100 protein-coding genes and 1 riboswitch (2 of these 101 only partly in view) are annotated in these 115,343 nt (G+C 50.0%); of the genes, 81 read left to right on the forward strand and 19 right to left on the reverse strand.

Features of this window, described 5'->3' with window-relative positions:
• Positions 1-734, reverse strand: partial view of an AraC family transcriptional regulator gene (locus RAC89_RS24315; RefSeq protein WP_306616332.1) — the 5' portion only. It extends 124 nt beyond the left edge of the window; only the first 734 of its 858 coding nucleotides appear in the window; it begins with the start codon at positions 732-734; its stop codon lies off the left edge, out of view.
• A 236-nt stretch (positions 735-970) separates the two neighbouring features.
• On the opposite strand from RAC89_RS24315, the gene RAC89_RS24320 reads away from it, so the two are divergent.
• A complete protein-coding gene (locus tag RAC89_RS24320; protein ID WP_306616333.1) occupies positions 971-2,593 on the forward strand; it encodes a PucR family transcriptional regulator in 1,623 nt (540 codons plus the stop codon).
• 109 nt (positions 2,594-2,702) lie between these two features.
• Entirely contained in the window at positions 2,703-3,221 is a 519-nt protein-coding gene (gene pyrE / locus RAC89_RS24325; RefSeq protein WP_306616334.1) for an orotate phosphoribosyltransferase, read from the forward strand.
• Here the strand turns inward: pyrE and RAC89_RS24330 are convergent.
• On the reverse strand, positions 3,218-3,451 hold the full coding sequence (locus RAC89_RS24330; protein ID WP_306616335.1) for a hypothetical protein: 234 nt from the start codon (positions 3,449-3,451) through the stop codon (positions 3,218-3,220). The two genes, pyrE and RAC89_RS24330, sit on opposite strands and share 4 nt — an antisense overlap.
• Before the next feature lie 200 nt (positions 3,452-3,651).
• Between RAC89_RS24330 and RAC89_RS24335 the strand changes: the two genes are divergently transcribed.
• The 10 genes from RAC89_RS24335 to RAC89_RS24380 all read left to right on the forward strand — a co-directional run bounded on the left by RAC89_RS24335 (position 3,652) and on the right by RAC89_RS24380 (position 19,648).
• Positions 3,652-4,029: a hypothetical protein gene (locus RAC89_RS24335; protein ID WP_306616336.1), complete on the forward strand. Its 378-nt coding sequence runs from the start codon at positions 3,652-3,654 to the stop codon at positions 4,027-4,029.
• A gap of 461 nt (positions 4,030-4,490) precedes the next feature.
• Complete coding sequence (locus RAC89_RS24340; RefSeq protein ID WP_306616337.1) at positions 4,491-9,674, forward strand: discoidin domain-containing protein; 5,184 nt, start codon at positions 4,491-4,493, stop codon at positions 9,672-9,674.
• Between the two features lie 201 nt (positions 9,675-9,875).
• Positions 9,876-11,237 (forward strand): FAD-dependent oxidoreductase, encoded by a 1,362-nt coding sequence (locus RAC89_RS24345; protein WP_306616338.1) that lies wholly within the window; start codon positions 9,876-9,878, stop codon positions 11,235-11,237.
• Positions 11,238-11,261: 24 nt separating this feature from the next.
• Positions 11,262-12,230: an ABC transporter permease gene (locus tag RAC89_RS24350; protein WP_306616339.1), complete on the forward strand. Its 969-nt coding sequence runs from the start codon at positions 11,262-11,264 to the stop codon at positions 12,228-12,230.
• Position 12,231: 1 nt separating this feature from the next.
• Positions 12,232-13,101, forward strand: a complete 870-nt coding sequence (locus RAC89_RS24355) for a carbohydrate ABC transporter permease (protein WP_306616340.1) — start codon at positions 12,232-12,234, stop codon at positions 13,099-13,101.
• 75 nt (positions 13,102-13,176) lie between these two features.
• Entirely contained in the window at positions 13,177-14,712 is a 1,536-nt protein-coding gene (locus RAC89_RS24360; RefSeq protein WP_306616341.1) for an extracellular solute-binding protein, read from the forward strand.
• A gap of 76 nt (positions 14,713-14,788) precedes the next feature.
• On the forward strand, positions 14,789-16,624 hold the full coding sequence (locus tag RAC89_RS24365; RefSeq protein ID WP_306616342.1) for a sensor histidine kinase: 1,836 nt from the start codon (positions 14,789-14,791) through the stop codon (positions 16,622-16,624).
• Between the two features lies 1 nt (position 16,625).
• Positions 16,626-18,230 (forward strand): response regulator, encoded by a 1,605-nt coding sequence (locus tag RAC89_RS24370; RefSeq protein ID WP_306616343.1) that lies wholly within the window; start codon positions 16,626-16,628, stop codon positions 18,228-18,230.
• Between the two features lie 84 nt (positions 18,231-18,314).
• Positions 18,315-18,695, forward strand: coding sequence for a YmaF family protein (locus tag RAC89_RS24375; protein ID WP_306616344.1), 381 nt, complete (start codon positions 18,315-18,317; stop codon positions 18,693-18,695).
• 215 nt (positions 18,696-18,910) lie between these two features.
• Complete coding sequence (locus RAC89_RS24380; RefSeq protein WP_373430055.1) at positions 18,911-19,648, forward strand: class I SAM-dependent methyltransferase; 738 nt, start codon at positions 18,911-18,913, stop codon at positions 19,646-19,648.
• 4 nt (positions 19,649-19,652) lie between these two features.
• On the opposite strand, the gene RAC89_RS24385 is transcribed toward RAC89_RS24380, so the two are convergent.
• Positions 19,653-20,528 (reverse strand): YitT family protein, encoded by an 876-nt coding sequence (locus tag RAC89_RS24385; protein ID WP_306616345.1) that lies wholly within the window; start codon positions 20,526-20,528, stop codon positions 19,653-19,655.
• A 202-nt stretch (positions 20,529-20,730) separates the two neighbouring features.
• Here RAC89_RS24385 and RAC89_RS24390 point away from each other — a divergent pair, with 202 nt between their 5' ends.
• The 7 genes from RAC89_RS24390 (at position 20,731) to RAC89_RS24420 (ending at position 26,739) form a co-directional block, all read left to right on the forward strand.
• The gene (locus RAC89_RS24390; RefSeq protein ID WP_306616346.1) at positions 20,731-21,774 is read left to right on the forward strand and encodes a phosphotransferase; all 1,044 of its coding nucleotides are present in this window, start codon (positions 20,731-20,733) and stop codon (positions 21,772-21,774) included.
• Between the two features lie 71 nt (positions 21,775-21,845).
• Positions 21,846-22,046, forward strand: coding sequence for a heavy-metal-associated domain-containing protein (locus RAC89_RS24395; RefSeq protein WP_306616347.1), 201 nt, complete (start codon positions 21,846-21,848; stop codon positions 22,044-22,046).
• Positions 22,047-22,106: 60 nt separating this feature from the next.
• Positions 22,107-22,649 (forward strand): 2'-5' RNA ligase family protein, encoded by a 543-nt coding sequence (locus RAC89_RS24400; RefSeq protein WP_306616348.1) that lies wholly within the window; start codon positions 22,107-22,109, stop codon positions 22,647-22,649.
• 21 nt (positions 22,650-22,670) lie between these two features.
• On the forward strand, positions 22,671-23,135 hold the full coding sequence (locus RAC89_RS24405) for an SRPBCC family protein (RefSeq protein WP_306616349.1): 465 nt from the start codon (positions 22,671-22,673) through the stop codon (positions 23,133-23,135).
• Positions 23,136-23,254: 119 nt separating this feature from the next.
• Entirely contained in the window at positions 23,255-23,830 is a 576-nt protein-coding gene (locus RAC89_RS24410; RefSeq protein WP_306616350.1) for a TetR/AcrR family transcriptional regulator, read from the forward strand.
• 70 nt (positions 23,831-23,900) lie between these two features.
• Complete coding sequence (locus tag RAC89_RS24415; RefSeq protein ID WP_306616351.1) at positions 23,901-25,115, forward strand: MFS transporter; 1,215 nt, start codon at positions 23,901-23,903, stop codon at positions 25,113-25,115.
• A 166-nt stretch (positions 25,116-25,281) separates the two neighbouring features.
• Positions 25,282-26,739 carry a DUF5050 domain-containing protein gene (locus RAC89_RS24420; RefSeq protein ID WP_306616352.1) on the forward strand — a complete coding sequence of 486 codons (1,458 nt, stop codon included), beginning with the start codon at positions 25,282-25,284 and terminating at the stop codon, positions 26,737-26,739.
• 111 nt (positions 26,740-26,850) lie between these two features.
• Here the strand turns inward: RAC89_RS24420 and RAC89_RS24425 are convergent, their stop codons facing one another.
• The gene (locus RAC89_RS24425) at positions 26,851-27,741 is read right to left on the reverse strand and encodes a LysR family transcriptional regulator (RefSeq protein ID WP_306616353.1); all 891 of its coding nucleotides are present in this window, start codon (positions 27,739-27,741) and stop codon (positions 26,851-26,853) included.
• A gap of 86 nt (positions 27,742-27,827) precedes the next feature.
• On the opposite strand from RAC89_RS24425, the gene RAC89_RS24430 reads away from it, so the two are divergent.
• The 4 genes from RAC89_RS24430 (at position 27,828) to gap (ending at position 33,662) form a co-directional block, all read left to right on the forward strand.
• Positions 27,828-29,627 carry a methyl-accepting chemotaxis protein gene (locus RAC89_RS24430; RefSeq protein WP_306616354.1) on the forward strand — a complete coding sequence of 600 codons (1,800 nt, stop codon included), beginning with the start codon at positions 27,828-27,830 and terminating at the stop codon, positions 29,625-29,627.
• Positions 29,628-29,863: 236 nt separating this feature from the next.
• A complete protein-coding gene (locus tag RAC89_RS24440; protein WP_306616355.1) occupies positions 29,864-31,357 on the forward strand; it encodes an SLC13 family permease in 1,494 nt (497 codons plus the stop codon).
• 16 nt (positions 31,358-31,373) lie between these two features.
• Positions 31,374-32,615, forward strand: coding sequence for a 2,3-bisphosphoglycerate-independent phosphoglycerate mutase (locus tag RAC89_RS24445; protein WP_306616356.1), 1,242 nt, complete (start codon positions 31,374-31,376; stop codon positions 32,613-32,615).
• A gap of 33 nt (positions 32,616-32,648) precedes the next feature.
• Positions 32,649-33,662 carry a type I glyceraldehyde-3-phosphate dehydrogenase gene (gap, locus tag RAC89_RS24450; protein WP_306616357.1) on the forward strand — a complete coding sequence of 338 codons (1,014 nt, stop codon included), beginning with the start codon at positions 32,649-32,651 and terminating at the stop codon, positions 33,660-33,662.
• Between the two features lie 123 nt (positions 33,663-33,785).
• Here the strand turns inward: gap and sda are convergent, their stop codons facing one another.
• Complete coding sequence (gene sda / locus RAC89_RS31765; RefSeq protein WP_373430056.1) at positions 33,786-33,971, reverse strand: sporulation histidine kinase inhibitor Sda; 186 nt, start codon at positions 33,969-33,971, stop codon at positions 33,786-33,788.
• A 348-nt stretch (positions 33,972-34,319) separates the two neighbouring features.
• Between sda and RAC89_RS24455 the strand changes: the two genes are divergently transcribed.
• From RAC89_RS24455 to RAC89_RS24470, 4 genes are all read left to right on the forward strand, one after another.
• Entirely contained in the window at positions 34,320-35,318 is a 999-nt protein-coding gene (locus RAC89_RS24455; protein WP_306616358.1) for an alpha/beta fold hydrolase, read from the forward strand.
• Between the two features lie 199 nt (positions 35,319-35,517).
• Positions 35,518-36,291 carry a DUF817 domain-containing protein gene (locus RAC89_RS24460; protein ID WP_306617764.1) on the forward strand — a complete coding sequence of 258 codons (774 nt, stop codon included), beginning with the start codon at positions 35,518-35,520 and terminating at the stop codon, positions 36,289-36,291.
• 163 nt (positions 36,292-36,454) lie between these two features.
• Positions 36,455-36,937 (forward strand): DUF2975 domain-containing protein, encoded by a 483-nt coding sequence (locus RAC89_RS24465; protein ID WP_306616359.1) that lies wholly within the window; start codon positions 36,455-36,457, stop codon positions 36,935-36,937.
• A gap of 10 nt (positions 36,938-36,947) precedes the next feature.
• Positions 36,948-37,175: a helix-turn-helix domain-containing protein gene (locus tag RAC89_RS24470; protein WP_284645542.1), complete on the forward strand. Its 228-nt coding sequence runs from the start codon at positions 36,948-36,950 to the stop codon at positions 37,173-37,175.
• 78 nt (positions 37,176-37,253) lie between these two features.
• Here RAC89_RS24470 and RAC89_RS24475 read toward each other — a convergent pair whose 3' ends face one another.
• Positions 37,254-39,992, reverse strand: a complete 2,739-nt coding sequence (locus RAC89_RS24475; RefSeq protein ID WP_306616360.1) for a glycosyl hydrolase family 28-related protein — start codon at positions 39,990-39,992, stop codon at positions 37,254-37,256.
• A gap of 799 nt (positions 39,993-40,791) precedes the next feature.
• The gene (locus RAC89_RS24480; RefSeq protein WP_306616361.1) at positions 40,792-41,214 is read right to left on the reverse strand and encodes an HIT family protein; all 423 of its coding nucleotides are present in this window, start codon (positions 41,212-41,214) and stop codon (positions 40,792-40,794) included.
• Between the two features lie 221 nt (positions 41,215-41,435).
• Here RAC89_RS24480 and RAC89_RS24485 point away from each other — a divergent pair, with 221 nt between their 5' ends.
• The 7 genes from RAC89_RS24485 to RAC89_RS24515 all read left to right on the forward strand — a co-directional run bounded on the left by RAC89_RS24485 (position 41,436) and on the right by RAC89_RS24515 (position 48,383).
• Complete coding sequence (locus RAC89_RS24485; protein WP_306616362.1) at positions 41,436-42,290, forward strand: ankyrin repeat domain-containing protein; 855 nt, start codon at positions 41,436-41,438, stop codon at positions 42,288-42,290.
• A 148-nt stretch (positions 42,291-42,438) separates the two neighbouring features.
• The gene (locus tag RAC89_RS24490) at positions 42,439-43,425 is read left to right on the forward strand and encodes an aldo/keto reductase (RefSeq protein WP_306616363.1); all 987 of its coding nucleotides are present in this window, start codon (positions 42,439-42,441) and stop codon (positions 43,423-43,425) included.
• Positions 43,426-43,439: 14 nt separating this feature from the next.
• Positions 43,440-44,825, forward strand: coding sequence for an LLM class flavin-dependent oxidoreductase (locus tag RAC89_RS24495; protein ID WP_306616364.1), 1,386 nt, complete (start codon positions 43,440-43,442; stop codon positions 44,823-44,825).
• A gap of 35 nt (positions 44,826-44,860) precedes the next feature.
• Positions 44,861-45,640 (forward strand): ABC transporter permease, encoded by a 780-nt coding sequence (locus RAC89_RS24500; RefSeq protein WP_306616365.1) that lies wholly within the window; start codon positions 44,861-44,863, stop codon positions 45,638-45,640.
• Between the two features lie 42 nt (positions 45,641-45,682).
• On the forward strand, positions 45,683-46,699 hold the full coding sequence (locus RAC89_RS24505; protein ID WP_306616366.1) for an ABC transporter substrate-binding protein: 1,017 nt from the start codon (positions 45,683-45,685) through the stop codon (positions 46,697-46,699).
• Positions 46,700-46,718: 19 nt separating this feature from the next.
• The gene (locus tag RAC89_RS24510) at positions 46,719-47,492 is read left to right on the forward strand and encodes an ABC transporter ATP-binding protein (RefSeq protein ID WP_306616367.1); all 774 of its coding nucleotides are present in this window, start codon (positions 46,719-46,721) and stop codon (positions 47,490-47,492) included.
• 18 nt (positions 47,493-47,510) lie between these two features.
• On the forward strand, positions 47,511-48,383 hold the full coding sequence (locus tag RAC89_RS24515) for a sulfurtransferase (protein ID WP_306616368.1): 873 nt from the start codon (positions 47,511-47,513) through the stop codon (positions 48,381-48,383).
• Here RAC89_RS24515 and RAC89_RS24520 read toward each other — a convergent pair.
• Positions 48,337-49,713, reverse strand: a complete 1,377-nt coding sequence (locus RAC89_RS24520; RefSeq protein WP_306616369.1) for a hypothetical protein — start codon at positions 49,711-49,713, stop codon at positions 48,337-48,339. The two genes, RAC89_RS24515 and RAC89_RS24520, sit on opposite strands and share 47 nt — an antisense overlap.
• 205 nt (positions 49,714-49,918) lie before the next feature.
• Between RAC89_RS24520 and RAC89_RS24525 the strand changes: the two genes are divergently transcribed.
• The 11 genes from RAC89_RS24525 to RAC89_RS24575 all read left to right on the forward strand — a co-directional run bounded on the left by RAC89_RS24525 (position 49,919) and on the right by RAC89_RS24575 (position 62,945).
• The gene (locus tag RAC89_RS24525) at positions 49,919-50,287 is read left to right on the forward strand and encodes a WecB/TagA/CpsF family glycosyltransferase (protein ID WP_306616370.1); all 369 of its coding nucleotides are present in this window, start codon (positions 49,919-49,921) and stop codon (positions 50,285-50,287) included.
• Entirely contained in the window at positions 50,251-50,556 is a 306-nt protein-coding gene (locus tag RAC89_RS24530) for a WecB/TagA/CpsF family glycosyltransferase (RefSeq protein WP_306616371.1), read from the forward strand. Before RAC89_RS24525 ends, RAC89_RS24530 begins: the two co-directional genes overlap by 37 nt.
• A gap of 315 nt (positions 50,557-50,871) precedes the next feature.
• Positions 50,872-52,032 (forward strand): ROK family transcriptional regulator, encoded by a 1,161-nt coding sequence (locus RAC89_RS24535; protein ID WP_306616372.1) that lies wholly within the window; start codon positions 50,872-50,874, stop codon positions 52,030-52,032.
• Positions 52,025-53,014, forward strand: a complete 990-nt coding sequence (locus RAC89_RS24540; RefSeq protein WP_306616373.1) for a Gfo/Idh/MocA family protein — start codon at positions 52,025-52,027, stop codon at positions 53,012-53,014. Before RAC89_RS24535 ends, RAC89_RS24540 begins: the two co-directional genes overlap by 8 nt.
• Entirely contained in the window at positions 53,011-54,006 is a 996-nt protein-coding gene (locus RAC89_RS24545) for a Gfo/Idh/MocA family protein (protein ID WP_306616374.1), read from the forward strand. The genes RAC89_RS24540 and RAC89_RS24545 overlap by 4 nt, the downstream gene beginning before the upstream one ends.
• Positions 54,007-54,075: 69 nt before the next feature.
• Entirely contained in the window at positions 54,076-55,026 is a 951-nt protein-coding gene (locus tag RAC89_RS24550; RefSeq protein ID WP_306616375.1) for an ABC transporter permease, read from the forward strand.
• A gap of 14 nt (positions 55,027-55,040) precedes the next feature.
• Positions 55,041-55,922 (forward strand): carbohydrate ABC transporter permease, encoded by an 882-nt coding sequence (locus RAC89_RS24555; protein ID WP_373430057.1) that lies wholly within the window; start codon positions 55,041-55,043, stop codon positions 55,920-55,922.
• A 30-nt stretch (positions 55,923-55,952) separates the two neighbouring features.
• Positions 55,953-57,590 carry an extracellular solute-binding protein gene (locus RAC89_RS24560; RefSeq protein WP_306616376.1) on the forward strand — a complete coding sequence of 546 codons (1,638 nt, stop codon included), beginning with the start codon at positions 55,953-55,955 and terminating at the stop codon, positions 57,588-57,590.
• Between the two features lie 99 nt (positions 57,591-57,689).
• Entirely contained in the window at positions 57,690-59,789 is a 2,100-nt protein-coding gene (locus RAC89_RS24565; RefSeq protein WP_306616377.1) for an endonuclease/exonuclease/phosphatase family protein, read from the forward strand.
• Positions 59,762-60,517 (forward strand): Ig-like domain-containing protein, encoded by a 756-nt coding sequence (locus RAC89_RS24570; protein ID WP_306616378.1) that lies wholly within the window; start codon positions 59,762-59,764, stop codon positions 60,515-60,517. The genes RAC89_RS24565 and RAC89_RS24570 overlap by 28 nt, the downstream gene beginning before the upstream one ends.
• Before the next feature lie 110 nt (positions 60,518-60,627).
• Positions 60,628-60,716: riboswitch (cyclic di-GMP riboswitch) on the forward strand.
• A gap of 81 nt (positions 60,717-60,797) precedes the next feature.
• The gene (locus RAC89_RS24575; protein ID WP_306616379.1) at positions 60,798-62,945 is read left to right on the forward strand and encodes a methyl-accepting chemotaxis protein; all 2,148 of its coding nucleotides are present in this window, start codon (positions 60,798-60,800) and stop codon (positions 62,943-62,945) included.
• Between the two features lie 79 nt (positions 62,946-63,024).
• Here RAC89_RS24575 and RAC89_RS24580 read toward each other — a convergent pair whose 3' ends face one another.
• Positions 63,025-63,846, reverse strand: coding sequence for an AraC family transcriptional regulator (locus RAC89_RS24580; RefSeq protein ID WP_306616380.1), 822 nt, complete (start codon positions 63,844-63,846; stop codon positions 63,025-63,027).
• 227 nt (positions 63,847-64,073) lie between these two features.
• Between RAC89_RS24580 and RAC89_RS24585 the strand changes: the two genes are divergently transcribed.
• The 11 genes from RAC89_RS24585 (at position 64,074) to RAC89_RS24635 (ending at position 76,550) form a co-directional block, all read left to right on the forward strand.
• On the forward strand, positions 64,074-65,009 hold the full coding sequence (locus RAC89_RS24585) for an N-acetylneuraminate lyase (protein ID WP_306616381.1): 936 nt from the start codon (positions 64,074-64,076) through the stop codon (positions 65,007-65,009).
• A 107-nt stretch (positions 65,010-65,116) separates the two neighbouring features.
• Entirely contained in the window at positions 65,117-67,489 is a 2,373-nt protein-coding gene (locus RAC89_RS24590) for a helix-turn-helix domain-containing protein (protein ID WP_306616382.1), read from the forward strand.
• Positions 67,490-67,573: 84 nt separating this feature from the next.
• Positions 67,574-67,750 (forward strand): hypothetical protein, encoded by a 177-nt coding sequence (locus RAC89_RS24595; RefSeq protein ID WP_306616383.1) that lies wholly within the window; start codon positions 67,574-67,576, stop codon positions 67,748-67,750.
• Positions 67,747-68,061 (forward strand): MFS transporter, encoded by a 315-nt coding sequence (locus tag RAC89_RS24600; RefSeq protein WP_306616384.1) that lies wholly within the window; start codon positions 67,747-67,749, stop codon positions 68,059-68,061. The genes RAC89_RS24595 and RAC89_RS24600 overlap by 4 nt, the downstream gene beginning before the upstream one ends.
• On the forward strand, positions 67,992-68,603 hold the full coding sequence (locus RAC89_RS24605; protein WP_306617768.1) for an MFS transporter: 612 nt from the start codon (positions 67,992-67,994) through the stop codon (positions 68,601-68,603). Before RAC89_RS24600 ends, RAC89_RS24605 begins: the two co-directional genes overlap by 70 nt.
• 123 nt (positions 68,604-68,726) lie before the next feature.
• Entirely contained in the window at positions 68,727-70,259 is a 1,533-nt protein-coding gene (locus RAC89_RS24610) for an extracellular solute-binding protein (protein WP_306616385.1), read from the forward strand.
• A gap of 90 nt (positions 70,260-70,349) precedes the next feature.
• Positions 70,350-71,318: an ABC transporter permease gene (locus RAC89_RS24615; RefSeq protein WP_306616386.1), complete on the forward strand. Its 969-nt coding sequence runs from the start codon at positions 70,350-70,352 to the stop codon at positions 71,316-71,318.
• A 28-nt stretch (positions 71,319-71,346) separates the two neighbouring features.
• Entirely contained in the window at positions 71,347-72,231 is an 885-nt protein-coding gene (locus tag RAC89_RS24620) for a carbohydrate ABC transporter permease (protein ID WP_306616387.1), read from the forward strand.
• 38 nt (positions 72,232-72,269) lie between these two features.
• The gene (locus RAC89_RS24625; protein ID WP_306616388.1) at positions 72,270-73,307 is read left to right on the forward strand and encodes a sialidase family protein; all 1,038 of its coding nucleotides are present in this window, start codon (positions 72,270-72,272) and stop codon (positions 73,305-73,307) included.
• Positions 73,304-76,003, forward strand: coding sequence for an exo-alpha-sialidase (locus RAC89_RS24630; protein WP_306616389.1), 2,700 nt, complete (start codon positions 73,304-73,306; stop codon positions 76,001-76,003). The genes RAC89_RS24625 and RAC89_RS24630 overlap by 4 nt, the downstream gene beginning before the upstream one ends.
• Before the next feature lie 70 nt (positions 76,004-76,073).
• Positions 76,074-76,550, forward strand: a complete 477-nt coding sequence (locus RAC89_RS24635) for a NanQ anomerase/TabA/YiaL family protein (protein WP_306616390.1) — start codon at positions 76,074-76,076, stop codon at positions 76,548-76,550.
• Between the two features lie 92 nt (positions 76,551-76,642).
• On the opposite strand, the gene RAC89_RS24640 is transcribed toward RAC89_RS24635, so the two are convergent.
• Positions 76,643-77,932, reverse strand: a complete 1,290-nt coding sequence (locus RAC89_RS24640; RefSeq protein WP_306616391.1) for an MFS transporter — start codon at positions 77,930-77,932, stop codon at positions 76,643-76,645.
• Positions 77,933-77,945: 13 nt separating this feature from the next.
• Positions 77,946-78,617, reverse strand: coding sequence for an ArsR/SmtB family transcription factor (locus RAC89_RS24645; protein ID WP_306616392.1), 672 nt, complete (start codon positions 78,615-78,617; stop codon positions 77,946-77,948).
• Between the two features lie 211 nt (positions 78,618-78,828).
• Between RAC89_RS24645 and RAC89_RS24650 the strand changes: the two genes are divergently transcribed.
• Positions 78,829-79,152, forward strand: coding sequence for an L-rhamnose mutarotase (locus RAC89_RS24650; RefSeq protein WP_306616393.1), 324 nt, complete (start codon positions 78,829-78,831; stop codon positions 79,150-79,152).
• 47 nt (positions 79,153-79,199) lie between these two features.
• Here the strand turns inward: RAC89_RS24650 and RAC89_RS24655 are convergent, their stop codons facing one another.
• From RAC89_RS24655 to RAC89_RS24665, 3 genes are all read right to left on the reverse strand, one after another.
• A complete protein-coding gene (locus RAC89_RS24655; protein WP_306616394.1) occupies positions 79,200-79,670 on the reverse strand; it encodes a hypothetical protein in 471 nt (156 codons plus the stop codon).
• A 465-nt stretch (positions 79,671-80,135) separates the two neighbouring features.
• On the reverse strand, positions 80,136-81,353 hold the full coding sequence (gene sstT, locus RAC89_RS24660; RefSeq protein ID WP_306616395.1) for a serine/threonine transporter SstT: 1,218 nt from the start codon (positions 81,351-81,353) through the stop codon (positions 80,136-80,138).
• A gap of 301 nt (positions 81,354-81,654) precedes the next feature.
• The gene (locus tag RAC89_RS24665; RefSeq protein WP_306617770.1) at positions 81,655-82,356 is read right to left on the reverse strand and encodes a VCBS repeat-containing protein; all 702 of its coding nucleotides are present in this window, start codon (positions 82,354-82,356) and stop codon (positions 81,655-81,657) included.
• A gap of 96 nt (positions 82,357-82,452) precedes the next feature.
• Here RAC89_RS24665 and RAC89_RS24670 point away from each other — a divergent pair, with 96 nt between their 5' ends.
• The gene (locus tag RAC89_RS24670; protein WP_284645583.1) at positions 82,453-82,560 is read left to right on the forward strand and encodes a YjcZ family sporulation protein; all 108 of its coding nucleotides are present in this window, start codon (positions 82,453-82,455) and stop codon (positions 82,558-82,560) included.
• A gap of 219 nt (positions 82,561-82,779) precedes the next feature.
• Positions 82,780-83,010 carry a hypothetical protein gene (locus RAC89_RS24675; protein ID WP_306616396.1) on the forward strand — a complete coding sequence of 77 codons (231 nt, stop codon included), beginning with the start codon at positions 82,780-82,782 and terminating at the stop codon, positions 83,008-83,010.
• Positions 83,011-83,066: 56 nt separating this feature from the next.
• On the opposite strand, the gene RAC89_RS24680 is transcribed toward RAC89_RS24675, so the two are convergent.
• On the reverse strand, positions 83,067-83,360 hold the full coding sequence (locus RAC89_RS24680) for a hypothetical protein (RefSeq protein WP_306616397.1): 294 nt from the start codon (positions 83,358-83,360) through the stop codon (positions 83,067-83,069).
• A 475-nt stretch (positions 83,361-83,835) separates the two neighbouring features.
• Between RAC89_RS24680 and RAC89_RS24685 the strand changes: the two genes are divergently transcribed.
• Genes RAC89_RS24685 through RAC89_RS24700 form a run of 4 tightly spaced genes read left to right on the forward strand, consistent with a single transcriptional unit; the run spans position 83,836 to position 89,473 of the window.
• Positions 83,836-84,084 (forward strand): hypothetical protein, encoded by a 249-nt coding sequence (locus tag RAC89_RS24685; RefSeq protein ID WP_306616398.1) that lies wholly within the window; start codon positions 83,836-83,838, stop codon positions 84,082-84,084.
• Between the two features lies 1 nt (position 84,085).
• Entirely contained in the window at positions 84,086-85,501 is a 1,416-nt protein-coding gene (locus tag RAC89_RS24690) for a Wadjet anti-phage system protein JetA family protein (RefSeq protein ID WP_306616399.1), read from the forward strand.
• Positions 85,488-86,111, forward strand: a complete 624-nt coding sequence (locus RAC89_RS24695) for a DUF4194 domain-containing protein (protein WP_306616400.1) — start codon at positions 85,488-85,490, stop codon at positions 86,109-86,111. Before RAC89_RS24690 ends, RAC89_RS24695 begins: the two co-directional genes overlap by 14 nt.
• Positions 86,108-89,473 (forward strand): ATP-binding protein, encoded by a 3,366-nt coding sequence (locus tag RAC89_RS24700; protein ID WP_306616401.1) that lies wholly within the window; start codon positions 86,108-86,110, stop codon positions 89,471-89,473. The genes RAC89_RS24695 and RAC89_RS24700 overlap by 4 nt, the downstream gene beginning before the upstream one ends.
• Positions 89,474-89,537: 64 nt before the next feature.
• On the opposite strand, the gene RAC89_RS24705 is transcribed toward RAC89_RS24700, so the two are convergent.
• Positions 89,538-89,870, reverse strand: coding sequence for a hypothetical protein (locus tag RAC89_RS24705; RefSeq protein WP_306616402.1), 333 nt, complete (start codon positions 89,868-89,870; stop codon positions 89,538-89,540).
• Between the two features lie 130 nt (positions 89,871-90,000).
• Here RAC89_RS24705 and RAC89_RS24710 point away from each other — a divergent pair, with 130 nt between their 5' ends.
• The 14 genes from RAC89_RS24710 (at position 90,001) to RAC89_RS24775 (ending at position 107,586) form a co-directional block, all read left to right on the forward strand.
• A complete protein-coding gene (locus tag RAC89_RS24710) occupies positions 90,001-90,951 on the forward strand; it encodes a D-2-hydroxyacid dehydrogenase (protein WP_306616403.1) in 951 nt (316 codons plus the stop codon).
• 112 nt (positions 90,952-91,063) lie between these two features.
• Positions 91,064-93,712, forward strand: coding sequence for a PAS domain S-box protein (locus tag RAC89_RS24715; RefSeq protein ID WP_306616404.1), 2,649 nt, complete (start codon positions 91,064-91,066; stop codon positions 93,710-93,712).
• Positions 93,713-93,828: 116 nt separating this feature from the next.
• Positions 93,829-95,703: a molecular chaperone HtpG gene (gene htpG, locus RAC89_RS24720; RefSeq protein ID WP_306616405.1), complete on the forward strand. Its 1,875-nt coding sequence runs from the start codon at positions 93,829-93,831 to the stop codon at positions 95,701-95,703.
• A gap of 160 nt (positions 95,704-95,863) precedes the next feature.
• Positions 95,864-98,593: a response regulator gene (locus RAC89_RS24725; protein WP_306616406.1), complete on the forward strand. Its 2,730-nt coding sequence runs from the start codon at positions 95,864-95,866 to the stop codon at positions 98,591-98,593.
• Between the two features lie 245 nt (positions 98,594-98,838).
• Positions 98,839-99,474, forward strand: coding sequence for a chromate transporter (locus RAC89_RS24730; RefSeq protein ID WP_306616407.1), 636 nt, complete (start codon positions 98,839-98,841; stop codon positions 99,472-99,474).
• A gap of 15 nt (positions 99,475-99,489) precedes the next feature.
• The gene (locus RAC89_RS24735; protein WP_306616408.1) at positions 99,490-100,029 is read left to right on the forward strand and encodes a chromate transporter; all 540 of its coding nucleotides are present in this window, start codon (positions 99,490-99,492) and stop codon (positions 100,027-100,029) included.
• 20 nt (positions 100,030-100,049) lie between these two features.
• Positions 100,050-101,018, forward strand: a complete 969-nt coding sequence (locus RAC89_RS24740) for a formylglycine-generating enzyme family protein (protein WP_373430058.1) — start codon at positions 100,050-100,052, stop codon at positions 101,016-101,018.
• Between the two features lie 79 nt (positions 101,019-101,097).
• Positions 101,098-101,745 carry a HoxN/HupN/NixA family nickel/cobalt transporter gene (locus RAC89_RS24745; RefSeq protein ID WP_306616409.1) on the forward strand — a complete coding sequence of 216 codons (648 nt, stop codon included), beginning with the start codon at positions 101,098-101,100 and terminating at the stop codon, positions 101,743-101,745.
• A 423-nt stretch (positions 101,746-102,168) separates the two neighbouring features.
• On the forward strand, positions 102,169-102,600 hold the full coding sequence (locus RAC89_RS24750; RefSeq protein ID WP_306616410.1) for a GNAT family N-acetyltransferase: 432 nt from the start codon (positions 102,169-102,171) through the stop codon (positions 102,598-102,600).
• Positions 102,597-103,022, forward strand: coding sequence for an NUDIX hydrolase (locus RAC89_RS24755; protein WP_306616411.1), 426 nt, complete (start codon positions 102,597-102,599; stop codon positions 103,020-103,022). The genes RAC89_RS24750 and RAC89_RS24755 overlap by 4 nt, the downstream gene beginning before the upstream one ends.
• Positions 103,023-103,179: 157 nt before the next feature.
• Positions 103,180-103,587, forward strand: coding sequence for a nucleoside-diphosphate kinase (gene ndk / locus RAC89_RS24760; protein WP_306616412.1), 408 nt, complete (start codon positions 103,180-103,182; stop codon positions 103,585-103,587).
• A gap of 156 nt (positions 103,588-103,743) precedes the next feature.
• The gene (locus RAC89_RS24765; protein WP_306616413.1) at positions 103,744-105,252 is read left to right on the forward strand and encodes a spore germination protein; all 1,509 of its coding nucleotides are present in this window, start codon (positions 103,744-103,746) and stop codon (positions 105,250-105,252) included.
• Positions 105,245-106,336: a GerAB/ArcD/ProY family transporter gene (locus tag RAC89_RS24770; protein WP_306616414.1), complete on the forward strand. Its 1,092-nt coding sequence runs from the start codon at positions 105,245-105,247 to the stop codon at positions 106,334-106,336. Before RAC89_RS24765 ends, RAC89_RS24770 begins: the two co-directional genes overlap by 8 nt.
• A complete protein-coding gene (locus tag RAC89_RS24775; protein ID WP_306616415.1) occupies positions 106,333-107,586 on the forward strand; it encodes a Ger(x)C family spore germination protein in 1,254 nt (417 codons plus the stop codon). The genes RAC89_RS24770 and RAC89_RS24775 overlap by 4 nt, the downstream gene beginning before the upstream one ends.
• A gap of 221 nt (positions 107,587-107,807) precedes the next feature.
• On the opposite strand, the gene RAC89_RS24780 is transcribed toward RAC89_RS24775, so the two are convergent.
• Positions 107,808-108,479, reverse strand: a complete 672-nt coding sequence (locus RAC89_RS24780; RefSeq protein WP_306616416.1) for an HNH endonuclease — start codon at positions 108,477-108,479, stop codon at positions 107,808-107,810.
• 174 nt (positions 108,480-108,653) lie between these two features.
• On the opposite strand from RAC89_RS24780, the gene RAC89_RS24785 reads away from it, so the two are divergent.
• The gene (locus RAC89_RS24785; protein WP_306616417.1) at positions 108,654-109,931 is read left to right on the forward strand and encodes an MFS transporter; all 1,278 of its coding nucleotides are present in this window, start codon (positions 108,654-108,656) and stop codon (positions 109,929-109,931) included.
• Positions 109,932-110,022: 91 nt separating this feature from the next.
• Here RAC89_RS24785 and RAC89_RS24790 read toward each other — a convergent pair whose 3' ends face one another.
• A complete protein-coding gene (locus RAC89_RS24790) occupies positions 110,023-110,778 on the reverse strand; it encodes a response regulator transcription factor (RefSeq protein WP_306616418.1) in 756 nt (251 codons plus the stop codon).
• Positions 110,779-110,782: 4 nt separating this feature from the next.
• Entirely contained in the window at positions 110,783-112,630 is a 1,848-nt protein-coding gene (locus RAC89_RS24795) for a sensor histidine kinase (RefSeq protein ID WP_306616419.1), read from the reverse strand.
• 202 nt (positions 112,631-112,832) lie between these two features.
• Between RAC89_RS24795 and RAC89_RS24800 the strand changes: the two genes are divergently transcribed.
• The 3 genes in view from RAC89_RS24800 to RAC89_RS24810 are tightly spaced (at most 4 nt apart) and all read left to right on the forward strand, a layout consistent with a single transcriptional unit that may run on beyond the window.
• Positions 112,833-114,167 (forward strand): ABC transporter substrate-binding protein, encoded by a 1,335-nt coding sequence (locus RAC89_RS24800; RefSeq protein WP_306616420.1) that lies wholly within the window; start codon positions 112,833-112,835, stop codon positions 114,165-114,167.
• A 4-nt stretch (positions 114,168-114,171) separates the two neighbouring features.
• Positions 114,172-115,047: a carbohydrate ABC transporter permease gene (locus RAC89_RS24805; protein WP_306616421.1), complete on the forward strand. Its 876-nt coding sequence runs from the start codon at positions 114,172-114,174 to the stop codon at positions 115,045-115,047.
• Positions 115,047-115,343 carry the 5' end (the start) of a carbohydrate ABC transporter permease gene (locus tag RAC89_RS24810; protein WP_306616422.1) on the forward strand. Its footprint extends 522 nt past the window's final position, so only the first 297 of its 819 coding nucleotides appear in the window; it begins with the start codon at positions 115,047-115,049; the stop codon falls past the right edge of the window. The genes RAC89_RS24805 and RAC89_RS24810 overlap by 1 nt, the downstream gene beginning before the upstream one ends.

Genomic DNA, 115,343 nt, shown 5'->3' on the forward strand with positions numbered 1-115,343 from the left:
AAATAATCTGCCTGACGGATGCGAATATCATTCACATAGGCGGTCACGCTCTTGTCCGTCAGCTGCTTAAAGAGACGGCTGAAGTGAAAGCGGCTTAAGCCGGCTTGCTCAGAGAGAAGCTCAACTGAAAGCTCTTCGTGGTAGTGCTCTTCGATATAACTAAGAACGGGGGTCAGCCGCTCAAGCTGACGCATGCGATTTTGCCTATTTTTTACAGTCATCATCTGTCCTGTGCTGCTTCTCAGCATTTCCGTAAGCATGCGATACAGGTCCGATTTGACCGCCATTTCATACCCCGGTTCCCGTTCCTTTAATTCTTTGACAATGGAAAGAAATCGGGCGGTCAGCGGCTCCGCTTGATCCACTTGGTTAGGAAACACAACCCCGTTATGCAGAAGGGGAAGCATATATTTGGTTTCGATCGCATCGACGGAGGAGCTTTGCAGTACGGCCGGATCGAAGATCAGAGCATAATAAAACAAATCGTCAGACGTGCATATGCCGGTATGCAGGTCGTTGCCGTTCACATAGACGAGTGAGCCGGGACCTACCGGAATCGGCACGCCGTTGCACTCGAATATCGCTTGCCCGTAAACGACATAAAGCAGCTCGATATGTTTGTGCCAATGGTTTGGAAATAACGTGGCGCCGTATTCATGAGATTTACAGTAATTTACCTTGACGGGGAACGTCGGGTCCGGCATGCTCATGGGCTCGAGGAAGGCGCTTGTCATGATAAGAAGTCCCCTTTTGCAAATGCTTCCCTTTCGCAGCCGAAGGGGCAAGCGTTTCATTATCATTGAAGTCATCCTCATCGTAATGGAAAACATTATGGATGTAAAGACCTGGACTGAAGAGTCACATATTCCGGTGACTTTTGATTTTTTTTTACGTTGAGATCATAGCTTCTCTAGTTTACTATTTTAGTAGGAACCGGTTACTAGAAAGTGCAAACGAAGGTGGACATATCGTGGGAATTACCGTTAGAGAAGCATTAAGGATCGGGGGGCTCTCCCGCTGCCGGCTGGCTGCCGGAGAGAAGGGGCTTGACCGGAGCATTGACTCCATCACGGTTATGGAAGTCCCTGATGTCATTCGATGGCTTAAAGGCGGCGTACTGCTGCTAACCAGCTTGTATCCGATTAAGGATGATGAGCAGGCTATCGGTCAGTTGGTGCAGCAGCTGAAGGAGGCAGGCTGCGCAGCTTTAGCCATTAAGACGGCACAATATGTACAGGAGATTCCTCCCACGATCCTTAACGAAGGGGATCGGCTCGGTCTGCCCGTGATAGAGATCGATAACGAGGTCGCTTATCTGGACATCATGACCCCGCTCATGGAGCGAATTCTGAACCGGCGGACGCTCGGAAAGGAGCAATTGGACTCGTTCTTTCAATGGATGACGGAGCTGGCCATGCGTGGGCAAGGGACCGCCGCCATCGTCGATGCCATGGAGCAGATGACGCACAATCCTATTACGGTCAATTCGGAGCTCCCTGAAATGGTTCGAAACAGGGAGTACACTGTGGATGCTCTGCAGCACGGTCAGAAGCGGGAGCTAAAGGCGGCCAACCGTCCTCTTCGGATGGAGCGGAGGCTCAATCAGGCGCTGACTTCTTGCCTTGTTGCACCGATTGTGCTAAACGACGAGCTGCTCGGAGATATCACCTGCTGGCAGCTCCATAGGGAGTTCATAGAAGAGGATGTACTGGTATTGGAGCGTTCCATGGTGCTGCTCGCCTTGGAGTTCGTCAAGGCACTTACGAAGGCCGATGTGGAACAGACCTATAAGGATCCGTTTATACACGATATCCTTCTAGGCAGAACCTCGGATACCACAACTGCAGTGGGACAGGCGCTGCGGTACGGATGGGATGTGACGGGAAACCACCAAGTGATGAGTGCCGCGGTCCATGTGAACGGCAGGGAGTACGATACATATGGGGATCTCTCAGTAAAGAGAAGACTGCTTCAGTGTGTAAACTTTTTCTTCGACGACTTGGGGTTGAAGGTAATGGCGACCATGCTGAATGGAGAGCTGGTGCTGATTTGTCCGCAGCCGCTCGGTGACGAACGAAAGCTTACTCAACTGGGAGCGGCATTAAGACAGCGGCTTCACTCCGAGCTTGACGGCAGCGAGATTACTGTCGGTATCGGCAGGCTCCATCGGGGTATTGAAGGTATTCATAGCAGCTATATGGAATCAAGGAAGGCGCTTCAGCTCGGGAAGCCGATAGAGAAGGACGGCTGTGTTCCATACGAGGAGCTTGGCGTTTATCGTATACTGGGATCGCTCGATGATAAGTACGACACAGAGCTGAAGAGCCTGTATGCGGATACGGTAGGCAGGCTTGCAGCGTATGACGAGCTTCATGATGCAAGCCTGGTTGCGACGCTGGAAAGCTATTTTGCCAATAACGGCTCCGTTTCAGATACGGCGGATCAGCTATACGTTCATGTCAACACTGTGAAATATCGCCTGCAAAAAATAGAGCAGCTCACCGATTGCGGTGTTCATGATGCCGAACAGCGGCTGCTGCTGCACATAGGGCTCAAAATCCACCGTCTCTTGAAGGTAAATAAGCTCCTTTAGCTAAATCGACAAAAGACAGCTGCTTCTTTTTGGCTGCAGCCACATATCGACATCATTCCTTTGCTGATACCATACAGGCAGGTGATCTGACAAAAGGAGTGATTTTCGTATGAATCAACAGCAATTGGCAAAGGCAATTTACACAACCGCACGTGTAACCGGGACGTTCCAGCTGCGTTCGGGGCAGCTGTCACATCAGTATTTTGACAAATACTTGCTCGAATCCGACCCTCAACTGCTGGCCGAAATCGCTGAACAGCTAGCAAAGCTCATCCCGGAAACGACCGAAATTCTCGCCGGCATCGAAATGGGGGGCATTCCACTGGCTACGGCCTTATCCCTGCGGACCGGACTTCCTGTGGTTTTTGTAAGGAAGAAGGCGAAGGCGTATGGCACGGCGAAGCTGGCTGAAGGCGTACCGATTCAGGGGAAGAACGTGTGCATCATCGAGGATGTCGTCACCACGGGAGGACAAATCGTCCTGAGCGCTCAAGAGCTAAGGGCGGCCGGGGCACGGGTGGAGTCCGTACTATGTGTGATCGAAAGAGACTCTTCCTGCCGCATCCGTCTGGAGGAAGAGAATCTCTTTTTAAATAGCTTATTCTCTATGGAGGAACTGGAGGTTTAATCCTCCATTTCCTTTCGGTAGGACGATTGTAGAAAGAACAGCAGCACCAATAAGAAAAAGGCCTCAAGGACAATGATCCATTGCGATGTGAAGGCCAAGAACGGCCCGAGTGCTTGCCCTGTGCAAATTAAGGCGGCGCATATAATGAAAGCAGTCGGGTACTTACGCTCTCTAGTGGTACGCAGGAAGGTAAACCCGATTCGAAATTTATGAAGAAGGAGGGTTAACATCCCAACTGCCGCTATAGAGATAAAGCCCTCTAAGTAGTTTCGCCCCCTTAATCTTTGAACGGCGTGATCAATATGGGGGCAGAATAAACAGGCCAATTAGAAACAAAAACATAAGTTCACATCCCATGTTAGGATTATCTCCCCATTATATAGGAAACACTCATAAAATCATAGAAATCCCTCGTGAGGAGAGTCCCCTTGTGTATCTGGACAAAATTAATCGCCAATGGTCCGCCTATATGAAAGCGAACGATAGAAACGAAAAACTCCAAATCACCAACACAACCAAGCTGAACTTGAACCGGCGGCAGTATATGCTGGAATTTGTTCACAACGGGCTGCGGTATCACCTTTATCATGCGCTGAATGAACCGGTCTATGATATGAGAAGGCTTCAAGAGGGCTATGAGAACATTAGCCTAGAGGAAGCTTTTGGGATCACCCAACGGGAGGCGGCGGTGCTTTTATCTTTGTTTAACGACTTTATGCGGCAGCATTACGATGAAATTCAGACATCCGTCGATTGCGGAGAAGGCATGGAGCGTGCGATGGAGGCGATTCGTAAAGCCCGTTTGTAAGTGGCGGCCGGTTCGCCAAGTCATCCCCATAGGTCAAGCCGGCATTGGGCCGGGTGCGGACTTCTCCTTTGGTATCGAGCTGCAATACCAGCAGCGCCTGAAAGACGGGTTCTGGGTGAAGTATTCCGGGTTTACCTTGTATGAGTATTCCCAAAAATGATATACCATGTGAAGCATTGGCTTTGATATTACCGGGTTGACCGCTCTTATCCTCTAGAGTGGAGGACCCGGCAGTAGGAAGCCATTTTTTTATTGGAGAAACTTAACTTATAAATGCCTCACACTCTTATTAAAATAACTTAATCTTGTCATGATCGGAACAAAACATGTCACCGCCGTGACCTTACCAAACCATCGTTAGCCCTCTATAATCAAAACAAAAAAGAAAGGGAGGCTCTGTAAACGACAAGTATTATGTGACCGCTTACAAATGTTGTAAAAAAGGCAAGGGAGGATGAAAGATGCTGCGCAAATGGATTTCAATTCTGATGGTTTGCATCCTAATCGGGAGTGTGGTTCCCCTCGATATCACCAAAGCTTTAGCGGGGGAAACAAGCAATATTTCCGCACAAGCGGTACTGAGTGTGGACTCGGTTACAGGAGCGAACGGCGCTGCCAATGCAGTGGATGGAAATAAGACAACCCGCTGGGTATCCGGAAGCACGACGTATGTCCATACGTTTGAAATGACTTGGCCGGGCGCCAAACGAATCAATCAAGTCAAGGTGTGGAGCGGTAATATCGGGACAGGCGCGAATAACTGGCACCTGCGGGACTTTACTTTGGATTATTGGGACGGCAGCACTTGGGTGACGATTGCATCTGTCATTGATAATGACAAAGACAATAACGCAGGAAAATATAACGATTTCCAATTTGCTCCGATTACCGCATCCAAGCTGAGGCTGCACATTACGAAGCCGAGCTGGGGGGGATTCAATTTGTCCGATGATAAAATAGCCCGTCTCGCGGAGATCGAAGTGTATGCGCTCCCCGATGCAGATGTGACACCGCCGGGCGAAGTGACCGATACGGCGGTTATCGCCGGTGATGGGCAGCTCACATTGACTTGGACAGATCCGACCGCTCCGGACTTAAACCAAATTAAAATCACACGGGAAGACACGGTATCGGACGCCGTCTATACGGATAAAGGAATACAGTCCGCAACCTGGACGGGCCTTACGAACGGGACGCCCCATTCGTTCCGGATACAAACAGTCGATACGGCAGGCAATACGTCCGTCGGTCTGGTCGTCACCGGTACGCCGAAGGCTGCAGACGGGTCGCTGCCTGGAGTCAATGTGGCAGGCCAAGCGATGCTGAACGCCGATTCGGTGACAGGCTCGAATACGGTGTTCAATGCCGTGGATGGCAACCAAACGACACGCTGGGTGTCGGGCAACTCCACCTATGACCATTTCTTCGAAATGACCTGGGAGCATGTGCAAACCATTAAGCAGGTCAAGGTATGGAGCGGCAATGTAGGCACCGGCTCGCACAATTGGCATATTCGCGACTTTACGCTGGACTACTGGAACGGGAACGCTTGGGTGACGCTTGCGACAGTGACCGATAACGACAAGGATAACAATGCGGGAGAATACAACGATTTGACGTTTGACCCCATTGCCGCATCCCGGTTGCGACTGCATATTACCAAGCCGAGCTGGGGTGGCTTCAACGCAACCGACGATAAAGTGGCTCGTCTCGCGGAAATCGAGGTTTATGCCATTGCTCAGGAAGGTACGGACACGATACCGCCAGGAGAGGTGGGCAGCCCTGAGGTCATCGTGGGGAACGGGCAGCTGACGTTGAAATGGACGGACCCTAACGACATGGACTTGGGCCAAATCAAAATCACGCAAGAGAATTCGGTAATGGAAGCGGTATATGTCAGTAAAGGTGTACAAATCCGGCTCCTGCCAGGACTTACGAACGGAACGACCTACTCCTTCCGGCTGCAGACGGTGGATATGGAGGGCAATGTGTCGGCGGGGCAGCTTGTGACCGGCACGCCAAGTGAGGCGGCACCTGTTCCTACGCCGGGGATCACGAGTTTTATTACCCGCAGCGGGGATAAATTGATGGAGGGCGCGAATGAGTTTCGGTTTATTTCGCTTAACGGCTCGAATTTGACCTATATTCCGGCCCCGAGCTGGCATCGCGCTGACCCTTGGGAGCAGGAGGATGTTTTCAAGTCGCTGCAGCAGATGGGCGGAACTGTAGTTCGGCTGTACACCTTTACGATCAAAGGCGGAACAGCTAACGGACAAGAGAAGAGCCATATTAACGGACTTCGTGATTATGACGAAGATTTTTTTAAGGATCTCGATCACATTCTAAAATTGGCCAATCAATATGGCATCCGGGTGATCATCCCTTTCATCGACACATGGGATCACGTCGGAGGCATCAAGCAATTCGCCGCTTTTCGGGGCAAGGCTCCGGAGCAATTTTATACGGACCCGGAATTAAAGGAAGATTACAAGCATTTGGTCAGCTATGTGCTGAACCGGACGAATACGTTCACCGGGGTGAAATACAAGGACGATAAAGCCATTTTGGCATGGGAGACGGGGAACGAGCTATATACCACGGATGCATGGACCGCCGAAATGAGCGCTTATTTCAAAAGCATCGATCCGAATCATCTGGTCATGGACGGGCGGTACGGCCTGAGTGCAGCGGCGATAAACGATCCGAATGTGGACATTGTGTCCAACCACTATTATGAAAGCGGCGGCACCAATTATGCGCTGCGTAACGTAGCCGACCGTAACATGAGTTTAGGCAAAAAGGTGCTGGTTGTCGGCGAATTCGGCCATACCAGCACGGCGAATATGTCCGCACTGGTGGATAAAGTCATTTCCAACGGCACATCCGGGGCACTATTATGGACGTTGAAATTCCATAACAAGGACGGAGGATTCTACAATAAGGAAGGTGACTACCGTTGGCCGGGCTTCCCTTCCGGAAGTTCGTACGACGAAACGGCGGTGATGCAGCTGATTCGCAACAAAGCCTATGAAATTCGCGGGCTTCCGGTTCCGGCAAGAACGATACCGGACCCGCCGACGCTTCTGCCCATCGAGTCGGTTATGGGGATGTATTGGAGAGGCTCGGCCGGCGCAGAGTCCTATGATTTCGAAAGGGCGGGGGACCCGAACGGCCCTTGGTCGACGATAGGCGTCGATGTGCCGGACAGTGATATGCCGTTTGTGCCCTTCAAGGACACAACTGCCATAGAGGGAGGCACCTATTACTATCGGGTGAAAGCGAAAAATGCGGCCGGACTATCGGCACCCTCCAACACGGTAGGACCGGTCATCGCCTCTTCTGCGCCTCCTGTGCCGGATCAACCGGAGCTGCTGCCGATTCAATCGGTTTCTTCGATTTCGTGGAAGCCGCTGAAATGGGCGGAAACCTACGGTTTGGAGAGAGCGGAGACGGCGAACGGTCCTTGGACGGTGGTTGGAGCGAATCTGAAGGAGGGCGACAGACCTTATAAGGATACCTCGGCCAACAGCGGGGTTCCCTACTATTACCGGCTCAAGGCCAAAAATACGGGAGGGGTTTCCCGGCCTTCCGAGGTATTCGGACCGGTTGTCGTACGTAATGCAGCCCAGCTGGGACAGCTCAGCGTTGATTCCACGACTGGTACGAACGGGAAGGAAAATGCGGTCGACGGGAACCTGGCGACACGCTGGTTATCTCAAGGTGCCGGAGGCGAGCATTGGCTGCGAATCGATTGGACGGTTCCGCAAACGATTAACCGGTTAAAGCTGTGGAGCGGGGCGGCCAGCGGCGAGAAATGGCACATTCGCGACTTTAGCGTTGAGGCATTGACCGATACCGGCTGGCGGACGCTGGCAACGGTGACGGATAACGATAAGGATGGATTCTACGGCCAATATAATGATCTGGTCTTCGATCAGGTACAAACGTCGTCCGTCCGATTGCTTATCACGAAGCCTTCATGGCAAGGTACTCCGGTCAATCCTAACGATCAGATCGCCCGGCTGATGGAAATTGAAGTGGGCTTCGAGGACGTTTCGGCACCGGGGGAAGTTTCGAACGTCGCTGTGCTGCAAGGAGACGGGCAGTTGCTGTTCCGATGGACGGACCCTAGCGATGCGGATTTGGCTCAAGTTCAAATCACAGGAGCGGGGGATACGGTAATGGACGCGGTATACATTAACGCAGGAGTGCAGCAGGCCGTACTAACCGGGCTCAGCAACGGGACCATGTACACTTACCGGCTCATGACAGTGGATAGCCATGGCAATGCCTCGGCTGGAGTCACTGTAGCCGGTACCCCGAAGGCTTCGGATTCGCCTGGAAGCGGTCATACCGGTAACGACCATCCGGGAAACGGCGACCCGGGCAATGATAGCTCCGGTGAGGAGAGTCCGCTCACGGAGACCGGTAATGCTCAGCCTCAAGTACCCGGAAGTACAACGCCAATACGACAGGAGATTGATGCTGTGAGCATCAGTCTTCAAGACGGGCAGGCTATCGCAGAGGTGACGGAGGCCGCAGTCAAAGCCGCGATTAGTAACGTGTCCAAGGGTGTGAGTTCGAATGCGGACGCCGCAAAAACCGTGACTTTCAACATCCCGGCTGCGGAAGCCCCTATTGGCTATGTGGTGAAGCTCCCGGCTTCAACGCTTGATTTGGCTAAAACGGAGGGCATCGACAGGCTTGCCTTGAAAACCTCTCTCGCCACTATAGCTTTTAAGCCGGATGCGCTCAAAGAAGCGGTAGGCGTGGCCTCGCGAACCGTTGAATTTACCTTAGCGGCGGTACCATCCTCCAGCCTCTCCCCGGAGATCGCGGCAAAAGTCGGCAGCCGTCCGGTGCTTCAGTTCGGCGTCTTAGTGGACGGCCGTCCGGTAAGCCGGTTTAACGGAAGCAAGGCGGTTGAGGTTACGATGGATTACAAGCTGTTCGAGGAGGAAATGCCGCATCACGTAACCGTATTTTATCTTCCTGACAGCGGCGGGACGGTACCTGTGAAAAACAGCGCTTATACGCAGGAAAAGGTCACTTTCTTTACCGATCATTTCAGCCGTTATGCTGCATGGCCGGAGGTCGTCACGTTCGATGATCTCGCTCAGGCGGAATGGGCGAGAGCCGAGGTCGAATTCCTCGCAGCAAGAAACGTGGTCTCCGGAACCTCAGTCCATTCATTCGAGCCCAACCGGCTCGTAACCCGAGCCGAATTCGTGCAGATGCTTCTGGAAGCGCTCGAGCTCGTCGAACGATCCACTGTTCCAGGTTTGAGCGATGTCGAAGACGGCGAGTGGTATACAGGGGCCGTATCCAGCGCGATCCGGCTCGGAATCGTCCGCGGCTATGAGGACGGCACCTTTGGAGTGAATAAGCCGATCAACCGAGAAGACATGTCAGTGCTTGCGTATCGTGCCGCACAACAGGTCGGCCTTTCACTGAAAGGCGAATATCAAGCAGCGGCCGGGTTCTCCGATCAAACGGAAATTTCCGGCTACGCCCGGGAAGCGGTCGAACAGATGCAGCTGGCTGGAATCGTTAACGGTATGGAGGCAGACCGATTCGATCCGAAGGGCTTCAGTACCCGTGCACAGGCAGCCAGAATCATCTACTCGCTGCTCAATTACAGATGAGCCCGGCGATAAGGAGTGACGTGGGAACCCATCCCGCGTCGCTCCTTTTTTGCCCCCAACCCTTTCACAAGGTCACGATCCGAACAGAAGATGTCATCGCCGTGGGCTAATCAAGCCGAACGACACCCTTTACAATGAACATAGAACCCGGGATGATTGTCAGTCCCAGGAAGTAGTAGAAAGTGTCACGGAGGAGAGCACATGACATCGAAGAAAACAATCATGCTGCCGTCGGAGGAGCTGCCGGTCATCCATGAAGTGGATGTTACCGTTGTCGGCGGGGGGCCGACAGGCATAGCCGCCGCTATCGCCGCTGCAAGAAACGGCGCGAAGGTGCTTCTGGTAGAGCAAAGAGGTTTCCTTGGGGGCATGGGCACGGTATCGCTCGTTCCTGCCTTCTGCCCGTTCACAGATCACATCAAACCCGTTATCCGCGGAATCGGACTGGAGCTGCTCGAACGCATGAAAGCGAGCTGCCGGCCGGAATTCCGGCAAGACTACGCTGAGCAGCTCGATTGGGTGCCGATCGATGCCGAGGTGCTTAAGCGCGTATACGATGACGCGGTACTGGAAAGCGGCGCGAGGGTATTATTCCATACCTTTATCGGACAGGTCATCATGAAGCCGGACCGAAGCGGTATCGAAGGGCTCGTTGTTCTGAATAAGTCGGGGAGGTCGATCATCCAAACCCGTTATATCGTGGATGCGACGGGAGATGCGGATATCGCGGCCCTGGGTGGCGCCCCCTTCCAGAAGGGAGGAGATGCCGGAGAACTGCAGCCCGGCACGATGTGTTACCTGCTCACGAACGTGGATCGCGGACGGTTCCGGCAGTATATGCAGGAAAGCGGCGATAACGATCAAATTCCCAAGGCCGTCATGCTGGCCCAGCATAACGGCGATTTGCCCCCGGGGCGAAAGGAAGTGTCCGGCTTCGCTTGGGTATCCGATTATTTGGTCGGCGTCAATTTCGGCCATGTGTTCGGCATCGACGGCACGAGGGCGGAGGATTTGACGAAAGCGGCTATCGAAGGCAGAAAGCTCGTCGAGATCCAAGTGAAATTCTTGCGCAAGTATGTTCCAGGCTTTGAGAACGCCCACGTCGTCAGCACGGGTGAGCAAATCGGCATTAGGGAAACCCGAAGAATCGTCGGCGATTACATGCTCGTGCAAGAGGATTTCACATCCATGCGAAGCTTCGAGGACGATATTGCGAGGAATGCTTACTTTATCGACATTCATATGGCGACAAGCAAGGAACAGATGCAGATCCGCCATCTACCGGACGGCGAGTCGCACGGTGTGCCCTACCGATCGCTGCTGCCGCAGGGACTCGACAACGTGTGGGTAGCGGGTCGGGCGGCATCCGCCGACCGGGTCGTTCAAGGCTCGCTGCGGGTCATGCCGAACTGCTTCGCCATGGGACAGGCGGCGGGTACCGCCGCAGCGCTTTGCACCTCCACAGGAGGCACCTCCCGCGAGGTGGATATCCGGCAGCTGCAGAGGCTACTGACCCAACAGGGAGCCTGGCTGGGCGAAATCGCTTCGTCCCTGGGCGTATAAGAAAACCGAAAGGAGGAATGAACCGTGGCACAGCATGAAGGACTTACCGTTCCCCGGACTCCCGGCACGGCTTCTGGCTTGTTGACGAAAGGCCGTCGCCTCTCGAATTTCAGACAATATTGGGATTTGTACTTGATCATGGTTCCGGGCATTCTGTATTTCATCTTGTTTAAATATTTACCAATGTGGGGCATCGTCATAGCATTCAAGGATTTCAGCATTTTTGCCGGCTTCAGCGCGAGCGAATGGGTCGGTTTGGAGCATTTTCGAAAAATGATGAACGATCCCCAGTTTTTCCTGGTATTCCGCAATACAATCATCATCAGCTTATATAAGCTCATATGGGGCTTCCCCGGTCCTATCATCCTTGCGCTGCTGCTTAATGAAATCCGCAGCATGTTCTACAAGCGCACGATTCAAACGCTCGCATATTTGCCGCACTTTCTCTCGTGGATCATTATCGGGGGCATTATGGTCAACGTGCTTTCTCCGGTAACGGGAGCGGTCAATGGGGTGATCGAGTGGCTGGGCTTTGAGCCCATCTTCTTCCTGGCCGATCCCCAGTGGTTCCGCGCTATGCTCGTCATCAGCGACATTTGGAAGGAAGTCGGCTGGGGTGCGATCATTTATTTGGCGGCGCTCGCCGGAGTAGATCCGCAGCTGTACGAAGCGGCCGTCATGGACGGTGCGGGCAAGTGGAAACAGCTGATTCATGTGACGCTGCCTTCGATTATGAGCACGATTATCGTCTTATTCTTGCTCCGTCTCGGTCACATTCTGGACGTCGGCTTTGAGCAGGTATTTGTGCTTTACAACTCCCTGGTTTACGATGTCGCGGACGTCATCGAAACGTATGTATACCGGATCGGGATCGGACAATCCCAATTCAGCTATTCGACGGCCGTAGGCTTGCTTAAGTCGGTGATCAGTCTGATTCTTGTGGTCATTATCAACAAAGCCGTGAAGAAGACCGGTCAGGAGGGGATTTACTAAGATGAGAATGACAAGAGGAGAACGTTGGTTTTCCGTATTTAATCATCTCGCGCTTGGTGCTTTCGCACTTCTCGCCTTAGCACCGTTTATTCACATCCTCGCCCAATCGTTCAGCAGCTACCGGGCGATCATGTCCGGCGAGGTATCCTTCCTGCCCGTGGAGTGGACGACTGAAGCTTATGTCAAAGTGTTTCAGGATCCCGGTTTTCTCCAGGCCTTCCTTGTCAGCGTGCAGCGGACCGTGCTCGGAACGTGCTTGAGTGTGCTATTGACCTGCATGCTGGCTTATCCGCTCTCCAGGGCGTATATCCAAGGGCGAAGCTTCATTATGTTTTTCATCGTGTTTACGATGCTGTTCAGCGGGGGCATGATTCCTACGTATCTCGTCGTCAAGCAGCTGCAGCTGATGAACACGTTCTGGGTATATATCATCCCGGGCGCCATCAATGCGTTTCATGCCGTTATCATGAAAAATTTCTTTCAATCGATCCCGAGCGAGCTGGAGGAATCGGCGCGAATTGACGGCGCCTCGAACCTCGGCATCTTATTCCGAATCGTCATCCCTCTGTCGATGCCGGCCATTGCCACTATTGCGCTGTTCAACGCGGTCGGCCAGTGGAATTCTTTCTTCGACGCGGTCATGTATGTAACGGATTCCAGCCTGAAGCCGCTGCAAATTTATTTGCGCGAGCTCGTCATGTCGGGCCAATCCAATATCAATACGACCGATAGTCTGGAGCGTCAGCTCCTTGCGATTGAATCGCTCAAAGCCGCTGCGCTGATCGCCAGTACGCTGCCGATTCTGATTGTATATCCGTTTTTGCAAAAATATTTCGTCAAAGGCATCATGATTGGATCCGTAAAAGGGTGAACTGGGAACGATCTCTCTTGTATACGGTTTCGATACATATTATTTTAGTATAAAGGGGTTGGATGGACAGTGAACATGAAAAAGACAGTATCGGTGCTGGTCGGTACAACGATGGTAGGAAGCTTGCTCGCGGCGTGCGGGGCGACCCAGAATGCTCCTGCAGCAGGCAATGCGGCAGCCGGGGGTGCGGATAAGCGGGAAAAAATCAGCATCGTGCATCCGAACGTAGGACGTAAATTTCTGGAGAACATGAATGAAAACAACAACCCGTATCAGAAGTACATTAACGACAACACCAATCTCGATATCCGTGTCGTTTATCCGCCGTCCGACGGGTACCAGGACAAGCTGAATGTGATGATGTCCTCCGGCGAGGAGAACGACATGGTTTATACGCAAGATGCTTCCTGGTTCATCAACATGGTCAATCAAAAGGCGCTCCAGCCTTTGAACGATGCGATAGAGAAGCACGGCGCTGATTTGAAAAAATCCATTCCGCAAGAAGCTTGGGATGCCGTGACGGTGGACGGTAAAATTTATGCGATTCCATCCGTAACCTATATTCTCGGCAACGATCTCATGTACGTTCGCAAGGATTGGCTGACTAAGCTCGGGCTGCAGCCGCCAAAAACGCTCGATGAATACGTGAACGTCATGCGACAATTTGTGGAAAAGGATCCGGACGGCAACGGAAAGAACGATACGATCGGCTTGCTGATGGGCGAGAACCTTATCCGAACCGCTCCGTTCTTCGGCGCTTTCGGCGTGCCGCTCGCAGGAAACTCCGCCGTCTCGCAATGGGTGGAGCGCAACGGGACGCTCGTGAACGCCGCCATTCTTCCGGAAACGAAGGAAGCGCTTCGATATATGGCGGGCTTGTATAAGGATAAGATCATCGACCAGGAATGGGCGCTGAACAAAAACAAGAACATCGAAGAAAAAGTAGCGAGCGGCAAGGCCGGCATCTTCTCCGCCACTTGGTTTGATACGCGCGGGCCGATCCTGACGAACACGAAGAACGATCCGAAGGCGGAGTGGATTCCGCTGGAGTACCCCGTGGGCAAGGACGGAAAGTCCGGTACGGTATCCTCAAACATGGTTACGGGCTACAGCATTGTCCCGGCAACGAGCAAGCGTGCGAACGAAGTGATCAAGATGTTCAACTTCGCCAACGGGAAAGGGCATGAAACGATTAAGTTCGGTTTGCCGGAGCACAACATTTCGTCCAGAAAGGACGGCAAGCTGACCATGAATTTCGAGGAGCACAACAAGCATGTATACCGCAACAACATTTTGGATTATGCCGCTCCTTGGGATAAAGAGCTTGATTATGAGCGTCTCGATGCACTCGGTCCGGAATTTAAGCTGAAAGACAACGTAACCCGGATCAGCAATGCCCTGATCAAGAATGCATACAACGGACCCGTCACAGCGGGCATGGGCAAAAACGGTGTTCAGCTTACCAAGCTTATGCAGGAAACGTTCACGAAAATCATTATGGGCAATTTGCCGGTCGACGATTTCGATAAATTCGTCACCCAATGGAAAAGCCAGGGCGGCGACGAGATTACGAAGGAAGTTAACGAGAACCACAAGAAAGCGAAAAAATAATGCACAATATCGAAGTGAAGGCGCTAGCTAGACGCGTCTTCACTTTCATTTATTGAGAGACAGGGATGATGCGGGAATGATCAGGAGCTTGGCAAACCGGTTTAAACAATCCGTCCAGCTTCGGCTGACGTGTTTTTTTATTTTGATCCTCCTGCCGCTTGTGGCGACCTCGATGTTTTCGAATATTCGCTCGCAATCGATTTTGAAGGACCAGATCGGGGAAAGAACGCAAGGCGCGATGTTCTCGGTCATGAATTCTATTGACCTAACGATGCAGGGCGCTTATGAATTAACTACCGTGCTTGCTAATGATCATGATCTGAACCGTAAATTTGTGCGTGCGGGCACTGAGCTGACGCCAGAGGCTATCCTTGATTTTCAAACGATCAATAAGCAAATCGCCTCGGTTGCTTCCGTCAACCGGATGGTACCCCAGGTATCTCTATTTCACTATTCTTCCGGCGTGCTTCTGTCTACAACGGGCTACCAGAAGGAGGAAGCCAAGGACTCGCTCGGGTGGATCTCGCAAGCGGTTGACGCCAACGGCAAAATCACGATATTTTTCCCGCAGGAGAACCGTTATGACGCTAATCATGTCGTCGATCCCGTGTATAACAAGAACAATATGGTCGTCATGCGGCTGATGGATCTGCAGGATCCGCTGCGAAACAAAAATATCGTATTGCTTCCTCTGAGCAAGGATTATTTTGCCCAATTGCTGAAAGCACTGCTTCCCAGCTCCGGCGCTCAAGCCTTCTTATTGACGGAGCAGGGCCAATTGGTGGCGGGAACGGCAGGCAACGATGTCGAGCCCCCGGCTTGGCGGGACAAGGATAAGGATCTGGTCGTACGAGAGCTTCCAGGCTACGACGAACGCATGCTTATGGTCAGAGCTACGTCCAAAGCATCGGGCTGGACGCTGGTGATGGTTCAGCCGGAGAAAGACATATTGCGGGAGGCCAAGCAGCTGCAAGGCTGGAATTATGTGATGATTGCCGTAAGCTTGCTCATTTCCCTTTGGATATCCTGGGTTGTCTATAGCGGTATTTCCAAGCCCATCCGTCAAATGATAACGGCTATGAAGCAGATGAGAATCGGACAGCTGGATACGCAGATCGTTCATAGCCGGGTGGATGAATTCGGATATGTGATGGACACCTTTAATCATATGGCTCGGGAACAGCGGCATTTAATCGAGAACGTATATGAAAAGCAGATTTTGCTCATGAAGACGGAGCTCAAGCTGCTGCAATCTCAAATCAATCCTCATTTTTTGTATAATACGCTGGATTCCATTTATTCCGAGGCGATTCTCAGCCATGCCGATAATGTAGGGGAGATGGTATTCCATCTGTCGAAGTTTTTGCGGTTCAGTCTCGGCAAGGGCCGGGATACCTATACCGTTGCCGAAACGGCGGAGCATCTTCATTACTATATTAAGGTTCAGCAGAAGCGGTTTGAATTCGAGGTCCGGTTCCTCTTAGATGAGCAGGTTCGGCATGTGAAGCTTCTCAAGCTGCTGCTCCAGCCCTTGGTGGAAAACGCGATACTGCATGGGCTGGAGAAGAAACGGGGCATGAGGGAGCTCATTATTTCGGCGGCAGCGGCTGCGGATGACTTGCTGGTCGTCGAAGTGAAGGACAACGGGGTGGGTATTCCTGCAGAACGGCTCGCTTATATCGGACAAGAGCTGGGGAGGATAACGTCCGCCCATATGGAAGTCGCTGCCGGAGAGGAACGGCTCTCTTCGGAGCTGTTCGGGCTGCGCAACGTCAAAGCCAGACTAAAGCTGCATTACGGCGATCAGGCTGACCTGCTGGTCGAAAGTGTTATGAACGAAGGCACCGCCGTTCGGCTTGTGATTCCGCATAAGTTTCGAGAAGTTGACAATGGACGCTTGGGGGATCGATGACATGAATTTGATGATCGTAGAGGATGAGATCGGGATCCGTACCCGCATGGCTGCGACAATCCCTTGGGAGGAGAACGGGATCGATGTCGTAGGACTGGCCGAGAACGGATTGGAAGCTCTGCAGATGATGGAACGCACCAAGCCGGATATCGTCATCCTGGATATTCAAATGCCTGAGATGGACGGATTGACGTTGGCGCGATATATTTTCGAGACCGACTCACAGATTAAGATTATTATTCTTAGCGGGTATGAGGATTTCGACTACGCGCGCTCGGCGATGGAATCAGGTGTTCTGAAGTATTTGATCAAGCCGGCGAGCAATGAGGAAATCTTGAGCGCCGTCCTGGAGGCGGCTAGCCTTCTGCGCAAAGAGCTGGAGGAGCGGCTGAATCAGGAGACGCTGGCTTTGAAATGGAAAAGCAATTTGCCGCGGTTGCAGGAAAGCTTCTTCAACAACTGGATTTCCGGGGCGTACTCCGATTGGGATATCGAAACCCGAGGCAGGGAGCTGCTGATTCCCTTGGAGCCGGAAGGCGCATTGACGGTTGCGGTGCTGGAGCCCGATCCGCTTACGGAAGGGGAGCTGCGCTTCACCGACCAGGATTCCGCTTTGCTGCAATTCTCCCTGCGCAGTATTGCCGGAGAATTAATTACAGACCGGGGGGCCGGGGTGTTTCAGGATCTAAGAGGCTCCACAGTCGTATTATTTCAAAGCGCGGAGGGAGAGTCGCACGGGGATCTTCAGCTGCGTGTCGGTTTCACGATAACCAAAGTGTTGTCTGCGATCAAAGAATGCCTGAAGGTAACGGCAAGTGCCGGCATCAGCGGGGTGGCTGAAGGTAGGAAACGGGTTCCGTCATTGTATGAGCAGGCGAGAAGCGCTCTCCAAAAAAGAGTCATCTACGGCCATGATATCGCCATCCCTTATACGGAGGAGCGCGAGGATTACGAATCCGTCCCGCCTGTTACGTCGGACGAGCGGGATTTGGAAATCGGGATTGAAACCGGGGATGCTTTGAAAGCGGAAACCGCTCTGGAACGGCTGCTGCAGGAGGCGATCAGCCCCGAGGCGTCCGTTGAAGAGGTTCAGGATCAACTGCTTTACTTGATGCATACTTTGCTTCGCATCATCCGAACGCAAAATTGGCCGCTGCGGGAGTCGATGGAGGAGGATGTGACGTATTTTCACAATCTCCAAAGCCTGCATACCAGCGAGCAAATTAAAAATTGCCTTCACCGCATCGTACGAAAAATGGCGGCTTATGCACAAAAACGTGCACAGACGGGCGGGGGGCACAAACTCATTCAAAAGCTGCTCACAATAATTGAAGAAGAAATTGGGCAGGAGATCAGCCTTCATGCTATCGCCGGGAGATTCTTCGTCAATAAATCATATTTAAGCCGGCTTTTCAAGCATGAAATGGGGGAATCCTTCTCCCAGTATGTACTGAAGCGCAAAATGATTCGTGCGAAGCAGCTTCTCCTGGAGGGCGGACAGGTTCAATATGCAGCCGGACAAGTGGGGTATACGAATATCGGTTTTTTCTCCAAGGTGTTTCAAAAATACTGGGGTGTTCTGCCTAGTGAGGTAAAGCAAGGATAAGCGACTAATAGGACATCTATCTCAAACCGATAAAGGTTCACTAACATACCTTATATTATCTTATTATGAGAGGATAGTGTAAGGATGGCTAGAGCAAGACAAGGAAACGGAAGATCAGTACAGTTCAGACATCGTATGGAAGGCTTGACCTCGCGCGTTGAAGGACATAGACATGCATTCGGCAATTTGACGGATCTCTTCATTCCCGAAGACGGAAGACACCGTCATACGTTTCAGGGAATTACGACCACCGCGGACGGTCATCGCCATTCCTATTCAGGGCAAACGGGTCTCAATATCGGTTTCGGTCCCAACCATTTTCACCGATTCCGTATACAAACGAATATCGCTGACGGGCACCGTCATATCATTTGCGGAAGAACAACGGGGCTTATTCGACTCCGTGGGCAAGTAGGACATCGATTAATTATTGAGAGTATCGTAAGGGAATCCGTGAAGAAGTAAAGCTGCAGCCGGTACAGACGTATTGGCGCTAATCTTTCCTAGGTTGATTTGTAATCAAACTGTAATCTTACCTTCATCTTCCTTTAATCATCTTGGCTTATAATAAATCTCGACCCCCTTTTTTTATATATAACACTTCAGACCTGCAGCCCGTTGCTGCGGGTCTCTTTTTTTATTAAAGGGGAAGACACTTATCCGCAAAGGGGAGCTTGGCCTTGGAGTACAGAGGTTCGTCGGCTTATGATAACGAGTCCTTTTACGAGAATTACATGCGCAGGAGAAACCGTGAGGATAATCCCAATTACGTTATCGAGGAGCCTGTCATCCTTGAGCTGATTGGGGATGTGACAGGAAAGCATATTTTGGATTTGGGCTGCGGAGACGCGCGTTTCGGTAAAGAGCTCGCTAAGCAGGGGTGCGCCTATTACGAGGGTGTCGAGGGCTCGAGCCATATGGTGCGCTCTGCATTACAGCAGCTCGATCCCGCCTGCAGCCGCATTCACCATGCTTCGATGGAAGCTTGGGACTATCCAGCCCGGCATTATGATCTTGTCGTATCTCGTTTGGCGCTGCATTATGTAGAGGACCTGCAGCTTGTGCTTGGGAAGATCCGCCATGCCTTGAAGGCTGACGGGCGATTCGTGTTTAGCGTGCAGCATCCGGTCTTGACGTCCTGTGTGAAGAGTGCCGAAGCCTCGGGCAAGAGACTCGATTGGATCGTAGACGATTATTTTAAGGAGGGGGAGCGTACGGAGCCGTGGATCGGAGAACAGGTGGTCAAATATCACCGGACCATCGAGGGATATTATCAAGCGCTCCGGAACGCAGGCTTCCATATCGAGGATATCCGGGAATGCGTTCCTCGCCTCGAACGCTTCCGTGATGAGGAGGAGTATCGGAGGCGCTTGCGTATCCCACTGTTCCTTGTTTTTCACTGCGGGCTTAAAGCTTAAGCGATCAGACCCTCACAATCGATCGGGGAGTGGCCGCTTCGAATCGATCGAAGCCGTCGCCCATGACCTCTTCGGCGTCACCGATCATGACGAAAGCCTCAGGATCCGCCTGAGCCAGAAGCCGCTTGAGCTTATTGACCTCCGAGCGGAGTAACACGACCATTAGGACGTTTTGCTCCAAGCCGCTATAGCCGCCCTTGCCGGAGAGCTCGGTCAGCCCACGGTCCAGGTGCTCCAAGACAGCGGAACGCACCTTCTCCGGATGGCGGGAAATGATCATGGCGAACCGGTTCCGGTTATGAAGCCCTTGACTAATGGGAATCAGCTTGCGGCTGAAGAACAGGCCCGCGGCGGCATAGAGGGCATGCTCGGGCGAGAAGGCCGCGGCGCCGGCAGCGAGAATGGCCAGGTCCAATGCAATGACACCATTAGCTAAGGTAACCCCGAAGAAGCGCTGCAGCAGCAGAGCGACAATCGTGAGGCCGCCGGTGGAGCCCTTAACCCGAAAGATGAGCCCGAGTCCCAGTCCCGTTCCTATCCCTCCATAGATCGAGGCCAGCAGGGGGTTATGCGTCAGCGTCGGCAAGTCGTCGGTGACCTGGATGAGAAGCGGCAGGATAAACGAACCAAAGACCGTTCTCCCGGCAAACGATCCTCCTAGCGTGAGCCAACCCGCTCCAAGCAGGAGAAGGTTGATGCTCCATCCGATCCAGGCAGGCGCCCAGCCCGTATAATGCTCAACTAGTGTGGATAACCCGGGAACACCTCCTGTAGCGATCCCGTTAGGATTTTGCAGCAGGTTGAAGCTCAAGGCAATCAGTAAGCTGCCTAAAGTAATACAGCCGTATGTATACAGTTTGTTAAGTAGCGGTCGGTCCATACGAATCCCTGCTTTCCAGTACGTGCTTTGTTAATACCAGATTATAGATCAATAGGTTGAGCGGCTGCAATGACGTGCTGAAACGCTTTTTTGCGGTAAACCGTTGCTTTACAAATCGCTGGGGACATTCCCTCCAAGCTTTACTCCGTGGTCAATGTATCGTATGCTGATAGCAACAGAACAGGTGAGGGATTAGGGGTATATGGCAGACAAAGAGTGCTTAACAGAGTGGGACGATATCCTGGAGCATTACTTTCCAGACGGGCAGTGGGAAGTGTTAGCCCGGCAGGGGAAGGGCATGAACAATACGACCCGATTCATTGAGGCGGATAATGAGCATTATGTTATGCGAATTTATGAAACGCATCAAGACGAACACAAGGCTCTTTACGAGCATGCGGTGCTTCTGGAGCTTGGGAAGCTGGATTTATCCTTTCGTACCCCGGCGCCGGTAAGGACGCAGGGAGGGCAAACGGTGCTTCGGACGAAGAACGGAAAGCTCGCCGCTTTGTTTCGTTATATTGAAGGCCAGAATCCGCCATTGCAGAGTGCCGTTCAACTGAATTCTTTGGGAAAAGCCGCGGCGGAGCTGACCACCGGTTTATCCAAGGTGCATTTGGCGCTGGAGCCTGTGTATCGTCCGTATTATGAGCTGGAGAACACGCATCCTCTATGTACGATGGCTGCCGTGCTGGACTTTTGCTCGAATCCCGCTGAGGCGTTTGTATCCAAGGCAGCCTTGTTAGAGGGCATCGGTCGGCATATCCATAGGCTTCAGCAGAAGCTTCCTCAGCTGAGGCATTTGCCTCATCAGCTCATTCATGGGGACTTGAATGCGTCCAATGTGTTAATGGATTCCGAAAATCGCATCGCCGCGGTGCTTGACTTCGAGTTTGTTACGTGGGACCTTCGCGCGATGGAGCTGGCCGTTTGCTTGTCGGATCTGATCCGGTTTGAACCGCAACAGGATCCGAAGCTTGTATGGGAGAAGGTTGATGCTCTGCTTACGGGGTACGGAAACAGCTTTCTTTTGTCAGCCGATGAGGTGGAAGCCGTGCCGCTTCTGCTACTGTTGAGACGGCTGGATGTATTCATCCATTTTCTGGGCCGCTATTGGGACGGGGTGGATAAGGCGGAGGTTGTTGCACAGCAGATTCAAAGCGCTTATGCTATGACGCAATGGCTTGATCGGAATGAGTCCAAGCTGCTAGACCTGCTCAAGCGCCGCATCTTTCCGGCGGGATGAATGAGTTGCTGATAAATAAGCAAAGATAATCCATGTTGGAAAAAATAGTGAGCAAAGGAGTGTGCAGCAGCATGAGCCAAGCTGTGTTTAAGGTTGCCGGTATGACCTGCGATCAATGTGCCGATTCGGTAAAGGGTGCTCTGAGAAACATCGGGGCGGAAGGGCATGTCGATCTTTCTGCACAAATGGTAACCGTCCAATATGATGAGCAGAAGCTGACAACAAGTAAGATCCAAGATGCAATCGAAGAGCAAGGCTACAAAGTAGTGTAAAATGGGAGCCGATTCGGCTCCTTTTTCTCCAGCATGTTCTAGTGGGATGGGGGCTATCCGATGCTGAAGCGGTGTATTATGATTTTTCCTGAATTTATGAATATGGAGGTAATACAGGGCATTCGTCGGCAATACGACCCGTTGGTCCGTCATGTGAAGCCCCATATTACGCTGGTTTTCCCCTTTGCGAGCTCGATTGAATCCGACGAGCTGAGGAGCCATATTGCCGATGTCATCTCGGGCATTCCCCCTTTTCGAGTGAAGCTAAGTGGAATTACCGGGCATGTCGATCGGTCTGGGCATTATTTATTTCTTAACGTTGTCGAAGGATGCCACGAGATTACCGCACTAAATAATCGATTATACGGCGGTATACTAAAGCCGCATCAACCCCCTTTCCTGCAAAAAGGGTATACTCCACATCTCACTTTAGGAAGGCTCGATACGACGGATGCCTATCTGCAAGCCGTGAATGCCGTTGCATCGCTGGCTGATGAGTTTGAAACGACGGTTGCGAAAGTAAGCGTAGAGATCATTGCGGAAAACGAGGATTCCATTATCGAAATGGAATTGGACTTAGGGAAGCGGGGGAGCAGCCGGTGAGCCTGAAGAAAGGAGGATCCTATGCCAATCATTACAGGATCGATATGGATTCATGCTCCAATTCAGGATTGCTTCGATTGTGCAAGAAGCATTGACATCCACATGGAGTCGACGGCCCGAACCAGGGAAAGAGCGATTGGTGGACGCACGAGCGGTCTGATCGAGCTTCATGAAAGCGTCACCTGGGAGGCCGTGCATTTTGGCATCCGGCAGCAGCTGACCGCGCGAATTACCGAATTCGAGCCGCCTTATCGGTTTGTGGATGAGATGGTCAGCGGCGCCTTCAAGCAATTCCGGCATGAGCATCGGTTTACTCCGAAGGATGGAGGCACGCTGATGGTCGATACGTTTGATTATGCGGCTCCTCTGGGGATCCTGGGGAAATTCGCTGAAAGCCTGTTCCTCACCCGGTATATGACCCGATTTTTGGAGGAGCGCAACCATTACATAAAGCTGGCCGCGGAGCGGAAGCATACCGTGTTATAGATATGGAAAAGGCTGCCGAACGGCAGCCTTTCTGCTTGTCCCAATCACATCTTCAAAAGAAATACTGGACTAATCGTTCCCGAAACGGTATAATGTTCCATAGAGACGGAGGGTGAGCCATGGGACGGTACAAAGAATTTGACAGAGAAGCGGTGCTTCATAAAGCGATGCTCGTTTTTTGGAAGAAGGGCTACGAGGCGGCAAGCATTCCCGATTTGCTGAAAGCTATGGATTTAAGCAGATCCAGTCTGTACGAAACGTTCGGGGACAAACAAACGCTGTATATTGAGGCGATAAACCAGTACAAGAAGTGGAAACAAGCCAAGCGGGATATCCTAATCAATGCGACATCCGCCAAATCGGGAATTCGGCAGTACTTCGAGCTGCATATCGATTCCGCTTTGGACGCGGACTCGCCTAAGGGCTGTCTTATTACCAACGCGGCTGTCGGCATGGATTCGCCGGATGAGCAATTGAATGTGTTGATCAAGGAGCGGTTTGACGAGCTGGAGAAAGCCTTCTACGAGCTGCTGCGCAAAGGGCAGGAGACGGGGGAAATTTCCCGGGATAAAGATATCAAGACGTTATCCTATCTGCTCTTAAACCTGAATCATAGTATCAATATCGTTGCAAAGGTGCAGGGTGACCGCAGCAGGATAGTGCAGATGATGGACACGGTGATGGAAATGCTGTAAAGCATTTTTTTTGATCATTCTGGAACGAATGTTCCAAAAAGTAATTCTGACTAGCAAAGGAGTGTTTTCTATGCAAACATTACAAACAACTTACGTACCAAGCACGGAGAAATCGGTTTCGGCGTCGCTGATTTTTCTTCTTGCTGCCGCCTGCGGCATTATCGCTGCAAACCTTTATTATGCTCAACCGCTGGTAGGACCGATCGGATCGGCTATCGGGCTATCCACCGGGGCTGCCGCACTTATCGTTACGCTGACTCAAATCGGCTATGGGATCGGCTTGTTATTTGTCGTACCGCTGGGAGATATCCTAGAGAACCGTAAGCTGATCGTTTCGTCCTTACTCGTCACAGCCGCCGTACTGACAATTGCAGCTGTGGTCAAAAGCGCTGCTCTATTCCTTACCGCTTCACTCGTCATTGGAGTAGGCTCCGTCGCAGCACAAATCCTTGTGCCGTATGCGGCTCATCTTTCGCCCGAGGCCTTGCGCGGCCGCTATGTGGGTAACGTCATGAGCGGGCTGCTGCTCGGGATTATGCTCGCTCGTCCCATTTCAAGCTTGGTTGCGGAGTATTTAGGCTGGCGCGCCGTATATTTCATCTCCGGGGCGCTGATTCTCGTGCTGGCTCTTGTGTTAGGAAAGGCATTGCCCGCAAGGCGTCCTTCGACGGCCACAGCTTACCCGGCGCTGCTGCTCTCCATGCTGCATCTCCTGAAGACGACGCAGGCCTTGCGGCGAAGGGCGATTTATCATGCTTGTGTATTCGGAACGTTCAGCTTGTTCTGGACCACGGTTCCTTTGGTACTGACAGGACCGGCGTTTCATTTCACCCAGACGGAGGTCGCCCTTTTCGCATTAGTCGGGGTAGTGGGGGCCATTGCTGCGCCGGCGGCGGGCCGTATGGCGGACCGTGGGTGGGTTCGTCCGGCGACAGGCTGGGCATTGGCCTTCGTCATCTTGTCCGGGCTGCTTCCTTTGCTGGTTCCAACGGGTTCTGCCATCGCGCTACCCCTCCTAGTAGGTGCAGCTATTTTATTAGACATGGGTGTGTCCGCCAATCTGGTTCTCGGGCAACGGGTGATTTTCTCATTAGGGGCGGAAATTCGCAGCCGGCTGAACGGCTTATATATGGCCATCTTCTTCTCTGGCGGCGCTGTCGGCTCTGCGGCAGGGGGCTGGGCTTATGCAACGTGGGGCTGGGAAGGGGCGCTGCTGATCGGGATCGCCTTACCGGTCGCCGCCATGGCTTATTATGCGACGGAGTTCACAAAAAACATCGCCTAAAAACGGGCGATGTTTTTTTATCCTTCTGACGAGACGCAAGGGCATTGCAAACTCCATAAAACAATTGCATACTTATTTTACGCCGGGCGCAACTCTTTACCTTTCGGATTCGTTTGAAGGGTGAAAGCAACAATTTATTGTGACAGAGGTGCATGGAGTGAAAATAATGATGCGGGCAAAAGCAATAGCAGGCGTGCTGCTGATCGGAGTCACCTTAGCTTCCGACCCAATGGCTTCCGTTTCCGTTGCGGCTTCCGTGCCTCAACAGGTCATTATCCCCGAGTTTCCGGTTACGGTAAACGGATCGGTGATGGATGTAAAGCACAGCGAGTATCCTCTGATTCTTTATAAAGATATTACCTATTTCCCTATGACATGGAATAACACATCGGCACTTGGGTTATCGGTAGCCTGGGACGCAACGCAGGGCTTGAGCCTCGAGAAGGTAAACGCATGCTTACCGCTTGAGCAGGATTTAACCTCGATAAGCAACGATAACAGCCACGTTAGGACGGCAATGTCCGTTCCGTTTCCTGTTAAAGTGAACGGCACCCTGATTGATAACGATAAAGAGGAGTACCCCGTGCTTTTCTATAAGGACATTACATATTTTCCGATGACCTGGAGATATACGCATAACGAGTTCGACTGGAAAACAAGCTGGGACGCGAGCCGCGGCTTCGGAATCAACTCTTGCGGAGCAGGCTCTTTTCAACAAGTGGAAGAGGGGAGCGCACGCAACGTAGCGAACGGCGGGCAGCTGGCTGTGAAAGACGATTGGATCTATATGAACCCGGAAGCGAAGTACCACGGTCCGGGCAAGCTGGTTAAAGTCCCAATGAGTGGCGGCGAGGAAATCAAGCTATCGGACGATAACGCAGGTTCGATTAATATCGCAGGGGATTTTTTGTACTATACGATATCGGACCCGGCCAATCATAAGCTTCACGGGATATACAAAATGAAAACCGACGGTACGGAGAGAACCCAGATTTCATCCTCCCCTATATCTAATATCCGAGTAAAGGATAACTGGATCTATTATATTCATCAAACCTTTCAGCCGATGGAAGGTGTGACCGGCGGCGGCATTTATAAATCGGACGGAATTCATCGGATGAAGCTTGATGGTACGGGGGATGAGCCGCTTGCCGTCGGTGATTTTGTCACCCAGTTTTTCATCGATGGCGATCGGGTCTATTACATTGTGCAGCTGGTATCCGGCGAATATCATCTGTATGGAATGAATCTGGACGGTACTGAGCAAACCAAGCTTCAGGAAGACGTTACCAAAATGACTGTCATCGACGGATGGATATATTACCTACAAAATTACGGGAAGCAAATTATGAAGATGAATGCGGACGGGACGGTAGTGATTCCTGTGTATACATCCGACCATTTTATCTCTGCATTAAACTTTAGAGAAGGCTGGTTGTACTTGGTTACTGGCACGTTCGGTATACACGGAACGGCTTCGATCGAAAGAATTCGAATCGACGGAACGGGACGGCAGGTATTGGCAGGGGCACGCGCGACTTCACTTTATTTTGCCGGTGATCAGCTGTATTTCCCGCAGGCATGGATGGGGGATAATCGTTTGGAGCATATGAGAGTAGATTGATGTGAGACAATGGTTGCCAGTGTAGAAGAACATGCCCAATCAAGCTAAAATGGACGAACCTGAAAACGGGGCGTCCATTTTTTGCATTACATCCAAATTTATAAGGCCAATCTAAAAGCAAGCGTTATCAAGCAATGTAATAAATTGTTTGGCTGCAGGGGAAAGATGCTTCCTTCGATTATAAACGTATCGAATGCCTCGTAGAAATTTCATTCCTTGAATTGGAACACCCACCAGTAATCCGCTGTTAATTTCCTGAATGATTGAAAACTTGGAAACGATGGATACCCCAAGTCCGTGGATGACCCCTTGTTTTATTGCTTCGTGATTACTGATTTCAATATATTCCGACGGTGTGAACCCAACCTCTCCGAAAATTCCTTCTAAAAAAATTCGAGTTGCTGATTTTTCAGGCTTTATTATGAAAACCTCTTCATAAAGATCTTCCACGGAACACTCTTCTTTTTCAGCAAGTCTATGCATTGGGTTCACGATAAGAACAAGCTCATCCTGATAGAAAGTGCTGTATTGAAAGCGCGTTTCGTCAATTTGTATTTGATCCGAAAGAACCAAAAATTCCAGCTTATTGGATTCTAGCATTTGTAATAGTTGAGCGGAAGAAGTGATGTTCATGTTTATCTTAATATTAGGAAATTGTTTGGAAAATGAGCTAAGGATCTTTGGGATCAAGTAGACTCCCACAAAATTACTAGCTCCAAAGGCTAACGTGCCGTAAGACAAATTTTCAAGCTGATGAAGATGCTCTTTAGAGGACTGAAAAAGGTTTACGATTTGTTCTGCATATGGCTTAAAGTGCTCGCCGTATTTGGTTAGATAAAGCTTTTTACCGATTCGGTCAAATAGTGGAACGCCCAAATCATGCTCCAGACTTTGAATTTGCATGCTTACCGTCGGTTGAGAGCAGTATAGCTGTTCTGCTGCTTCAGTAAAATTCAAGCACTCCGATAATGTAATAAATGTTTGTAGTTTCGTTAGATTCACGGTCATGCCCCCTTAAAGAAACTATAAGTATTTGTAATGGTTACTAAAATATAATCAAATTGTTTAATAATAATATCCGACATATAATGAATTTGCAATTAAATAATAAAGGTGCTGACAATATGAGAATTGCTGATTGGAAACTTGGTACCAAATTGCTTGTTCTGTATGTAATTACTCTATTGACTATGATTTTATCGGTTGGTGTAGCGCTTGCAGCCATGAATCACGTAACCGGAAAGCTCATTCAAACACTGTATGAGGAGGGATACCAAGCAAGCTCACTTATTCTTCGAGCCGACAAGGATTTGTATCAGCAGATGTTGAACCAGCGAACCATCGTATTCTCTGAATTGCCAAAAGAGAGATATTCGCAAGAGATAGAGCATTATAAAAGCAACTTGGGAAATATCCGCAGCCGTATCCTGGAGGGGAAGGAGATATTTGAAAAGAATCGGGCAAAGTACGAAAATATTCTAACCGAAATAACCCATAAAAATGTGTTTGATAACATAGAGGATTTTTTTAGACAATTTGACCAGTGGGAGCAAAATACAACGGGTCTAGTAGAGAAAGCATCCTTGCTCCCCATAAAGGAACGTCAGCAAATCGTAAATGAGATTGTCAAATACGATGAACAGTTTGAAGACGCAAGAAATTCACTCAAAGAAATTCGTTACCTCATGGATTCGCTCCTTCTTGAAGAAGTAGAAAGGTCGTACTTGCTGATCCGTGACGCTCAATACGTTATTCTCTCCATCGTTGTCATATTATTTTTGATTGTTTTTATTCTGGGTTGGCGCTTGGTTCGGTATATGGTTCATTCGATTCATCAAATTGTTAACGTATCGGGTCTTGTGTCAAGAGGCAATATCAACGTCGGGCGAATTGAAATTAGAAATAACGATGAAATAGGACTGCTTGCAGCTTCAGTCAATACGATGACGGATTCATTGAAACACCTGTTTCAAACCGCAAGTGAGAGTGCTGCTTTGCTGGCAAGCTCATCGGAGGAGCTTCTTGCCATTGCTGTGGAAGGCGATCTAACAGCGGAAAAGATCCGAGAGGATTCGACGGTTATATCGGAGGGGAGTAAAAGGCAAAATGAAATGGTTACTAAGACTGTTGAAGCGATCAAAGATATGTCAGATAGGATCGCAGTTATTGAAGGCAATAGCGGGGTAGTATTTCGTTCTTCTGAAGAAACTCTTTTGGCGTCGCATAATGGCTTTGCGTCTGCTCGAAGTGTAATGGAACAAATGAAAGAAATTGATGAAGCAATAACAGATACGTCAATTATTATTAATCAATTAGGGAATCAATCGGAAAAAATTCAAGGAATTCTTCAAACCATAAATGAAATCGCTTCCCAAACCAAGCTGCTGGCCTTAAATGCTGCGATAGAGGCTGCAAGAGCAGGAGAGCACGGAAAAGGTTTTGCGGTTGTAGCGGAGGAGGTGAAAAAGCTGGCGGAACATTCCGCTCTCTCTACTCAAATGGTATCTGACGTAATACTAGACATTCGTATGCAGACACAATTTGCTGTTGATGCAATGAAGATGGCCACCGAGAAAGCACAAGTAGGAAAAATAAAATCAGAACAAATTATTTCGGTACTAGGATCCATCCGGGATAAAGCTGGAAACGTAACAGAAAAGGTTACTAGCATGTATGAGAGCTTGGAGCACATGAAAAGAGAGAGCGATAACATATCGAGGGCTACGGAGGAGGTGAAAAGAGTTGTTGATGAAACTACACAATACAACCTGAACAACGATAAGCGAATCAATCAACAAGCATCGTTAGTTAGGGAATTATCAGGCTCGGCCAGGTCCTTAGCCGATATTGCTGAACAAATGGACCACATGCTAACCAAGTATAATTGAAGCAAGTTTGAGTTTTCAGGAAAGGGGAGTATGATTCAAATTATAGACAATAATATGTCAGTGCCTCCATTATTAGGAGTCATCTTATGCAAGTTTTGCGGCTATGAGATTGACACAGTAGATACAGAAAAGGTGACAACGTACTATAGCGATTGTAAGCGAGATACATGTCTACTAAACAGGAACTGCAGAATTGGTGTGATTAATACCAATTGCAATTGAGGAGGAATAGCACAATGTCGGATGTTTCCATGTCTATTGAAAAAGATATTAAAGAATCACCGCCAACCAAGAAACCAAAAAGCAAATTTGAAGAGGGAATGAAAAGATGGGGGATTCCCATTGCCATCATCGTCTTTCTACTTCTCTTCTACATGCCAACACCCGAGGGACTAACACCCGTTGGCCAAAAATCCATCGCAATATTTACGGCTGCACTGATTCTATGGATTACGACTCCAATACCGATTTATCTAACATCTATGATGGCTATATTATTATTGCCATTGATTGGAGCCGTTAAAGATCAGGAAGTAGCATTTGCGACATTGGGTTTCGATGTTATTTGGTTAATGGTTTCCGCATTTATCCTAACATCTGCCATGATCAAATCGAATCTCGGCAGAAGATTCGCTCTTTGGATGGTCACGACCTTTGGAAGAACACCCAAAATGACATTGCTAGTATTAATCATCATTAACTTTGTTCTGGCATTCTTTGTACCCTCCACAACGGCTAGAGCAACATTAATGGTTCCTATTTGCCTAATATTGCTGGAAGTATATAAGGCCATTCCAGGTGAAAGCAACTTGGGAAGAGCAATGATGCTTCAAGGGGTCCAAGCGGATGCCGTTGCCACCTCGGGTGTTATGACAGCTACATCAAGCAACATTATAGCCGTAGGCTTCATCAATGACCAAGCGGGCGGTCATATTGGCTATATGGATTGGCTTCTGGCATCCATGCCCACTGCAATCATTACAATGATCATAACTTTTTTTATCGGGATCAAACTTTTCTCCATTAAAGGTGAATCCAACTTTCAAAACGCAATGGGGACTTTAAAAGAAGAGCTTAAGAAGTTAGGTAAGTTTTCGTTAGACGAGAAAAAAGCATCGATCATATTTATCGTAACCGTCATTTTATGGGCTACGGGAGATTATCACAAGAATTGGTTTGGGTTTGAAATTAGTACGGAACAAACAGCTGTGCTTGCAGGTCTCTTATGTCTTCTTCCTAGAATCGGGTTATTGAATTGGAAGGAAGCAAACATCAAATGGGAGCTTATGGTTTTCGCTGCCGGTGCCTATGCCGTGGGTAATGCATTAGACAAGTCCAAAGGCGCAGAATGGATCATAAAAAATGTGGTTAGCGCATTAGGCTTAGAACAAATGAGCCATACCCTGGTTTACATTGTGGTGATATTCCTGAGCATGTACAGCCATCTCATTTTTACAAGCAAAACGGTAAGAGTTACCATATTAATTCCAGCTTTTATCGCACTTGCTAAATCTTTAGGTATGGATCCCGTGATCCTTGCCTTAGCGGCTGCAATGACTATGACCTATACCATTACACTTCCGCCTCACTCAAAAGTGAATACTATCTATTTTGCAACAGGATATTTCTCCGTCTTGGATCAGATCAAATATGCTATTATTACTTGTTTTGTTGGAGCATCCGTTATCAGTTTGTCCTTATTTACCTGGTTTAAAATACTCGGATTATAAACACAAGGAGGAAGCCATGCTGTATAGAAAAGTAATTTTGGCCATTGCCGATGGAGTAGGAGATCGTCCGCATTATGCAATAAACAATAAAACACCGCTGGAGCTTGCTCACACGCCTAATATAGATCACCTTGCAAGGAGCGGAATTACAGGCATTATGGATCTGATTAGTCCTGGCATTCCTGTAGGGACGGACATGGGGCATTTAATATTATTTGGATATCAGCCTCAAGATTATCCAGGACGCGGCCCTATAGAAGCACTGGGTATCGGTATGGAAATTAAGCCAACCGACATTGTCGTTAGATGTAATTTTGCTACTGTGGATAAGAAGGGAATTGTCGTTGACCGCCGGGCAGGACGGATTCGTGAAAAAACAAATGAAATTGCAAGGGCAATTAACGGATTAGTACTTGAAGGGGGCGTTGAGGTTTTCTTCAAGGAGGCTACGGAGCATCGGGCCGTTCTTGTGCTGCGAGGCACGGGATTAAGTGACAAGGTAAGCGATTCCGATCCAAAGGCACCTAACGACGGTCAGCCCTACCTCTTAGTAAAGCCGATTGATTCTTCCGAGGAAGCTAAACGAACAGCATGTCTCATTAACAAATTTTTAATGAAAGCTCATGCCATTTTATTGAATCATCCGGTAAATATCGAGCGTGTTCAGAATGGCAAGTTACCTGCGAATTTTATATTAACGAGAGGCGCCGGCCAGATGGCGAAGCTGGAGCCCGTTACAGAAGCTCTTCATTTTAAAGGGAGCTGTATTGCCGGAGAAAGTACCGTACTGGGTGTTGCCAAGCTTGCCGGCTTTAAAACGCTTACTGATCCTAGAATGACTGGAAACATAGATACAGACATAGTCCTGAAAGCCAAATTAGCTGTCGAAGAAATTGCAGATAGCGATATGGTGTATGTTCATTACAAAGCTCCAGACGTAAAAGGGCATGATAATGAACCGTTGGAAAAAACGAGAGCCATCGAACTGTTTGATGACATGGTCGGAATGATTATGCAGGACTTACCGGAAAATGCATACTTGGCGCTAGCGGCAGATCATTCAACTCCATGTGAAATCGGTGAGCATACTGGCGATCCTGTTCCGATACTTATTTATGGCCCTGGAATCAGAAAAGATCATATTACTCAATATAATGAGATGGATTGTGCTCACGGCGGATTAGGGCGTTTAACGGGCAAATCGTTCATTGATACGTTACACGGGTTAATGGGATACGTAAAAAAACAAGGAAACTAGCCTGCCCATACACTGGAAGAGGAGGTTTAGAAAATGAACGGAATTGGCGTAAGCGGGATGGGCAGAATTGGAAGATTGATCATAAGAAAATTAATCATGAGTGAACTGGGAAGTCGTAACTTGCAGCTAAAAGCTATTAACAGCATCTATCCAATAGAAACCATAGCACATCTCTTAAAGTACGACTCCGTTCACGGAATTTGGGATATTCCTATTTTCATAGATAACAACAAGTTGATTCTTGACGGGCATGCAATCGAAGTAGCATTGGAGCGTGATCCGGAAAATATTCCGTGGACGAACCTTGGGGTCAATTTAGTTATTGATGCAACGGGCAAATTTAATTATAGAGCAGGAGCTCAAAAGCATCTTAATGCAGGAGCCTCTCATGTAATTATTACTTCACCTGGCGAGGATATGGATTTCACCGTAGTCATGGGTGTAAACGACCATCTCTACGACAGTACCAAGCATAAGATCGTGTCTGCTGCTTCGTGCACCACGAACTGCCTGGCCCCCGTCCTAAACATACTAGACCGTGCCTTTCAGGTAAAATATGGCTGGATGACCACAGTTCACTCATTTACATCGGATCAGATGCATTTGGATAATCCTCACATGGATCTTCGAAGAGCCAGAGCCTGCACTCAGTCGATTGTCCCGACTACTACAGGGGTCGGAAAGGCCTTGATTGATGTTCTTCCTCATCTTGCCAAGAAGATACACGGGTTGTCCATTCGTGTCCCCACGCAGGATGTCTCTCTGATAGATTTGACAGTAAAGGTATCTAAAAATGTTAGCAAGGATGAGGTTAAAAAAGCCATTTTGGAATTTGCATCACCTAGTTCCTCTTCCTATATTGGCTATACGGAAGAACCTCTTGTATCTATTGATTTTGTAGGTAATGAGTTTTCAGCTGTAATTGATGGAATCTCAATGATGGTTGAGGGCGATCAGATAAAGCTGCTTGCTTGGTACGATAACGAATGGGGGTATAGCTGCAGGGTGGTTGATGTAGCGTTAATGGTGCTTACTACATTGGAATAACAATTATTCAAGACTACGACTAGTACATAGCTACTAGTCGTTTCTTACGCTTCATCGCATAAGATGCGGGAATTTGTAGTCAGTAGGAAGTAAATAGGGAGGGGAAAATGAGGTTGAGGGAAATTATTGTATTCCTATTTTTCTGCTGGAAAGCTCCTTTATTATGAGCTGAACAAACTCCTGATCGATTTCTTCTATTTTCAGTACTTTTCGATACAATGAAATTAATTGCTGATCATTGAGCGTTTTCATAAAATTTCCTTTCAGAAATAAGATAAGGAAATAATACAAAAAACCCCCAAGCAACATCTTGTGTTTTCTTTAGGTTGATTGGTGTTATTTTTGGTTTTGACAAAAGCTTATGCAGTTCGACACTTAGTTTCTTCACTTGATTTATTACAGGTGCCGGCATTCATTTTGTCCTGTCCAACATATACGAAACCTGATGTGAAGACCAGTTCCTGCCAAGAACTTGTTTTTTCATGAATTTTATTACAATTGATGCAGTAATAATGCATGATATCGTCTCCGATCTCTTGGACTAGCCCAAGTATAAACTAAAACGTTTACAATAGACAGACAATTAAGAAAATTTAATATTTTTAGAAAGTATGCCGATGTGTTTGCCATTGCCAAGGGAAAGATGGATTGCATAAAATGCTAAAAAGTGGTATTGTATTGATCAATAACCCTATTTACAGATTAGGACAATGGAGGAGCCTGCCAACAGCGGGCTTCTTTTTTCTTTTTTTTATTTACCAAATGAAGCGAGGGGACTTAATGGCAAATACCATGTACAGAGGTCAACAAGGAAAAGAAGCTATACTAGGCCAATACGAGGACTACTTGCAGCGCTTGAATATTGATATTTCGCGCACTTATGTGGACACAAGTTTTGGGAAAACTCACATACTGGAGATAGGGCCTCGGGATGCCAAACCGATAATCGTTCTTCAAGGCGGGAATTGCATTAATCCGATGACTTTATCGTGGTTCAAACCCTTATTTTCGTCTTACCGGTTAATTGCGCCCGATACGATTGGGCATCCGGGATTTAGTGACGAAACCAGAATGTCCGCCAAGGATGGCAGCTTTGCTCAGTGGATCGTCGATCTGCAAAACCACTATGGCATTAGGAGCTGCGCGTTCATAGGTGCTTCCTACGGGGGAGGTATCATTCTAATTTTAGCTGCACATCTCCCTGAACGTATAGCCTGTGCGGTTCTGGTGGCGCCGGCAGGCATCCGCATGGGTTCGAAATGGACGATGATTAAACGCGTGCTCATACCTTTGCTTGTCTATAAAGCGACCTCTTCGGCAGCTGCCCTTCAGCGCATAGCGGACGAACTTTCATTTGGGCATATGGATGAAATCGACAAACAAATTATCGGAGACATTTTCACGCATGTCCGGTTGGAGCAAGATATGCCGGAAAGCGTAAGTGAAGCGGCATTGAGGGACTATACGGCACCTACCCTGCTGCTGACAGGTAGTCGGGATATTTTCTTCCCGGGAGAAGAAGTGGTTCAAAGGGCAAGGCAAATCATCCCAAATCTTGACGCCAAGGTTTATTATGAATCTGGGCATTTCCCATCACCTGTAGCAAAAGAAATGATGAATGTCGATATCCGGGTTTTTTTGAACGAGAAGTATTGATACCCTGCGTAGTTTGCGAGGTGTGCTCCGAAGGTGATAACTATTATTTCATGTGAATACAGTAAAGAAGGTCAGCAGCAGCGTATCTGAAAATATGCAAATTAACCAATTTATTTTTCTCTTTTTCCTAGCCCATTTGACCATTATGATTACAAAAGCATTCCAATCTGATGATGAAGAGGGAGGAGAGTTACATAAATTGAGGCAGGTACTTCAATTACTGCATTTTGGTTATCATCAGGCGATGAGCTGCATTTTTCCGGTGTCAATCTTTGCAACATTAGCTCTATCCAGCGTAATAAAGGTACCGTTGATTCATCGTTATGATGCCATTCTCCTTATATTGCTTGTAGTGCAATATCTCATGTACCGCAGCGGGTTAGAGACGAGGGATGAAATCAAGGTCATTTGTTTATTTCACTTGATTGGATTGGCGCTTGAGCTATATAAGGTAAAGATGGGATCATGGTCATACCCTGAGCCTGGGTACACAAAATGGCTCGGTGTTCCGCTTTATAGCGGATTTATGTATGCCAGTGTAGCAAGCTTTATGTGCCAGGTGTGGCGGAGGCTGAGGATGGACATGACAGGCTGGCCTGGGCTAACGCCTGCAGCGCTGCTAGGCGGTGCGATCTATTTTAACTTTTTTACCCATCACTTCATTCCTGATTTTCGTTGGTGGCTCACGGTGCTTGTATTTATTGTATTTTGGAAAACATGGATCATCTATCGGGTCCGGACGACAACCTATCGAATGCCTTTAACGCTCGCTTTTATCATTGTAGGTTTTTTCATCTGGCTGGCTGAAAATATTGCCACATTTTTTGGCGCTTGGAAATACCCGGACCAGCACCAAACCTGGCAGCTGGTTAGCTTCAGTAAGATCAGCTCATGGTTCCTTCTGGTTATCATTAGCGTCATTATCGTTGCACAGCTTAAATATGTTAAATCTAAGTCGAACAACGATACATGATCCACTTAACTATGGCATTTCTTTATAACGAGAAATGCCTTTTTTTGTTTTAATAATTGATATAACAATAATAAAATAAATTAAAACAGTAATAATATATTGTAAAACGATAAATTGTCTGGTAAAGTAAGATTAAAAATTAATGATAAGTGAGGGGCTTTTTATGAAACGAGGAACAACACTCTTTTTAAAGGCAGCGGTTATTCTCATTGGTATCCCGGTTCTTGCTATGTGCATATTTTTGGTGCCTGAGATTGGGAACTTTGCAGCAGAATTGTATCCCGATATTGCTTATATTAACGAACTCGTTTACATTGATTTGTATGCAATGGCGATCCCTTTTTACTTTGCCCTGTACCAAGCCTTTCAACTGTTAAATTATATTGATAAGAACAAAGCCTTCTCTGAATTATCAGTTCGAGCTTTAAAGTATATTAAGCTTTGTGCAATCACAATAAGCAGCTTGTTTGTGTTAGGCATGCCGCTATTTTATCTGATGGCGGAGAAAGACGATGCCCCGGGTATCATCGTCATCGGATTGGTCATGATTTTTGCCTCCATGGTGATTGCCGTTTTTGCTGCTGTTCTCCAAATGCTTTTAAAAGAGGCTATTGATATTAAATCTGAAAATGATTTGACGGTCTGAGGTGACAAACATGGCGATTATCATCAATATCGATGTAATGCTGGCGAAAAGAAAAATGAGCGTAACCGAGCTTTCGGAGCGGGTCGGGATCACAATGGCTAATCTCTCCATATTGAAAAATGGAAAGGCAAAAGCGATTCGATTATCAACTTTGGAAGCGATTTGTAAGGCTTTAGAATGCCAGCCCGGAGATGTTTTGGAATACAAAAGTGACGAAGACACCACCATTATCGGTTAAGTGGAAGCCTCTGGGACACAAAGGATATTAAAAAGGGCAGTACCGCCATTTCGGAGGTACTGCCCTTTTTTCGTTACCTTATGGAGGACTGCCTGCAGGATTTCCAATTTTATACATGCTTGGTCTATTGAGGCTAGGAACTTTATGCAAATCAACGACTAGCGCGTAATAATAATTGTACGGGTTTTTGACTACTTGATTTTCAAATACCCACTTTGGATCCCCGACATGTACCTGATCGGCTAAGCTAGTAATTAGGAAATTCGTCGTATTCTCAACGTGGAACAGGTAGCCTTTCTTGGCTTCCTCAATCGGTGACGAAGGTGCGAACTTCGTCTTTTGACCGTCATATGGTGCAGAGCCGCTTCCGCTATGTCCGAAAATTCGGATATGGTTGGAGTCTTTAATATGCATGTAAGTTGTGTTCTCTTCCGTCTTGCTCCCATAGAAGGTCACGTAATGGGAATTTAAAACTTCAACCTGTACATCGCTCTTAAGATATTCAAAGTTCGTCGCATACAGAGACAGCCCGTTGCTGGCGTCCTTATCCCTGATAGCAAGCAATCTCATCGTGCTCTCGTCCAATGTACTTAAGGCTGGATTGGTTGCGTTTGCTTTTTCGCCGAATAGCTGAGCGTAGACATTGTAAATTTTGCCGCCACCGCTGCCCGTAATCAGCATCAAAGGATGAATAAACTTTCCTGGAACCATCTGGAATTTTTCAAGATTTGCTTTCGTTCCACCAAGAAAACCATGAGTACGGATAGGTTCTATTTGCACAGCCCTCATCTTGGAGCCGCCGCCAGCCTGCCACTTAAGGGAGTACAGCGGATGAGGAAGCGGGTCTGTATTGGTTTTATCCGCACGTGTATTCGCTATCTCTCGCGGTGGCGTGATGGAGATGTCGCTAATGACCGTATTGGCATTCGCATCGTTTGCCGTTCGCACCAAAGGAGCAACCGCTTGAACGGCGGTCCAAGCCGGGATATCTTCGGGCCTCGTGTAAATCGTAGTGAAGGCTGGGCTAACACCGAAAATTTTTGTGTTGGGCTTCAGCTGCAGCGTACCTTTGATCCGGTAATATCCCTTCGGTAAAAATACGTAATCGCTTGCGTTGATTGCAGCCTGAATGGCCGCGGTATCGTCGGCGTTTCCATTCCCTTTGGCGCCGCCGGCGTAGATAGGATTTTTTACACTATAATCGGCGATATTTGCCATTTGGAAGCTTGGGAAATCCGCTGCCGTCCAGCCATGTTTCGACTGCAAAGTAGAGAGAGGCGCTGCATTATCTGAAGCTCCTACATGGGTATATCCTTGATCCGTTTTACTTATATAAACTTTACTGTTCCAGTCTAAGCTATTCCATGTGTCAGTCTTGCCTGTCGCATACTCCGTGATATGGAACCAGCCGCCTGTATTTGCATTTAGAGGAATTCCATTTGTGCCTTCATTATTCGTCAAAACTCTTGCTGCGTTTTTGACATAAAAGTTATTCAAGTAAATGGCTTCCGTATATTTTGGTTGCGCAGGAGGAACAGACGGGTCGCTTGGGGTGCCAATCGCCGAATCGACCAAATTACCGTTGGTAGCCGTAGTTACTATCGCAGGTCCATTGTAGGCTGACGGATATTCAATGGACGTATCGATTAAGTTTAAAGACCCGAAGAAGGGCTGCGACTTGGTCGTACGAACAATGGCAGGCTTTCCGCTTGGGGCCATAATTTTCATGCCTGCTACGACTGTGGTACCCCCGGCTCCTGCAAGCCATGGCACCTCGGTCTGGCCCTGCAGCGTAATATTTTGCATAGAAGGTACCGTGATCGTCTTTGATCTGCTGTCGATGCCGAATTTTCCGCCGGTTACGGTCACGTTGGTCCAGCTTCCGCCATTACCGGAGCCGCCTACAATGCCCACCAAACTACTGGTCGCATCAACTGTAACATCCTGCAAAACCCCGCCTTGCGCGGAACTCATGACGATACCGATCGCTCCGTCGTTGGGATTCGTCTCCGATCCCGGGTTGGAGTTCGTATCGACGGTAATGCTGTCAATCATAATATTGCCTTCCCGGTCGGCGGCATGCTCTTTTCCCCACTCGACCGTAATCTTATCCGGGTTATCATTTTTGTCTCGAGGCCCGATTTCAGGCTGGTAATAATGCAGAACTGCTTTCGGGTTAGTAGGATCCCCGAATCCCGAAGCTTGAGCCTTGAGCTTGATTGTGGTTGTTCCTGTCTTGGAGCCGATCAATACGGTAGGCATTTCATTTTTTTGCGCAATGAGAGTCATCGGGTTCCCCGTACGCATGGAAATGCCGGATGAAAGGTGAATCGTATCGGACACGATATACGTCCCTGCAGGAAGATAAACGGCCATTTGATAGTACTTGCCGTATTCAATCGCTTTTTGAATGGCTGCCGTATCGTCCGTTGTATCATTTACCGTCGCGTTAAAGGGGGCAGCGGTCACATCCAATATACCCCAATCACGCAGAGTCGCATTCCCTACATCCGTGGGGACAGTCAAATCCACGCCGTCTCCCACTGGTTCCGTGTATTGCTTCCACGTGTTGGTGCCTGTGACGGCCGGCCCCCAAACGACGGGAATCATTTTCGGATACGGTGCGGCAATCGTTGTGTCTACACCTATCTGACTGATATAGTTACTCTGGGTTAAAGTACCTTCATTGGGAGGCTCACCAGGTTCGACGTCAATCGTAAACGCATCATCAACTGTCTTAGGCAGCTGGATCTGTGCGCTCACAGCCGATAAGTTCATGGTGACCGCCATGACTGCCGCAAGGGTTGTAGCTGCCATTCTTTTTGATACCTTTTTTAATGACATCCTCTAATTTCACTCCTCTTTCCATTCGTTTTGGTTTTGGAATTGCCTGTAAATTAATGTTCGGGAAGGCACTGACCAAAAGCGAAAAAGTTGAAAGCAGCGTTTTCTCTACAACCTCCTTTCATACAAAAAAACCAATATATTACAATTCAAATTATAGACTATATGAGAACCTTTCAATATGCACAAAATCGCAGGGTATTGACTTATTTCTCATGAAATTGATTCTATTTTTGTAAGTCCATTTGCATTGTTACTTATTCCCGGTAGAGTCGAATTGTGCTAATGGGTATTCGCAGTAGAAGTTTAATTTGTACGGTCGTGGGATGCGGAACGTCCATTGCTTCGTATCGGCCTGCCGACGAGGGCAATGGTCACCAGCAGCATGAATGGAACGAGGAATCGGGCTGCTTCGGTTAATGTGCTGCATTATGCTCGGGATGAACCTAATGGGCTGCTTCGGCACGAAACCGGCAAAACTACAGCATGGAACTTGACGGTGCTTACCCGCTTGTTGCGGGTATTTGCACACTGGAGCAGGAGAGGAAGTATCGGGTGACATGGAACGGTCGAGGGTACAGCAGCCGGGGTAGATGGTGCGATAGAAATTCGATTGAGGGAGATCGTGAAGGGATACTGGGGATCCGGTCAGTATAACTAAAATAAGCTTATTGGGGAGCGACTTAACAAGTCTCAATTAAATTGAGCCGCTGCAGCGTCCGGCTTCCGTATGGTTCATCCACGGATGCTGCAGAGGCCAATTACGCAGCTTTTATAAATGCTGCTTAATGATTGCTATTCTTTCCGCATATTCCTCTTGCGTTAAATAAACGTTGCCCGGGTTCATTTGGAAGGTCGAGCCCCAATCCTGACGATCTGCATATTTAGGGACGATGTGCATATGTAAGTGGTGCATTTTATCGCCGTAGGCTCCATAATTCAGCTTGTCCGGCTGAAACGCTTTATCCAACGCTTCGCACACTTTTTTGACATCCTTCATGAATGCCGTTAATTGATCCTGATCCAGGTGGAAAAGTTCTTTGACGTGGTCTTTGTAAACGACATTACATCTGCCTGCATACGTTTGCTCTTTAAAGAGAAATACCGTAGAGACCTCCAACTCGCATATTTCAATCATAAGGTCGTCTCTTTTCTCATCCTTCATACAATACATGCATTCTCTATTGAGCTCCATGGGATCAAATCCTCTCTATTTGGGTATGAACAAATTCATTATAGCATGACAGGGATTACTGCAAGCGCTTAAGATGATTCATGTTGTATATTATTTGCATAAGGGGATTGTCAAAAATTATAATTCCGTGTAAAACCATATGAATAGGTGTAGTAATTTTTAGATATGTGTGTTATTGTATTTTTGTAATCTTAATTACAAATGAATTACGGGAGCCGTGCATGCCGAAGAAAAGAAATAGTGTCGTGCTTTCCATCCGGTTGGATGACCAGTCGTTGAAAGCAGTGGACCTGCTCGTCGAATCCGGGCTGGAAACCAATCGTTCAAGGGCGGCAGCGCATTTTGTTACGGCAGGGATTCAAGCCTCGGAAGCGCTGCTGCAGAAGGCGCAGGTTTTAGCAGACCATGTACACCGGCTGCGAAACGAGATGATCGATGCGGTGAAGCATAACAATGTGGAGAAGGTGACGGAGCTGATCCGTCAAGATTCTTCCCTCGTGAATGTTAGCAATAGTAAGGGGGAAACGGCGCTGCTTATTGCAACCTATCTTCGTGCGAATGAAATTAAAGAGCTGCTTATTGATCATGGAGCGGAGCTCAGTATATTCGAAGCGTCGGCGATAGGGAGCACGGCTAGGGTGAAGCAACTGCTGGAGATGGCACCGGAACTGATTGGCGCTTACGGTCCGGACGGATTTCAGCCGCTTTCGATGGCGGCACACTTCGGTAACGAAGAGACGGTTAAGCTTTTGCTGGACTGCGGCGCTGATGTGAATGCCAGAAGCAGGGACGGAAGCCTGAATAACATGGCGATTCATGCGGCCATTCTCGGCAACTATGAACACATCATCAGGATCTTGATTCAGTATGGCGCAGATGTCAATGCCCAATGCGAGGGAACGCAGCGTATGGGGTATACGGCTCTGCATGTGGCAGCTTATTTCGGAAGAGATTCATTAATTGAGCTTTTCTTACATCACGGAGCTGATCCTGCCATACGTAATGCCGATGGGGAAACACCATATGATTTGGCAGTGAGCAAAGGTCACCAGCAAGCAGCTGAACGATTGAAGTAAATGGTTTTTCGGCCAGAAATGGATGAATATATAATCTCTACCGGACAGCCGGAGAGGCACATGAAGCATTCGATGTGTCTTTCTGGCTGTTTTTTGTATCCGAGAAGGAAGGATTCCATTAAATGTCATTAGGATAAGGGGTGTATGTATGCAATACAGAAAGCTTGGAAGAACCGGTTTAAAGGTTTCCGAAATCAGCTTGGGTACGATGGCATTCGGTCGATGGATCGATGAAAAAGCATCCGCTGGCGTGCTGGATCAAGCGATAGAGTCGGGCATTAACTTCATCGATACGGCGGACGTATACGGAAGAGGGATGGACTTGGGGGATCCTACCTTAACCGGAGAGTCGGAGACAATCCTCGGTAATCTTCTGCAAGGCAGACGGCATGACATCATTCTGGCCACCAAAGTCAAAGCGCCGGTCGGCCGAGGTGTGAACGATGCGGGCCTCAGCCGGTATCACATTTATAGAGCGCTGGAGAACAGCTTACGGCGATTGAGAACAGATTATATCGATTTGTATCAAGTACACGGATTCGATCCGAATACACCGCTGGAAGAGACGCTTGGTGCGCTGGATGATCTGGTGAAGCAAGGGAAAATCCGCTATATCGGCTGCTCTAACTTTGCGGCATGGCAGCTCGCCAAAGCCAACGGGATCAGCGCGCAGTACTTGCTGAACCGGTTCGAAAGCGTTCAACCGGAATTCAGCCTCATCTCCCGAGAAATCGAGCAGGAGCTCGTCCCGTATGCTCAATCGGATCAAGTCGGCGTCATCGTCTATAGTCCGCTGGGCAGAGGGATCCTGACCGGGAAGTATCAACAGGAAGAGAAGCCTGAGACGGGGTCCCGTTTGGCGGCAGGGGAGAAGCGACTGATGCAGCTGCTTGAGAAGCATCCTTCGCACGAGCTTATTACCCATATTCGACCGCTCGCTGAAGCACGGGGCTGGTCCGTCGCCCAATTTTCATTGGCATGGGTACTCAGTCATTCCTATATTTCCTCCGCCATCCTGGGTGCATCGAAGCCTAAGCATATTCAAGACGCGCTGCAATTTGCCGGGGAGCGGTTAAGCGCCGAGGAATTGGCGAAGATAGATGAAATTTCGCGTAACATCGGAATACTACGATAAGGAGCTGGCGACAGATGACGCAACCAAACTATTCTCAGAATCAAAACCGGAAATTACATTTAGGCTTGTTTCTTTTCTCGACCGGGTACCATCCTGCAGGCTGGCGCTTACCAGAAGCGGTAACGGACGGAGCCTTCGATCCGAAGTTTTTGCAGCGGGTCGCTCAAAAACTCGAGGAGGGAAAGTTCGATTTCTTCTTCCTGGGGGATGCTCTGGCTACAAGCGCTGATATGCAGTATCAATTCCCTTCCCAAATGGTGCGACTCGAGCCCTTTACGATGATTGCCCACCTAACGGCGGTTACGGAAAAAATCGGGCTGATCGTTACGGCAAACACAACCTATGCCGAGCCGTATCATATCGCCCGAATGACGGCATCGCTTGACTATTTAAGTCAAGGACGGGTGGCATGGAACGTGGTAACCGGGGCGGATGCTCGGGCTGCACTCAATTTCAGCCGTGATAAGCACTGGGATAATACGAAGCGCTACGATTACGCCGATGAATTCGTTCAGCTTGTCAAAGATTTATGGGACACATGGGAAGATGACGCATTTGTCAGAAATAAAGAAACGGGAGTGTACGTAGATGAGAGCAAAGTTCATGCGCTGCACCACAAGGGGGAACATTTCTCCGTGGCCGGTCCGCTGAATGTAGCCCGTCCGCCGCAGGGGCAAATTCCGTTGTTATCGGCCGGAACTTCGGAGCGCAGCCAGGAGCTGGGCGCTCAATTTTCCAACGTCATTTTCACGGGGCAAATTTTGTTTGAGGAAGCCCGCAAATTTTATGCCAGTGTCAAAAGCAAGCTGGCGAAGTACGGACGTTCCAGAGAGGAGCTGTTCATTATGCCAGGGCTGGTCCCCCTGGTCGGAAGAACGGAAGAGGAGGCGCGGGCGAAATACCGCGAGCTGAGCTCGCTGCTCGTTACGAATTACGACCTTCGTCCGTTGTCTGCGCGTATCGGAATGGATTTGACGGGCTACTCGCTCGACGATCCGCTGCCGGATTTGTCATTATCGTCGCTTCCGGATCCAGCGGAATCCAGAGAATTCATTCGTCTGGCCCAGAACGCATCCGGGCATGAAGACATTACGATTCGCGAGCTGTTCCATTATTTTGCCGCGGTTGTCAGAGGTCATCTCCTGCTTGTCGGCAGTCCGGAGCAAATTGCTGATGAAATGGAACGCTGGTTCTTGAACGAGGCGGCAGACGGCTTTAACCTGTGCTCGCCTTACATGCCGGGGGGGCTCGATTTATTCGTGGATCTCGTCGTTCCTGAGCTCCAGCGCCGTGGGTTGTTCCGTACGGAATACGAGGGGACCACATTCCGTGAGCATTTCGGCTTAAAGCGACCGGCGAGCAGGTTTGCAAAGCAGAAGGCCGTTTTGGGTAATGGATAAAACCAGACCTCAACGGATGGAAGGAGGGAAAAGTTTTGGACGACAGCAAATTCGGCCTGAAAAACTGGCGGATCGTTACCGCTCAACTCGCATTTTTATTGCTTTTTCTAGCCTTAGTAGAGTACTTGGTTCGTGCTGACATCATCGGCTCGTTGTATTTGTCGAAGCCTACTCAAGTGGTAATAGAAATCGTCAGCTTGTTCTCCAAAGGCGTTATTTTCCACCATCTGCTGGTCACGCTGGGAGAATTTACGGCTGGCTATGTGTTGTCGGCGATAGCAGGCGTTGGTACGGGACTGTTTCTGGTTCTCGTGCCAAGGGCGGAGTCGTTCTTCCGTCCTTTCCTGTCAGCGCTGCTTGCCGTACCCAAAGTAACGATTATCCCTTTGCTTATGCTGTGGGTTGGCATCGGGTTATCGCATAAAATAGCGATTGTCTTTTTGTTCTGCTTCTTTACGATCGCCTTCAATACGATTACAGGCATTAAGCAAACGGCGGATAATCATCTGAAGGTAGCCCGTGTCTTTGAAGCGACTAGGTTCCAAACGATTACGAAGGTGATTTTGCCGTCGGCTGCACCAACAATCTTCGTATCACTTAGGGTTTCTGCTGCGACAGGACTTGTTGGAGCCCTGTTCGGGGAGATGATCGCGTCCAAGGACGGACTCGGCAATTTGCTGGTACAGGCGACATCAACTTACGATACGGCCAAAGCTTTTGCCATTATTACCATCGTGACCATTGTTTCTGTCCTTATTATTTCGGTCATCGATCTGTTTGAGAGAAGAGTTGTGTTGAAATGGAAATCGCATTAGAAAAGATAAACTCTTACATTATTTCGCAGGGGAGAGACTTATATGAAAAAACAGGTGTGGCGAGGAATGGGTCTGTTTAGTATGGTATTGGTACTTATGCTTAGTGCATGCTCCAATAACGCCGGGGGAGGGCAAAAAGCATCAGGATCCTCCGCTGCTGCAGCGGGAGCGAACGGCGGGGAGAAGAAGCTGCAAAAAATCCGTTATGCGGCATTTAGCGGGGTGAGCGGGCTGGCGGTCAACTTTGGCGCCGAGAAAGGCTTTTTCAAGGAGGAAGGGCTGGATGTAGAATTCATCACAACGCAAAATCCTGTGGAGAGCCTGACGAGCAAAGACGTCGACATCGCCGATATTGCAACGACAACCGCGATTATTGCAGCCGGGAAGGGTGCGCCGATCAAAATTGTTGCATCCATGTTCCGCACCAAAGGGCCGTTCTATCTTGTAGCCGCACCGGGAATCAACAGTGTTGAAGAATTGAAAGGGAAAAAAGTCGGAGCAGCTGCTTTCGGCAGCGGACTGGATGTGTATACACAAGTCATCCTAAAGAAACACGGCTTAAGTAAAACGGATGTGACCTATCTGGCTAACGGGGCTAACGATGCGGCTTATGCCAGTTTAACTTCGGGCCAGGTGGATGCGACGATCATTCACGAGCCATTTGCTTCGCTTGTCGAGCAGAACGGCAAGGGTAAAATTTTGGCTAAAGGCTGGGATTACTTGCCGACCTTCCACACCGGCATTTTGGCGTCCAGCAACGATTTCATTGCCAAGAAGCCGGAATTGATTGAGAAGCTGCTGCGCGCCTACTTCAAATCGCAAGAATACGCGAAAAGCCATCCGGACGAGTATAAGGCGTACTTTCTGTCAAAGATCAAGGTCGACCCGGCGGCATTGGATAAAGCGTTCGAGAGGGAAAGAGTGCTTTGGGAAAACAACCCGGACGTGGACAGGAAGGCTCTGCAGGATACGCAGCAGGTACAACTGGAGCTCGGATTGCAGGATAAAATTTACGATACCGATAAAATTCTCGATCTAAGATTTATTCCGAAGAAGTAAAGGGGAGGAGCAGGTACTTATGGCCGAATTCTCGCTTCAGGCAGTTTACAAAAAATATGAAGGCTCAAGCCCCATCGATACATTGACCGATATTAACCTAACAGTCAAAGACGGAGAATTTCTTAGCCTGCTCGGCCCAAGCGGATGCGGCAAAAGCACGCTGCTGGAAATATTGGCAGGGCTGCAGCTGCCCACGTCAGGGGAAGTGCTGTTCAACGGCAAACAACTGAAAGGACCGGGCGTAGAAAGGGGGGTTGTATTCCAGGATCCGTCATTATACCCCTGGCGAACCATCGCGCAGAATGTCGGGCTTGGGCCCGAGCTGGGCCGCATACCGAAAGCGGAAAGAAAAGCGGTTATTCAAAAATATTTGGACATGGTCGGCCTGAGAGGGTTTGAGAATAAATATCCGCACCAATTGTCAGGCGGCATGAAGCAGAGAGCGGGCTTGGCTCGGGCGCTGGCGAACAACCCCGAGGTGCTGTTAATGGACGAACCGTTTGGAGCGGTCGATCATTTGACACGCCTCCAGCTGCAGGACGACCTGCTGCAAATATGGGAGACCGAGAAGAAAACAGTCTGCTTTGTCACGCATGATGTATCCGAAGCCGTATTTTTGGGAGACCGTGTCGTATTACTTTCGCCTAGGCCGGGGCAAATCCAAGCCGTTTTTGAGGTTCCGTATCCACGACCGCGCAAACGCGACGATGTCCAATTGCTCAAAATTCAGAACGATATTTATGCTGCCATTCATCAAGTTAAGTCACAGGACGATCTGGAGTACGTTATCTAATATAGGGGAGGATTGGGCATGTCCAATTCAGTAATTGTCAATGTGGAGTGGTTGCGTGAGCGCATATCGGAGGGAAATCTCGTCATTGCGGACGTTCGGTTTTCACCGAAAGAAGCGAACTATGGCAGGTGTGCTTACGATGCAGGGCACTTGCCGGGGGCTGTATTCGTTGACTTCAAGGCAGACCTGACGGATCCGGCCCTGGAGCATGGCGGACGAAGCCCATTACCGGCACCTGAACGGCTTGCCGAACGGTTTGGAGCTCTCGGAATCGATACGAGTACTACCGTCGTCGTGTATGAGGATGTGAATGGACCTGCAGCAGCCCGTTTGTGGTGGGTGCTTCAATATATCGGCGTCGAAGACGTTCGGGTTCTTGATGGAGGTTTTGAGGCATGGAAGGGAGCAGGACTGCCCGTTACTGTGGAGCAGCCTCAGCCTGCTGCACGCCGGTTGGTTCCCCGTATCCGGGAGGAAGCCTTGGCTGCTGTTGAAGACGTAAGATCGGTCGTGCAAGGAAAACGTAGAGCAACCCTCGTTGATTCGCGGGATGCGAACCAATATTTGGGTCTGGAAGCTCCGTTTGACCCGGTTGCAGGCCATATTCCGGGAGCAGTACATTTTTTCTGGAAGGACGGCTTGCATAAAGACGGTACCTGGAAACCCGTTGAAGCGTTACAGGAGCATTTTGCCGGGTTACCGAAGGATGAGGAAATTATTGTCTATTGCGGATCCGGCATCTCCGCCACACCCAACGTGCTTGCCCTTCGGGAAGCCGGGTTCTCCAAAGTCCGTTTGTATGCGGGAAGCTGGTCCGATTGGATCAGTTATCCGGAGCATCCTATTACAACAACAGAAGACCTGCAATCACACCGACCGAAGCGAAGATAACTCCGAATGCCAAATTCCATAACGTGATCCGGTAAGGGTTCACCTGAAGCAGCCCGCTCATAATCGTTACCGTTGAATTAAACGTGCCCATAAAGGCTGAGGCGAGACTGCAGACAATCATGACGACAGCGATACTGAGCGGGGAAATGACCTCAAGTATAGGCGGCAAAAATAAACCGATCACGCTCATCACGACCAGCGGGTGTAATCCAAGTACGGGAAGCACCAGGAAGAGAACACCTATGCTAAGGAACAGCAGGACCGGCCACGCCGATATTGCTTGAACGGGTCCGGCAAGCCAAGTGAATAAAGGCGTCTGGGCAATCGCCATGTTAAAGAATCCGAAGGATAAAAACAACACCAGCAAATGCCGAAGGCCGTCGGTACTTTCCCGCCATTTCTTACGGCTGATCTTCACAAATCGGCTGAATCGGCGTTTCATGTAGGCCCATAGGATCGAGAAGGGCAGCAGAATTAACGTCATCGCCGTGAAGAAAGTGATAGGGAAGACGGAATGCACCATAAAGGCAGTACCCATTAATAAGGCCAGTGCAAATAGGAACTGGAAGGTATGTCTCCATGACGGAGGCTTGGGTGCTGCAAGGCTGCTTGAGACCGCTGCCGTCTCCATGACCCCGGCTTGGCGATAGGCTAATCCACGGAGACTACCCAATGTGAGAAGTACGAGCGACAAGCCGAACATCCAAGGAAAGAGCTTCGCGTAGGACACGCCGGTTAGTAATACGGCGGTAGCGACAAGTGGCTCTACAGGGCTCCATACGGCCACAATGCCGAAGCCGGGCAGAACCGAGGAAGCCACGAATCGTTTGGCCTCAGCCTCATCCACTCCCGCCAAGTATTTGCCGAGGACCCGCTTCATTAAGGGAAGTGCAGCAAAGAATAGGAACAGGCTCAGACAATAGCTGACGATGATCGAACGAACAAAAAGTAGATCGAGCCGACCGCCTTGCACTTGAAGCCAACGGCTTAAATGGCGGTCATAACCGCCAACACGGATAGCGTGGTTGACAAACGGCAGCATATAAAGAAGGGAAATCAGCATGACGTTAGACGTAAACATTAGAGGGAGCTTCTGGATAGGGATGTGCGCCCAGACTAGACATGCTGCCCCGGCTGTGATGAAAAGAGAGCCTACGATCCGGAACATACGTCTTGCCGCATGGAAGGACATAACGAAGCAAAGGAGAGCCAGCACCCCTTCGATATATTTGATCCATGCAGCCCCTCCGTAGGCTACGTCAACCGTGAAGGAGATTACCAATAAAGTAAATAAGCAAGGTCTGAGTTTTTGCGACCAGTGATCCCACATAGCGAGGCTCCTGACTTAACAAGGATGTATGGAACGATATCGTATTATAACAAGGTTCGGTGAGAACGACAACCCTGGGGCAAGGCATGTATGAACTTGGTCAAAGCGAATTTTGTCATTAGGCTATGAGGCATTCATCATTCGATAAGTGTGCGGAAGCATGGTAGAATCTGTATATGTATGAGTACATACGGATGGTGATGAAATGAAGGAAACAGTAGAGATTTTGGGGATTCCTTTCTCCAAACTCACTTTGGATGAGACGACCTTGCATTTACAACGACATATTCAACAGGAGCATACGAAGCTGCTGCATCTGATCACGGTCAACCCGGAGATTGCCATAGCCCGACAATCGGATCGGGCGCTGCAGGCCATCATTCAAGAAGCGGATTGGATTACACCGGACGGAATCGGGATTGTGTACGCCTCCAGAAGGAAAGGGGACCCGATTACGGAGAGGGTGACGGGGTACGACCTGCTGCTTCGCCTTTTGGAGGAAGGGAATCGATTACAAAGGAAGAGGAGCCGGTCCTTGTGGAGGACATTCGGCGTGCCCAACCGGATGTGCTAATTGTAGCCATGGGAGCACCGTATTCGGACAAGTGGATCCAATCGCATAAGGAGGCTCTTGCAAACGGTAAGGTTGTTTTCGGCGTTGGGGGGAGCTTGGATGTGATTGCCGGGAAAACCGCGATTACTCCACAAGTGTGGAAGCGGCTCAATCTTGAATGGCTGCATCGATTGTTGACCGTACCGGTGGCCAAAGGGCAAAAATCGAGATGGCGCAGACAAACGGCGTTGCCAAAATTTGTGTACAGGGCGATTATCCGTAGAGGATGAACGGCAGTTTCCTTGTTTTTAAAAGAAATATAGTTAACGTAATATATGTTATGTAAACAAAACAACTTTGCAGCTCTTAAAGTAAAAATGAAGCGGTACGCGGTCATGTTGTGGCTGAGTGCTGCTTTTTTTATTTCCCCTGAACGGGTCCCTAAAATAAATAAAAACTTGAACATTGTGTGAAGTTATTTTCAGGAATAGATGGAATATCTATAAAACATACGACTTCATTTGCTCACTGGAAAAAGTAAGTAGGAATGGGGACCGGATTTATTTATGAATAAGGAAATGGCTCGTACTGGAAATCTCCAGCTAATGAAAGAAATCAATCAGGCCTTGATCTTTAATGCCATTCGGGAGAAAGGGCCTTTGTCCCGTTCCCAATTAGCCAAGGATTTGCGGTTAAGTCCAACGACGGTAACCGTGATCGTCGACCAATTCATTGCCAATGGCTTTGTAGTCGAAGTAGGCAAGGGAGATTCGAATGGCGGAAGGAAGCCGATCCTGGTGGAACTGGCCAAGGACGCAGGAATGGTGGTCGCCATTGATCTCGAGCAAAGCCGGGCCGCCCTTATGAATATGAAGGCGGATCTCCTGATAACGAAGCCGATTCCTCCCGTTAGGCAAGGAGAACTGATCACAATCCTCCTTGATGTAATCCGCGAAATGGTCGGGAGCATTCAAGGGCCGCGTCTGCTTGGTATCGGCATTGCCGTACCGGGTATCATCGACCCGAATAAAAGCAAAGTCATTACGGCCACCAGCTTGAATATTAACCACTTGTCATTGAAGGAGGAGCTGGAGAAGCATTTTCAGGTTCCTATCTGGCTCGAGAACGATGCCAATGCAGCCGCCTATGGTGAATTCCTTTATGGCCGAAGCCAGAATGTACACAATTTTTTGTACCTTCATGTAGGCAGGGCCGTTGGAGCAGGGCTATTTCTCTCGGGAAATTTATTTACCGGAGGAGCTGGAGGCGCAGGGGAATTTGGACATATTACCGTCGACCCGTCCGGCCCTCCTTGCCATTGCGGCAACATAGGGTGTCTAGGGAAGCTGATCGGGGCCGCGGCACTGTTGGATCAATGGTGCAGCTGGACGGGGAGCAAGGAGGCTCCAACACTAGTAGAACTGGTCAAGCTTAGCAATGAGGGTGATTCCACGGCAATTCGTTTGATGGATTATGCAGGAGAGATGCTGGGAAGGGGGATTGTCACTCTCATCCATTTGTTTAATCCCTCGTTGATTCTTATGGGAGGTGAGCTTGCACTAAATAACACTCGTTTGTTCTGTCAAGTGAAACAGGTAGTGAAGCTGCGCAGCATGCCGGTGTTCGCAGAGCATGTTCAGATCGAGGAATGCCGGACCCGTTTAAACGCAGGAATTGTTGGGGCGGGCTCGTTAGCATTAAATCACTTTTTTCGAAATGTCAATTTCGAAGCAGGAGACAAAACCGGGAGGGTATATCATGTTTAGAATAGGCTTGGTTGGAGCCGGTACGATGGGCAACACGCACCAACGGGCGTATCGGCAGCTAGATGACGTAACTGTTGCGGCGGTTTGCGATGCGGATATGGAAAAGGCGCGGAGGATTGCCGATGAATGGAACGCTGAGACGTACGGTAGTCTGGCGGCTATGCTGAATAGTGCAAACATTGATGCAGTCGATATTTGTCTGCCTACCGATCTTCATCGGGAGGCGGTAGAGCTGGCAGCCGCTTATGGCAAGCATGTGTTCTGCGAGAAACCCATCGCACTTACGGTGGAAGACGCATCTGCCATGATCGCAGCCTGCAAAAAGGCCGATGTAACGCTGATGGTGGGTCATGTCGTGAGGTTTTTCCCGGAATACCGTTCGGCAAGAGAACAATTGCAGTCCGGGAAGCTGGGCAAGCCGGGCGTCGTTCGAACGATCCGATCCGGCGCATTCCCCAAATGGTCGACCTGGTTCGGCGATTACTCCCGAAGTGGGGGTCCTATAATCGACCTCGCCATTCATGATATCGACTATTTGCGCTGGTGCTTCGGACCGGTTCGGCGGGTGTTCAGCCGTACGCTTAACGGGGAACGGGAGAACTTCGATCATTCACTGACGCTCATTCGTTTTGAAAGCGGTGTTATGGCGCATGTGGAGGCAAGCTGGGCTTACCCGCAAGGCGCGCCCTTTCAGACCTCGCTCGAAGTGGCGGGGACGAAGGGAATGGTCCTATACGATAGAGACAAATCGAATTCAGTCGTACAGTTCGGCGGAACGGCCTCCCCAGCCGGTGTACCGGAAAGCCCGCTGGCGAAAAGTCCCTATGCGCTGGAGCTGGAGCATTTTATCCACTGCGTGAAAAATAAGGAAGTTCCTCTTACCTCGGGTGAGGAAGCGTTGGAATCGCTCAAGATCGGGCTCGCAGCCGTACAATCGGCACGAACCAACCAACCTGTCGATGTGGGGGTGGACCAACGATGAACAAGCTGCGGATAGGGATGATCAGCTTCGCCCACATGGGCCACGCGAACAGTTATGCAGCGGGATTGCAGACGAACGAGTGTGTGGAAATTTCCGGAGTTTACGACGATGATTCACAGCGCGGACAACAAGCGGCCGAACGCTTCAATACAACCTTTTACCCTGATTACAGGCAGCTTCTGGAGCAGGTCGACGGGGTTGTCATCTCTTCTGAGAATAGAAAACACTATCCTCTGGCTATCGAGGCTGCTGAAGCCAATAAGCACATCCTGGTCGAGAAGCCGATTACTACGGATGGAGCGGAAGCCCGCGAGCTGATTGACTTATGCGCCGAGAAAAACCTCGTGCTTCAAACGGCTTTCCCCGTACGTATGAACGAATCGGTGAAAAGGGTAAAGTGGCAAATCGACTCCGGCGATATCGGCGATATCGTGGCCATTGCAGCTACAAATCATGGCAAAATGCCGGGCGGATGGTTCGTCAACTATGCATTGTCCGGCGGCGGGGCGGTTCTCGATCATACGGTTCACGTTGTCGATCTGATGAGATGGTTTCTGCGGAGTGAAGTGAAGGAAGTATACGCTGAAGCGGATACCCTGCTGCATAAGATTCCTGTGGATGACTGCGGCCTGCTTTCTATGGTCTTCGATAACGGGGTAATCGCCACGTTGGATACAAGCTGGTCAAGACCGGAATCGTTCTCCACTTGGGGCGATGTGACAATGAGGATCATCGGTACGAAAGGCGCCATTCATCTGGATGCGTTCGCGCAAGCGGGCAGTCTTTGGGAGAACGGCTCTCCAGCTTCCCATAAATATGTCAACTGGGGCGATAAGTCCAATACCGCTCTAGTGGAAGAGTTTGTCGCAAGCATTCGCGAATGCCGCCAATCCAGCATCACAGGCATGGACGGACTGCGTGCCGCCGAAGTGGCATGGTCCGCTTATGAATCCGTCAAGCAAGGCAGGACGGTGCAAGTTAAGCATTATTGACTGTATGTCAACCCATAAATAAGACAAGGTGCGATGTCATAAAGTCCGTTCTAGAAGGAGGTGAAGGCTATGCAGGACACTTCGCTGCCTCAAAATACCAAATCGAGAATTCGCACAAGGTGGAAGCCTTACCTTAGAAACTGGGAGCTTTATCTGCTGATCTCGCCGGTCGTTGCCTACTTTATCCTTTTCGAATATATCCCCATGTACGGTGTTCAAATCGCTTTCAAAAATTTTGTCGCCACCAAAGGGATATGGGGCAGCTCGTGGGTAGGCATGATGCATTTCGAGCGTTTCTTCGACAGCTATTTCTTCTGGCGGCTCATCACCAATACACTGGGAGTCAGCCTATATCAGCTGGCAATCGGATTCCCGGTGCCGATTATTCTGGCTTTAATGATAAATGAAATCAAGCCGACAAGGATATGGTTCAAAAAAATAGTGCAGACCGTAACGTACGCACCGCACTTTCTTTCTACAGTCGTTCTTGTCGGCATTGTTGTCATGTTCCTCGCTCCGGAAACCGGCGTCATCAACAAGCTGATCGGGATTTTAGGAGGACACCCCATTTCGTTTATGACGGAGCCGGCCTGGTTCAAAACGATCTTCGTCGGGTCGGGGGTATGGCAGCAAATGGGATGGGGCTCCATCATATACCTTGCCGCATTGGCGGGCATCGACCCTCAGCTTCACGAAGCGGCCAAGGTAGACGGGGCGACCCGGCTTCAGCGCATTTGGCATGTCAACTTGCCGGGAATTATGCCGACGATCGTTATCTTGCTAATCCTGAACATGGGATCGATCATGGGTGTCGGCTTCGAGAAGGTGTATCTTATGCAGAATGACCTGAACCTGGAAAGCTCCGAGGTTATCTCCACTTATGTGTACAAAAGCGGGATCATCCAGGCGCAGTACAGCTTTTCCGCAGCCATCGGACTGTTTAATTCGATCATTAACTTTTTTCTTCTGGTGCTTGTGAATTTTGCAGCCAAACGAATGAACCAAACCAGCTTATGGTAAAGAGGGGACGCCTGATGGATTATAGCCGGGGAGACCGAGTGTTTGACGCCGTGAATACCCTATTGCTTATCCTGATTACCGTAATCGTGATGTATCCTCTTTTGTTTGTGCTTAGCGCGTCCGTAAGCGAACCCTCCGTGGTAGCCAGAGGTCAGCTTTGGCTGCTGCCCAAGGGCATCAACTTCGTCGGTTACGAGCGCGTATTTCAGAATAAGGAGATTTTGAGCGGGTACATGAATACCATTGTGTACACCCTGGTCGGTACGGCGATCAACCTCGTGCTGACGATATGCGCGGCGTATCCTCTATCAAGGGCGGACTTCCGCGGACGTCACGTGATTACCGCGTTTATTGTGTTTACGATGTTTTTCAGCGGCGGATTGATTCCGACGTACTTGCTGGTGAAAAAGCTGGGCATGCTCAATACCTTGTGGGCCATGGTGATTCCGAATGCAATTGCGGTTTATAACGTGATCATCATGAGGACGTTTTTTCAAAGCAGCATTCCGTTCGAGATCCAGGAGGCCGCTTCCATTGACGGCTGCAGCAATTTCCGCATTTTGCTTCGGGTTGTGCTGCCGTTATCTATGCCGATCATCGCCGTTATGGTGCTGTTCTACGCTGTTGGCCACTGGAATGCGTTCTTTCAAGCCTTGATCTACTTGTCGGATCGCGGTAAATATCCGCTGCAGCTCATCTTGAGAGAAATATTAATTCAGGGGCAGATGGCGGCCATGATTGATATGGCTGACGACTCACTCGCGAAAAAGCTTATGGAAGTGGAAGTGATCAAGTACGCCGTCGTCGTTATCGCCAATTTGCCGGTGCTGCTCTTGTATCCATTTTTACAAAAGTATTTCGTTAAGGGAGTTATGATAGGAGCCCTTAAAGGATAAATCATGTTATAAGAACAGGGAGGTTTATCGATGAAAACGAAAAAATGGATCTCATTGCTCCTGACCACGGCCGTATCCGCCGGACTTGTAGCAGCCTGCAGCGACGGCGATGCCGGAACGAGCCCGGGGACGGCCGACAAGAACACACCGGCACCTGCGGCGGGCGACAAGCTGAATGCTTCCGGATTTCCCATTGTGAAGGAGCCGATCAAGCTGACGATGATGGCGGGGAAAGCCCCAACGACGGCTAATAACTGGAACGAAACGATGCTATGGCAGGAGTACGCCAAGATGACCAACATCAACGTAGACTTCCAGCTAGTGCCGTTCGACGCGTTGACAGAGAAACGGAATCTGATGATGGCAAGCGGCGATTACCCTGATGCGATATACCTCGGAAGATTCAGCACGGACGACTTGATGAAGTACGGTGGTCAAGGCGCGCTTATCAAGCTGAACGATCTGATAGATAAGCATGCGCCTAACTTCAAGAAGATCATGGATCAATATCCTGAAGTGAAAAAGGCGATTACAATGCCTGACGGCAACATCTACAGCTTCCCGAACATGCTTTCCCCGGACTTCCCGTCGGTTCGGATGGGCGCCAAGCTATGGATCAAGAAAGAATGGCTGGACGCTTTAGGGATGAAGGAACCGACAACGCTCGACGAGTTTTACAACTACTTGAAAGCCGTGAAAAGCACCGACCTTAACAAAAACGGGAAGCAGGACGAAGTACCCTTGGGGGCGACCAAGCTGAAGGACGTCATTCTTCACTTCAAAGGTTACTTCGGCCTCCAAAACCGGGGATCGAGTCATCCTCTCGTAGACATGGGAGAGAACAACCAACTGAGGTTCATCCCGACGGATGATCGTTACAAGGAGCTAATAACCTATTTCAATAAGCTGTGGGCCGAGGGCTTGATCGATAAGGATATCCTGGTTAACGAAAAGGACCAAAATAAATTTTTCGCCAAAGGGGCGGAAGGCGTATTTGGTGCAGTACGCGTAAGCAGCCCTTTCACTCTGATGAAACAGACCGGTTATATCGGCGCACCTTCATTGGCAGGGCCGAGAGGCGACAAGCTGCATTCCGAATACCGACCGGCTGTTGCGGGTCCCGGCGCGTTCGTGATTACGAACAAAAACAAAAATCCGGAAGCGACCGTTCGTTGGATGGATTACTTCTTCGGTGAAGAGGGCAACAAAATGTTCTTCATGGGCTTTAAGGACAAAAGCTACATCGAGAAGCCTGACGGAAGCGTCGAATATACGGATGAAATCAACAAGAACCCGCAGGGCTTGACCTTTGAGCAGGCGCTTGTCAAATACGTGACATGGCCGGGCGGCGGTTATCCGGGCATCGTAAGAGAGAAATACTTCAAAGGGGCGGAAAGCATGCCGGAATCTTTGGAGGCGGCGAAAAAGGTTGCGGCCGATTTGCCTAAGGAGGTTTGGCCGGCATTCAGCTACACTGACAAAGAAACCGATCGAATGCAGGCGTTGAACACCGATATTGTAACGTACATTGACGAAATGACAACCAAGTTTATTACCGGCGCCGCACCGTTGTCGGATTGGAACAAGTATGTCGATACGATCAAGAAAATGGGGCTGGACGATTACATGAAAATTTATCAAGCGGCTTACGATCGGTATAAAAAATAAGGTAGCAATGAATTCCAGCTAACCAAGCATGGAGAGGGATGATCACAATTGAAGGGTAAGCGCTTAAGCTATTGTTGTATCCTCACATTCCTAACTCTTATGGTTCAGCTGCTGGTTCCAGCCTGGGTCGGCGCCTCCACAGGGCCGGCTCTTACGGCTGCTCCCCAGCAGCCGCCGCTCAAGCTCAAAGCGGCGACCTACAACATAAACAACGCAAGAGGCACGGATAACGTACCTGACACGACGCGAATCGCCGACGCGATTCGCAGCACCGGCGCCGATGTGATAGCGCTCCAAGCGGTGGATAAAAATTATTCCAGCCGAAGCAGCTATGAGGATCAGCCCAAGCTGATTTCGGAGAAGCTTGGCATGTACTATGTGTTCGCCCCGAACGTCGATCTGGCTCCGGAGCCGGGACGAACCGAGCGGCGCCAATTCGGCACCATGATATTGAGTAAGTATCCTATCGTTTCGTCCATGAATCATCCGCTGTCCAACTCCGGAACAGAGAAAAGGGCTCTGCTGGAAGCGGATATAGACGTTAACGGCACGACAATTCGTTACTTTACAACCCATATGGATACTTCATCAACCGTGAGGCTGAAGCAAGCCGATGAAATCCTCGCCATTGTGAGGAGCCAAAGCGTCCCGGCGATTGTAGCCGCTTATCCTAACGCGCTGGACACTTCCGCAGAAATGAAGCAGTTATTTTCTGAGCTCAGTGACGCTTTCTTCGACCAACCGGAAGCTTTCACAAATCCGTCTCAACTTCCGGCCAAAAGAATCAGCTACATCATGCCGGACCGAAATTGGGAGCTTGGCGAGGCCAAGGTCGTACCATCGCTTGCATCCACGCATCTTCCGATTGTAAGTGAGCTCACCTTGAATCCGGACGCTCACCTGAACCCTAACATCAAGTCGCTGGCTTTCACGGATAAAATCAAGATTGAGACGGTGGGAACGACAAGCACCTTCAAGCTTCAAGCCTATATGACCAACGGTACGATCCGCGATGTGACGAATCATTCACAATACGCAAACACACAGCCCAACGTAGCGGATATTCCGGCGCCGGGCGTTCTCCGTGCATTAGCAAGCGGAACTACGGTCATTACAGCCACCTACGGCCAAAGCACGGCAAATTTGCCGGTTTCCGTGTACTTGAAAAATCCTAACCTGTCGTCGATCAGCGTGAACGGAGTGCCTATCCCCGGGTTCACCCCTAGTCAAACGGACTATTATTTCACCCTTCCGGCCGATAACCGGCAGGTGCCGGCAGTGACGGCCGTAACGGAGGACCCGAACGGCGCGACTAAGATACAGCTGCCTTCCGTCGTGCCCGGAATCGTCTATGTGATCGGCACTGCAGATGACGGATTGACCGCCAAAGAATATCGAATTCACTTCGCAGAGGAGAAAACAGACGTGCATTTTCCTATAAAAATAATGTCCTATAACATTCATCACGGTGCTGACCCGTCCGATAATTACAATCTGGATAGAATAGCCGATGTCATCAGGCAGTCGGGTGCGGACATTGTCGGCCTGCAGGAGGTGGACCGTTATTATTCGAGCCGCAGCAATAACGAAGATACGATCCAACGATTGTCCGACTTGCTTGGCATGCAGTTCGCGTATGGGGCCAATCTGGACCGTCCGCCGTCAGAGCCGGGGCAGCCGAGAAGCCAATACGGCACTGCCGTTCTGAGCAAATACCCCATTGTGCAGAACCAGAATTATTGGCTTACGAGCTATGGTCAGGAGCAGCGTGGGGTACTCGAGACGACGATTGACGTTCAAGGGGTTCAGCTGAGCTTCTATTCCACCCACTTGGGACTGGATGCCATTCAGCGGAATACCCAGGCGGATGAAATATTAGCTATTATGGCGAAACGAAGCGGCCCCAAAATCCTTGTAGGCGATTTTAACGCGAGGCCGTATGCTCCGGAAATGAGCAAGTTCACCAAAGAGCTTCAGAACCAGTTCGCAGACCAGCCGAATGCGTTTACCATTGATTCGGTCAACCCGTCGGCCACGATTGACTATATCTTGGCCTCCAGCGACGTCATGCTCGGTGAACGTGAGAACGCCCGCGTCATTCAGACGCAAGCCTCCGACCATTTACCGATCGTCAGCAACCTGTACCTGAAAAGGCAGCTGCAGCAGTTACAGTGGACCAGACCGATGGGAAGGCGGTGATCGGGGAGCAGTACCCTCTGAAGGTTACCGGCAGCTATTCCGGCGGATTTACTAGTAACGTCACGAGCCATGTGAAATACACGGTATCCGATTCGTCAGTGCTGACCGTGAGCCCGGCGGGTATCGTCACACCGCTGAACCCCGGTGCGGCTGAAATTACGGCGACCTTGGACGGCATTAGCGCGTCATCTACAGTATATGTGATGAGCAACAACTCCCGGCTTGCCGCTATACAATTAGAAGGCGCCCCCCTGGCGGGCTTCGCGGCCGAGCTTCTGGAATATACCGTATATTTGCCGGAAGGCACAAGCAGCGCACTGCCGATTACAGCTGATGCTGCAGATGCTAAAGCCTCTATTGCCGTATCGCAGGCGGAAGGAGTTCCCGGTGCTGCCACAATTGTCGTCACGGCGGAGGACGGGGTGCACCTTACGACTTACCGTGTTTATTTCGAATGGAATACGATTGTTGGCATGGTCTTGAGTCCTGCTGACTGGAAAGCCGAGCCCGGCGAGGAAACCACTGTAACAGCTTACTTGCAGTATAAAGACGGCTCGCGGAAAGAAGCTCCGGAGAAAGTGAAGTTTGCCCATGGCGACGGTTCGGTTGCATCGGTTAACGCCCACGGACAGGTTAAGGCTCATCTTGCAGGCACTTCAAGCATTACAGCTACATTCGGGGAGTATGCCGCTGCTATGAACGTTGTGGTTAACGGCTCTCGAAAGTAGGTTGAACCCACGCCGGTCGTGTTATGTCGAAATTGTAAAAAAGTTTAACAGACCCCCTACCAATTTCCTACCGCATGAGTATATAATAAGAATCGACCTTAGGTAAAAAGACACGATACAGGCACACTTCGCGAAAGCGTTGGCCGCAAAGCTATAGGGGCTACAAAGGGGGAACCCTTCATGCCAGCCAGCTGCCGAATGTTTCAAGCCTCTTGCATTAAAGGAGACCGAAACACGCGGTTTCCTTTTTTTATTTTTCATGACGGAGGGAAATGACAGCATGGCAACCAACAGGACATCCCAAGGCATTGCACAGAAAGTAAGGGTATTTTTCGCACCGGGCGAATGGATCATGAACCGATTGAAGTATGTTAACAAATTTATCGTCATCGGTCTTCTTGTTATCGTTCCGCTATTGGTTCTAACGTTTCTGCAATACTCCAATGCGTCAACCGCATCATCCCATATCAAAGAGGAGCTGCGAGGCGTTACCTATGCGGATAGTCTTAAAGACCTGCTGATCGCTATGGATACGCGGCGCGCGCTCTTTAGCGGCATCATTCTTGGAGATGCCTCTTTACAAGAAAACGTGCCAAAAACCGAGGAAGCCATTCAGCAAGCTATAGTGTCCATAGAACAGCTCAACGGCGAAATGGGCGAGGATTTCAAAACAACGGAGCGATGGAGCGCTATCCTGAAAAAGTGGAACGAGCTCAAGAACAAGGGGACGGATCTTTCTCCTCAGCAAAGCCTTGATCAGCACGGCTCCATTCTAACGGACATTCGTTCTCTGATGACGCATATCACGAATTCCTCCGGTCTCGTTATTGACGGCGAAATAGGAAGCTACTACTTGATGGATTCGGCGCTTAAGCAAATGCCACTGCTGGCGGACCGCGTCGGCCGCGCCAGAGCTTTGGCGATATCCTTCACGGCTGCAAGATCATCCGGCATCGCTACACAGCAGACTCTTACAACTTTGTCTGAGCAAATCAAAACAACGCTGGAGACCATCAATTCGAACCTGATTATTACGGCGGACATCCACGAGCAAGCAGGATCGAAACTGAAGGAAGCTTATAATAACAATGCCGCGGAAACGTCAAAGCTGCTGGAATTCGTCAATCGGGTTACTTTGCTGGATGCTTCTTTCACCATGAAGCCGAAAGATACATACGCCAGCCTAAGCGGGTCAGTGGAGCTAACGTATAAGCAATATGAAACCCAAATGGAAGTTTTGAAGAGCTTGCTCCAGACAAGAATCGATGAAGCGAATATGCATAAGACAATTCTTGTTACGGTAGCTCTGCTGGTGCTGCTCGGTGTCATCTACTTGTTTATTTCGTTCTATGTCTCCGTTCAAAGAGCGGTCGGTGCTTTGGAAGCCTCGGCATCGGAAATAGCTGAAGGGAACCTGACGTTCCGTGTCCGATTGGAGTCAAGGGATGAGCTTGCCATTGTTGCAAATGCCTTCAATCGGATGGCGGATACGTTTAGGGAAACGATTCTTGCCGGTCAGCAGGCGTCCGAGCAGGTAGCTGAGTCGGCGGAGATGCTGACACGCAATGCACACGCATCTACCCAGGCAAGCAATCAAATTACGGAAGCAACCCAGCAAGTAGCCGCCGGAACCCACACGCAGCTGAAGGGGGCTGAGGAAACCTCCGTAGCCATGGAGGAGATGGCGCAGGGGATTCAGCGAATCGCTGAAACCTCCTCTACGGTAGCGGAAGCCGCAGCGACAGCCGGTGAGCAGGCGATAAGCGGTAACGAAGCTTTGCAGCAGGCGATTGGGCAAATGAACAAGATTCATGCTACGGTAGGGGAATCCGCCGCCGTTGTACAGCAGCTGGGTAAACATTCCGAGGAAATCGATTCGATCATCGGCGTCATCTCCGAAATCGCGGTTCAGACGAATTTACTTGCCTTGAACGCTTCCATCGAAGCGGCGCGGGCAGGGGAACACGGCGCCGGCTTTATGGTCGTAGCTTCCGAGGTCAAGAAGCTGGCAGAACAGACGAAGCAATCGGCGGGACAAATTACCGAGGTGATTCGGGAGATACAGAAGCAAACCGGCGGAGCCGTCACACGGATTATGTCCGGTGTGGAGGAGGTTGAGCTGGGCAAACAGGTCATCGGGCAAGCCGGCAGTATGCTTGAGCGGATCGTTGCTTCCGTACAGCAGGTGTCCGATCAGATCCAGGAGGTATCCGCAGCCGCGCAGGAGATGTCCGCCGGTACGGAGCAGGTGACCGCTTCGATGGCAGAGATGGTGACAACCTCCCGCAACGCCGCCGATCATGCCTTGCAGGTGTCATCCTCCTCGCAGCAGCAGCTTGCTTCGATGCAAGAAATTTCCGCTTCCTCCGACGAACTGGCACGTATCTCTCAGAAGCTGCGTTCCGTGATAACTCAGTACACCGTATGATATTAGCGTAAGAATAACCGCTCTCTGAAATAGGGAGCGGTTATTTCCATTGTAGACGATTGCCTTGTAACGTGACGGCTTAATGCAATCCTGCGATGCCTTTCAGCTGCCGCTCCCGGTACTGTCTTGGCGTCATGCCGCGTATGCGCAGGAACGCGCGGGAGAAGGTGGAAAATGAGGAGAAGCCGGATTCATAGGCGACCTGTGAAATCGGCAGCTCGGAGGATATCAACAGGCTGCAAGCATGCCGTACGCGCAGCTCATGCAGCAGATCGACGAAATGGATGCCGTAGGCTTCACCGAACAGTGTGCTGAGCTGGGACGGATGGACGCCGAAGCGTTCGGACAAGGACGTCAAGGATAAAGGGTCCAAATAGTGCTCATACACGTACTGTACGACCGGCCAGATTCCTTTCGTATTGACGGAGGAAGGTTGACGGACTGCCGCCGACGGGACGATTCCGCTGCTGCGCACGAACAAGGACAGCGCCTCAAGGAGAAGGGCTCGGAGCATGACAGGACGCCACGGGAGCGTCGATTCGTGCTCCTGATAGAGCTTCTTCCATAGGTTCCAGCCTTTTTCGTAATCGGTGCCCTGCAATTGTGCATGCGCAGGCTGGCTGCCATGTTGACCGAGCAGAAGATCCTTTACGCCCCATGCGGCTTCCGGTCCCGCAGTCAGCAGCTTCATATCGAAATTGCAAATGAACATGACAAGCGGATGGTCCCGGTTAGCCCAATATTCATGAATCTGGTACGGCAGCAGTAAGACCATAGTCCCGGGAAGCAGCTCGTGCTCGGTGCCATTGATGCGTTCCGTTCCTTTTCCCTCTATAACAAAGGAGAATTCAATGAAATCATGCCGATGCGAGGCAACCGAGGTGTACTTTTTTTTCTTCATATGAAATGGAAAGTCCGTATCAATGTTGGGAAATTCGAACATATATTGCGGATACATGGCGGCTTCTCACCTCACTCCTTAAGATCAGCTTTTATTATACAGGATGGATTCGATAAAAAAATGAAAGCTTTTATAAAAAAATGAAATATGCTCAGGACTCCCTAAAGGTAAACTATGTACATCAGCTGCATCAATTCTGTTGTGAATAAGGGAGAGGATGAACTTTTATGAAGAAGCTAATAAACCGCGACGCGTTTCGCGGCATCTTTACCGCTTTGGTGACGCCTATGCAGGAGAACGGAGAGATCGACTATGCCTCTCTGGACCGTTTGGTCGAACACCAGATCAGTCAAGGCATTCGAGGCTTCTACGTTGGAGGCAGCACAGGAGAAGGCTTTATTCTGACAAGCGAAGAAAGACAGCAGGTGCTGGAGGCGGTCGTTAAGGCGGCTAAGGGTCGTGTGACGATCATTGCCCATATCGGCTGCATCAGCACTAGGGAGTCGATCCGGCTGGCAAAGCATGCGGAGCTTCAGGAAGTAGACGCCGTGTCCGCGGTGGTCCCATTTTACTATAAAGTTACTATGAAAGAGATTCGTGAGCATTATGAGGCCATTATGGATACGGTCGATGTGCCGATGCTCGTGTATCACTTCCCCGGGGCAACGGGAGTCAGCCTGTCCTTGGATTTCTATGAGCAGCTGAGCCGTCATCCGAAATGTGTCGGGGTCAAATTCACCTCGCTCAATCTGTTCGAGATGCAGCAGATCCGCTCGCGCTGCGGCGACGACTTCCTGATCTATAACGGACATGATGAGGTGTATATCGGGGGCGCTTACTCCGGTTCGGACGGCGCCATCGGGAGCACGTACAACATGATGCCCCGCTTGTTCACAACCATGTACGAGTTCATTTGTTCTGAGGGAAGGCCGGACATGAACACCTTGCAAAAGCTGCAGGCCGAGGCCAATGCCGTGATCGCCCATATGATTCAATTCGACGTGATCGCTTATGAAAAGTATATGCTCTATCTTCAAGGGGTTCTCGCGACACCGACCGTTCGACAACCGCTTAAGCAATTTACGGCGGAGGAGCGTTCCCGTATCGAAGCCTTCTATAGGCAGAGCGAAGTCCTCAGAAGCAGCGGTGCTGCCGCCAAGTAGCCGCTCCTCAACCCATTTAGTAGAAGAAATAGAATTATGCGGCGGCATTCGGTATAATCGAAAATGGAAGCGCTTTATGAGTTCGGCCCAAAGGGGGAGACCATTCCGTGTTCAAGAAAGTGAAGTGGTTTGCGTTGCTCGGCAAAATCAAACGCCGCAAATTTTTCATCCGTTTGATTCTGACGATCGCTCTCATTGCGGTCATACCCAACCTGATTTCCGATGTCGTCGCTTATTACAAGGTTTCTCATACGTTCGAAGAGGAAACGGGAAGAAACAAGCTGCAGTATTTGAATCAGACGATCAATTCCATGGAAATTGTGCTGAACCGGATTAAGGAAAACTCGAATCTGCTTGCCATGAATCAATGGTTCCAGGAATTCGAGAAATTCCCTAGCGGCGCCTATTACGAGGGGCTGAGGGGGGAGATTCAGAAGGAAGATTTACCCGATTTGTATTGGTATTTGGAGAATAAAAAAAATGCCATCTCTTTGATCAACTCGTTCAAGCTATCTAACGAGTTCGTGGATTCCGTTTATTTTTACGACAGCAGCAACAACCTTGTCATCACCTCGGAAAATGACGGCTCCAACCGGCAGTTCACGCTGGATAACTTCTATGATACAGCGTGGGTAGAGGCGCTGAAGGAATCGTCCGAGAACGCGGTTTATATGGATACGAGAATTGCCAGGCAGTATCACCCGGGGGAAAAAAGTCTGTTGTCCATTATTTATAAATCAACCAAAGCGAACAATGCGTTTATTATTAATTTGGATGCGGCGCTGATTTACAAAAAAATTTTAAGCAAGCTGAATGAGCAGGACGATATTTTCGTCGTGTCCTCTACGGGCAACGTATTGTTTCACAGCCTGTCTGCCAATATGCATCAGCCTTTGCGGACGATTCTGCCCGGAGACGAACCGGTTGTCGGGAAGACGGGCTCGTATCGAACCAAGCTGGACGATCGGCAGATGCTGGTCAGCTATTCAACATCCCCGTTGTTGGGTTGGACGTTTATCAACATCTCCGATATGGAAGCGTTATCGGAAAGCACCTCGTCAATTACACAAACGATAGTCGTTTCGGCGATCCTGCTGCTTCTGCTTTCCCTCACCTTCGCCTATTTATCCTCAAGAAGTCTTTATAGGCCGATCTCCTATTTGCAGGCTTTGATCCACGGGACGACGGAGCGCAGGGCGGAGGAAGCGGACGAGATCCATATGATCGGCAGCTTTGTACAGTCAACGCTTACTGAAAGAGATTATTACAAGGAAAAGCTGGAGGAAAGCCTGCCGTTCTACAAAGAGCAGTTCAAATATACGCTGCTTCACCGCCACTCCTTAACGCTGGAGGAGATCGAGGAGAAGAGGGCTTATCTCGACCTTGACATCGAAACCCGCGATCTGGCTCTGCTCCTTCTTTGGTTGGGTGATCGCGAGGACCCGCAGCCGGAGCGGGATATGATTGCCGGCGAGCTGTTCAAAATGAAGGTGATCGATACGATCAAGGATAGCTTAATCCTGGAGACGCCGTATTTTCTGGTTGATTCCGGGAAGGATACCCTGGCGATCGTCTTAAACCGCTGCGGCATGGATCAACAACAGGTATATCGTATCGGGCAAAGGCTGCTTGATATCGTAAATCTGGAAGCAAAGAGCGAATGTACGATGGGGGTCGGCAGAGCCTGCTCATCTATCCTGCAGCTGCCGCAAGCGTTTGAGGAAGCGCAGGAAGCGTTAAAATATCAGATTGTTTACGGTAAGGGCTACGTTATTTCCATCGAAGATTTGATGGTGACCGGCGGTGGCGGCAGCGAATTTGTTTATCCCAAGGACAAGGAAGAGGTGCTGCTCGGTTACATCAAGACAGCTCGTGAGTCCGAGGCGCTCCAAGCGTTTGAAGACCTGGTATTCGAGCTGAACGCACATAAGCACAAGCTGCATTATAATCAAATTCAGCCTATCTTCGTTCAGCTGCTGACAGCGATGATGAACAGCTATGCCCAGCTTGGGGCTAATACCAAGGCGGTTTTCGGCAACGGGACGGATCCGTACCGGGAGCTTCTCGAGCAAGGTTCCTTGGATGATATTTGCAGGTGGTTCCACCGGATTATCCGGCTCATTACCGATTATCTGGAGCGGGAAATGAACACTAAAGGAAATTCACACATCGCCCGGGTAGTGGAAATGATGGAGCGGGAGTACGGCAGCGATATCTCGCTGCACTCGGTAGCCGAGCAGCTGAATCTGAATCCGGCCTACATCAGCAGGCTCTTCAAGCAAATCACCGGCCAGCCGTTCGTAGATTACTTAAAGCGTATCCGGATCGAGAAGAGCAAGGAGCTGTTGACCGGAAGCGACATGAAAATCAATGAAATCGGCAAGCACGTAGGGTACAGCAACGCTTACTACTTTATCAAGGTGTTTAAGGAATTGATGGGTCTGACACCCGGCGAATACAAAAGGTTGTACGGCTCTTGAATGAGAACCTAGCGGTATGCGAATACCGGCTAGGTTTTCTTTTCACATTACGGTCAGGTACGGGTGATAGGGGAGGGAGCATCCATGTTTTTAAAGCCGTTTACGTTTTCGTTCTACATGACGATGTCGATGATCGTCTCTTTCTTGCCGTTATATTACAGCTCATTGGGGTATTCCAGTCTGGAAGTCGGCATTCTGTACGCACTCGGCCCGATGATCGGCATCGTATCTGCTTTTTTCAAAGCCCGATCATCCCCTTGAGCGACAGCTTGACGCTGCTCACTGCCAAGCAAACCGGCAAAAGCTACGCCTCCTACCGGGTGTGGGGCTCCTTAGGGTTTGCCTCGGCGTCCATGCTGTTCGGGCTTCTGCTGAAGGAGTCCGGCATTCCCGCTGCCAAGGGGGTATGCATTGCCATCGTCGTGATGACGCTGTTATTCGCTTTCTTGCTGGAGGACAGAAAGGCAAGCGCCCGAAGGTCGAGTTTACGCATGCTTTCCCTATACTCACCTCTGTCCGTTTCCTATGGTTTCTGTTTCTGGTACTCAGCGTATCGATTGCGCATCGGGTGAACGACTCGTTTATCGCGTTATACCTGAAGGAGCTCGGCGCCCCGGAAACCTTCATCGGCTGGTCATGGCTTCTGGCGGCGGCTAGTGAGATTCCGGTCTTTTTCCTGCTGGGCAGGTATGGGGGGCGATGTAAACCGCTGCTGCTGCTTTCGCTTGCGGCGTTGTTCTACACGCTTCGCTTTTATTTGATGAGCGCCATTCAGGAGCCGTTCGGCATCGCTCTGATTCAGCTGCTGCACGGGCTATCGTACGGCATCTTTCTTTTGACGGCGCTCTCGTACATACAGGAGCTGGTGCCGGACGAATTCCGGGCTACAAGGCAATCCGTCTTCACGGTTGTCTGGGCGGGTTTGGCAGGACTTATCGGCGGTATAGCCGGCGGTTATATTTTCAGTCATTTAGGATACGTTCCGCTTTACAGAATCTCCTCGATACTGGCCTTATGCGCGGCCTCCGGTTTTCTCGGAACACAGCTCTATACCGACTGGAAGAAAACAAGGACAGTGAGCCATATAAAGGCATACTACGATCATGACATGTAGAAATTGTAGTATGAAAACACAAATATTTATTATATAAAACGCTTTCAACGCGTGCTAAGGTTACCTTGAACCAAGCGTTCAAAGGCAGAAAAAGGTTGTAGAACCGAAAAGGGAGGAACAGGAATGAGTAAAAAAATAACGAGCGTATCCGTCATTACCTTGTTAGCCGCTTCTACGCTGGCCGCTTGCTCAGGGGGCGCCGATTCCAGTAAGGGAGCCCCAGGGGAAACACCCAACGCGGGTACCCCTAAGGAAGCTCCGAAAATCTATATTTACCAAAACTCCGGTGCGTTAAACCAGAAGCCGGAAGGCAGCGTACCGGCGGCGCTGGAAGAAATGAAGAAAATGTATGTAGAGAAGCTGAACATTGAGCCGATTGCCATCGTGCCGCCGAAGGGGGCGGCAGAGGAGAAGCTGAACCTGCTGCTCGGTTCCAAGGATGAGATCGATATTTTCCAGGGAAATTGGGACCAATACGCCACCAAGGGAGCCATTATTCCGCTCAATGATCTGCTGGATAAATATGGACAGGATATCAAGAAGGCATGGCCCAAAGAAGCTTGGGATTACATGACGGACAAGAACGGGAAAATCTGGGGAATTCCGCGCGGCGTCCCGTCGGTGCATTACCCGATCTGGATTCGGACGGATTGGCTCAAAAAGCTGAATCTGCAGCAGCCTAAAACGCTGGATGAGCTGGAGGCGGTATTGAAAGCGTTTAAAGAGCAGGATCCGGACGGCAACGGCAAGGCCGATACGATTCCGATGATGACGGATTTGAACGGCATTAAGAATGCGTTCCTTGGCGGCTTTACCGACAACGGTAACAGCAACTGGATCGACCCCGCCGATAAAAAGGTCAAGCCGATGGAGCTCGCGCCGGGCTTCAAGGACTTCGTCGCGAAGATGGCGGACTGGTACCAGAAGGGCTACATCTATAAGGAGGCCTTCGGCAAATTCGACCCGCTTGAGCTGCTGAAGACGAATCGTGTAGGCACTTCCTCCATGTGGTATTCGCGCATAACGCTGCTGTTCCCGCAAATTCAATCGGGCTTAAACCCCGAAGCAAACTACGAGATCATTCGTAACATTCAAGGACCGAAGGGGAAGCTGATGACGGCAAGCCCGGGAAGCACAGCGTCGATGGTCATTACGAAAAAAGCGAAGCATCCGGATGCCGTGATGAAGTTCGTCAACTACCAGTATCAGGATCTGCCGACGAATACGTTAAATGCCGCATTCGGTACCAATTGGAAATATCTGGATGTTAAAAAGTTTGAAATCGAGCTGCTTAACAAGGATATCTCGTATGCAGGCGAATTCATGGTTTCCCTAGGTCTTGCAACTGAAACGAAGTATGCCTTCCGTGATCCGATTAAGAAAATGCATGCGGATTATTTGAATAGGGAAATTTCGAACATCGATGTGGCCAAGATGCCGATCGACGCGATGATCACGTACGACAAGAAGATGCTGCAGGAGAACATCCCTACCCTGGGCGACATCGACCGGCTTCGCAGTGAGGAGCTGGTGAAATTCGTAACGGGCGCCAGACCGCTAAGCGAATTTGATAAGTTCATCGACCAAATGTACAAAGCGGGTCTTGATAAATGGATTCAGGAGTACACTCGTCAGTACAATGAGCTGAAGAAGTAAGAGAAATCGGCGCACATGCGCAAGCGGATGGCGGTGTAGATCGCCGCAGCTTGCGCTGCTGCAGCCGGGGAGAAGGAGAGGAGGGCGTCCGTGCGTACAGAGCAGCTGTCTTTTCAAACTAGAACGAGGCGGCAGTCCGTCGGCCTTCGAAAGCTATGGACCGCCGTCAGGTTGAACCGATTCTATTACTTGCTGATCATCCCGGGAATGCTCTATTTTGTCATCTTTGATTACATTCCGATGTTCGGCGTTATCATTGCGTTTAAGGATATTTCCCCCTTCGAAGGTGTCGGAGCCGTGCTTACCGGCGAGTGGGTGGGGTTCAAGCATTTCGTGAAATTTTGGAACTCCTATTATTTCTGGAATGTCATGCGTAATACGCTGCTGATCAGCGGTTATAAGCTGCTGTTCGGCTTTCCGGCCTCCATCCTTCTGGCGCTGCTGCTTAACGAGCTGAAGAATGCCGTGTTCAAGCGAATCGTGCAGACGATTTCGTATTTGCCTCATTTTATCTCTACTGTAGTTGTGGCCGGCTTGGTGATGATGGTTCTGTCAACGGATTCCGGCATGATCAATGCAGCGGTCGTTGCTCTGGGAGGCGAACCGATTCACTTCCTGGGCGCGCCGGAATACTTTCGGTCCATTCTGGTCATCTCCCATGTGTGGCAGTCGATCGGATGGGGAAGCATTCTTTACCTGGCGGCCATGACGGGAATAGATCCGGGGTTATACGAAGCGGCCAAAATGGACGGGGCGAACCGGTTCCGCCAAATGTGGCATATTACACTGCCGGGCATTACGCATATTATCGTTATCATGCTCATTTTTTCAATCGGCGGACTGCTTAACGCGGGCTTTGAGAAGGTGCTCCTGCTGTATTCGCCATCCGTTTATGAGGTTGCTGATATTATCGATACCTACGTGTACCGGGAGGGCTTAACATCGCTGCAGTATTCGTTTGCCACAGCTGTGGGTTTGTTCAAAAATATTTTGGCCATGATTCTGATTCTGGGCGCTAATTATATTGCCAAAAAATTGAATCAGACCGGGATCTGGTAAGGCAGTGGAAAGGAGGACCTGATTTTCAATGAATTCCCTAAAGCCTTCGACCGGCGAGCGTTTGTTTGATGCAGTCAACATTCTGTTTCTCATCGGCTTGTCGCTGCTCTTTCTCATTCCCTTCCTGTCGGTGCTGTCCACTTCCTTTATCAGTGCTGAAGAGTCGATGAGACGGGGAGCATTTGTGCTCATTCCCGAGAAGCTGGATTTTACCGCCTATGATCTGCTGATTAACCGGGGACCGCTCGTGTTTAACGCTTATAAAATCACTATGTTTAAGGTAGTCGTCGGTACATTCTTGAATTTGGTGTTTACGGCTACCTTGGCCTACGGTCTGTCACGGAAAAGCTTACCGGGCAAAAACGCGCTGGTTCTGATTATTTTTCTTACGATGATTTTTCATGGCGGCTTGATTCCAACCTATATGCTCATCGATAATCTCGGCTTGAAGGATACGCTCTGGGTGCTAGTGCTCCCGGGATTAGTCAGTGCATGGAACTTGTTCATCATGCGCAACTTTTTCATGAGCCTGCCGGAGGAGCTGGAGGAATCGGCCATCATCGACGGTGCTTCCCCTCCGGTAATCCTAATGAAAATCATCGTTCCGTTGTCCATGCCGGCGATTGCGACCATCGGCTTGTTCTATGCAGTGTCGCACTGGAACGATTGGTTCGGTGCTTCCATTTATATCAATGACCAGAGCAAGCTGCCGATCCAGGTGCTTATGCGCAATATTTTGTTAACCGGGGTGATGCAGAATGAAACGCAGGTGGAGTTCGTTCACGATCCTCCGCCTGCCGCAACGTTGAAATCGGCCATCATTATCATCAGCACGCTGCCGATTTTGTTCGTTTACCCTTTTATTCAGCGGTATTTCGTGAAAGGGGTCATGGTCGGCTCTATTAAAGGCTAAGGCTTTGAAGATACAAGAACCATGGAGGAGATGATCAGGTGTTGGAGCAAATGGCGTTGTTCGTGTCGGGTCAGGAGGGGTATCACACGTACCGTATCCCTTCCTTGCTAGTGACGGAGAAAGGTACGGTGCTGGCCTTCTGTGAGGCCCGAAAGAACGGTGGAGGCGATGCCGGCGACATTGATCTGGCGCTTCGGCGAAGCTTCGACCACGGCATCACATGGGAGCCGTATCGGATTATTGCCGATCTGGGCCCAGATACCGTCGGTAATCCGTGTGCAGTGCAGGACCGGGATACAGGAACGATCTGGCTGCTGCTGTGCCGGAATGCGGAGGACGGCCATGAGAAGGACATACTCGCCGGCAGGGCGACACGCGAGGTGTTGGTCATGAAGAGCGTGGATGACGGAGAAACGTGGTCGGAGCCGAAGGATATTACGTCCTCAGTGAAGCTCCCGGAATGGACGTGGTATGCGACCGGTCCTTGTCATGCCGTGCAGCTGAAGAGCGGGCGCTTGATCGTCCCGTGTAATCATGCGGTGCTTCAACCGGAGGAGGAGCGCTCCGGCCCCTATACCGCACATGTCATCTACAGCGATGATCACGGCGAGAGCTGGCAGCTGGGCGGCATTATTGGTGAGAATACAAACGAGTGTACCTTGGCGGAGCTTGCTGACGGCACGGTTTACATGAATATGCGGAGCTATCACGGTCGCAACCGGCGTGCCGTCGCTACTAGTAAGGACGGAGGACTGACGTGGTCGGATCTTGTTTTCGATGAGACATTGGTTGAGCCGGTCTGTCAAGCCAGCGTGCTGTCGGACGGGCAAGGGGGACTCTTGTTCTCTAATCCGGCTAGCACCTCGCGCGAGAGGCTGACCGTGCAATCAAGCCGGGACGGCGGCGAAACCTGGGCTATCCTGCAGGAGCTGCATCCCGGTCCCGCAGCTTATTCGGATTTGGCCCTTGCCGGGGACGGTGCCGTTCTGTGTCTATATGAATGCGGGGAGCAGCGACCCTACGAGCGGATCACGCTTGCCCGATTTTCCTTAAGGAAGGAGATTCATGCCGAATGATTCGTAACCGGGTTTGGTTGGTTGTGCTGGTTCTATCTCTACTGGCCAGTGTCCCCACCTCCTTGGCAAGCGGCAGCGCAGATGCGGACCCTCATAGCCGGAATATGCCGTATTTCACAAATACGGATTTGTACGTATCCGGCACGGAAGGCTATCATACGTTTCGAATTCCCTCTCTCCTGACGACCAAGTCGGGGACTTTGCTCGCCTTCGCTGAGGGGCGGAAGAACAGTGCCTCGGATACGGGGGACATTGATCTGGTGCTGAAACGCAGCTTCGACCAGGGACGTACCTGGCAGCCGCTGCAGATGGTCTGCGATGACGGGCCGAATACATGCGGCAACCCGACGCCGGTGCAGGATGAAAATACGGGCCGGATTTGGCTGTTCATGACCCACAATTACGGCGAGGATACGATTGAGGAAATCAACAGCGGCACCGGCCGGGGCGTGCGGACGATCTGGAGCACGTATAGCGACGACGACGGGGCGACCTGGTCTCCGCGCGTCAACCGGTTCGAGGAGGTGCAGCCGCCCAATACGCGGTGGGACGCTACCGGACCGGGCATCGGCATCCAGCTTCGGCATGGCCCCGCGCAAGGACGGCTCGTCATTCCGGCAATAGGCCGGAACATCCAAAGCGATGACCACGGCGCAACGTGGTACCAAAGCGGCCGACTGCCGGGAGGGCTCAATGAAGCGACGGTGGTTGAGCTGTCGGACGGCACGTTGATGCGCAACGACCGGCTGTCGAGCAACCAGCACCTGAAACGGCGCGGCATCTCGACCAGTCCGGACCAAGGGGCGACCTGGTCGCCGATTACGTACGACCCGGTATTGATCGACCCGATCTGTGAGGCCAGCATCGTCAGATACAAACCGGCGGATAACGCGGAAGGGAACCGCATGCTGCTGTTTGCCAATCCCGCCGACCAGAACCGCCGGGAGAATATGACGGTGCGCATCAGCTATGATGACGGCCAAACCTGGACGACCTCCAAGACGGTGTATGAGGGACACTCGGCCTATTCATCGTTATCTGTTCTGCCGGACGGGAAGGGGGCGCTCCTCTTTGAGGGCGGTGAGTTTACGCCGTATGACAAAATCATGTTCGCGGTATTCAACATGGAATGGTTTGACGTAGAAGAGCCCGATCTGGACGGTCTGCTGTTGTCCGAGGGTGCACTAACTCCCGGCTTCCGGGGGGATATCGGCTCCTATGGATTGGAGCTGTATACCGGAACGGAGCACTTGACCGTAACCCCTGTAACATCCAACGGGGGAATCGCTATTACGATAAATGGAGAGCCTGTCTCTGCCGGAATGCCCCGAACGATTCAGTTGAACGGCTTGGATGCGATTCGTATCGAAGCAAAGCTGAAGGACCGCATTCGGGTTTACACCGTTGGGATTCAGCGTTCTAGACCGCTTCCGGAGCTTCTGCTGCACTGGGATTTTGACAAGCTCGGTGCGAACGGCGAAATCGTGGATGTGACAGGGAAAGGGCACACGGGTGTACTAAGCAGCGGGGCTTTGATACAGCCGGGTTATGCAGGTTCCGGACTTTATTTGAACGGCCAGAGGGCCTTTGCAGAAATGACCCGTACGGAGGACCTGCATACAGGCACAGACGATTTCTCCTTTGCCGTGTGGGTGAAGCCGGAGGCGCTGTTCCAGCAGCGGCATATCATCTACTGGTACGGTCTGGCGGGCAAGGGCTTGCCCCAGTGGTGGTTCTCCGTAGAGAAGAACGGTGCGGTCCGGATGAATATGACGGGTATTCCTCTGGAGCGGGAGGTGGGTATAGCCACCATTGCCGGCATGGTGAAACCGGGCGTATGGACGCATCTGGCGGCCGTTCGGGACGGCTCCGTAAATAAAATCTACGTGAACGGCGAATTGGCAGCGACGTCCGCACAGTATGACAGCAGTCAAATGAGCATAACGAATCTTCAATCCCCGCCACGCATCGGCTTTGACAAAGGTACGGTGGCAAACCGGGATTGGAAAGGGCATTTGGATGATATACGCTTCTACAGACACTCGCTGAGTGCGGCCAAAGTACGAGAGCTTTATCTTCAGTACGATGTGAGTAAGCCTGTGACCCAAGCGGCCTTGAGTCCTTCGGTGCCAAACGGCGCCGAAGGGTGGTATACCACGGATGTATCGGTTACGATGTCCGTATACGATGAATTCTCCGGCCCGGCCCGCACGGAATACCGGCTGAACGGAGGGGCTTGGTCGGTCTATTCCGCACCGTTGACGGTGAATAACGAGGGCCAGCATCTGCTCGAGTACCGCAGTATAGATCTCGCCGGGAACGTGGAGGACAGTCAACTACTCAAGCTCAGCATAGACAAGACGGCTCCGACGCTCGAGGTTACCCCGAATCGAACGGAGCTGTGGCCGCCGAATCGTCAATGGGTGCCTGTCGAGATGAGCATATCGGCAGCGGACAGCGGCTCCGGTGTACATTCGGTGAAGCTGGTGTCCGTTACCTGCAGTGAGGGAGAAGCGTTAGCATATGTCCGGGAAGCGGAGCCGGGCACAGACGACCGCACCTTCCTGCTGCTTGCGGATCGCAACGGCTCCGGGTCCGGGCGCGTATATACCGTCGAATATGCGGTAAAGGACTTCGCCGGACACGAAACGCGCAAAAGAGCCGTCATCTTTGTCCCGCATGACAGGTCAAAATAGAGCCACATTCAAATCTCGTATTTTGTGCTATACTAGCAGAAAAAAGTATGCTTGGAAGGAGCACAGCAATATGATATTGGGTGACATCAAGTTTTGGGAGAAGGAAAAGGGCGCTTTATCTCCAGTGTTTCAGAAGGCAATTGATTTTCTCCAATCCCGTGATCTCGGGCAGCTGGAGCTGGGGAAATACGAAATTATGGGTGATGACATGTTTGCCTTGGTGCAGGAGCTCATTGCCGTCAAGCCCGGCCAAAGAAAATCGGAGTGTCATGCCAAGTATGTCGATTTGCAATACTTGGTTCAAGGCGGGGAAGAGCGCATTTATGTAGCAAGGGCATCCGAGAGCAACGTTGCGGTGGAAGATCGGCTGGCGGACAACGATTATCTCTTATTCGATGAGGTGGAGAACGAGATGGAAATCCGTTTGAAGCCAGGCATGTTTGCTGTATTTTTCCCGGCAGATTTGCACCGTCCGGGCTGCAGTCCCGTAGGCGGCGAGAAGCTGAAGAAGGTCGTGTTTAAGATCAATTCAGCACTGCTTTCCTAATCATTGATACTTATGAAGAGGGCTTTCCTTACAGGTCTTACGGGACCGGAGGAAAGCCTTCTTTATTTTATCAACTGTATGCGAGAGACGGGTCAGAGTGTCATACTCCCGGATTTTTCCTTGCTTGGTTTGCCTCGGGACCAGATGACAACGGGTACCAGAAGGAGTGCCATAATGCCGCCCGCAAGGGAGAGGGCCGCATAACTGGAGTTTGCTACAACGATACCGGAGAGGGCACCGCTTGATGCTCCGACCAAGGCAATCAGTACATCTATGGCGCCTTGTGTTTTGGCACGATTAGCCGGTTGAGTGGCATCAATGATGATCGCGGTTCCGCTAATCAAGCCAAAGTTCCAGCCAAGCCCGAGAAGAACCAGCGCGACGATCAAGCCGAGCATGGAATCGGCCGGTACGGCTGCTGAGGTTATTCCGGCAGCGAGAAGCACCGCACCGGAAGCAAGCGACATGGCTGTGCGTCCGATTTTGTCAACAAGCATACCCGTTACGAGGGAGGGAAGGAACATCGCGGCAATATGAAGGCTGATGACTAAGCCTACCTCGCTTAATCCGTGACCGTGATGCTTCATGTGAATAGGCGTCATTGTCATGATGGCAATCATCACGACTTGGGTTAAAAGCATTACCGTTGTGCCGACCCAGATCCCTCGGGTGCCGGTAACGGGTGAATTCGAACGGATATCGGTAGTGCCGTCTAGCTCCTTGTTCGATTTTTGCGCCTCGGCAAGATCTTTCGCCACGAGGAACGGATCGGGACGCAGGAAGAGATGCAAAATCAGGCCAGCCAGGATAAAAGCAGCGGCTGCCAGAATGAAAGGACCGGCCAAGGCGGGGATTCCTAGCGACTCGGCGAATCGACCCATGACATTGACTAAGTTAGGTCCTCCCACTGCCCCTAATGTAGTGGAAACCATGGCGATGCTTACGGCGGTTGCCCTTTGCGTCGGTTTAGCCAAATCCGTGCCTGCATAACGTGCTTGCAGGTTCGTAGACGTTCCGGCGCCGTAGACAAAAAGCGAAACGAAGAGCAGGGGAATCTGGTGAGCAGCCGTCGCTGCCACAACCCCTGCAGCTCCCAGCCCCCCGGCAATAAAACCGGCCGCAAGTCCTAATCTGCGCCCGTAATGTTGTGACAGCCGCCCGACTAAATAGGCGGATAATGCCGAGCCAAGAGTAACCAGCGCGGCAGGAATGCCTGCGAAGCTGTCATTCCCGAGCAGGTCCTGTACGATTAATGCTCCGACGGTTACTCCTGCCGCTAGCCCTGCGCCTCCGAAGATTTGGGAAATGACGACGGTAAGCAGTGTTCGTTTATAAAGTCGTTCCCGCCATTCTGAAAAATTCGTCTTATCTGAAGGTAACACTAGGAAGCACCTCCTATCCCATAAAATGATGCTGCTCGGCAAACTGCCGCCATTCGAGTACGCTCTCCACCAGATGAAAAGCGTTATACCCTTCTCTTTTCAGTAGCTCCGCTGCTTGCGCTGACTGAAGGCAATACGGCCCGCGGCAGTAAGCGACAATATCCTTACGGGTCGGCAGCGCAGCAAGATGCTGCTCCAGCTCCTCAAACGGTACGCTAATCGCCCCGGGAATATGATTCGCTTCGTATTCATCTCTCGGCCGAACATCGAGAAGCAAGACTTCGCCTTTCTCCATTCGCCGCTTTAATTCCTCCATGGAGATAGGCTCCATCGGGGCATGGTGCTCGAGCACCTCCGTTTTGATCTGCTTGATCTCCACCAGCTGCCTTTCACTCAAGCGGTGCAGGGACAACATAAAATCGGCGACCGCATCGTCTACGAGCTCATAAATGACATAAGTGCCTCTTTTCGTAAATCGAACGAGTCTCGCTTCGTGGAGTATTTGCAAATGCTGCGATACGTTTGCCATGCTCATCCCCGTTTGGCTCGCCAGCAACTCTACCGCTTTAGGACCTTGCGCAAGCAGGTCAAGCAGCTCCAACCGCTTCGGGCTGGACAGGCTTTTGCCGATTCGGGCGAATTCTTGATAAAGTCGGTCCTTCCATATTCTCTCGATCGAGCCCATGCCGTATCACCTCAATTATTCAATAAAATACTTGAATATAATAAAGTATAGTTTCACCTGGATGGAAAAGTCAATTACAAATGTTCCGATTCGCGAGGCGCTGCACGGAACAGCGAAACATTGCTATGCACACAAGGCAGCTTATACTATAATTACCAGTGTATAGGGAACGTGCTATTATCGACTTATAGTTTTCAAGGAGGGTCTGCTCATGAAGCGCTATGGAAGCGTAATCAAGGTAAGAGAGGAAAAGCTGGAGGAATACAAGCGGCTGCATGCGAGCGTATGGCCTGGTGTTCTGAATATGATCCATGCCTGCAATATTCGCAATTATTCGATTTACTACAAGGATGGGTATTTATTCAGCTATTTCGAATATCATGGAGAAAATTACGAAGCGGATATGGCCAAAATGGCCGCCGACCCGGAAACCCGGAGATGGTGGGAATTGTGCGACCCATGCCAGGAACCGTTGGAAACACGGAAAGAAGGCGAATGGTGGGCGGAAATGGAAGAAGTGTTTCATACCGATTAAGGTAAGAGCGAGGTTGACGGGAGGAGGTCAGCCTCGCTCTTTTTTCTTCATGCGGCTTTATATTTCATGATGACCATCCATCCGGTGAGGGCAATGAGTGTAAGCAGCAAAATCATATATAGCGGCAAGAAGCACCAGCCAATGAAGAACCATGCAAGCAGCAATGAAACCGGGCTGGTGGCTCTAAGTAACAGGTACATCCGCTTACCCAGCCCGGATCGGTTTAAAGGGGTCGCTTCGATCAGAAGGAGCAAAGGGTTACAGATCGTCCCAAACAGCAACGGAATGATGATATACAAAGGAAATGCCGTTTGCAAAGCAGACTCCAGTAAATAGACCAAAGCTGCGGCAAAGGCTTGAGTGAAAAAATCCAAGTGCGCCGATTTCAGCTTACGCGGATTCGTGAAAAGCTTCGTCCAGGAGGGAGAGTTTTGGTAATGCACAGCCGCCAGCGGAAGCGATAGGATCAAGCCCAGCATGAATGAAAACAATCCCCATTGTAGTAGTTGAATCGTCATATTCAATCTCCTTTTCAGTAAATTTTCTAATGTGGATGAACACAGCTTATCATTCATGCCAAGCAGACAACGCGCAAATAATGAAACGTCTGCCGCAAAATACTGCGCTGTCCACGCAAAAATTTATTGCAGCTTAACGAATAATCCTTGGGAAAACAGCAATAATAAACTTCGACGGTGAGAGAGAGGTGTGGTTCCGTTGAATGCTTCAACGAATACAGCCGTAGAAGGAGTTATTGAAACCAAATAGAAGCGAGGGGATGTGCCAAAGAGACGTTATTGTAGTATCCTAACTGCAATAAGTTGATGAGGTTACCTGAGTGTTCGAATGGTTCAAAACAAATTCATCACTTCACCGTCAGGGGACTCCGTAAGGAGTCCTTTTTACATGAATAAATGGAAAAAAAAGGGGCGATCACTCCAGTGGAATACCTGGAAGCGACCGCCGCGAATTAAGCTTGGACGTCATATTTGTTTGCCCTCTTTACGTATCTTGGAGAACTCCGCTGTCGCGGTAAACAGGACATCGGAAGAGGAATTTAGCGCTGTTTCAAACGAATCCTGCAAAACGCCAATGATGAAGCCTACGCCGACTACTTGGATAGCAATATCATTCGGAATACCGAATAAGCTGCATGCCAAGGGAATAAGCAGAAGCGACCCGCCTGCAACGCCTGATGCCCCTGCAGCGGACACAGCCGATAGGATACTAAGAAGAACTGCTGTGGCAAAATCGACTTGGATACCAAGCGTATGAACGGTTGCAAGCGTCAAGACGGATATCGTTACCGCTGCACCGGCCATATTGATTGTGGCACCTAACGGAATGGAAACCGAATAGGTATTCGAATCCAACTTCAACTGCTCGCACAATCTCATATTGATTGGAATGTTTGCGGCTGAGCTGCGGGTGAAAAATGCGGTAATCCCGCTTTCCCTCAGACAAGTTAACACAAGCGGATAAGGATTTCTTCGAATGTTTACATATACAATCAACGGGTTGACAACAAGAGCCATAAAAAGCATACATCCAATAAGAACGAGAAGTAATTTGCCGTAATCCAGCATAGATGAAATTCCGTTCTTCGTTATGGAATCGAACACAAGTCCCATGATTCCCAGCGGCGCCCAATGAATGACCCATTTCACAAGGCGGGAGACGGCATCCGCAAAATCAGCAAGCATGTCTTTCGTGCTGTGATTGGCACTGCGCAAGGCGATACCAAGAAGGATGGCCCATGTAAGAATACCGATATAATTCGCATGGATCAGGGCGCTTACCGGGTTGTCAACAATTTGAAACAGTAAGGTCTTAAGCACTTCAACGATCCCTTGAGGCGGAGTCAGATCCTCGGTACCCTTTACTAGGGACAATGTTACCGGAAAAACAAAGCTGGCAACAACGGCGATCACCCCCGCTAAAAATGTACTTAACCCATAGAGGAAAAGGATGGATTGCATATTGGTTCGATGACCCTTATTATGTTTTGAAATCGCGGCCATCACAAGGAGGAGGACCAATAAAGGCGCAACCGCCTTTAAAGCATTTATGAACAAGGAACCGAGAATAGTGATTCCCGTTGCATTTGGAACGGCTAACGCCAAAATGATCCCCGCTGTAATCCCTGCCAATATCCGTTTTACCAAGCTTATTTGATTCCACTTTCGTATGAATGTTCGCATGAATTCCCTCCGGCTAGAATGTGGAAATATAACAAAGCCAAGCAGCAATAACATAAGGCAGTTATATCATAACGATAGTTTACCATGTTAAATATTAATTGGGTATATTAAAAAGTGAAGATGCGGGAGGGTTTTTATGGAGTCGGATAAGAAGGAAGGTGCGGGCTTGTCCACCGGCATGCTGCCGTTTGTCCTGACGGACGCTGGGCAGTTTAGGGACTTGAAGTGAAGAGCGGCAGATCGCCAGGCATTGCAAATCGACCGCTGGGGCATCACCCCGGACATGCAAGACTAGTGCAGACTAAACAAGATTCGTTCCTTCAATGGCAACGGAAATTCTGGATGAAACCAGCTGCTTGCCGTCCCACGTCAAAAGATTCTCCACATAACCCAGGGTATCCGCATTCGTTGTACCGATTATCCGCTGAATCGCAAGTAAATCATAACCGCCCGCTTTGTCACCGGTTGCAATGGGAAACAATCCGCCTATGGCAAGAACCTCCCCTTGGGCTGCCTGCTTGAGCTTGCCGTTTGGATCGTAATACTGCAGCAGATAGCCATACCCCTTGGTACTAATATCAATAATAAATTGCACATTAAGCTGAGGACTCTGTACGCTCACTTTATAATAGTCCTGATAATAAACAAGGAAGGTAAACAGTTGGTTATAGCTGTCGCTATTCAACACTTCGTAAAGCATATGATGTTGGTAGGAATACAAGTAGAAAATGCCGTATCCGCCGCTCCCTCCGGTATCGATGCTCACTAGAATATCGGGTGTGGAAACTTTGGTGAAATCCCCCAGGAACAGCCTTGCATTGTAGCCTGCGTTATTTTTAAGCGGGACCGTTGTCCTTTGGAGGGTCCTTCCGTTTTGAATGACAAGCGTGATCTGCTCTGCAAAAGGGGACGAAGGATCCGGTTTCCTCCCATACAAATACACACTGTCTGCGATGCCGTCACCGGTCACATCGGCTTGTTTCACATCAAGCAATTGATCCATCACCGATAAATTCCTCCTTAAATAGGTTGGAGTCTAATCAAGACAGCCGGGCAAAGCATAACATAATCTCAGAAAGGCACAAAGGAGGGATAGTCAATGGGTTGTGTCGGTGGTGGTGTTGGAGGCGGCTTTACTTCCGCAGCTGCAATACTGGTTCTCTACATTCTGTTGGTGATCATTTTGTCGGCTGGCTTCTTCGTGTAATAGAAAAAAGGTAAATAAGGAACCGGCGGCCTTAGATAGCTAAGGTCTCGGTTCCTTTCCTTACTTATACATAGAGCAGGGTAATGTAATGACTTCTCTTTCAGCTTATGCAGATGCCTACATTATGGTGATGGGTGCATGATCTGGAATTCGCCGCCGAAAGTTTTCTCATTTGACCTTCGACGTAGTACAATGATTTCGAAGGGAGCGAGCGGAAACATGATAGATTGTCCCCATTGTAAAAAGGCTACACCCTACCAGAGGCATTGCACTCATTGCGGCGCCAATCTGAAGCAGCAATCCGCGATTGAGCAATTCGACATGCTGGCCGAAAGAGTAGCTCAAGCGTTGAAGGAAGAAAGGCGCCGCAGGCAAAGAAGGCGGACTATTCAGCTTGTCCTTTTGGGTCTGGTTATTGCCGTCGCGGTCTACGTCGGACTACATATCTAAGAAATGGAAAAAAGCTCTAGACCCATCCATCGATGGTCTAGAGCTTTTTTACTGGTTTAATCTATATAAATTGTACCCTTAGGTACCGGAATTCCTTTGGCAACCAGAGTTATTCCAGTGCCGTCAGGAATATAGACGACCTTCGAATCTTGAAACCCTACATAAAATCCGGGAACCCAGATGCCGTTCACATTCGTTTTCGGTCCAGTCCATTCGGTCTTCATTGTCTCAACACTTACGCTTTGTGTACTTGCTGCGCTATCGGCAGGGGTCGCAGCAGCGGCTGCATTCGCAACCATCAAAGATGCGCAAACGAAGAGTGCTGATACCTTGGTTTTCATCATTTTCATCGTAACGCTCACTCCTTGGATATGTATGGAATCATTGCCAGCTGTCGCCGGATGATCAATATTTACCCAAAGAGGGTTCGTATGAAACAATGAATTTAGTGGGGTCGCATCGTAAAATAAAACGGTAAAGCTAATGCGGCCAGAGCGCCAAGCAATCCTGTTGCCCAGACCGTCGACTTATTGATCCGATTCATATAGTATCACTCCCAAGATTAACTTTGAATGCCTTTACTATGTCCTAAGAAAACAGCGGCTATTCAAGGGTCGGCTAGATACAACCGGACAAATCGACATTCCTCGTCATCAGCCGCCATCAGATTACACGAAAAGGATTGACACCTATCGCGCAATGGTGGACAATAATGGCAGTGTTTTGCAACGTTTAAAACCCCAATTATTGTGATCGGGGGTGACTCCCATCGCCAGACCAAAGAAGGCGGAGGAAGCGAAGCGGGCTTTTAAACAAAATGTGTATTTGAATGAATCGGAATACGATGAGCTGCTTGCCGCGGCTGCGCTACGTCAGATGGAGAAGTCCAAAGCGATTCGAGAGGCGATCCGCCACTGGCTGCTGCAATCGCCGAAGCTGCAAACCCAGGCCGGCGGGATTCAGGGCTATCGCTGTGATGCCGGCCATTTGTTCTGGCTGCAGCAGCACCATATACCGAAGGCTTGTCCTTGCTGCGGGACGACCGACACCAAGCTCCTGAAGGAGGAGGGATGACATGCAGCTTTTTGCCAAGCATCGGCTGCCGGATGCGTTATTTTCGATATTCACCTCGAAATATAGAGAGCTCTATGCCAGCAGCTTATTCGTACTGCTGACCTGTTATCGTCAGGAAATTGCCATCAAAAAAAGCGAGCTTGCATCCATGCTTTGCGATGCGCTGGAGGAGCAGCTGCTTCAGACGCACGACGAGGAAGAGGGACTTAGCGGCAATACGTTATCGGAACGCGCTTACGCGATTATCCGCAAGCTTCATGCCACCGGGTGGCTGGAGACGGAGCAGAGCATGGATACGTTTGAAGAGTACTTAACGGTACCGGAGTTTGCGATCAAGATCATCAAGACGCTTCAGGAAGTGGCGAATGAACGGCCGAAGGAATATAATTCCTTCGTTCACAGCACCTATATTGCGCTGAAGAGTGCAGATACGGAACGTGATGAATATACATATGAGGCGCTGCTTACCGCTTATCGCAATACGGAAGAGCTGATCGACAGCCTCCGAACGCTGCTCGGCAATATTCGAAAATACTATCAGGAGCTGCAACAGCAGACCGAGGTACGCGATTTGCTGGTACAGCATTTTGACCAATATACAAGTCTTGTCATGGAGAAGGTGTACCACCGGATCAAAACGACGGACTGTGTTCCGCGCTTTCGGGTAAGCATACTGCATATTTTAAAAAAATGGCTGGGAGACTACCGGCTCCTCGAAACGATTGCCGGTCAGATGCTTCAGCGCGGCCACGAAGCCTCCGCTGTGGAGGCCCAGCGCAAGGTGAGCTCGATGCTCGATGATATGATTAATGCCTACGAGAATATCACCTCTATTCTGAGGGAGATCGATCGAAAGAACAGCACATACATTAAAGCCTCCGTTGAGCGCTTCCAATATTTGTTGAACGAGAACGAAGGGATGAAGGGGCGGCTCGTCGATATTCTTCACAAGGCGGGCAGCTATGAAGACCCGGACAAGGCCTGGAGCCTGATGGCCGAATCGCTTCCGCTGCATTCCGTGAACCACATTACCACCGATTCACTTTATACGGAACCAAGGCGCAGGGAGCGTCATCAGCCGACGCCGCTGAATCTGGAAACCGAGGCGAGAGAGGAAGAGATCGAGCAGGAATATGAGGGATTGAAGGAACGGATTCGTCACGGTCTGACGCGCAATAAAGTGATTGCCTATATCGAGCAGGCAATGCAGCGGCAGGACAGGCTACCCGGCAGCATGCTGCCTTTGGAGACGGATGAGCAGTTCCTGCAATTGGTCATGTCCGTATTGATGAGTGATGACGCGGGGGTTCCGTATCAGGTGGAATGGCAGGACGGGTATGTCGAGGTGAACGGGTACCGGATTCCGGAGATGATTTTTGCAAAGAGAAAAGGGGGGAAGGCCAGTGGAATGGTTTGAACGCTATCAGGCGATGAGTGATAAAGAAAAGGACCAGTTCTCCCGAATCGCAGCCACGATGCTGCAACAAACCTTCCTGCTCAGGGAGAAGATGGATTTGCGGGAGAGGACGGTGGAGATCAACCGGGATTTCCGCTTTGTCGAATACTATCAGGATGTATTCCGCGGATATTTGGCGATGTCCGGCTGGCAGTTCGATCTGGATGTGACGTACGGCGTATGCTCCGTTTCCCACGGGACAGGAATGAATCGGGCCGCCCTGGGCAAATGGGCTACTTACTTGTTATATGTGCTTCGGCTGATTTACGAAGAGGAGCGGGAGAAGCTATCCTTGCGGAAGGATGTAGTCACAACGCTCGGAGCCGTACACGATAAGCTGTTTATGTTTCAGCTGGCGGAGCGGAAGCTACCGGACGTAATCTGGAATGAAGCCTTAAGCACACTCAAGCAGTATCAGCTGATCGATAAACTGGACGGCAGCCGTATCGAGCCGGAATCGCGCCTGGTTATTTATCCGTCCATTCTGTTCCTGGTAGGGCCGGAGCATATCGGACGGCTGGAGAAAAGGCTTCAGGAGGAGCAGGGCAGCTCGGAGGAGGTTAGCGCGTGAAGTGGCTGAATCGGCTTTATTTGGTCAAATGGCATTACATAGAACAGCAAGTGATTGAATTTGAACGAATCAATTTTCTTACAGGGAAGAATGCGACAGGCAAATCGACCATCATCGACGCGATTCAGCTTGTTATGCTGGGCGATACAAGAGGCCATTACTTTAATAAAGCCGCGAATGAGCAGTCCCGGCGCTCCCTTAAGGGCTACTTGTACGGAGAAACCGGCTACAATGAAGCGGAAGGCGTCGTGTATTTACGCAAGGATGAGGATTTCAGCACCTATGTCATGGCTGAATTTTACCATGAGGCAAAACAGGAGTATTTCACCATAGGGGTTGTGTTCGACTGCGGGCGGGACGGCCGGTGGGATCATAAGTTTTTCATTCTGGAGGCCCCGATTCCGGAGCATCGGTTTATCTTCGACGCCATACCGCTAGGGATTTCCGAGCTGCGCAAATATATGACCAAGCATTACGACCGCAGCAGGTTCCAATTCTTCGACTCGGACAAAGCGTATCGTGAAGGCTTCAAAGGCGTGATGGGACGCATCAAGGGCGATTATTTCGACCTGTTCCGCAAGGCCGTTCCTTTCACGCCGATTATGAATATCAAACAGTTCATCACGGAGTTCGTTTGTGAAACGCAGAACAAGGTCGATATCGAGCATATGCGGGAAAATATCCGGCAATATAAGCTGCTGGAGCATCAAGCCGAAACGATCAAAAGCCGCATCCAGTCCCTGGAGGCGATCGAGGAGGCTTATCAAGCCTACGATGAGCTTTCGCATCGATGGCAATTGGAGAGGTACGCCCTGTTGAAGGCCGAGGCGGATGAGACTGATGCGGATCGCAAGCATTTGATGGATGAGCTGGATCGGAAGGAAGCCGATCTGCAAGCAGTGCAGCGGCGAGTACACGAGATCGAAGGGCAGTTGACGGAGGCGTCGGCCGTCTTGGAGACACTCCGCAAGCAGTACTACTCCAGCAAGGAGCGCGGTGAGTTGGAGCAGCTGGAGGTGTCCGTGCGGCAGGCAAAAGATGCGCTAAGCCAATCGGAGCATGCGAAAACGGAGGTGGAGCGCAGACTGCTGCCGCTGACGACCTCCTGGATGAAGCTCGTTGATGAAATCGAGAATCATGAGCCTGAGATTGTAACACAAGAGCTGCGTCAGCTTACGGAATCCATTCAAACGCAGGCGGGAGCCTTCCCGTTTCAGTTCAAACGGACCGATTTCTCCGACTGGAGACTGCAGACGGAGGAGACCGTCGGCCGGATTCGCCAAGCCTTGGAGGGCATCCGGGTGGAAATGAACCGTCTGCAGAAGGAGCAGCAGGCTTGCCGCAGTCGTTGGACGAAGCTTCGTGAGGGACACAAGGAGTACCCGAATCGGGAGCTGGGACCGCTTCGCGATACCATCATCCGGGAGCTTTCGGCCCGGAGCGGAAAGCCGGTCTCCGTTGACGTCTTGTGCGAGCTGCTGGAGGTACGGGATCCGCAGTGGCGTCAAGCGGTTGAAGGGTATTTGAACAACCAGCGTTTTTATTTGATCGTCCCTCCGGAGCATTATACGGAAGCGGTTCAGATCTACGATCGCATCAAGTTCGAGCGGAAGTTCTACGATATCGGACTCGTCGATGTAGGCAAAATTATGGAGCGAAAGCCGAGCGTACAGGCAGGAAGCCTGGCAGAGGAAGTGACTACGGACAACCCGTATGCCAGAGCGTATATCGATTACATCTTAGGCCGCGTGATCAAGTGCCAGCGGGTGGAGGAGCTCCGTCGTCATTCTACTGCAATCACACCTTCCTGTATGCTGTATTCGGGCTTCGTCTCTCGTCAAATTCATCCGCGGGTTTACGAAACGCCTTATCTTGGACGCAAGGCGCTTGACTTTCAAGCAAAGCAGCTCGAGCGCGAGATTTATCAGCTTCAGGAGCAGCTGGAGATGGAATGGCAGCCGAAGCTGGAGCTGTATCATGCGTGGTCCAAGGCTCCTCTGCTGAGCGAATGGGAGCTGGACCAGCTGTTAGCTCCGGAGGGAACGGCAGCGCTGGCTAACCTTCAGCCTGTCCGTTACCAAGCATGGACCGAGCTTCGGGAGCGTATGGATCAATTCGACCTGAGCGGAATGCAGCGGCTGGAGCAGCAGGTCAAGCATGCGGAGGCCGCCGAGAGAGCATTGCTCGCTGAGAACAGCGGCTATATCAAGCGGCTTGGGGAACTGGAAACGGATATTCGAAGCCTGAAGCAGTATCAGCTGCCTGATCTGGAAGCGGAGCTGCAGCAGAAGGAAAGCAGCATTCGGGATGCCTTCCCTGAGGATTGGATCCGAGAGTATGGATGGCCGTACTATGCGCAGGAACACAGCGGACAACCAAAGCTGAAAGCACTGCGGGACCGCTTGGCCAGCCTGGCCGTAGCGACGGAATACGAGAAGGGAATTCATCACCGGAAGCTGGTGGAGCTTCGATTCGAGTACTTAAAATCGCACAAAGCCACACTTGACCATCTGGAGGAAGGCAACGACAGCTGGTTTGCCGAGCTTCGCCGGATGAGAGATACCTCGTTGCCCGACTATGAGGATCAGATCGTGGAAGCGCGTGAGCGGGCATCGGTACAATTCCAGGAGGATTTCGTCAGCAAGCTGAAGGAGAATATTGAAGCCGCCTACGAGCATATCAGCGACTTGAATCATGCGATTGCTTCTTTTCATTTCGGGAGGAAATCGTACAAGTTCGATATTAAGCCGCATGCGACGTACCGTGACTTTTACCGGATGATCACGGACGATATGCTCATGGAGGGCCGCAGTATTTTCTCCGATGTGTTCATGCAGAAGCACGGCGATGCTGTCGAGCAGCTTTTTCATAAAATCGTATACACCGGTGAGGATACGGGAAGTCCTGAGCAGATCCGGGAGCTTGAAGAGAATTTAGTCAAATATACCGATTACCGAACCTATCTTGACTTCGATTTAATGGAAATCGATGAGAAGGGCGCGGAGTCCAGTCTTTCGAAGGTCATCGCGACCAAATCCGGTGGGGAAACTCAAACCCCGTTCTATATTGCAGTTCTAGCCTCCTTCCTCCAAACCTATCGTGTCAAGCATCCTTCCTTGAACCAAACGGTGCGGCTCATTGTTTTCGACGAGGCCTTTAGTAAAATGGACCATCAGCGGATTAGGGAATGTATCAAGCTGGTGCGGAATATGGGACTGCAGATCATTATCTCGGCTCCGACGGAGAAGCTCGCCGACATTGCTCCGCTGGTGGACAGAAATCTGTGTGTGACAAGGATTCGAAATCGTACCCATGTCAAGGCGTTCGATCCCCGCGAGCTGTTGGAAGAAGACGCAGGGTAGCAGCAAAAAAAGAGGCTGAATCCGCGGAAGCCGTTATGGCTATGCGGATCAGCCTCTCCCTCTATTAGCGGCGCTTGGTGATCAAGTAAGGAGTAATCGTTCTTGTGGAGTTGGTCGGATTGCTGATGTAGAGCACCCACAGGCTAGGTGTCTCCGGGTAGCTGTCAGTAGCAAAGGCGTTGGTCAGTTGAGTAATCGTCCAGCCGCCGCTGATGACCCTTCTATCCGAAGGAGCCGGTAATTCAATGCGTATAATCTGGTTAGCAGCGATGGTAACACTACTTAACACATGACGCCGAAAGCCATCACCCAGATTTTGAGTGGCGCGAACCCGGTTTGCTCCCAGCCTTATGGTTCTTGCTGCACGTTTTCCTACTTTAGTAACTTTTTTCTTCATTGAAACTACCTCCTTATTTTGTGGTACATGATAATAGATGCAAGTTAAGGAGAAACCGTTTGGACGAACTCCTTGGGGAAATCGCCAGTTTTTAGTAAAACCTAATTCGACAAAGAGGTATTGAACGCCAATGAACATACAACACATCCTTGTTACAGGCAGGCTTTACTCGGAATTCCAACGGTTGCAGCGGGAATTCCCGAACAAACAATTCCGGTGTATCCCCGAGAACGAGGTGACCGATGAGGATTATGCTTGGGCCGAGGCCTATGTGGCCTTCAGACCGACGGCCGGATTCCACATGAGAAACATTCGGTGGGTTCATTCGATGGGCGCGGGCGTGGATGCTTACTTGAATCATGCTGAGTGGAGGCCCGGCATTCCGTTGACGAGGACGATCGGTTCGATGGGCCGCATGATCGGCGAATACTGCTTAAGCCATATCCTTTCGGAACTGCAGCATCACAGCCTCTTCATGGATCAGCAGGCGGGGCGGCAGTGGGTGCCTAAGGTTCCTCGTCACTTAAAGGATCAGCACGTACTCATCTTCGGCACGGGTACCATCGGTCAAGGGATCGCACAGACACTTGCGCCACTTGGCGTGAAGGTGACAGGAGTTTCAAGGAGCGGCGGCTTGAAGCCATATTTTACAAGGGTAACCCCGTTAGCTGAGCTCGATGATTTGCTGCCTCACGTGAACTGGATCATCAACGCAATGCCGCTGACCCTGGAAACGGAGCGCTTCTTCAATGCGTCCTTCTTCCGCCGATGGGAGAGCAATTACGCAGATCAACGTTATTTCATCAATGTGGGGCGCGGCCGCTCCGTGGTGGAAGAAGAGTTGCTGCTGGCCATAAAGCAAGGCTGGCTGCATAAAGCGATTCTCGATGTGTGCGAACAAGAGCCGCTTCCTGGCGAATCAGCGCTTTGGCCCCATCCGGGAGTGATCGTAACACCACACATTTCAGCTATAACCGACCCGCAGGAGGCTGTCGTGGAATTCATCCGGACATTGCAGGCTGTGGAGCAAGGACGGGTCGCGGAGCTGCCGAACCTTGTCCAAATAGATCGGGGATACTAAGCGAAGAGTTTGAACTCCCCCCCTAAAAAAGGAATTACAGGCAGTGATGTTTAATATAGTAAGAGTTGAAGCCAATTCTCACTAGAGCACGCCAAGGGACGGGGGAATCATAATGCAGCAGTTTGAGGTGGATCATCATTCTCTATTCGAGCAAATCTATCGCCTTGCTCCTACGGGAATTGCCCTGGTGTCCATGGAAGGCATCATCCTTCGGGCGAATCCTGCTATATGCCGCCTTCTCGAGTATCGGGAGGAAGAGCTTCAGGGGCTTTCTTATACAGACATCACCTACTCCGAGGATCTGGAGCTTAGTATGCAGCAGATTTCGCGAATTGCAAGTGACGATCTGCACCATTATGAGCTGGAGAAGCGTTACGTGACGAAGCACGGCAAGCTTGTTTGGACCTCCCTGCATGTCTCCTTGCTGCGTCATTCGGTGACCCGGGAGCCGCTCTATATCCTTGCCCATGTGATTAATGTAACTGAAAAAAAGGCGGCGCAGGAGAAGCTGAAGGAGGTACAGGGAACCTTCCGGCTGATTTCGGATTATGCGAAGGATATTTTATATTACAGTACGCCCGGCGGAATATGCCAATATGTATCTCCCTCCGTCGAAAGAGTATTGGGTTACAAACCGGAGGAATGGATCGGAAAACCGTTAGGACCGGAAATGTATCATCCGGAGGATCTTGCCGCTTTGAAGGCAATGGAGCTTTCGGATCATGATACGCTGCAATACCGGGCCAGGCATAAGAACGGTCATTTTATCTGGTTCGAAACGGCATACCAATTCATACGGGATTCTCAGGGAAATCTGGAGAAAATTATCGCCATCGCCCGTGACATCACCGAACGAAAGCGGAATGAGGAGCATTTGGCGGAAGCACAGCGGATTACTTCGCTTGGAAGCTGGGAGTACGATTATGAGACGGATCGTACTACGTTCTCCGACGAAATGTATCGGATTTATAATATGAATAAGGATAAGTACCGGATGCTGGACCGGCAGGATATTCTGCATCTCATCGAACCTTCCGATAAAGAACGGCTGCAGAAGTCGTTCGAGGAGCTGCGCAGCGGCGGGGAGCTAAGTGAAGAATTCAGGACTGTTCAGCCCGATGGAGTCATCAAGTATTTGCACATACGAGGCCACGTTACCTTAGGACCGGATGGCAAGCCTAAACGATTGAACGGGACGGTTCAGGATATTACAGAGCACAAGCAGATCGAGCTGAAGCTTCAAGAAAGCGTCGAGCGGTACACCTCGCTTAAGAAATATAATTTGGACGGTATCATTTCCCTGGACTTACAAGGAAATATCATCCACACGAATACCGCGGCGCAGAAGCTAACCGGGCTGACCGACGAGCAAATGTCCGGCCGTCCTTACAGCAGCTTCTTCGACTGCGATCTGGACAGTTTGCTGAAGGGTGGCATGCTCCCTGAGGGAACGAAGGGGCTGCTCAGTACCGTCGGGCATGTGAACGGAAGCTTCTCCGAGGTTCTGTTGACTGCTGTTCCTATTATTATTCAGAAGAAAGTGACCGGCTATTATATTATTGCGAAGGATGTAACCGAGCAGCGCAAGCTGCTTATTGCGAAGGAAGCCGCAGAGCGTACGAACCGGGCTAAAAGCGAGTTTTTGTCCATGATGAGCCATGAGATTCGCACTCCTATGAACGGAGTGATCGGTATGGCCGATGTGCTGATGGAAACGACGGATCTGGACGACACGCAGCGAGAGTATGTAGAAATTATACGCAAGAGTGGCAGTACACTGCTGAGGATTATTAATGATATATTGGATTTCTCACGTATCGAATCAGGCAAGATCACGCTCCGGGAGGAGCATCTGAATGTACAAGAGCTGATAGAGGAAACACTGGACCTCCTGTCGGTCGCTGCCCAGGAGAAGGGGCTGCGCATGTCCTTCGAGGTGGACACAGCTGTCCCGCGCGTTGTAAAGGGCGATGCGGCCAGGCTGAAGCAGGTGTTGATGAACCTGGTCGGCAATGCCATCAAATTTACCCCTTCCGGAACAGTTGAGGTAACGGTACGGAAGAAGGATGAGGGTCCGCCGGATATGCATGGCTCCGTTCAATTGGAGTTTGCAGTGAAGGACAGCGGCATCGGTGTGCCCTTGGAGCATCGGAAACACATCTTTGATCCGTTTGTTCAGATCGAGCATTATATGACTCGGCGAACGGAGGGTACCGGATTGGGTCTCGCCATTTGCAAGAAGCTGCTGGACCACATGGGCGGCAGAATCTGGATGGAGGATAACGATGAGAACGGCTCCATCTTTGCTTTCCGTGTCGTGCTTCAGACCGTATCAGAGCAATGTTCGGAGGACTCCGGCTGCCCGGGTGAATTTGCTTCCGCATCTGCCAGATTGAATATTCTCGTAGCTGAAGATAATGAGGTCAGCCAGCAGGTGCTTAAAGTCATGCTGGAACGACTCGGCCACAAGATTACGATGGTTCATACCGGAGAGGAGGCCGTCTCGGCGATCCTTCGAAATCGATATGATCTCGTATTTATGGATTTGCAAATGCCGGTGATGGATGGCCTGACAGCGGTCCGGCTGCTGAAGCAGAGACTCGGCGCGGAGCGCTCCCCTGTCATTATAGCCGTAACGGCGAACGCCTTATCGGAGGATCGGGAAAGGTGTCTGGAGGCAGGGATGGACGATTACCTTAGTAAGCCTGTCCAGCTGCATATGGTGTCGGAGCTTATCAATAGGTACGAGGGAAGACGCTGATAGTACGCGCTAAGGCATATATTGACATGAAAAAGAACATTGTGATATATAAAAAAAGAGAATAGCACTCGTACCATTCGAGTGCTAAAGAGAGTATAAGGAAGGGAGCACTTTACGTGGCAAAGAAAGAATTTAGAGCGGAATCCAAGCGATTGCTCGAGATGATGATCAATTCCATCTATACACAGAAAGAGATTTTCTTAAGAGAGCTCATTTCCAATGCCAGTGACGCGATCGATAAAATTTACTACAAAGCGCTTACGGACGATAAGCTTGTTTTTAACAAAGAGGATTATTTTATTAAAATCACCGCAGACAAAGAAAATCGGACGCTGACGATTTCCGATACCGGCATTGGAATGACCAGAGAGGAGCTCGAGAATCATCTTGGGGTGATCGCGAAGAGCGGTTCGCTTGCATTTAAGCAGGAGAACGAAGCAAAGGACGGTCACAACATTATCGGACAATTCGGTGTCGGCTTCTATTCGGCTTTCATGGTGGCGGATGTGGTCACGGTGGTGACGAAGGCGCTTGGCAGCGACGAGGCTCTTCAATGGCAGTCCGAAGGAGCCGACGGCTATACGATTGAACCGGCGGAGAAGTCGTCCGTAGGCACGGACATTACCCTGAAGATCAAGGATAACACGGAGGACGAGCAGTACGATGAATATCTTGAGGAATACCGTCTCAAGGCCATCGTAAAGAAATACTCGGATTTCATTCGTTATCCGATCAAGATGGAAGTAACGAGCCGTCGTCCGAAGGAAGGCACTGAGAATGAGTTCGAGGACGTCCGTGAAGAGCAAACCGTCAACAGCATGGTTCCAATCTGGCGGAAGAATAAGAATGAGCTGACGACGGAAGATTACGAGAGCTTTTATTACGACAAGCGATACGGCTTTGACAAGCCGCTCAAGCATGTGCATATCAGCGCGGACGGAGCGGTCGTATACAATGCCATTCTTTTTATCCCGGAGAGCACGCCTTTCGACTACTACACCAAGGAATATGAGAAGGGCTTGGAGCTGTACTCCAACGGCGTTCTGATCATGAACAAGTGCGGGGATCTGCTGCCCGATTATTTCAGCTTCGTGAAAGGGATGGTCGATTCGGAGGATCTGTCTCTGAATATCTCCCGGGAGCTGCTGCAGCATGACCGCCAGCTGAAATTGATTGCCAAGAACATCAAGAGCAAAATCAAAAGCGCTCTCGTCAGCATGCTGAAAGATGAGAGGGAGAAGTACGATAAGTTCTACGAGGCTTTCGGACGACAGCTGAAGTTCGGCGTCTATAACGATTACGGCATGAACAAGGAGGATCTGCAGGATCTTCTGATGTTCTACTCCTCAAAAGAGAAAAAGCTGGTTACTCTCGAAGAGTATATTTCCAGAATGCCGGAGGATCAGAAATATATTTACTATGCTGCCGGGGAAAGCATTGCCCGGATCGAGAAGCTGCCGCAGACCGAGCTGGTCGCGGATAAAGGCTACGAGATGTTGTATTTCACGGAAGAAATCGACGAATTTGCCATCAAGATGCTCATGAAGTACAAGGACAAGGAATTCAAATCCGTATCGAGCGGCGATCTCGGGATTGAAGCATCGGATAAAGAGGAACAAGAGGCTGCCGATGAGAGCAAGGAGCTTTTCGAGCACATGCAGACACTCCTGAAGGACAAGGTTAAGACAGTGAAAGCTTCCAAGAGGCTGAAATCTCATCCGGTTTGTTTATCGGCTGAAGGCGAAGTTTCCATCGAGATGGAGAAAATCCTGAAGGCGATGCCGAGCGGCCAGGATGTGAAGGCGGACAAGGTGCTCGAAATCAACATCAACCACGATGTTTACCGTTCCTTGAAGGATGCCTATGCGAATGACAAGGATAAGCTGAATCTGTATACTCAGCTGCTGTATAACCAAGCATTGCTGATCGAAGGGCTGCCGATTCAGGATCCGGTCGAGTTCACGAACGACATCTGCAAAATTATGGTTTAATATAGCATATATTAGTATAAACCCGACACCTGCGTAAGCTGGGTCGGGTTCTTTGTATTTGCGGCCGGTCTTCGCGGCGAAGTCATAAACCACTTTTGCCTTGTTATAGTGTATAATATGGGTCATCCATCTTTGCTTTTATTACATACGGAGGTATAGTATGAGATTCAGATCGAAGCTGTATGTCGGGTTTGGAACGATCTTGCTCGTTATTCTCATCATGGCCGTTGTCGGATTCATCCGGATGAATCAATTGCAAGCCAACATGAACCTGATTGTCCACGATAAGTATGCCGGGGTCAAACATGCGACCATCTTTCGCAAGGAAATCAACTCCATCTCAAGGGAAATCGGTCATGCCCTTCTGGATTCCAATGACGGGAATGTGGAGAAGTATGCCAAGTCCGTCATTGCCAGCAATATCATCGTTTCCTCCGAATGGAGTCTGCTGCAAAGTCATTCCGTGCGTTTGGAGAATTCGGAGCTGATGGCCAAGCTTAACAGCGAGTACACCCAGTATGGCCGAACCCTAGAGGAGCTCGGCAAGCTGCTGCAGAGCGGTCAACGCAGCGCGGCCATTGCGTACTACCATACGCAGACTGAGCCTATAAGGGAAGTGCTATTTGCTACGTTACAGGCTTTCACTGATCTGTACGAAAAAGAAATGGAGCAATCGCTCGCGGAATCCATGAATATGTATTACAGCACAATGCGGCTTGGCGGGGTCCTGATTTCACTTGTACTTCTTATTTCGGTCAGCGTAGCGGTTTGGGTATTTCTTAGCGTGACCCGAAACCTAAAGCGAATTGGTATCCATATGAAGCAGGTAGCCTTGATGGACGGAAGCATGCCTCGAATCCCCATTCAAACCGCCGATGAGATCGGGGTGATTGCCGAAACCTTTAATGATATGGCGGAAGCGCTAGAGCAAAAGGCGGCAAAGGAGAAGGAGTACCAGCTGGCGCTCGAAGAGCGGAATCGGCACCAAGCCGTGCTCGCCGAGTATAATGAGCTGCTTCGGGGGGTTCAGGAGCTTGAACCGTTGTCGCAGCAATTTTTGAATCATGCGGCACCGCTCATGAGTGCTGGGTATGCCGCCTTGTATGTGCGAGCGGCATCGGGTTCCTCAAGCGGAGCAATGAAAAGAGTGGCCTTATACGGAGGAACGTTCTCAGCAGCGGCGTCTAAGGAGGCCGAAGGGCTGGTAGCCCAATGTGCGGCGCAGAACCGAACCCTGCAGCTGACGGAGATTCCGACGGATTATATCCGGATTCAATCCGGATTGGGCAGCGCTTCGCCTGCCTATATCACACTGATCCCCATCCCTTATGAAGGCCAATCGATTGCTGTCCTCGAATTTGCAACATTCCAAGTGCCTTCAACCGCTGTCCTTGCTGTTATCGACGAAGCGCGCTGGAGCTTAGGGATGGCTCTTCATGGGGCGACTGCCTATCTGAAGGTGCAGGAGCTCTTAAAGGAATCGCAAGCTTTTGCGGAAGAGCTGCAAACGCAGTCCGAGGAACTGCAATCCCAGCAGGAGGAGCTGAGGACGCTTAATGAGGAGCTGGAGGAGCTGTATCAGAACTCAGAGCAGCGCAATGCGGAGCTTGAATGCATTAAATCGGAGCTAGAGGAAAAGAACCGCCAGATTGTGGTGAGCACACGTTATAAGACGGAATTCCTGGCTAACATTTCTCATGAGCTGCGCACGCCGCTTAACAGCTTATTGCTGCTGTCACAGCTGCTGTATCAGAACAAAGAGGAAAATTTAAATCCTAAGCAGGTCGAATACATCAAGACAATTCATAACTCCGGCATGGTGCTGCTGCAGCTGATTAATGATATTTTGGATTTATCCAAAATTGAATCTGGTAAGATGGAGATCATGAGGGAAAAGGCGTCGGTTCGTGAAATCGGCAATGTGCTGCAGCAGCAGTTTCAGCCGCTTGCCCTGCAGAAGCAGCTGGACTTTCATATTGACTATGAGGAAGGCGCCGATCAGGCCGAGCTATACACGGACATCTATAAGCTGCAGCAAATATTACGGAATTTGCTTTCGAATGCCTTGAAATTTACGGAAGCCGGATCGGTCAGCTTGGTGTTCAGGACGACGCTCAGCATCCAGGGTGAGCCCACCTTAGAGGTAGCCGTACGGGATACAGGAATAGGCATCGCGCAGGACAAACAAGTGATCATCTTTGAAATGTTCCAACAAGCGGATGGAACGACGAGCCGCAAATATGGCGGAACGGGTCTCGGACTTTCGATCAGCAAAGAACTGGCGGCGCTGCTTGGAGGGGAAATTAGGGTAACCAGCGAAGAAGGAATGGGAAGTACCTTTACATTGGTTATTCCGTTGGGAGTGGTTGCGCAATTGCCGGCGGCTTCTCCGGCCTTTCCCGAGGTTGCTTCTGCTGCCGCTCCCGCCTTTGTATTGAACCCGAAAGAATTGGATGCCGCAAGGCAGCCGGAAGAGGGTATGACATCAGCTCCCGCAACTCCGCTTAATGGAGCAAAAATATTACTGGTGGATGACGATATGCGCAATATCTTCTCCATGGTCGGTGTACTGGAAAGCTGCGGCATGGAGGTTATATTCGCAGAGAACGGGATGGAATGCCTGGACTTGCTGGAACAAAACACAGGAATAGATCTCATCCTCATGGATATCATGATGCCTAAGATGGATGGCTACGAAACGATCCGGAGGATAAGAGAAGGGAAAACCTCCTTCCGGGATATTCCGATCATTGCTCTCACGGCCAAGGCCATGAAGAACGACCGGAGCAAATGCATCGAGGCCGGAGCGAACGATTATATCAGCAAACCGGTCCAGCTGGAGCAGCTATTTTCTTTGCTGCGTGTATGGCTTCACAAAGAGGAATTGTAAAAATACAACTACCCGTTTCTTTACAGAGACGGTTTTTTTCATTTATTTTGAAAAATGGCGCACCTATGGACTGGTTTCCTCTTCTCAAAACTCATTCTTTCCGTTAGAATAGAGTTAATACCAAATTGTAATAATGTCCGTTAAATTCGATAAATCCTACCTGCTTAATATCCTTTGATTAGGTTGGTTTCAGCTGCTGATGCGGATACTATTTTCCGAAATGGTTTTAAAGGAGGCTGTTGACCTTGAATATACCAACATGGAAGCTGCTTGCTCAGATCTTTTGGACCTTCTTTAAGATTGGTCCTGTCACCTTTGGCGGCGGATACGCGATGATTCCGTTAATCGAACGGGAGGTGGTAGAGCGCCGCAACTGGGTGAAGAGTAAGGATATTGCGGATTTGTTTGCCATCTCGGGCTCTATTCCCGGGGCGATTGCCTTTAATTCGGCGTCCTTCATAGGGTTTCGTATCGCAGGTATTCCCGGTGCCATTGCAGCCACAGTAGGAGTTCTGCTTCCTACCTTTGCTATTATCATTGCTTTATGTATTTTACTGCTGAAAGTACAGGATCATCCCAAAATTGAGGCGGCTATGCGTGGGATTCGGGCGACGACGGTAGCGCTGATCGTTTATGCCGGGATCAAGATTGGAAAAACGGCGGTGCTGGATAAGGCGACACTCGTTACGATGCTGATGACGGTACTTGTGCTGGTTTTCTCGAACGTAAACCCGGTTCTTGTCATTATTGGGGGAGCGCTCGTCGGGATTGGACTGGTCAGCTTCAAGTCCAAGCTGGGCATGAAGGTTGCTCTTGATGATGAGCAAAGTAGCGGGATGCGTTATAAATACGCGGATTATTATCTTGGAGACGGGATTTAAGAAGGGGATGAGACGATGATTTACTGGGAGCTGTTCATCACCTTTTTTATCGTGGGCCTTGTATCCTTTGGCGGCGGGTATGCCATGTTTTCCATTATTGAGCGGGAGGTTACCTCGCACGGCTGGATGACTACGCAAGAGTTCACCAACGCGTTTTCGGTGGCGGGCATGTCGCCCGGTCCTATCGGTACGAACAGCGCTATCTTCGTGGGGTACAAAACTGCAGCGCTGCCGGGGGCCGCTTTTGCCGCGGCGGGCATGGTGCTTCCGTCGCTGATCCTTGTTATTCTTGTCGGGTTGTTTTTTACTAAATTTCATAAGAACAAATGGGTACAATCCGCATTCTACGGACTTCGCCCTATTGTTACCGGACTCATTATGTATGGTGCCATCCGATTTGCAGTCAGCAACCAGCTCATCGGGACTTGGGGATCTGAAATGATAGGGGCGCTAGCTTTCTTTGCGTGTTCTTTAATTGCCTTGCTCTATTTTCGTATCCACCCGTTATACGTTATTATGATTTCAGGGCTCACAGGCATTGCTATTTATAGTTAGCTTATAGAGGAGGATGGAGCTTGGATAATAAACCAGCATGCTGTTCCGCCGGACGTCCTGCCGGCTCGGAGGTAATTGTCGCACAGAACTTCGATAATTTTAAAAAGGATTCGAAATCGAGTGATCCGACTGTGGGAATGATTCGACTTGAAGGCGGTACCTTCCTTATGGGTACGGATAATCAAGAGGGCTTTCCGGAGGATGGGGAGGGGCCGGTCAGAAGCGTTACGCTGAAGCCTTTCTATATCGATCCTTGCACGGTGACCAATGCGGAATTTCAAGCTTTTATTGATGCAACCGGTTATAAGACAGAGGCCGAGCAGTTTGGCTGGTCCTTCGTGTTTCATCTCTTGGTTCCGCCCGAAACAGCCAAGAAAGTGTCACAAGTCGTTCAGAAAACTCCTTGGTGGTGGAATGTGGAAGGTGCCAGCTGGAAGCATCCGGAAGGTCCTGAATCGAGTATTGAAGCTAGGCCGGATCATCCTGTCGTGCACGTATCATGGAATGATGCTATGGCCTACTGCCAATGGAGCGGAAAGCGGCTACCGACAGAGGCTGAATGGGAATATGCAGCCCGGGGCGGACTTGTTCAGAAGAAATACCCTTGGGGTGACATTCTGAAGCCGGAAGGCAAGCATATGTGCAATATTTGGCAGGGAAAATTTCCTGACAAAAATAACGCAAGTGACGGTTATCAGGGTACGGCTCCAGTCCGGGCCTTCGAGCCGAACGGCTTTGGTCTTTATCAAGTCTCAGGAAACGTATGGGAATGGTGCTCCGATTGGTTCAGCCGCGACTATCATCTGAAGGCTTCGACAACGGATCCTCAAGGTCCTTCGGCCGGACAAGCACGGGTTATGCGAGGCGGCTCTTATTTGTGTCATAAGTCTTATTGCAACCGCTACCGTGTTGCCGCAAGAACTGCGAATACACCCGATAGCTCTACAGGAAATATCGGATTCCGATGTGCGGCTGATGTTCGTTCATAAAAAAATGCTTCCCTTTCATTCTTAAGTTGTGTTACATTTTGAATAAAACGTAACACGGCTGCGACTGGGGGAAGCTGGGATGGAAGCAAGCATAATATCAATTCTGGGATTGGGCTTTATTCTTGGCGTTAAGCATGCCGTTGAGCCCGATCATGTCATTGCCGTTTCAACCATAGCGAGCCAAACGAAGAAGCTGTCACGATCCTCTCTTGCCGGGGTGTTCTGGGGTATCGGTCATACGGCTACGCTGTTTTTAATTGGACTGATTGTGTTGCTCTTAAAGGAAGAAATCTCTGAGCGGTTAGCGATGTCCTTAGAATTTTTGGTTGGCGTGATGCTGGTCTACTTAGGTTTTACGGGAATGCTAACGTATCGAAAACTTAGCAGACATACGCATAGTATCGATCGTTCGCATTGGAAATCGGTAGCGGTCGGTTTTATTCACGGGCTTGCCGGAAGTGCTGCGATGGTTTTACTTACGATGTCCACCGTTCATAGTATATGGCAAGGACTTGTTTATATTATCGTTTTCGGGGCGGGAACGGTTATCGGGATGCTTCTTTTTACAACCGTTATCGGACTGCCGTTTGTGTTAACTGCGGGGCATTCCCGGTTCAATCGTGTGCTTACTCAGGCGACGGGGCTCATTAGTATGACTTTTGGCGTTTACTATATGTATAACCTTGGTGTGACGGAAGGTTTGTTCGCACTTTGGCTTCAGCGGTAATTTTCGCTGAAGCCATTATTTGTTTGCTGCGGCGGTCGGTAAGGATAACAGACTTCTAGGACGTTATTCTCAATGAAACAACCGCGAAAGCTGGTATAACGGTTTTTCATACCGCTATTTTGGCGAAAACTAAGCAAAACCGCTTCGCAATCGCGTTTTAGCAGAAAATAACGGTTTGAAAGTCCGTTATCTGCCTCTGACCGATTCAAAAACCACAAATAACGTTCTCAAAGTCCGTTATTGTTCGAGCACCTCTGGTAAATTCTGAAGCTTGCATCGAAGAATGCTAGTGTCTACGATAACCTTCCTGCCACAGGTATGCGAGCAGTCAAGAACGATGTCAAGCAAAGCAGCAAGGAAATCCATCTGCTGAATCAGAAGGATTTTTTGTGTTATACTGGGGCTGGAAAAGAGGTGTAAGCATTGCACATTCAACCAATCGATAAGGAGCAAGCATGGACGCTGCGTCATCGGGTGATGTGGCCGGAGAAGGAGCTTGATTTTGTTAAACTGGACGACGATGATCAAGGCCTACATTATGGGCTGTTCGTGGAGAACAATCTCGTATCCGTTGTTTCCGTGTTCATTTCCGGAGATGAGGCGCAATTTCGTAAATTTGCCACGCAGGTGGAGGAACAAGGTAAAGGATACGGCTCCATCTTGCTGAATAGGGTGTTCGACTATGCTCGGGAGAGAGGGGTGAAGCGGATTTGGTGCAACGCCCGCGCCAACAAAGCAGCGTTTTATGCTAAATTTGGTCTCATTCCTACCGGTGATTCCTTCACAAAGGAAGGGCTTCCGTATCTCATTATGGAATTATACCTGAATACATCAGATGAGGATAAGCAGATATGAAAATCACCTCGGTCGGATGTCTGATTACAAATGGGGAGCAATATCTCGCCTGTCATTCTACGGGAAATGCCTTTTATGATCTTCCTAAAGGTACGCAAGAGGAGAATGAAACTCCTATTGAGGCGTGTCTAAGGGAGCTGCGGGAAGAAACCGGTTTGGTCGCGCCGCCTCATCACCTGAAGGATCTAGGTATATTTTCATACATTAAATATAAGAAAGATCTGCACGTATTTCTCTGGAGGACGGTGGAGCTGCCGAACCTGAAGGAGCTTTATTGCAGCTCTTATTTTCGCCATCCTAAAAGCAACAAAGAGCTTCCCGAGGTGGACGGATACCGCTTCGTTTCATTCGAAGTTACGGACCAATATATGTCTAAGAGCATGGCGAAAGTGATACATGAGATCAGAAAGAACCACTTGTAATCGGGTGAAGGAGTTCGTACAATGCCTTCACGTTCGGGGCTGCTGTGAGAAGCGTCACAGCCGATTCAAATCATTCATGTTACCTTTAAGCTGAATCAAATGAACGAAGTCGTGTCAAAATAAACCAAGCAGTCGAAGTGCGAAAGGAGTTATGAATATGGCGGAGAAAGCATTTATTATGATTAAACCGGACGGTGTGGAACGAGGATTAATCGGTGAGATCGTGACACGCTTTGAGAAAAAAGGGTTGCGGCCCGTTAGAGCGGAGCTCATGAATATATCCAAGGAGACGGCCGAGACCCATTACGGCCATCTAAGGGCCAAGCCTTTCTTCGGTGAGCTGGTGGATTATATTACTTCCGGACCAGTGTTCGCCATGATCGTAGAAGGGAAGGGCGCAGTTCAAAATTCTCGTGCTTTGATTGGCGCGACGAATCCGGCGGAAGCCGCACCCGGTACCATTCGAGGGGATTATGGACTGGACGTGGCATTCAATATTATTCATGGCTCCGATTCGCAGGATAATGCCAGCAGAGAAATTCAATTGTTTTTCCAAAATAAATAATAATGAAAAGTCCGTGAAAACGGGCTTTTTTCTTTTTCCGTCTAGATCGGCACAGGCAGAACATACCTTGCATGCATTTTTGATAATCGGAAGTATGGTTTTCCGTCCAGCATTCCATAATAAAGGTGATGAAATCCAGTTGGGTAGGGGGTAACCATGAAACAGCCCGAGGTGAAGCCGCTGACGGAGGAACTGCAAGGCAATGTGGCATGGATCAAGGAGGCATTTTCGTATCCGAAGAATCATGCGCTTCGAGTACGGGATGTGTTCGTCCCTTTCATCAACAGGGAAGGCACGGTGCTGTACATCGATGGAGCTGCGGATACGCTGGCGATTCAGCAGTACGTCGTCGAGCCTTTGCTGAAATATGTCCACACCCAGCCTCTGCAAGAGGATCAGGTTCAAGTGATGGTGCAGCGGGTCATCACCGGATGCTCAGTCGCGCTGTTAGGCACGGATAAAGAATTGATCCAAGACTTGCTGATGGGTAACACGATTGTCATGATTCAAGGCTGCGCTCAGGCGATTTCTATTGAAACGCCGGGCTTTGAAGCGCGAACCATTGGTGAGCCTAAAGTAGAGCATGCGTTAAAAGGGCCTAAGGAATCGTTCGTTGAATCTGCCGCTACGAATTTATCCCAGATACGAAGGCAGCTGAAAACGCAAAATTTGATCGCCGAAACGATATCGCTAGGCAAAGAGGTAAGGTGTCCGGTTACACTGCTGTATATGAGAAACCTTACCAATCCCGAGCTCGTTAGGAAGGTAAAGGAAAGAATTAAGGTCATCGAAAGCGATAGCGTACAAAATTTATCCATGCTGGAGCAATATATTGAAGACCGGCCGTATTCCATTATACCCAGCACCCTGACGACAGAGCGGCCCGACCGTACCTGTGCTTTTTTGCAGGAAGGGCATGTGGTGCTCATCATGGATAACTCACCCTATGCCATGATTGCGCCGATCACCTTCTGGTCCTTGTTTCACACGGCGGAGGATATGAATCTGCGCTGGGTTTATGGCAATTTTATCAGAATCGTAAGAATATTCGCCATCTTCGTAGCCCTCCTGACCCCATCCATTTATATCGCCGTAAGTACCTTTCATGAGGAAATGCTTCAAACGGACCTGCTGCTGGCGATTGCGGCGACAAGGGAACGTGTTCCGTTTCCTGCGTTTATGGAGGTGCTAATTATGGAGGTTGCCTTCGAGCTGGTAAGGGAAGCCGGTGTCCGAGTACCCAGCGTCATCGGTCCGACGGTAGGTATCGTAGGAGCGTTAATTCTCGGACAAGCAGCTGTAGAGGCAAATATCATCAGTCCGATTCTGGTAATCGTCGTAGCGATTACGGGTCTCGCATCCTTCGCCATCCCGGAGATCAGCTTTAATTTTGCCGTACGAATTTTTCGCTTTATTTTGCTGGCAACGGCCACCTTCATCGGGTTCTATGGAATTGCATTGCTCTTAACTTGCCTGGTTTGTTATATGGTCTCTCTGAAGTCGTTCGATGTGCCGTTCCTTGCGCCGATGGCACCGCACTATCGCTCCTCCAAGGATTTGGTGCTGAGGCCGCCGGTCTGGAAGCAATGGCTTTTGCCGTTTTATACCAAGCCATTGGTCAAAAAACGAATGAAACAGCCGGAAGGGAATCGAAGGTATGATTAGACCTACGGATAGCAAGCTGGGAGTGAGGGAATTTACCTCGCTCCTTGCTCTTACCATTGCCATTAAGCTGACGGATACGACACCCTCCATCCTATTCTTACGGGGGCATAATGCCGCTTGGATGATCCCGTTGTTTTCCGCAGTAATCATTATCATTCCTGTGGCACTGCTCTTATCCCTGCTAAAAAGGCATGAAGGCAAGGGACTGATGGAGCTTCTTACTCTGACGTTCGGGCGATCCATCGGCTTCGCAATGGGATTAATAATATTCGTTTACACTTTATTGTTCACCTCCATCAACAGCCGCAGCTATGTCGATATTATCAACGTAATGATGTACCAAAGAACACCGGTTCCCGCACTGTACATCATGCTGCTATTTGTAGCTTGGTTTGTAGCGAACCGCGGGCTCGAAGCCGTCGGTCGTACGGCCTGGGTTGTCATTCCTTATATCACGGTTATCCTCTGGTCGCTGGTTTACTTCGTGTGGAACGAAATCGATTGGCTTCACTTGTATCCGATTGCAGGACCGGGCTATGATCGGATCGCCCAGCAAGGCGTTCTCCATAGCGCCATGTACGGAGAATTGATCCTTATGATGGTGCTCGCATCAAACGTAAGGAGCTTCCGCTCCTATCGCTTCAGCACTTGGTTAGCCCTGGCAGTCTCCTGCGTGGAGCTAGTCGTCCTGATGAGTGTATATGTTGCCGCCTTCGATTATCCTTCCGTCGTCCAATTGGCTTATCCGTTTCAACATCTCACCCGAGCGGCGTCCATCGGAAAAACACTCACGCATGTGGAATCGTTGTTTTTCGGATTTTGGATCATCTCAGCTTCAATCCACTTTGCCATATCAATCTACGTCACCGCCTTTGTTTTCGGCAAAATGCTGCGGCTCAAGGAGTTTGAACCGATGATCCTTCCGTTGACGGCATTGATTCTGCTGCTCGGTCTCATCCCCAGCCATACACAAACGACACTAATGCTGCGGGACGCTATCACTCAGTGCGGCTCCCTACTGTTTATTTCGCTGCCTTTCCTGCTGTGGATTACGGATCGGATACGAAGGAGGAAGGTGAGTTGAGGAAAACTTCGCTTCTCATTTTATTGGGTTCGCTGGCGGTGCTTCTTACAGGCTGCTGGGATCAGCTGGAGCTGGAGGAGCAAGCCTACGTAGTCGTTATGGGTTTGGATAAAGGCGCATCCGGGATGGTGGATGTTACCTTCCAGATTGCCAATCCGCAAGTAGGCTCAACCGACAAAGGCTCAGCTCAGAATGAGCCGCCAAGCGATACGGTAACGTTCTCAACGCCGGACATTTTATCAGCCAAAGATATAGCCAATAGTATCGTCACAAGAACGATCAGCTTCTCGCATCTAAGAACCATTATCGTAGGGGAGGAGTTAGCCAAATCGAGCTTTTTTCATCACGTTATGGCTGCCGCGGCCAGGGATCCGGAGCTGCGCAGCGAATCGAATCTGGTGGTGGCGAATCAAAGAGCGAGAGATTTCATACACAACAACAAACCGAAGCTGGAGACCCGGCCCCATAAATATTATGAGTTCATGCAGGATCGCTGGAGAGATACGGGGCTGGTTCCTTATTCTACGCTTACTCGTTATTTTCAACGGCTGGGAGGGGACACCTTGTATCTTGCGATATACGCTTCGACTAAACCTCACTCGGTAACGAAAAAAAAAAATGAGGACCAATACAAAGCGGGTGAAATTCCCCACGACTCGGGAGATCCGGCAGAGATGTTGGGATCCGCGGTCTTCCATTCCGGTCGGATGATCGGTACGTTGACGGGGGAGGAAACACGATTCGCTCTGTATTTACGTCGCAAAGCGCTTGTTCACTCCTTTATTGCCTCCTTTAAGGATCCACTGGTTCCTTCATATCAAATTTCAGTGAGAATGATTAAGGATGAGGATACTAAGATTAAGGTGAATACCGAAGGGGATAGGGCTGAGGTCAAGGTGACGGTTCCTATTATACTTCAAGTATTATCGATTCCCAGCTTAACGAATTATGTTACAGATTCGGAGAATCAGAAGAAACTCATAGCCTCCTTGGAGCAGCAATTCGAACAAATTTCAAGGAAAGTTGTAGAAAAGTCTCAGAAGCAGTTTAAGGCAGATCCTTTTCTATGGCATCTGAATGCCAGAGCGACATTCGCTACGTTTCCCGAATATTTAGCCTATGACTGGTCGAAGCATTTTATGGATGCCAATGTAGATATTCACTTTGACTGTCGTATCGAGAGCTTCGGCAAGCAGCTTTTGCCCCCTCTGGCAGGTCGTGCTCTTGTTGAAGAGGAGGAGAAGCAGTGAACTGGATCCTGATCCTGGGTTATATTTATATAACTTATTATACCTTTAGCTACGCCAGGAAGGTATGGCAGGAGGGGAATAGGCTGGGAGGATTCGGCATTGCCCTCGTGTCTGTATGTTATTTACCGATTTCCATATGGCTGTATATCAGATAAGCCGGCTCGGGGAACAGTAGGTTTCTGCTCTTCAAGCCGGCTGCTGCTTTCTTTAGACGATCGGGTTCACTCTTCATCCTGCCCCAGAAATTCATCCAAGCTATGAGAGGCTTTGCTTTGATTGCAAATATTGCAGGCGCATACACAATTCATTGGAGTCGTATGTCCTCCCTTGGAGCGTGGCAGCAGATGGTCGATCGTGTCCCCATACTCCCCGCAGAAGAAGCATTGATGCCGATCTCTTGCCAGAATAAACCGGCGAAAGGATTTATTCGTATAGATCCGTCGGATCGTATAGCGGTTAACGACGACAGCGGCATGTTCCTTCACCAGGATAACAGCCGTCTCCAGATCGGTTTCCTGATACCAGCGCCTTCCCTTATCCGTTCGGCCGCGCATCCGAATGAAGCCCTCGCGGGTCGGCTGAAGCACGGAAGCATCCGGACCTTCCGGCCGGGGGGGAGGAGGAGGCAGCGGGCGGCGTGTCCGTATCTTGGGTGTGACCAGTGAGCCTTCATCAAGAAGCAGCTGGGGTGAGGCTTGCATGACTCGGGGTTGTTCAGGTGTGCCTTGGGCATCGCTTACGACTGCGACCTGGACCGCTTTACGCTGCTTCCGGCAGCTTCGGCATGCGCCGCGGCGTGAGGCTTTACCCGAACGTTTGCCTGTTCTTCGTAAAAATTCCTGTATTGGTTTCTGCTCATGACAGTGAGCGCAAATTTTGTATATGGTGTCCACCTCGCTTCCTTCCCTTGTTATTCTACCATAAACAGGACAAGAAGGAGGAATGTGACTGTCGAAGCGCGCAAATATTACATAGTCTCGCGGAATAGAGCAAGAGAAGCGTAGAGGGGATGTGCGCCCTTGTGTTACGATGGGTAGTATCCATTTCAGCAAAGAAGGGTAGCCCTCATGGAGACATGGCGCAAAAATTTATACATCTTATGGTTTGGGACCTTTTTTACTTCTGCGGGGATCGGAATGATCATTCCCTTCCTGCCGCTTTACGTACAAGAGCTTGGCATCCATGACGTTCAGAAGGCGGCCCTTTGGGCTGCGATGATATTCGGGATTAATCACGTGATGATCGCTATAACTTCTCCGTTCTGGGGCAGATTCTCGGACCGGTATGGGCAAAGGGTGACGATGATTCGGTCAGGCTTCGGTCTGGCCGTCATTATTGCCGCGATGGGACTTGTCCATACACCGGTTCAGCTGCTCCTGCTTCGCGCACTCTTCGGTACGATGGGAGGCTTCTCCACCTCGGCGGTAGCCCTCATGGCCATCGAGGCGCCTAAGGATCAGGTAGGGAGGACTCTCGGCACGCTGCAGACAGGACAGGTCAGCGGACAGCTGCTCGGCCCGCTGCTGGGCGGCATCCTGGCAGAGTGGCTCGGCATGAGGAACTCCTTCTTCTTCACAGGCTTATTCATCTTTATCGCGGCTGTGCTCGTGCTCTTTGGAGTGAGAGAAACGAAGGAGTATGCTCCTTTCCGCTTCAGGCCGTGGCTTCAATCGCTGACGAATCGACGTATGGAACAGCGCGCAGAGGAAGAAGGAAAGACTGCGCCAGCAAAGCTGGAGCTTCGGCAAGTGATGCGGGAGACTCCTGTCATATTCACGCTATTTCTGTCCACCTATTTGATTGCTGCCAGCTTCCAAAGCATCAGCCCGATCATCTCCCTATATGTGAAGAGCTTGCATGTAGAAGATCACGTGGCCCTGATGGCCGGCCTGATCTTCGCTTCCAGCGCACTCGGAACGATGATCGCAGCCCCAATTCTCGGAAGACTCGGCGACCGGTACGGCTACTTACCGGTGCTGCTCAGTTCTTTGCTGTTGATATCGCTCTTGTACCTTCCCCAGGCTACGGCCTCGAATCCTTGGCTTCTCATGGGTATGCGTTTCTTATCGGGACTATGCGTTGGAGGACTTATTCCGTCAATAAGCTCGATTCTGCGAAGACTTACACCTTCCGCTATCAGGGGAAGTGTGTATGCTTATAATTCAAGCGCCAATTCGCTGGGCAACGTCTCCGGTGCCCTATTCGGCGGTCTTATCGCGGGACATTTTGGAATTCCGGTTGTATTTTATATCATTGCAGGGGTGTTCTTCTTGCACTTCCTCATGCTGGCGGTCCAGTATAAGAGATTGACGCAGGCACAGTTGGGAAAAGAAGCGGAACAATAAATATTTCCCGGGCGAGTGCAAATATCGACTGCATTTGATCAATAGTGACTTCATCCAGCATGCTATGACGAAAAAGGAGGAGAGCGGGAGATTACTTCTGAAACTCCTTAGGTGTGCAGCCGGTCATTTGTTTAAAAATGCGGCTGAAATAATAAGGGTCTGGATAACCGACCCGTTCTCCGACCTCCTTGATGGCTAAATCCCGGTGATGGACAAGAAGATATTTAGCCTCATTAATTCTTAATCTCATTAAGTATTTGGAGGGCGGTTCTTCCGTATATTTGATGAAGATTTTACTTAAATAAGAAGCGTTAAAGTTAAAGCTGCGTGCGATTTGCTCCAGACTTATCTCCTTATGGAAGTTTTCCCTAAGGAAGCTCTGGACGAGCTCCACGATTTCCTTCGGATTCGTCACGGCCGGAAGCAGGTCTTTCCTGCTTTCCCTTACGGCGGAATTTTCGTTCTCAATCACGGTAAAGAGCCGGTGAAGCGTACGCTGCAGCTCTGCCGTATTGATGGGCTTAAGCAAATACTCATCGACATGGTATGAGAGGGCCTGGCGTGCATATTCAAAATCCGCATAGCCGCTTGTGATGACCTTCCGGATCCGCGGGAAATAGAGATGGAGCGCCTTCACCAGCTCCATGCCGTCCATGACAGGCATCCGTATGTCGGTAAAAATCAAATCAGGCTGACGCTCCTGCACCAGCCGGTAAGCCTCCCTGCCGTTCTGTGCCTCACCGACCACCAGGAAGCCATCCAAAGATTCAATTTTCTTCTTCAGGCTTTGACGAATCAAATCTTCATCCTCCGCTACAAGGACTGTGATTTGCAAAGACTTCTCCACAGGCTTACCCTCCGTTCTGAGCTATGCTCCCGCCAATCTGGATCGAAGCGCCGCCTTGCGGCAAAGTCCTAATGTGGAAGGTCATATTCCTTCCGTAAGTCAGCTTAAGCCGAATGTAAAGATTAAGCAGGCCCATACCCTCCAGCTTGAGAATGGGAAAAACGCCGGTTTCTTCATATTCTTGAATTTTGGCATGAAGCTGCCCAATACGGGCTTCAGTAAAGCCGGGACCGTTGTCGGATACCTCGACGATCCATCTCCCGTCGGCAGCCGTACCGGTAATGTCAATCCTCCACGGTGGTTCCTTCATCGTAGCATATTTCAGGGCGTTCTCGACGAGAGGCTGAATAACCAGCTTCGGAATACGGAGCGGCAGCAGCCTTTGGTCTATCGCGAACGTGTACTGCAGCTTGGAGCCGAACCGAAGCTGATTTACATCCAAAAATTTAATGGTATAAAGTATCTCTTCTTCCATAGCAACCAGAGACACATCTGACGAAATATAGCGAAGAAACCCGGACATATTCTCGGACATAGCGATGATTTGGTCATTCATTTGTTCTTCGGCCATGACATGGATCGTAGCCAGTGTATTGTACAGAAAATGCGGATTCATCTGGGACTGGAGCGCGATAAGCTTCGATTGCAGCTCCTGCGATTGGGAGAGCAGCAGCTCATCCATTGACTCCTTCAAGCGGGCACTCATCTTCACAAATGACCAATGCAGCTGGTCAAGCTCGCTGAGTCCGCTGTTCAGTACGCGATAAGCACCGTGATCCTCGGTCAGATCCTCAAGCCGCATATTCTGTATGGTGCGGTGAATCTTCAGAATGGGCCGAGTGATTCGTTTGGCGGCAAAGTACGACAAGATGATAGCAAACAGCATGATCAAGAAAGCGATCAGCAAGGTCTGCTTGGTAAATTGAATTAACGGAGCAAACAGCTGCTCCTCGGATACAATGATGACCGTACTCCATCCCGTAAATTCCGAGTAGTGAGCAGAAACCAGCTCTTTTTTACGTGTGTTCGGATGCAGGAAGGCGGCTTGTTTCAACGTCGTCCCGTCAGGCTGGATATAGGCTTCATAATGTGAGGGATCAGCTTGAAGCGGATAAAGCATTTGACCTTCATCGTTATAAATCAGAATCTGTGCCTCATAGGGGTTCTGTAAAGCAAAGTCCGTGACGCTCTTGAAAACTCGGCTGAAATATTGCTTCACCTCAATGATCCCCATCGGAGCGTGAAAGCTGTCATAGAACAACCGATAAAGGGAGAGGGAGTATTGCTTCTCATGAGAGGAGCTGAATTTGGACATGGCTTCATCCGGCACGGGAGAGCTGATGTATTTCGCGCCCTGCTGCTCGACAACACGTTGAAACCACTGCTGTTCCGACGGACGGTAGGTTCGCTCGGTGTTATCGAATCCGCTGCCGTATACTTTACTTTCGAAATCATATAAATAAATTTGTTCCACAGGCCGGGTCGGCCCGATTACGGCGGTAAGAATTTCCGTCAATTCCTTGGCGTTCTCCAAAGCACCGATAGGACTGTAAACGCTCCCATCTCCATCGTCCTTTTTGCCTTCCGAGTAGGCCAAGTAGCGCTGAAACCGATTTTTCACCAAGTTGGAGTACATGACATTAAGCGATATACTGTTCATCTTCTGAATTTCCGAATCGAGCTGCTCTTGGATGGAGCGTCCCGTGCTTTCCAGCGAATCCAATGCATTCTTCTTCAGCAGCTCGGAAGCCCAGACGGAGAAGCATATGACCAGCACGGCAAAAACAACCACAATGATCAAAGAATAGGTGGAAAACAGGATCATACGAATGGTGCCGAAACGCTCTCGCATAATGCCTCCTCAAGGGGGAATATGGAATAGCTGGTTTCATTTTCATACGAAGCGAACCATTTGTCAAAGGTTTTCGGAAGCAGATTCGGTAAAAAAAACACAAAAAACGAATCTCATTTCTCCATGGCATCGCTATGGACACCGATTTATAATTACTTTTGTAAGCGGATTCACGAATGAAACTTATCCAAGGGGTGCGTTCATGATGAAACGATCGGTTTGGATGTCTTCGGTTTTGCTGTTGTCCGGTTCAGTGATGACCGCGTGCAGCGGAGGGTCGACTCCGGCAGCAGGCACTGCGCCTAACCCAACGGCGGAGCAGGCCAGGAAGCAGGTCACGTTGACCTATATCGCGAGCCAAGGCTGGATTAAGGATGCGGAAATGCAGCTCGCCAAAAAGTTCGAGCAGGAGACGGGAATTAGGATCGATTATCAGATCGTTCCCGCCGATCAGTATTTTAATGTATTGAAGACGAAGCTCAATTCCAAGGAAGGTCCGGACCTGTTCGGAGGGCAAAGCGGGAAGAGTGAGATCAAGCTGAATTACAACGTGGAGAAAAATGCCGTCGATCTCAGCGACCAGGAGTGGGTGAAGCGCGAAGATCCGCTTTCCGTCGATCAACTGACACTGAACGGAAAGGTGTATGCACAGACCATATGGGATACGGGAAACAGCTTCGTCATTGCCTATAATAAAAAAATATTCGAAAAGCTGGGGCTTTCCGTTCCGAAGACTTACGAGGAGCTTAAGCAAGCGAGCTTAAAGATCAAGGAATCCGGTGTGACACCGATCTATGAGCCGGTAGCCGACGGCTGGCATCATGTGCTGTGGTTTGCCGAGCCGGGTCCGAGATACGATGAAGTGACTCCGAATCTATATAACGATCTGAACGACAACAAAAAGAAGTTCGCAGACGATCCGACGATGCTGCTCGCGTTAAATCAGCTGAGAGAGATGTACCAGCTCGGATTTTTCGGGGATAATGCGCTCTCGGATACCGGCTCCAATACGGCAGCGAAGCTGGCGAGCGGCAAGTTTGCCATGTCTCTTGCGGCTCAGAGCGTCGTGAAGGACATCGTCAAAGCGAATCCTGAGCTTAAAGAGGAGGACTTCGGCTTCTTCGTCATTCCGCTCGCAGACAACCAATTCTATTACATCAATCCAGGTGGCCCAAGCAAATTTATATATTCCGGGTCCAAGCATATTGAAGAAGCGAAGCGATATTTGGCGTATCTCGCCAAGCCGGAAAATCTTCAATTCATGATCGATAACGATCCGACGATTTCGAACCTGAACTTCTCCGGATTGAAGGATAAATATACGGCTGAGCAGAAAAAGCTGTTCGCGGCGTATCCGAAGAGGGGAACGGATATCCAGGACTACGTCAACTACGTGAATCCGCAGTGGATGGATATAGGCAAGGATATGACCGCCATGTTCAGCAATACGATGCAGCCGGCGGATATTTTGAAAAATATTGATAAACGCAGAGCGAACATGGCCGGAGTGGCCAAGGATCCGGGCTGGGTAAAGTAAGCCTATGAGAAATCAAATGTATCCGTCCTACTTTACGTGGGGGACGCTGGGGATGTATGCCGTATTTTTCGTCCTGCCCGGCTTGATGGGCTTCTATTACTCGTTCACGGATTGGAACAGCTTCTCCGACGAAATCAACTTTATCGGATGGGACAATTTCAAAATTTTGTTTTCCACCGACGAGAATTATGTAAGCTACGCTTGGAACACTCTGAATTTCACCATATCGACCGTTATATTGAAAACGGTGCTGGGACTACTGCTTGCCCTGGCTTTGAATCAAGGCATCCGTATGAAGGGCTTCCACCGCGTCATGATCTTTATGCCCTCCATTGTGCCGATGCTGGTGGTGGGACTGATCTTCAAGTCCATCCTGAATCCGGAAACCGGTCTGTTGAATGAAACGTTACGTTTCCTCGGCTTGGCGGCATGGACTCAGAAATGGCTGGTGGATGTGCAGTGGGCGTTCAAATCGATTATTGCAGTCGATACCTGGAAGGGCGTCGGTTATATTATGATCATTCTGCTTGCCGGCATTCAATCGATCTCAAGGTCTTATTATGAAGCGGCGGAGATCGACGGGGCAAATGCGTGGCAGCGGCTGAAATCGATTACGCTTCCGCTGCTGATGCCGGCCTTGACGGTCACCACGGTGCTGAACCTGCTCCACGGCCTGAAGGTATTCGAGGCGGTGTATGTGCTTACCAACGGGGGACCCGGCTATGCAACGGATGTGCTGTATACGGTCATTTTCAAGGAATTTTCCATGGGAAGATACGGTGTCGGCACGGCCCTTTCCTCGGTGTTATTTTTGTTCATGACCCTTATCGGGTATTTCGTAATCCGCTTGATGGCTAGAGAGGGGGAGCATGAGCATTGATGGGAAAGTCTATTCAAGCTTTGCTTCGTAACGGTCTCGCCTGGCTGCTGAGCTTGTTGATGTTCGTTCCGCTGCTGTTGATCGTGATCAACTCCCTCAAGGATCAGGTGCAAGCGGGCTCCATGGGGATGGATTTGCCGGATCGGCTTCACTGGAGCAATTATGCTGTCGTCATAGAGCAGGGGAAGCTGCTCCAGTCCTTCTTCAACAGCTTATTGTATTCCGGGGCCTCTACGGTACTCGGCATCGCCCTGTCGGCTGTTGCCGCCTACATCTTTGCCCGAAACGCGACAAAG

The organism is Paenibacillus sp. GD4 (assembly GCF_030846225.1).
In the GTDB taxonomy this organism is placed as follows: domain Bacteria; phylum Bacillota; class Bacilli; order Paenibacillales; family NBRC-103111; genus Paenibacillus_G; species Paenibacillus_G silviterrae.

Bases quoted from the DNA above. Each gene is read 5' to 3' on its own strand.
- pyrE (WP_306616334.1), top strand. From the start codon at position 2,703: ATGAATCAACAGCAATTGGCAAAGGCAATTTACACAACCGCACGTGTA.
- RAC89_RS24330 (WP_306616335.1), bottom strand. From the start codon at position 3,451: ATGTTAACCCTCCTTCTTCATAAATTTCGAATCGGGTTTACCTTCCTG.
- RAC89_RS24340 (WP_306616337.1), top strand. From the start codon at position 4,491: ATGCTGCGCAAATGGATTTCAATTCTGATGGTTTGCATCCTAATCGGG.
- RAC89_RS24345 (WP_306616338.1), top strand. From the start codon at position 9,876: ATGACATCGAAGAAAACAATCATGCTGCCGTCGGAGGAGCTGCCGGTC.
- RAC89_RS24355 (WP_306616340.1), top strand. From the start codon at position 12,232: ATGAGAATGACAAGAGGAGAACGTTGGTTTTCCGTATTTAATCATCTC.
- RAC89_RS24360 (WP_306616341.1), top strand. From the start codon at position 13,177: ATGAAAAAGACAGTATCGGTGCTGGTCGGTACAACGATGGTAGGAAGC.
- RAC89_RS24365 (WP_306616342.1), top strand. From the start codon at position 14,789: ATGATCAGGAGCTTGGCAAACCGGTTTAAACAATCCGTCCAGCTTCGG.
- RAC89_RS24370 (WP_306616343.1), top strand. From the start codon at position 16,626: ATGAATTTGATGATCGTAGAGGATGAGATCGGGATCCGTACCCGCATG.
- RAC89_RS24375 (WP_306616344.1), top strand. From the start codon at position 18,315: ATGGCTAGAGCAAGACAAGGAAACGGAAGATCAGTACAGTTCAGACAT.
- RAC89_RS24385 (WP_306616345.1), bottom strand. From the start codon at position 20,528: ATGGACCGACCGCTACTTAACAAACTGTATACATACGGCTGTATTACT.
- RAC89_RS24390 (WP_306616346.1), top strand. From the start codon at position 20,731: ATGGCAGACAAAGAGTGCTTAACAGAGTGGGACGATATCCTGGAGCAT.
- RAC89_RS24395 (WP_306616347.1), top strand. From the start codon at position 21,846: ATGAGCCAAGCTGTGTTTAAGGTTGCCGGTATGACCTGCGATCAATGT.
- RAC89_RS24400 (WP_306616348.1), top strand. From the start codon at position 22,107: ATGCTGAAGCGGTGTATTATGATTTTTCCTGAATTTATGAATATGGAG.
- RAC89_RS24405 (WP_306616349.1), top strand. From the start codon at position 22,671: ATGCCAATCATTACAGGATCGATATGGATTCATGCTCCAATTCAGGAT.
- RAC89_RS24410 (WP_306616350.1), top strand. From the start codon at position 23,255: ATGGGACGGTACAAAGAATTTGACAGAGAAGCGGTGCTTCATAAAGCG.
- RAC89_RS24415 (WP_306616351.1), top strand. From the start codon at position 23,901: ATGCAAACATTACAAACAACTTACGTACCAAGCACGGAGAAATCGGTT.
- RAC89_RS24420 (WP_306616352.1), top strand. From the start codon at position 25,282: ATGATGCGGGCAAAAGCAATAGCAGGCGTGCTGCTGATCGGAGTCACC.
- RAC89_RS24430 (WP_306616354.1), top strand. From the start codon at position 27,828: ATGAATTTGCAATTAAATAATAAAGGTGCTGACAATATGAGAATTGCT.
- RAC89_RS24440 (WP_306616355.1), top strand. From the start codon at position 29,864: ATGTCGGATGTTTCCATGTCTATTGAAAAAGATATTAAAGAATCACCG.
- RAC89_RS24445 (WP_306616356.1), top strand. From the start codon at position 31,374: ATGCTGTATAGAAAAGTAATTTTGGCCATTGCCGATGGAGTAGGAGAT.
- gap (WP_306616357.1), top strand. From the start codon at position 32,649: ATGAACGGAATTGGCGTAAGCGGGATGGGCAGAATTGGAAGATTGATC.
- sda (WP_373430056.1), bottom strand. From the start codon at position 33,971: ATGTTGCTTGGGGGTTTTTTGTATTATTTCCTTATCTTATTTCTGAAA.
- RAC89_RS24455 (WP_306616358.1), top strand. From the start codon at position 34,320: ATGCTAAAAAGTGGTATTGTATTGATCAATAACCCTATTTACAGATTA.
- RAC89_RS24465 (WP_306616359.1), top strand. From the start codon at position 36,455: ATGAAACGAGGAACAACACTCTTTTTAAAGGCAGCGGTTATTCTCATT.
- RAC89_RS24470 (WP_284645542.1), top strand. From the start codon at position 36,948: ATGGCGATTATCATCAATATCGATGTAATGCTGGCGAAAAGAAAAATG.
- RAC89_RS24475 (WP_306616360.1), bottom strand. From the start codon at position 39,992: ATGGCAGCTACAACCCTTGCGGCAGTCATGGCGGTCACCATGAACTTA.
- RAC89_RS24480 (WP_306616361.1), bottom strand. From the start codon at position 41,214: ATGGAGCTCAATAGAGAATGCATGTATTGTATGAAGGATGAGAAAAGA.
- RAC89_RS24485 (WP_306616362.1), top strand. From the start codon at position 41,436: ATGCCGAAGAAAAGAAATAGTGTCGTGCTTTCCATCCGGTTGGATGAC.
- RAC89_RS24490 (WP_306616363.1), top strand. From the start codon at position 42,439: ATGCAATACAGAAAGCTTGGAAGAACCGGTTTAAAGGTTTCCGAAATC.
- RAC89_RS24495 (WP_306616364.1), top strand. From the start codon at position 43,440: ATGACGCAACCAAACTATTCTCAGAATCAAAACCGGAAATTACATTTA.
- RAC89_RS24505 (WP_306616366.1), top strand. From the start codon at position 45,683: ATGAAAAAACAGGTGTGGCGAGGAATGGGTCTGTTTAGTATGGTATTG.
- RAC89_RS24510 (WP_306616367.1), top strand. From the start codon at position 46,719: ATGGCCGAATTCTCGCTTCAGGCAGTTTACAAAAAATATGAAGGCTCA.
- RAC89_RS24515 (WP_306616368.1), top strand. From the start codon at position 47,511: ATGTCCAATTCAGTAATTGTCAATGTGGAGTGGTTGCGTGAGCGCATA.
- RAC89_RS24520 (WP_306616369.1), bottom strand. From the start codon at position 49,713: ATGTGGGATCACTGGTCGCAAAAACTCAGACCTTGCTTATTTACTTTA.
- RAC89_RS24525 (WP_306616370.1), top strand. From the start codon at position 49,919: ATGAAGGAAACAGTAGAGATTTTGGGGATTCCTTTCTCCAAACTCACT.
- RAC89_RS24535 (WP_306616372.1), top strand. From the start codon at position 50,872: ATGAAAGAAATCAATCAGGCCTTGATCTTTAATGCCATTCGGGAGAAA.
- RAC89_RS24540 (WP_306616373.1), top strand. From the start codon at position 52,025: ATGTTTAGAATAGGCTTGGTTGGAGCCGGTACGATGGGCAACACGCAC.
- RAC89_RS24545 (WP_306616374.1), top strand. From the start codon at position 53,011: ATGAACAAGCTGCGGATAGGGATGATCAGCTTCGCCCACATGGGCCAC.
- RAC89_RS24550 (WP_306616375.1), top strand. From the start codon at position 54,076: ATGCAGGACACTTCGCTGCCTCAAAATACCAAATCGAGAATTCGCACA.
- RAC89_RS24555 (WP_373430057.1), top strand. From the start codon at position 55,041: ATGGATTATAGCCGGGGAGACCGAGTGTTTGACGCCGTGAATACCCTA.
- RAC89_RS24560 (WP_306616376.1), top strand. From the start codon at position 55,953: ATGAAAACGAAAAAATGGATCTCATTGCTCCTGACCACGGCCGTATCC.
- RAC89_RS24565 (WP_306616377.1), top strand. From the start codon at position 57,690: ATGGTTCAGCTGCTGGTTCCAGCCTGGGTCGGCGCCTCCACAGGGCCG.
- RAC89_RS24575 (WP_306616379.1), top strand. From the start codon at position 60,798: ATGGCAACCAACAGGACATCCCAAGGCATTGCACAGAAAGTAAGGGTA.
- RAC89_RS24580 (WP_306616380.1), bottom strand. From the start codon at position 63,846: ATGAAGAAAAAAAAGTACACCTCGGTTGCCTCGCATCGGCATGATTTC.
- RAC89_RS24585 (WP_306616381.1), top strand. From the start codon at position 64,074: ATGAAGAAGCTAATAAACCGCGACGCGTTTCGCGGCATCTTTACCGCT.
- RAC89_RS24595 (WP_306616383.1), top strand. From the start codon at position 67,574: ATGTTTTTAAAGCCGTTTACGTTTTCGTTCTACATGACGATGTCGATG.
- RAC89_RS24610 (WP_306616385.1), top strand. From the start codon at position 68,727: ATGAGTAAAAAAATAACGAGCGTATCCGTCATTACCTTGTTAGCCGCT.
- RAC89_RS24620 (WP_306616387.1), top strand. From the start codon at position 71,347: ATGAATTCCCTAAAGCCTTCGACCGGCGAGCGTTTGTTTGATGCAGTC.
- RAC89_RS24630 (WP_306616389.1), top strand. From the start codon at position 73,304: ATGATTCGTAACCGGGTTTGGTTGGTTGTGCTGGTTCTATCTCTACTG.
- RAC89_RS24635 (WP_306616390.1), top strand. From the start codon at position 76,074: ATGATATTGGGTGACATCAAGTTTTGGGAGAAGGAAAAGGGCGCTTTA.
- RAC89_RS24645 (WP_306616392.1), bottom strand. From the start codon at position 78,617: ATGGGCTCGATCGAGAGAATATGGAAGGACCGACTTTATCAAGAATTC.
- RAC89_RS24650 (WP_306616393.1), top strand. From the start codon at position 78,829: ATGAAGCGCTATGGAAGCGTAATCAAGGTAAGAGAGGAAAAGCTGGAG.
- RAC89_RS24655 (WP_306616394.1), bottom strand. From the start codon at position 79,670: ATGACGATTCAACTACTACAATGGGGATTGTTTTCATTCATGCTGGGC.
- sstT (WP_306616395.1), bottom strand. From the start codon at position 81,353: ATGCGAACATTCATACGAAAGTGGAATCAAATAAGCTTGGTAAAACGG.
- RAC89_RS24665 (WP_306617770.1), bottom strand. From the start codon at position 82,356: ATGGATCAATTGCTTGATGTGAAACAAGCCGATGTGACCGGTGACGGC.
- RAC89_RS24670 (WP_284645583.1), top strand. From the start codon at position 82,453: ATGGGTTGTGTCGGTGGTGGTGTTGGAGGCGGCTTTACTTCCGCAGCT.
- RAC89_RS24675 (WP_306616396.1), top strand. From the start codon at position 82,780: ATGATAGATTGTCCCCATTGTAAAAAGGCTACACCCTACCAGAGGCAT.
- RAC89_RS24680 (WP_306616397.1), bottom strand. From the start codon at position 83,360: ATGAAAATGATGAAAACCAAGGTATCAGCACTCTTCGTTTGCGCATCT.
- RAC89_RS24690 (WP_306616399.1), top strand. From the start codon at position 84,086: ATGCAGCTTTTTGCCAAGCATCGGCTGCCGGATGCGTTATTTTCGATA.
- RAC89_RS24705 (WP_306616402.1), bottom strand. From the start codon at position 89,870: ATGAAGAAAAAAGTTACTAAAGTAGGAAAACGTGCAGCAAGAACCATA.
- RAC89_RS24710 (WP_306616403.1), top strand. From the start codon at position 90,001: ATGAACATACAACACATCCTTGTTACAGGCAGGCTTTACTCGGAATTC.
- RAC89_RS24715 (WP_306616404.1), top strand. From the start codon at position 91,064: ATGCAGCAGTTTGAGGTGGATCATCATTCTCTATTCGAGCAAATCTAT.
- RAC89_RS24725 (WP_306616406.1), top strand. From the start codon at position 95,864: ATGAGATTCAGATCGAAGCTGTATGTCGGGTTTGGAACGATCTTGCTC.
- RAC89_RS24735 (WP_306616408.1), top strand. From the start codon at position 99,490: ATGATTTACTGGGAGCTGTTCATCACCTTTTTTATCGTGGGCCTTGTA.
- RAC89_RS24745 (WP_306616409.1), top strand. From the start codon at position 101,098: ATGGAAGCAAGCATAATATCAATTCTGGGATTGGGCTTTATTCTTGGC.
- RAC89_RS24755 (WP_306616411.1), top strand. From the start codon at position 102,597: ATGAAAATCACCTCGGTCGGATGTCTGATTACAAATGGGGAGCAATAT.
- ndk (WP_306616412.1), top strand. From the start codon at position 103,180: ATGGCGGAGAAAGCATTTATTATGATTAAACCGGACGGTGTGGAACGA.
- RAC89_RS24765 (WP_306616413.1), top strand. From the start codon at position 103,744: ATGAAACAGCCCGAGGTGAAGCCGCTGACGGAGGAACTGCAAGGCAAT.
- RAC89_RS24770 (WP_306616414.1), top strand. From the start codon at position 105,245: ATGATTAGACCTACGGATAGCAAGCTGGGAGTGAGGGAATTTACCTCG.
- RAC89_RS24785 (WP_306616417.1), top strand. From the start codon at position 108,654: ATGGAGACATGGCGCAAAAATTTATACATCTTATGGTTTGGGACCTTT.
- RAC89_RS24795 (WP_306616419.1), bottom strand. From the start codon at position 112,630: ATGCGAGAGCGTTTCGGCACCATTCGTATGATCCTGTTTTCCACCTAT.
- RAC89_RS24800 (WP_306616420.1), top strand. From the start codon at position 112,833: ATGATGAAACGATCGGTTTGGATGTCTTCGGTTTTGCTGTTGTCCGGT.
- RAC89_RS24805 (WP_306616421.1), top strand. From the start codon at position 114,172: ATGAGAAATCAAATGTATCCGTCCTACTTTACGTGGGGGACGCTGGGG.